112 protein-coding genes and 7 tRNA genes (2 of these 119 only partly in view) are annotated in these 114229 nt (G+C 54.9%); 55 read left to right on the top strand and 64 right to left on the bottom strand.

Annotated features, from left to right (window positions below):
• The 4 genes from TH25_RS13435 to TH25_RS13420 all read left to right on the top strand — a co-directional run.
• Positions 1-694, top strand: the 3' portion of a protein-coding gene (locus tag TH25_RS13435; protein WP_114088964.1) for an ABC transporter permease. 155 nt of this gene lie to the left of the window's left edge; 694 of the gene's 849 nt are visible here — the last part of the coding sequence; its start codon lies off the left edge, out of view; its stop codon occupies positions 692-694.
• Positions 695-788: 94 nt separating this feature from the next.
• Positions 789-1742, top strand: a complete 954-nt coding sequence (locus TH25_RS13430; RefSeq protein WP_114088963.1) for an ABC transporter substrate-binding protein — start codon at positions 789-791, stop codon at positions 1740-1742.
• 181 nt (positions 1743-1923) lie between these two features.
• Positions 1924-2943: an MBL fold metallo-hydrolase gene (locus TH25_RS13425; protein ID WP_114088925.1), complete on the top strand. Its 1020-nt coding sequence runs from the start codon at positions 1924-1926 to the stop codon at positions 2941-2943.
• Between the two features lie 69 nt (positions 2944-3012).
• The gene (locus TH25_RS13420; protein WP_181847607.1) at positions 3013-3861 is read left to right on the top strand and encodes an EamA family transporter; all 849 of its coding nucleotides are present in this window, start codon (positions 3013-3015) and stop codon (positions 3859-3861) included.
• Between the two features lie 19 nt (positions 3862-3880).
• On the opposite strand, the gene TH25_RS13415 is transcribed toward TH25_RS13420, so the two are convergent.
• Positions 3881-5185, bottom strand: coding sequence for an NAD(P)/FAD-dependent oxidoreductase (locus tag TH25_RS13415; protein ID WP_114088924.1), 1305 nt, complete (start codon positions 5183-5185; stop codon positions 3881-3883).
• A gap of 116 nt (positions 5186-5301) precedes the next feature.
• Between TH25_RS13415 and TH25_RS13410 the strand changes: the two genes are divergently transcribed.
• Entirely contained in the window at positions 5302-6456 is a 1155-nt protein-coding gene (locus TH25_RS13410; protein WP_114088923.1) for a trans-sulfuration enzyme family protein, read from the top strand.
• Positions 6457-6624: 168 nt separating this feature from the next.
• On the top strand, positions 6625-7851 hold the full coding sequence (locus TH25_RS13405) for a ChaN family lipoprotein (RefSeq protein ID WP_181847605.1): 1227 nt from the start codon (positions 6625-6627) through the stop codon (positions 7849-7851).
• 25 nt (positions 7852-7876) lie between these two features.
• Here the strand turns inward: TH25_RS13405 and TH25_RS13400 are convergent, their stop codons facing one another.
• From TH25_RS13400 to TH25_RS13380, 5 genes are all read right to left on the bottom strand, one after another.
• Entirely contained in the window at positions 7877-8419 is a 543-nt protein-coding gene (locus tag TH25_RS13400; RefSeq protein WP_114088921.1) for a Panacea domain-containing protein, read from the bottom strand.
• Between the two features lie 114 nt (positions 8420-8533).
• On the bottom strand, positions 8534-8995 hold the full coding sequence (locus TH25_RS13395) for a hypothetical protein (RefSeq protein WP_114088920.1): 462 nt from the start codon (positions 8993-8995) through the stop codon (positions 8534-8536).
• 132 nt (positions 8996-9127) lie between these two features.
• Positions 9128-9655, bottom strand: coding sequence for an adenine phosphoribosyltransferase (locus TH25_RS13390; RefSeq protein WP_114088919.1), 528 nt, complete (start codon positions 9653-9655; stop codon positions 9128-9130).
• Between the two features lie 129 nt (positions 9656-9784).
• Complete coding sequence (locus tag TH25_RS13385) at positions 9785-10033, bottom strand: hypothetical protein (protein WP_114088918.1); 249 nt, start codon at positions 10031-10033, stop codon at positions 9785-9787.
• Between the two features lie 374 nt (positions 10034-10407).
• Positions 10408-10677: a hypothetical protein gene (locus tag TH25_RS13380; protein ID WP_114088917.1), complete on the bottom strand. Its 270-nt coding sequence runs from the start codon at positions 10675-10677 to the stop codon at positions 10408-10410.
• Positions 10678-11065: 388 nt separating this feature from the next.
• Between TH25_RS13380 and TH25_RS13370 the strand changes: the two genes are divergently transcribed.
• The 3 genes from TH25_RS13370 to TH25_RS13360 all read left to right on the top strand — a co-directional run bounded on the left by TH25_RS13370 (position 11066) and on the right by TH25_RS13360 (position 14656).
• Positions 11066-12781, top strand: coding sequence for a methyl-accepting chemotaxis protein (locus TH25_RS13370; protein ID WP_258549150.1), 1716 nt, complete (start codon positions 11066-11068; stop codon positions 12779-12781).
• A 351-nt stretch (positions 12782-13132) separates the two neighbouring features.
• Positions 13133-13927, top strand: coding sequence for a motility protein A (locus TH25_RS13365; RefSeq protein ID WP_114088915.1), 795 nt, complete (start codon positions 13133-13135; stop codon positions 13925-13927).
• A 36-nt stretch (positions 13928-13963) separates the two neighbouring features.
• Entirely contained in the window at positions 13964-14656 is a 693-nt protein-coding gene (locus TH25_RS13360; RefSeq protein WP_114088914.1) for an OmpA/MotB family protein, read from the top strand.
• Between the two features lie 39 nt (positions 14657-14695).
• Here the strand turns inward: TH25_RS13360 and TH25_RS13355 are convergent, their stop codons facing one another.
• Positions 14696-15535, bottom strand: a complete 840-nt coding sequence (locus TH25_RS13355) for an MBL fold metallo-hydrolase (RefSeq protein WP_114088960.1) — start codon at positions 15533-15535, stop codon at positions 14696-14698.
• A 95-nt stretch (positions 15536-15630) separates the two neighbouring features.
• A complete protein-coding gene (locus tag TH25_RS13350) occupies positions 15631-16341 on the bottom strand; it encodes an SAM hydrolase/SAM-dependent halogenase family protein (protein WP_114088913.1) in 711 nt (236 codons plus the stop codon).
• On the opposite strand from TH25_RS13350, the gene TH25_RS25440 reads away from it, so the two are divergent.
• On the top strand, positions 16340-16471 hold the full coding sequence (locus TH25_RS25440; protein WP_258549149.1) for a hypothetical protein: 132 nt from the start codon (positions 16340-16342) through the stop codon (positions 16469-16471). The two genes, TH25_RS13350 and TH25_RS25440, sit on opposite strands and share 2 nt — an antisense overlap.
• Here the strand turns inward: TH25_RS25440 and TH25_RS13345 are convergent.
• Entirely contained in the window at positions 16464-17837 is a 1374-nt protein-coding gene (locus tag TH25_RS13345) for a tetratricopeptide repeat protein (RefSeq protein ID WP_114088959.1), read from the bottom strand. The two genes, TH25_RS25440 and TH25_RS13345, sit on opposite strands and share 8 nt — an antisense overlap.
• Positions 17838-18127: 290 nt before the next feature.
• Between TH25_RS13345 and TH25_RS13340 the strand changes: the two genes are divergently transcribed.
• Positions 18128-19414 (top strand): EAL domain-containing protein, encoded by a 1287-nt coding sequence (locus TH25_RS13340; RefSeq protein WP_114088912.1) that lies wholly within the window; start codon positions 18128-18130, stop codon positions 19412-19414.
• Positions 19415-19571: 157 nt separating this feature from the next.
• Positions 19572-21026, top strand: a complete 1455-nt coding sequence (locus tag TH25_RS13335) for a DNA polymerase IV (protein ID WP_114088911.1) — start codon at positions 19572-19574, stop codon at positions 21024-21026.
• Positions 21027-21186: 160 nt separating this feature from the next.
• On the opposite strand, the gene TH25_RS13330 is transcribed toward TH25_RS13335, so the two are convergent.
• From TH25_RS13330 to TH25_RS13295, 8 genes are all read right to left on the bottom strand, one after another.
• Positions 21187-21262: transfer RNA gene (locus tag TH25_RS13330), tRNA-Glu, on the bottom strand.
• Between the two features lie 36 nt (positions 21263-21298).
• Positions 21299-21374, bottom strand: a tRNA-Glu gene (locus TH25_RS13325).
• Positions 21375-21410: 36 nt separating this feature from the next.
• Positions 21411-21486 (bottom strand) — tRNA-Glu (locus TH25_RS13320).
• Between the two features lie 34 nt (positions 21487-21520).
• Positions 21521-21596 (bottom strand) — tRNA-Glu (locus TH25_RS13315).
• Between the two features lie 34 nt (positions 21597-21630).
• Positions 21631-21706 (bottom strand) — tRNA-Glu (locus TH25_RS13310).
• A gap of 96 nt (positions 21707-21802) precedes the next feature.
• Positions 21803-23089 carry an MFS transporter gene (locus tag TH25_RS13305; RefSeq protein WP_114088910.1) on the bottom strand — a complete coding sequence of 429 codons (1287 nt, stop codon included), beginning with the start codon at positions 23087-23089 and terminating at the stop codon, positions 21803-21805.
• A gap of 18 nt (positions 23090-23107) precedes the next feature.
• Complete coding sequence (locus tag TH25_RS13300; RefSeq protein ID WP_114088909.1) at positions 23108-23800, bottom strand: glutathione S-transferase family protein; 693 nt, start codon at positions 23798-23800, stop codon at positions 23108-23110.
• Between the two features lie 166 nt (positions 23801-23966).
• Positions 23967-24824 (bottom strand): substrate-binding periplasmic protein, encoded by an 858-nt coding sequence (locus TH25_RS13295; RefSeq protein ID WP_114088908.1) that lies wholly within the window; start codon positions 24822-24824, stop codon positions 23967-23969.
• A 545-nt stretch (positions 24825-25369) separates the two neighbouring features.
• Here TH25_RS13295 and TH25_RS13290 point away from each other — a divergent pair.
• Complete coding sequence (locus TH25_RS13290; protein WP_147253018.1) at positions 25370-26125, top strand: hypothetical protein; 756 nt, start codon at positions 25370-25372, stop codon at positions 26123-26125.
• 133 nt (positions 26126-26258) lie between these two features.
• Here the strand turns inward: TH25_RS13290 and recJ are convergent, their stop codons facing one another.
• Positions 26259-28064: a single-stranded-DNA-specific exonuclease RecJ gene (gene recJ / locus TH25_RS13285; protein WP_114088906.1), complete on the bottom strand. Its 1806-nt coding sequence runs from the start codon at positions 28062-28064 to the stop codon at positions 26259-26261.
• Between the two features lie 497 nt (positions 28065-28561).
• Between recJ and TH25_RS13280 the strand changes: the two genes are divergently transcribed.
• Positions 28562-28879 (top strand): hypothetical protein, encoded by a 318-nt coding sequence (locus tag TH25_RS13280; protein ID WP_258549148.1) that lies wholly within the window; start codon positions 28562-28564, stop codon positions 28877-28879.
• A 91-nt stretch (positions 28880-28970) separates the two neighbouring features.
• Here the strand turns inward: TH25_RS13280 and TH25_RS13275 are convergent, their stop codons facing one another.
• From TH25_RS13275 to TH25_RS13240, 8 genes are all read right to left on the bottom strand, one after another.
• Positions 28971-30026 carry an NAD(P)-dependent alcohol dehydrogenase gene (locus TH25_RS13275; RefSeq protein ID WP_114088904.1) on the bottom strand — a complete coding sequence of 352 codons (1056 nt, stop codon included), beginning with the start codon at positions 30024-30026 and terminating at the stop codon, positions 28971-28973.
• A 54-nt stretch (positions 30027-30080) separates the two neighbouring features.
• A complete protein-coding gene (locus TH25_RS13270; protein ID WP_114088903.1) occupies positions 30081-30644 on the bottom strand; it encodes a TetR/AcrR family transcriptional regulator in 564 nt (187 codons plus the stop codon).
• 131 nt (positions 30645-30775) lie between these two features.
• On the bottom strand, positions 30776-32068 hold the full coding sequence (locus TH25_RS13265; RefSeq protein WP_114088902.1) for an Hsp70 family protein: 1293 nt from the start codon (positions 32066-32068) through the stop codon (positions 30776-30778).
• 212 nt (positions 32069-32280) lie between these two features.
• On the bottom strand, positions 32281-32736 hold the full coding sequence (locus TH25_RS13260) for a glucose dehydrogenase (protein WP_147253017.1): 456 nt from the start codon (positions 32734-32736) through the stop codon (positions 32281-32283).
• A 210-nt stretch (positions 32737-32946) separates the two neighbouring features.
• Positions 32947-33906 carry a class II fructose-bisphosphatase gene (glpX, locus tag TH25_RS13255; protein WP_114088900.1) on the bottom strand — a complete coding sequence of 320 codons (960 nt, stop codon included), beginning with the start codon at positions 33904-33906 and terminating at the stop codon, positions 32947-32949.
• 141 nt (positions 33907-34047) lie between these two features.
• Entirely contained in the window at positions 34048-35352 is a 1305-nt protein-coding gene (locus tag TH25_RS13250; protein WP_114088899.1) for a homoserine dehydrogenase, read from the bottom strand.
• Positions 35353-35475: 123 nt separating this feature from the next.
• On the bottom strand, positions 35476-36717 hold the full coding sequence (locus tag TH25_RS13245; RefSeq protein WP_114088898.1) for an LL-diaminopimelate aminotransferase: 1242 nt from the start codon (positions 36715-36717) through the stop codon (positions 35476-35478).
• Positions 36718-36857: 140 nt separating this feature from the next.
• Positions 36858-38378: an OmpA family protein gene (locus TH25_RS13240; RefSeq protein ID WP_114088897.1), complete on the bottom strand. Its 1521-nt coding sequence runs from the start codon at positions 38376-38378 to the stop codon at positions 36858-36860.
• Positions 38379-38570: 192 nt separating this feature from the next.
• On the opposite strand from TH25_RS13240, the gene TH25_RS13235 reads away from it, so the two are divergent.
• A complete protein-coding gene (locus tag TH25_RS13235; protein WP_114088896.1) occupies positions 38571-40370 on the top strand; it encodes a PHA/PHB synthase family protein in 1800 nt (599 codons plus the stop codon).
• 121 nt (positions 40371-40491) lie between these two features.
• Complete coding sequence (locus tag TH25_RS13230; RefSeq protein ID WP_114088958.1) at positions 40492-41373, top strand: NAD(P)-dependent oxidoreductase; 882 nt, start codon at positions 40492-40494, stop codon at positions 41371-41373.
• 83 nt (positions 41374-41456) lie between these two features.
• Here the strand turns inward: TH25_RS13230 and TH25_RS13225 are convergent, their stop codons facing one another.
• From TH25_RS13225 to TH25_RS13210, 4 genes are all read right to left on the bottom strand, one after another.
• The gene (locus tag TH25_RS13225) at positions 41457-42758 is read right to left on the bottom strand and encodes a cytochrome-c peroxidase (protein ID WP_114088957.1); all 1302 of its coding nucleotides are present in this window, start codon (positions 42756-42758) and stop codon (positions 41457-41459) included.
• Positions 42759-42895: 137 nt separating this feature from the next.
• Positions 42896-43798 carry a DMT family transporter gene (locus TH25_RS13220; RefSeq protein WP_114088895.1) on the bottom strand — a complete coding sequence of 301 codons (903 nt, stop codon included), beginning with the start codon at positions 43796-43798 and terminating at the stop codon, positions 42896-42898.
• Between the two features lie 108 nt (positions 43799-43906).
• Positions 43907-44461 carry a gamma carbonic anhydrase family protein gene (locus TH25_RS13215; protein WP_114088894.1) on the bottom strand — a complete coding sequence of 185 codons (555 nt, stop codon included), beginning with the start codon at positions 44459-44461 and terminating at the stop codon, positions 43907-43909.
• Positions 44462-44570: 109 nt separating this feature from the next.
• A complete protein-coding gene (locus TH25_RS13210; RefSeq protein WP_114088893.1) occupies positions 44571-45452 on the bottom strand; it encodes a DMT family transporter in 882 nt (293 codons plus the stop codon).
• Positions 45453-45566: 114 nt separating this feature from the next.
• Here TH25_RS13210 and TH25_RS13205 point away from each other — a divergent pair, with 114 nt between their 5' ends.
• The gene (locus TH25_RS13205; RefSeq protein ID WP_114088892.1) at positions 45567-46976 is read left to right on the top strand and encodes an aminotransferase-like domain-containing protein; all 1410 of its coding nucleotides are present in this window, start codon (positions 45567-45569) and stop codon (positions 46974-46976) included.
• Between the two features lie 101 nt (positions 46977-47077).
• Here the strand turns inward: TH25_RS13205 and argC are convergent, their stop codons facing one another.
• From argC to TH25_RS13185, 4 genes are all read right to left on the bottom strand, one after another.
• A complete protein-coding gene (gene argC, locus TH25_RS13200) occupies positions 47078-48124 on the bottom strand; it encodes an N-acetyl-gamma-glutamyl-phosphate reductase (RefSeq protein ID WP_114088891.1) in 1047 nt (348 codons plus the stop codon).
• 167 nt (positions 48125-48291) lie between these two features.
• A complete protein-coding gene (locus TH25_RS13195; RefSeq protein ID WP_114088890.1) occupies positions 48292-49596 on the bottom strand; it encodes a hypothetical protein in 1305 nt (434 codons plus the stop codon).
• Positions 49597-49724: 128 nt separating this feature from the next.
• Positions 49725-51119, bottom strand: coding sequence for a sensor histidine kinase (locus TH25_RS13190; RefSeq protein WP_114088889.1), 1395 nt, complete (start codon positions 51117-51119; stop codon positions 49725-49727).
• A gap of 6 nt (positions 51120-51125) precedes the next feature.
• Positions 51126-51782 (bottom strand): response regulator, encoded by a 657-nt coding sequence (locus tag TH25_RS13185; protein WP_114088888.1) that lies wholly within the window; start codon positions 51780-51782, stop codon positions 51126-51128.
• A 148-nt stretch (positions 51783-51930) separates the two neighbouring features.
• On the opposite strand from TH25_RS13185, the gene TH25_RS13180 reads away from it, so the two are divergent.
• From TH25_RS13180 to TH25_RS13165, 4 genes are all read left to right on the top strand, one after another.
• Positions 51931-52209 (top strand): PepSY domain-containing protein, encoded by a 279-nt coding sequence (locus tag TH25_RS13180; protein WP_114088887.1) that lies wholly within the window; start codon positions 51931-51933, stop codon positions 52207-52209.
• A 1-nt stretch (position 52210) separates the two neighbouring features.
• Positions 52211-52750 (top strand): cytochrome b/b6 domain-containing protein, encoded by a 540-nt coding sequence (locus TH25_RS13175; protein ID WP_114088886.1) that lies wholly within the window; start codon positions 52211-52213, stop codon positions 52748-52750.
• A gap of 125 nt (positions 52751-52875) precedes the next feature.
• Positions 52876-54570: a phosphoethanolamine transferase gene (locus tag TH25_RS13170; RefSeq protein ID WP_114088885.1), complete on the top strand. Its 1695-nt coding sequence runs from the start codon at positions 52876-52878 to the stop codon at positions 54568-54570.
• A 151-nt stretch (positions 54571-54721) separates the two neighbouring features.
• On the top strand, positions 54722-54976 hold the full coding sequence (locus TH25_RS13165; RefSeq protein ID WP_114088884.1) for a hypothetical protein: 255 nt from the start codon (positions 54722-54724) through the stop codon (positions 54974-54976).
• A 79-nt stretch (positions 54977-55055) separates the two neighbouring features.
• Here the strand turns inward: TH25_RS13165 and TH25_RS13160 are convergent, their stop codons facing one another.
• From TH25_RS13160 to TH25_RS13140, 5 genes are all read right to left on the bottom strand, one after another.
• On the bottom strand, positions 55056-55964 hold the full coding sequence (locus TH25_RS13160; RefSeq protein WP_114088883.1) for a GNAT family N-acetyltransferase: 909 nt from the start codon (positions 55962-55964) through the stop codon (positions 55056-55058).
• A 103-nt stretch (positions 55965-56067) separates the two neighbouring features.
• Positions 56068-56556: a 30S ribosomal protein S9 gene (rpsI, locus tag TH25_RS13155; RefSeq protein WP_473243025.1), complete on the bottom strand. Its 489-nt coding sequence runs from the start codon at positions 56554-56556 to the stop codon at positions 56068-56070.
• Positions 56553-57020 (bottom strand): 50S ribosomal protein L13, encoded by a 468-nt coding sequence (gene rplM / locus TH25_RS13150; RefSeq protein WP_114088882.1) that lies wholly within the window; start codon positions 57018-57020, stop codon positions 56553-56555. The genes rpsI and rplM overlap by 4 nt, the downstream gene beginning before the upstream one ends.
• 160 nt (positions 57021-57180) lie before the next feature.
• Complete coding sequence (locus tag TH25_RS13145; RefSeq protein ID WP_114088881.1) at positions 57181-57624, bottom strand: PaaI family thioesterase; 444 nt, start codon at positions 57622-57624, stop codon at positions 57181-57183.
• A gap of 219 nt (positions 57625-57843) precedes the next feature.
• Complete coding sequence (locus TH25_RS13140) at positions 57844-58704, bottom strand: hypothetical protein (RefSeq protein WP_114088880.1); 861 nt, start codon at positions 58702-58704, stop codon at positions 57844-57846.
• 159 nt (positions 58705-58863) lie between these two features.
• Here TH25_RS13140 and TH25_RS13135 point away from each other — a divergent pair, with 159 nt between their 5' ends.
• Both TH25_RS13135 and TH25_RS13130 read left to right on the top strand, forming a co-directional pair.
• Positions 58864-59661, top strand: coding sequence for an enoyl-CoA hydratase (locus tag TH25_RS13135; protein ID WP_114088879.1), 798 nt, complete (start codon positions 58864-58866; stop codon positions 59659-59661).
• Positions 59662-59852: 191 nt separating this feature from the next.
• The gene (locus tag TH25_RS13130) at positions 59853-60488 is read left to right on the top strand and encodes a LysE family translocator (protein WP_114088878.1); all 636 of its coding nucleotides are present in this window, start codon (positions 59853-59855) and stop codon (positions 60486-60488) included.
• Positions 60489-60507: 19 nt separating this feature from the next.
• Here TH25_RS13130 and TH25_RS13125 read toward each other — a convergent pair whose 3' ends face one another.
• Positions 60508-61413, bottom strand: a complete 906-nt coding sequence (locus tag TH25_RS13125; protein ID WP_114088877.1) for a protein-methionine-sulfoxide reductase heme-binding subunit MsrQ — start codon at positions 61411-61413, stop codon at positions 60508-60510.
• A gap of 234 nt (positions 61414-61647) precedes the next feature.
• Here TH25_RS13125 and TH25_RS13120 point away from each other — a divergent pair, with 234 nt between their 5' ends.
• Positions 61648-62094, top strand: a complete 447-nt coding sequence (locus tag TH25_RS13120; protein ID WP_114088876.1) for a CoA-binding protein — start codon at positions 61648-61650, stop codon at positions 62092-62094.
• A 112-nt stretch (positions 62095-62206) separates the two neighbouring features.
• Here the strand turns inward: TH25_RS13120 and TH25_RS13115 are convergent, their stop codons facing one another.
• On the bottom strand, positions 62207-62887 hold the full coding sequence (locus TH25_RS13115; RefSeq protein ID WP_114088875.1) for a hypothetical protein: 681 nt from the start codon (positions 62885-62887) through the stop codon (positions 62207-62209).
• Between the two features lie 182 nt (positions 62888-63069).
• Positions 63070-63972, bottom strand: a complete 903-nt coding sequence (locus tag TH25_RS13110) for an OmpA family protein (RefSeq protein ID WP_114088874.1) — start codon at positions 63970-63972, stop codon at positions 63070-63072.
• 232 nt (positions 63973-64204) lie between these two features.
• On the opposite strand from TH25_RS13110, the gene TH25_RS13105 reads away from it, so the two are divergent.
• The 3 genes from TH25_RS13105 to TH25_RS13095 all read left to right on the top strand — a co-directional run bounded on the left by TH25_RS13105 (position 64205) and on the right by TH25_RS13095 (position 66499).
• A complete protein-coding gene (locus TH25_RS13105) occupies positions 64205-65221 on the top strand; it encodes a mechanosensitive ion channel family protein (protein WP_114088873.1) in 1017 nt (338 codons plus the stop codon).
• Between the two features lie 236 nt (positions 65222-65457).
• Positions 65458-66039: a DJ-1/PfpI family protein gene (locus TH25_RS13100; RefSeq protein ID WP_114088872.1), complete on the top strand. Its 582-nt coding sequence runs from the start codon at positions 65458-65460 to the stop codon at positions 66037-66039.
• A 130-nt stretch (positions 66040-66169) separates the two neighbouring features.
• Positions 66170-66499 carry a ribbon-helix-helix domain-containing protein gene (locus tag TH25_RS13095; RefSeq protein WP_114088871.1) on the top strand — a complete coding sequence of 110 codons (330 nt, stop codon included), beginning with the start codon at positions 66170-66172 and terminating at the stop codon, positions 66497-66499.
• A gap of 31 nt (positions 66500-66530) precedes the next feature.
• Here the strand turns inward: TH25_RS13095 and TH25_RS13090 are convergent, their stop codons facing one another.
• From TH25_RS13090 to pyk, 3 genes are all read right to left on the bottom strand, one after another.
• On the bottom strand, positions 66531-67460 hold the full coding sequence (locus TH25_RS13090) for a hypothetical protein (protein ID WP_114088870.1): 930 nt from the start codon (positions 67458-67460) through the stop codon (positions 66531-66533).
• 6 nt (positions 67461-67466) lie between these two features.
• On the bottom strand, positions 67467-68984 hold the full coding sequence (locus tag TH25_RS13085; RefSeq protein ID WP_114088869.1) for a DUF2336 domain-containing protein: 1518 nt from the start codon (positions 68982-68984) through the stop codon (positions 67467-67469).
• A gap of 403 nt (positions 68985-69387) precedes the next feature.
• On the bottom strand, positions 69388-70812 hold the full coding sequence (gene pyk / locus TH25_RS13080) for a pyruvate kinase (protein WP_114088868.1): 1425 nt from the start codon (positions 70810-70812) through the stop codon (positions 69388-69390).
• Between the two features lie 273 nt (positions 70813-71085).
• Between pyk and TH25_RS13075 the strand changes: the two genes are divergently transcribed.
• From TH25_RS13075 to TH25_RS13065, 3 genes are all read left to right on the top strand, one after another.
• Positions 71086-71643 carry a deoxycytidylate deaminase gene (locus TH25_RS13075; RefSeq protein WP_114088956.1) on the top strand — a complete coding sequence of 186 codons (558 nt, stop codon included), beginning with the start codon at positions 71086-71088 and terminating at the stop codon, positions 71641-71643.
• Positions 71644-71788: 145 nt separating this feature from the next.
• Positions 71789-72295 carry a response regulator gene (locus tag TH25_RS13070; protein WP_114088867.1) on the top strand — a complete coding sequence of 169 codons (507 nt, stop codon included), beginning with the start codon at positions 71789-71791 and terminating at the stop codon, positions 72293-72295.
• Between the two features lie 87 nt (positions 72296-72382).
• Positions 72383-72895, top strand: coding sequence for a transcriptional regulator (locus tag TH25_RS13065; RefSeq protein WP_114088866.1), 513 nt, complete (start codon positions 72383-72385; stop codon positions 72893-72895).
• A 154-nt stretch (positions 72896-73049) separates the two neighbouring features.
• On the opposite strand, the gene TH25_RS13060 is transcribed toward TH25_RS13065, so the two are convergent.
• Positions 73050-73466, bottom strand: coding sequence for a hypothetical protein (locus TH25_RS13060; protein ID WP_114088865.1), 417 nt, complete (start codon positions 73464-73466; stop codon positions 73050-73052).
• A 324-nt stretch (positions 73467-73790) separates the two neighbouring features.
• Here TH25_RS13060 and TH25_RS13050 point away from each other — a divergent pair.
• From TH25_RS13050 to TH25_RS13000, 9 genes are all read left to right on the top strand, one after another.
• Positions 73791-73867: transfer RNA gene (locus tag TH25_RS13050), tRNA-Asp, on the top strand.
• A 406-nt stretch (positions 73868-74273) separates the two neighbouring features.
• A tRNA-Asp gene (locus TH25_RS13040) sits at positions 74274-74350 on the top strand.
• A 472-nt stretch (positions 74351-74822) separates the two neighbouring features.
• Positions 74823-76412, top strand: a complete 1590-nt coding sequence (locus TH25_RS13030; protein ID WP_114088861.1) for an ABC transporter substrate-binding protein — start codon at positions 74823-74825, stop codon at positions 76410-76412.
• A gap of 11 nt (positions 76413-76423) precedes the next feature.
• Positions 76424-77491: an ABC transporter permease gene (locus tag TH25_RS13025; protein WP_114088860.1), complete on the top strand. Its 1068-nt coding sequence runs from the start codon at positions 76424-76426 to the stop codon at positions 77489-77491.
• 4 nt (positions 77492-77495) lie between these two features.
• A complete protein-coding gene (gene nikC, locus TH25_RS13020) occupies positions 77496-78419 on the top strand; it encodes a nickel transporter permease (RefSeq protein WP_114088859.1) in 924 nt (307 codons plus the stop codon).
• 2 nt (positions 78420-78421) lie between these two features.
• Entirely contained in the window at positions 78422-79264 is an 843-nt protein-coding gene (locus TH25_RS13015; RefSeq protein WP_114088858.1) for an ABC transporter ATP-binding protein, read from the top strand.
• A gap of 9 nt (positions 79265-79273) precedes the next feature.
• A complete protein-coding gene (locus TH25_RS13010) occupies positions 79274-80038 on the top strand; it encodes an ABC transporter ATP-binding protein (protein ID WP_114088857.1) in 765 nt (254 codons plus the stop codon).
• A gap of 11 nt (positions 80039-80049) precedes the next feature.
• The gene (locus TH25_RS13005; RefSeq protein WP_114088856.1) at positions 80050-81129 is read left to right on the top strand and encodes a dipeptidase; all 1080 of its coding nucleotides are present in this window, start codon (positions 80050-80052) and stop codon (positions 81127-81129) included.
• Complete coding sequence (locus tag TH25_RS13000; protein ID WP_147253016.1) at positions 81126-81683, top strand: hypothetical protein; 558 nt, start codon at positions 81126-81128, stop codon at positions 81681-81683. Before TH25_RS13005 ends, TH25_RS13000 begins: the two co-directional genes overlap by 4 nt.
• A gap of 185 nt (positions 81684-81868) precedes the next feature.
• On the opposite strand, the gene TH25_RS12995 is transcribed toward TH25_RS13000, so the two are convergent.
• The gene (locus TH25_RS12995) at positions 81869-82291 is read right to left on the bottom strand and encodes an acyl-CoA thioesterase (protein ID WP_114088854.1); all 423 of its coding nucleotides are present in this window, start codon (positions 82289-82291) and stop codon (positions 81869-81871) included.
• A gap of 242 nt (positions 82292-82533) precedes the next feature.
• Here TH25_RS12995 and parE point away from each other — a divergent pair, with 242 nt between their 5' ends.
• Positions 82534-84516 (top strand): DNA topoisomerase IV subunit B, encoded by a 1983-nt coding sequence (gene parE / locus TH25_RS12990; RefSeq protein ID WP_114088853.1) that lies wholly within the window; start codon positions 82534-82536, stop codon positions 84514-84516.
• A gap of 299 nt (positions 84517-84815) precedes the next feature.
• Entirely contained in the window at positions 84816-85430 is a 615-nt protein-coding gene (locus tag TH25_RS12985) for a hypothetical protein (protein ID WP_114088852.1), read from the top strand.
• 16 nt (positions 85431-85446) lie between these two features.
• Here TH25_RS12985 and TH25_RS12980 read toward each other — a convergent pair whose 3' ends face one another.
• Positions 85447-86004: a hydrolase gene (locus TH25_RS12980; protein ID WP_114088851.1), complete on the bottom strand. Its 558-nt coding sequence runs from the start codon at positions 86002-86004 to the stop codon at positions 85447-85449.
• Between the two features lie 221 nt (positions 86005-86225).
• On the opposite strand from TH25_RS12980, the gene TH25_RS12970 reads away from it, so the two are divergent.
• Positions 86226-88484 (top strand): DEAD/DEAH box helicase, encoded by a 2259-nt coding sequence (locus TH25_RS12970; RefSeq protein ID WP_114088849.1) that lies wholly within the window; start codon positions 86226-86228, stop codon positions 88482-88484.
• 83 nt (positions 88485-88567) lie between these two features.
• On the opposite strand, the gene TH25_RS12965 is transcribed toward TH25_RS12970, so the two are convergent.
• Complete coding sequence (locus TH25_RS12965) at positions 88568-89017, bottom strand: Rrf2 family transcriptional regulator (protein WP_114088848.1); 450 nt, start codon at positions 89015-89017, stop codon at positions 88568-88570.
• 3 nt (positions 89018-89020) lie between these two features.
• Positions 89021-89518 (bottom strand): GNAT family N-acetyltransferase, encoded by a 498-nt coding sequence (locus TH25_RS12960; RefSeq protein ID WP_258549147.1) that lies wholly within the window; start codon positions 89516-89518, stop codon positions 89021-89023.
• Between the two features lie 531 nt (positions 89519-90049).
• Between TH25_RS12960 and TH25_RS12955 the strand changes: the two genes are divergently transcribed.
• Positions 90050-90529 (top strand): Lrp/AsnC family transcriptional regulator, encoded by a 480-nt coding sequence (locus tag TH25_RS12955; RefSeq protein WP_114088846.1) that lies wholly within the window; start codon positions 90050-90052, stop codon positions 90527-90529.
• A gap of 31 nt (positions 90530-90560) precedes the next feature.
• On the opposite strand, the gene TH25_RS12950 is transcribed toward TH25_RS12955, so the two are convergent.
• Positions 90561-91904, bottom strand: coding sequence for an MATE family efflux transporter (locus TH25_RS12950; RefSeq protein ID WP_114088845.1), 1344 nt, complete (start codon positions 91902-91904; stop codon positions 90561-90563).
• Positions 91905-92398: 494 nt separating this feature from the next.
• On the opposite strand from TH25_RS12950, the gene TH25_RS12945 reads away from it, so the two are divergent.
• The gene (locus TH25_RS12945) at positions 92399-93094 is read left to right on the top strand and encodes an alpha/beta hydrolase (protein WP_114088844.1); all 696 of its coding nucleotides are present in this window, start codon (positions 92399-92401) and stop codon (positions 93092-93094) included.
• Positions 93095-93247: 153 nt separating this feature from the next.
• Here the strand turns inward: TH25_RS12945 and TH25_RS12940 are convergent, their stop codons facing one another.
• The 4 genes from TH25_RS12940 to TH25_RS12925 all read right to left on the bottom strand — a co-directional run bounded on the left by TH25_RS12940 (position 93248) and on the right by TH25_RS12925 (position 94995).
• On the bottom strand, positions 93248-93691 hold the full coding sequence (locus tag TH25_RS12940; protein ID WP_258549146.1) for a DUF2155 domain-containing protein: 444 nt from the start codon (positions 93689-93691) through the stop codon (positions 93248-93250).
• A gap of 5 nt (positions 93692-93696) precedes the next feature.
• Positions 93697-93933 (bottom strand): hypothetical protein, encoded by a 237-nt coding sequence (locus TH25_RS12935; protein WP_114088843.1) that lies wholly within the window; start codon positions 93931-93933, stop codon positions 93697-93699.
• 134 nt (positions 93934-94067) lie between these two features.
• On the bottom strand, positions 94068-94556 hold the full coding sequence (gene mlaD, locus TH25_RS12930) for an outer membrane lipid asymmetry maintenance protein MlaD (protein WP_114088842.1): 489 nt from the start codon (positions 94554-94556) through the stop codon (positions 94068-94070).
• Positions 94557-94632: 76 nt separating this feature from the next.
• On the bottom strand, positions 94633-94995 hold the full coding sequence (locus TH25_RS12925; protein ID WP_114088841.1) for an NADH:ubiquinone oxidoreductase subunit NDUFA12: 363 nt from the start codon (positions 94993-94995) through the stop codon (positions 94633-94635).
• An 872-nt stretch (positions 94996-95867) separates the two neighbouring features.
• Here TH25_RS12925 and TH25_RS12915 point away from each other — a divergent pair.
• The 6 genes from TH25_RS12915 (at position 95868) to TH25_RS12890 (ending at position 102388) form a co-directional block, all read left to right on the top strand.
• Positions 95868-99578 (top strand): vitamin B12-dependent ribonucleotide reductase, encoded by a 3711-nt coding sequence (locus TH25_RS12915; protein ID WP_114088839.1) that lies wholly within the window; start codon positions 95868-95870, stop codon positions 99576-99578.
• Positions 99579-99675: 97 nt separating this feature from the next.
• Complete coding sequence (locus TH25_RS12910) at positions 99676-100245, top strand: isochorismatase family protein (protein ID WP_114088838.1); 570 nt, start codon at positions 99676-99678, stop codon at positions 100243-100245.
• Positions 100246-100381: 136 nt separating this feature from the next.
• Positions 100382-100594, top strand: coding sequence for a DUF3185 family protein (locus TH25_RS12905; protein ID WP_114088837.1), 213 nt, complete (start codon positions 100382-100384; stop codon positions 100592-100594).
• Positions 100595-100740: 146 nt separating this feature from the next.
• Entirely contained in the window at positions 100741-100965 is a 225-nt protein-coding gene (locus TH25_RS12900) for a hypothetical protein (RefSeq protein WP_114088836.1), read from the top strand.
• A gap of 162 nt (positions 100966-101127) precedes the next feature.
• Positions 101128-101949: a DODA-type extradiol aromatic ring-opening family dioxygenase gene (locus TH25_RS12895; protein WP_114088835.1), complete on the top strand. Its 822-nt coding sequence runs from the start codon at positions 101128-101130 to the stop codon at positions 101947-101949.
• Positions 101950-101968: 19 nt separating this feature from the next.
• Positions 101969-102388, top strand: coding sequence for a secondary thiamine-phosphate synthase enzyme YjbQ (locus TH25_RS12890; protein ID WP_114088834.1), 420 nt, complete (start codon positions 101969-101971; stop codon positions 102386-102388).
• Between the two features lie 61 nt (positions 102389-102449).
• Here TH25_RS12890 and TH25_RS12885 read toward each other — a convergent pair whose 3' ends face one another.
• The 3 genes from TH25_RS12885 to TH25_RS12875 all read right to left on the bottom strand — a co-directional run bounded on the left by TH25_RS12885 (position 102450) and on the right by TH25_RS12875 (position 104624).
• Positions 102450-102905, bottom strand: coding sequence for a GNAT family N-acetyltransferase (locus TH25_RS12885; protein WP_258549145.1), 456 nt, complete (start codon positions 102903-102905; stop codon positions 102450-102452).
• Between the two features lie 150 nt (positions 102906-103055).
• Positions 103056-103682, bottom strand: coding sequence for a hypothetical protein (locus TH25_RS12880; RefSeq protein WP_114088833.1), 627 nt, complete (start codon positions 103680-103682; stop codon positions 103056-103058).
• Positions 103683-103718: 36 nt separating this feature from the next.
• Positions 103719-104624, bottom strand: a complete 906-nt coding sequence (locus TH25_RS12875; protein ID WP_114088832.1) for a DMT family transporter — start codon at positions 104622-104624, stop codon at positions 103719-103721.
• Between the two features lie 207 nt (positions 104625-104831).
• Between TH25_RS12875 and TH25_RS12870 the strand changes: the two genes are divergently transcribed.
• Complete coding sequence (locus TH25_RS12870; RefSeq protein WP_114088831.1) at positions 104832-105296, top strand: RidA family protein; 465 nt, start codon at positions 104832-104834, stop codon at positions 105294-105296.
• Positions 105297-105351: 55 nt separating this feature from the next.
• On the opposite strand, the gene TH25_RS12865 is transcribed toward TH25_RS12870, so the two are convergent.
• On the bottom strand, positions 105352-106242 hold the full coding sequence (locus TH25_RS12865) for a LysR family transcriptional regulator (RefSeq protein ID WP_220151408.1): 891 nt from the start codon (positions 106240-106242) through the stop codon (positions 105352-105354).
• A gap of 97 nt (positions 106243-106339) precedes the next feature.
• On the opposite strand from TH25_RS12865, the gene TH25_RS12860 reads away from it, so the two are divergent.
• Positions 106340-106939: a LysE family translocator gene (locus tag TH25_RS12860; protein WP_114088830.1), complete on the top strand. Its 600-nt coding sequence runs from the start codon at positions 106340-106342 to the stop codon at positions 106937-106939.
• A gap of 3 nt (positions 106940-106942) precedes the next feature.
• On the opposite strand, the gene TH25_RS12855 is transcribed toward TH25_RS12860, so the two are convergent.
• Together TH25_RS12855 and TH25_RS12850 are read right to left on the bottom strand one after the other, a co-directional pair.
• Positions 106943-107704 carry an alpha/beta hydrolase family protein gene (locus tag TH25_RS12855; RefSeq protein ID WP_114088829.1) on the bottom strand — a complete coding sequence of 254 codons (762 nt, stop codon included), beginning with the start codon at positions 107702-107704 and terminating at the stop codon, positions 106943-106945.
• A 51-nt stretch (positions 107705-107755) separates the two neighbouring features.
• Entirely contained in the window at positions 107756-108136 is a 381-nt protein-coding gene (locus TH25_RS12850; RefSeq protein ID WP_258549144.1) for a DMT family transporter, read from the bottom strand.
• A 129-nt stretch (positions 108137-108265) separates the two neighbouring features.
• On the opposite strand from TH25_RS12850, the gene TH25_RS12845 reads away from it, so the two are divergent.
• Both TH25_RS12845 and TH25_RS12840 read left to right on the top strand, forming a co-directional pair.
• Positions 108266-109525, top strand: a complete 1260-nt coding sequence (locus TH25_RS12845) for an FAD-dependent oxidoreductase (protein WP_114088828.1) — start codon at positions 108266-108268, stop codon at positions 109523-109525.
• A 145-nt stretch (positions 109526-109670) separates the two neighbouring features.
• Complete coding sequence (locus TH25_RS12840) at positions 109671-110138, top strand: hypothetical protein (RefSeq protein ID WP_114088827.1); 468 nt, start codon at positions 109671-109673, stop codon at positions 110136-110138.
• Between the two features lie 129 nt (positions 110139-110267).
• On the opposite strand, the gene TH25_RS12835 is transcribed toward TH25_RS12840, so the two are convergent.
• The 3 genes from TH25_RS12835 to TH25_RS12825 form a co-directional block, all read right to left on the bottom strand.
• On the bottom strand, positions 110268-110813 hold the full coding sequence (locus TH25_RS12835; RefSeq protein ID WP_258549143.1) for a sugar O-acetyltransferase: 546 nt from the start codon (positions 110811-110813) through the stop codon (positions 110268-110270).
• Positions 110814-110923: 110 nt separating this feature from the next.
• Entirely contained in the window at positions 110924-112039 is a 1116-nt protein-coding gene (locus TH25_RS12830; protein WP_114088825.1) for a patatin-like phospholipase family protein, read from the bottom strand.
• A gap of 155 nt (positions 112040-112194) precedes the next feature.
• Complete coding sequence (locus TH25_RS12825) at positions 112195-113211, bottom strand: LysR family transcriptional regulator (protein ID WP_114088824.1); 1017 nt, start codon at positions 113209-113211, stop codon at positions 112195-112197.
• 100 nt (positions 113212-113311) lie between these two features.
• On the opposite strand from TH25_RS12825, the gene TH25_RS12820 reads away from it, so the two are divergent.
• A protein-coding gene (locus TH25_RS12820; RefSeq protein WP_114088951.1) for an FAD-binding and (Fe-S)-binding domain-containing protein crosses the window boundary here: on the top strand, positions 113312-114229 show its 5' portion. It continues 2145 nt past the right edge of the window; only the first 918 of its 3063 coding nucleotides appear in the window; its start codon is at positions 113312-113314; the stop codon falls past the right edge of the window.

Raw genomic sequence — 114229 nt, 5'->3', positions numbered from 1 at the left:
CAGCGTCACGGGCGCACCCAAATATATGCTGCCCGCCCCCTATGATGTGTGGCTGGCACTGGTTCAACGCCATGCGGTGCTGCTGGATCACGCGGGCTATACCATTGCCGAAACCGTGATTGGCCTGTTTGCCGGGGCGGCCCTGGGGGCGCTGGCCGCCATGCCAATGGCATTGTTCAGCCCGATACGGTTTTGGCTGATGCCGATCCTGCTGGTATCACAGGCCATTCCGTTTTTTGCCATTGCCCCCTTGCTGGTGCTGTGGCTGGGTTTTGGCATGGCATCAAAAATTGCCATGGCCGCCCTGATCATTTTCTTCCCCGTCACGGTCGCCTTTTTTGACGGCCTGTCGCGCACCGAACCGGGCTGGCTGGATTTGGCCCGCACAATGGGCACCAACCGCTGGCGGATGCTCACCCATATTCGTTTGCCTGCCGCCCTGCCCGCTTTTGCATCGGGCTTTCGCGTGGCAACGGCCGTTTCGCCAATCGGGGCGATTATTGGCGAATGGGTCGGCTCCAGCAAGGGGCTGGGCTATTTGATGCTGCACGCCAATGCGCGGGTGCAAATCGATATGGTTTTTGCCTGCCTGCTGATCCTGTGTGCCTTTTCCATCACGCAATATTTCATTGTCGACCGGCTGTTACGCCAGCTTCTGCCCTGGCAGCCCGACAGCCTGGCAAAACACGACTGACCGCCAGCCAGCATCACCATCGCCGGGGACAGACCTGCATCGCCCCGGCGCACACGCTCTTCATCCTTCACGCCTGCAAATGGGAAATCTGCTCATGTCTCGCCTGAAAAACCTGTTCTCCGCTGCAACAATTGGCACGGCCCTTTGCCTTGCCAGCCTGCCTGCACATGCCAATGAAAAACTGAGCATCCTGCTTGACTGGTTTGTCAACCCGGACCATGCACCGCTGGTGGTGGCCAAGGAAAAAGGCTTTTTTGCCAAGCATGGTCTGGATGTGGAACTGGTTGAACCCGCCGACCCATCCGCCCCACCGCGCCTGGTTGCTGCCGGTCAGGGCGATGTTGCGGTGAATTATCAGCCCCAGCTTCATGTCCAGGTGGCACAGGGCCTGCCGCTCACGCGCATTGGCACATTGGTGGCAACCCCGCTTAATGCGCTGGTGGTGTTAAAGGACGGGCCGATCAAGGAAATTGCCGATCTCAAGGGCAAAAAAATCGGCTATTCGCTGGCCGGGTTTGAAGATGCGGTTTTGGGCACCATGCTCAAAAGTCACGGGGTGGATATAAAATCTGTCGAACTGGTCAATGTGAATTTCTCGCTCTCCCCCTCGCTTTATTCAGGGCAGGTGGATGCCGTTATTGGCGCCTATCGCAATTTCGAGCTCAACCAGATGGAAATCGAAGGCAAACCGGGCAAGGCATTTTATGTCGAGGAAGAAGGTGTGCCGCCCTATGACGAGCTGATCCTGACCGTGCGCAAGGACAAAGCCCATGATCCGCGCATGAAAAAGATGCTTGAGGCGCTTGAAGAAGCCACGCAATACCTCGTCAACCACCCCGATGAGAGCTGGAAAGCCTTTATTGCGGCCTACCCCAACCTGGATGACGAATTAAACAAACGCGCCTGGAACGATACACTGACCCGCTTTGCCTTGCGCCCGGCCGCCGTGGACAAGGCACGTTATACCCGTTTTGCCAAATATCTGCAGGATACCGGCATTATTGACCATGAACCCGATGTGGACAGCTATGTCGATGTGATTGAATAACTCCTGCGCTGACCAAAAGCGTCTTTTACAAAGACGGACAATTTACGGACGCGGCCTTCGGGTTGCGTCCGTTTTGTTTTCTATAATACCAGAAAAATGATTTACCCTGCCCAAATGGCAACTTGCGCGACTTTATATCTGCCACACATAGTAAAAGAACAAAAATCATAAGGTAAAATCTGTGAATTCCTCGTCACCTCCGCCCCATCACACCGATAACGGGTTTGAAAACCGTTATCCCCTGCCCGAAGGCAAAAAATCGTTTTTCCGGTTTTTACGTCGCCGTTTCTTTGGCAAGGAAAGCTGGCCCAAGGCGAAACACCAAACCGGCAAAACCCCAGTCACCCCTCCGGACCTTGATGCCATTCACAGCCCGAACCCGGAAATCGCCCAGATCACCTGGATCGGCCATGCCTCGACTCTCGTGCAGTATCAGGGCATCAATATTCTGACCGACCCGGTTTTTTCCGACCGGGCGTCGCCTTTTAAAAATTTCGGCCCCAAACGCTATTCCCCGCCCGGCCTTACAATTGATCAACTTCCAAAAATCGACATGGTCCTGCTATCGCATAACCATTATGATCATTGCGACCTTGAATCTTTACGCCAAATTGGCAACGAGCCGACCTATATCGTCCCGCTGAAAAACGCGAGCCTTTTAAAAGAAGCCGGAATTGAAAGCTGCCTGGAAATGGACTGGGACCAATATGCCGAAGTTAACGGTATTAAGATAATTCATACCCCGTCCCATCACTGGTCCAGCCGCAAGATGAGTGATCGCAAGGAAATGTTGTGGGGTGGCTATGCCCTGACCTTTGCCAATGGCTTCAAATTCTATTTTGTCGGTGATAGCGGCTGGCACGAAAGACTTTTTACCGAAATGGGGGCAAAATATGGCCCGTTTGACCTCGGACTAATCCCGATTGGGGCCTACGAACCCCGCGATTTTATGAAAGCCGCCCATGTAAACCCCGAAGAAGCCGTTTTGATCAAGCAGACCATGCAGGTCAAACAGGCCATCGCCATTCATTGGGGCACATTTGTACTGACATCCGAACCGGTCGATGAACCGCCGGTACGGCTGCATAGCGCAATGGTGCAGGCCGGTGAAAATCCGGCAGATTTTCTTGCTCTGCCTGTAGGCGGCACCCATCAGCATCATCATATTCCCGATCAAAAAACAGAAAGACAACCTGCATAATCATTTTCTTTCTGTGAAATTGTCGCAATTATTCAACAAACATTAAAAAAGAAACAAAGGATAAACAGCGTGAGCATCGTCATATTTTTGGCCGTCATTGGCGCCGCACTGATGCACGCGCTCTGGAATGCCCTGATCAAGGGCGGACAGGACAAAATGCTGAACATGACCGCCGTAATTTTTGGTCATGCCCCCCTGTTGCTGGTGTTGCTGCCCTTTACAAGCCTGCCCGCGCCTGAAAGCTGGCCTTATCTGATAGGGTCGGTCATGTTGCATCTGGGTTATCAGTGGTTTTTGATCGCGTCCTACCGGTTTGGCGACCTAAGCCAGGTTTACCCGATTGCGCGTGGTTCGGCCCCGCTGATTGTTGCCGCCATATCGGTGCTGTTTTTGGGGGTTGTGCTATCCCCCATTGAAAGCAGCGCCATTTTATTGATTGGGTGCGGCATTATCAGCCTGTGCCTGGTGCGCAAAGCCGACGGGTTACGCAATGCCCGCGCGGCACTTCTGGCCCTGATTACCGGCTGTTTTATCAGCGCCTATTCACTAACCGATGGCACCGGTGCGCGCCTGGCGGGCAATGTGCTGGATTATTATGCCTGGCATACCCTTGGCAATATTGTGGTGTTTGGCCTTTATGCCCATATGCGCCGCCCCGACATCCTGCGTGACATTGCACGCACCGGCAAACGGGCCTTTTTTATCGGCGGCAGTGCGTCCTTTATCGCCTATTCCACTGTCATGTGGGCCTTTACCCAGGCACCCATTGCACTTGTGGTTGCCCTGCGCGAAACCAGCATTGTTTTCGCGCTTTTAATAGGTGTTTTTTTCCTTGGCGAAAAACTTAATCTGATAAAGCTGGCATCAACAATGATGACCCTGTGTGGCGCGGTTTTATTGCGTTTTTCCCGCAATTAACGCCCAGGGAAGGCCAAACTTACAAAACGCTGTAGGGCAATCGCTTTTCCCCGGTTTCAAACCGGTTAAGGCGAAAATCATCCAGATTGATCGAGGGCGCGCCTTTTGTGATCCATTCCGACAGCACCTTGCCGACAATCGGCCCCATGGCAAAACCATGCCCCGAAAAACCGGTGGCGACAAAAAAACCCGCCGGATTTTCAAGCTGGTCAATCACCGGCACGGCATCGGGGGTAACATCAATATCCCCGGCCCATTGATCAACGATTTTGGGCGTTTCAACATCGGGAAACAGGCGTTTGAAGGCAGCAAGTGCATTGCGCACCCGTTTGGGGTTGGGCAAGGCCGTGCTTTGCCGACGCCCCATCAAGGGTTTATCGGCTGCGGGGGACCCTGGCAAATGATCGGCCAGATCATCGATAAACCGTATGCCAAAATGAAAATTGAAATTGCGCCAGTTATCCTTGTAAGCAGGCCAGAAATCGCCCGCATATTTGAACCGCGACAGGGTCAGGTCAATATCGCTATTCACATCATCGGCCAGATTAAGCGACCCGTCGGCACGCTGGCGAAACCCCACCCCCTCAATCAGGGCTGAAACAGCGGAAATAGGCGGAATGGGGCTGGTGCGAATAACCGTGCTGCGCGTTGTTTGCTGCGGCAAACGGCGACCGAATTTCGCAACAAATTTATGCGTCATCGCCCCGGCGGCACAAATGACGATGCGGGTTTTAATCAGCCCGCGCTCGCTCATCACACCGCTTACCTGCCCGGCCTCGGTTTCAATGCCAACAGCACCACATCCCTGCGCAATCACCGCGCCCAAGGCATGGGCCTTCAACGCAAAGGCCGGTGCGGCCTTTTTCGGTTCCGCCTGGCCATCATTGGCGGTAAACAGCCCGCCAACACCCGGGGCGGCCAACCCAGGCATCAATTTTTCCACTTCGGCCCGGCCCAATGTGCGTGACCCGATGTCATAAGGCTTCACATCGGCAAGCCAGCGTTCATAGGATGCCATTTCGCCATCCGTGTTGGCGACATACAAAACCCCGCCCTGCCGCCATTCAAGATCCGCGCCCAGTTCGCGTTCCAGCTCTGGCCATATCGAAATACAGGCCTTCATCAAGGGCAGTTCCACCGGGTCGCGGCCCTGCTGGCGCACAAAGCCCCAGGCCCGACCGGATTGATGCGAGGCAACAGTATCCTTTTCCAGCAACACAACCGACATGCCCGCCTTTTGCAGGTAATAGGCGCTGGCCGCGCCCTGAATCCCGCCGCCAATAATGACGACATCGGCCTGTTCTGGCATGTTTTGTGGCGACATTTGTAAAATTTCTCCGCGGGTCGGACAAAGGGGCGTTTTTTATGGTTCCCCAAAATGATAGGGCGCATTAGGGTAAGGCAATTAACCACGGCCACCATGCGCATGGAAATCAAAAAATGCCCCACAAACCCAATCGCCAGCATCCCGCAACTGTTGCGGCACAGGCGCTCGGCTGGGTGGACGACGCCACACGTTCCGTAACCCCGCCGCTTTACCCCTCGACAACGTTTGAACGCAATACCGACCTTAGCTATCACGCGGGCCGCTGTTACAGCCGGGCGGACAACCCCACCTATGACCAGGCCTGTGCGGTTTTAAACGCGCTTGAAGGCGGGGCGGACAGCCGCCTTTTTGCATCGGGCATGGCGGCCGCCGTTTGTGTATTGCAGGCATTGCAACCGGGCGACCATGTCGTGGCCCCCAGGGTGATGTATTGGGCCTTGCGCGCCTATATGCAGGATGTTGGCGTTCGGGCTGGCCTGACATTTGATTTCGTCGATAATGGCGATGCCGATGCCTGGCAGCGCCATATGCAGCCGGGCAAAACCAAACTGATCTGGCTGGAAACCCCCGCCAACCCCGACTGGCAAATTACCGACATCGCCGCCGTTGCCAGGGCCGCGCACGATATTGGCGCGGTTGTTGCCGTCGATAACACGGTGGCAACGCCGCTTTTGACCCGGCCCATCGATTTTGGGGCAGATATTGTCATGCACTCCGCCACCAAATATTTGAACGGCCATAGCGATGTTTTGGCAGGCACCCTGACTTGCGCCAAAAAAGATGCGTTTTGGGAACAGGTCTGCAAGCAGCACAAAAGTGGCGGGGCCGTATTGGGGGTGTTTGAAACCTGGCTTCTGCTGCGCGGAATGCGCACCCTGTCACTGCGGGTCGAGCGTGCATCAACCAATGCCATGACACTTGCCCGCCATTTTGAAAACCATCCCGAGATCGAACAGGTTCAATATCCCGGCCTTGAAAGCCATATCGGCCATGACATTGCCAAACGGCAAATGACCGGGGGTTTTGGTGGTATGCTGTCAATCCGGGTTAAGGGCGGGACGGAACGCGCGGTTGCCTTTCACAATGCCTGTCACCTGTTCAAACGGGCGACGTCGCTTGGCGGTGTTGAAAGCCTGATTGAACATCGCGCCTCGGTCGAGGGGCCAACAAGCCCGGTTCCGGGCGATTTGCTGCGCCTTTCAGTCGGCATTGAAAATATCGATGATTTGATTGCCGATATTGAAACCGCCCTGGCCGACACGAAATAGAAGCCTCGCAAACCTTTATCACCAACAACACCGAACAGAGACATGCCCGCAATTTGCAACAAACCACAGGCCGGAATAACCGGCTGGCCGTTTTTTGTTTGTCTGCTAAGTATGCTGTGCATCGGTGTTGTTGGGCGATCCTGGGCGGAAAGCTCCTATTTCGGGCCGATGTCACCAACCCCCGGCCTGATATTTGATGTCGCCAAAGATGAATATGTACGCCTCGAAACCCTGCAATCGGCAGCGGCGGGGGCAAAGTACATTCTGCTGGGCGAAAGTCACACCAACCTGGTCCATCATCAACGCCAGGCAGAGCTGGTGGATCTGCTATCCGGGGATGGTCTTAAACGGGCCGTTGTCTGGGAAATGATCAACCGTGACCGGCAGGACGACCTTGATGCCGCCTGGGACAACCCGGACCTTGAAATTGAAGATTTGGGGGCTGCTATCGGCTGGGAAGACAGTGGCTGGCCCTCCTGGCATGATTATTCGCCTATTGCCCAGGCCGCACGAAACCATCAATTACCCATGATTGCCGGTAACTTGCCCGATGCCCTGCTTGGCCCGATGATGAAAAAGGGCAATGCCGCCCTGCCAGCCCCCCTTGCGAAAAAACTGGCCCTGCCGCCCCTGCCCGACACGGTCAAAACCCTGTTTGACCAGGAAATTGTCGATACCCATTGCGGGATGCTAAAACCAAACCAGGCCCCGCCCTTTAGTACCATCCAGTTTGCCCGCGATGCGTCGCTGGCGCGCGCCATGTTTGATGCCACCCATATGAAAGGGATCAAAGGTGCCTTTCTGATTGCCGGGGCGATGCATGTGCGCGCCAATGTCGCGGTGCCGTGGCACTTAAAACGCTTTGATCCCAAAGGAACCAGCATCGTCATCGCCATGATCGAGGCCCCCGACCTTTCGGCCTCCAGCGCCAAACCCGGCGATTTCCTGAAAATGTTTGGCCCGGGACACAGTGTGGATTTCATCTGGTTTACATCCGGGCTGGAACAACCCGACCCGTGCGAGGGCATCAAGATGCCCCCTATGGCGCAACAGGATGACGGCGCAGATTCCGCCGCCGAAAATGCCGATACCACCCGTTCCGACGATGGCAGCGACAAACTGGCCCCCTTAACGCCCAAAAAGGCACCGCCGCAAAAGAACAACGCCCCGGCAGAGGAGGAAACGGATGCAAGCCCCCACAGCACCAAACCCGGTAACAATGCCGGTAATGAAGCTGGTGACACTGAACGGGCAGAGCCAAAAAACACACCGATAGAGAAGCCATCGCGACCGGAGTACAAGACAGAATCAAAAAACCCGGTGATAGACCCGGAACCGTCCGATAACCCGACCCGCCTGATCATCCCCATCCCGCCAGCCCAATCCAGGGATTAAAGACAACAGGCTTAAGCCGCGTTAGTTACTTAAGGCGACGTGGCCGCCAGTCGGTCGTGGCAACGGGTTTGCCCTTGTGCGAACGCATGACACGCGGGCGCACCACATCCTCGGCCTCGGGGGTTGTCGCCGATTTGCGCACGGCGGTGTAAAAACGGACCATTTCCTCAAACGAAATCAATGTTCCCGGCCCCGCCCGCCAGGCCTCCTGATAGGGGGCATGATTGCGGATCGAGGCATTGAGATGATCCACCGAATGGTGTCCGAATTGCCGCCAAACACTTTCGATAAAATGGCGGGTTTTGTCATTGATGGCCTTTAGCCGCACATCGGGGCGGGTTTCTTCCATCAGCACATAAAGGTTGGGTTCAATCGGCCCGGGTTCCTCTGCCACAAAAAGGGCGGGCATCAACATTGCCCCATGATAGGACGCACCAAAATAACCCTGCGCAAGATACAGCAACCGGTGAAGTTTTTGCGGCTGAAGATATTCGTTGTCATTAAGCGCATGGTCAATCAGGCGCAACGCTACATCATATACCGAATAAAGAACCGGTTTTTGTTTCATTCCTGTCCTGCAAACCCGCAAATATTGGTGCCGTCAGACCGGCCGCTATCATGCGCGCATGATAGCCAGCAGCCGGGCGGACAACAAGACCCATCGAAAAACCGACCGGTGACATCAGATCTGGAAATCAAGATACTGCCCGCGTTCGGGCATGCCGCCGTGGGTCACAACATTGACCATTGCATACATCGATTGCGGCGAGCGGCGCGCGCCCAAATCCAGCGGGCCTTCAAAATCGAGCAATTCATCAAAGCGCGGACCACTGACACCGGCAGGAACGCCACCCTCGCGCCTGAAATCCCCTGCCGTTTTCCGGGGACGGCCCTTATCGGCGTTTTCACCGGATTTTTCCTGATTCTGGCCGCCCCCGTGCGACGTACCGTGGCCGTTTTTTTCCTCGATAAAGGCATTAAACAGGGTGCCATCGGTATCGGGCTGATAGCCAAACCGTTCATTGGGCTGTTCAATGCCGTCACTGCGGGTGACAGAGGCAATACCGCGCGCACCCGCAGGCGCCAACCGCGTGGCATACATCGCGGCATTGGTGGCCTGTGCAGTTGGTACTTGCGGAATCATGACCCTCACCCTTGTGGAAATGGATGGATGATCATCTGATCATTTAAAATGATTATATCCTAATTTAACAGAAAAATCACCAAATTCCGCCGATTCCGCCCTGCCCCGCCTTTCAGGCACGCCAAAAGAAACTCAATCGCCTTCAAATTCGACAAGATTGAAAACCGGAATACCCGCCGCGCGGATGCGGTCTGCCCCGCCCAGATCAGGCAGATCAATGATAAAACCGCAACATACCGGAATACCGCCCGCCTTTTTTACCAGCTCAATTGCCGCGAGCGCCGTTCCGCCCGTTGCAATCAGATCATCCAGGATCAGAACGCGCTGGCCCGGTTTGATCGCATCAAGATGAATTTCAACAATGTCGGATCCATATTCAAGATCATATTCCACCGATATGGTTTTTGCCGGCAATTTGCCCTTTTTGCGTATCGGCACAAACCCGACACCCAGGGCCAGGGCCACTGCCGGACCAACAATGAAGCCCCGCGCCTCGATCCCGGCAATGACATCAATATTCTGATCCTGGAATTCACCGGCCAGGCTGTCAACAACCTCGCGCAGCCCTTCGGCATCGGCAAACAGGGTTGTGATATCACGAAACATGATCCCTTTTTTGGGATAATCGGGAATGGTGCGGATCAGCGATTTAATCGACATGAACGGTCTGGCCTCCGGCCGGAAAAGAAAACAACAAAGCCGCCCCCGATATGCTCGGATGGCGGCTTAAAATCGGGCAGCGGGGCAAAAATTGCAATGCTGCATTCGGCAAAGATGTACCCGATCCTATCAGGCGGCGTGATGGAAATCCATTTTGCGCCCGCCGACAATGGCCTGGCCGGTCACGCCGCCTTGCGCGGCAACAACAAAATCGTCGGCCAGTTTGCGGCTGATTTCGGCACGGGTGCCGCGCGGCATGCCAATATCGGCTGCGCGTCGGTTGCCCCACACCGCCCGGTACAAACGATAATCGTGGTCATTGATCTGGCCAAAAACCTTTTCGACTTCCATCAGGGTCTGAACATAGCTTTTGTTCATGGTCGCCATCCTGTAACTCGTTTTCCCGGATATGCCCGGCAAAGCGCCCGACATGGCGATGCGTTTGTTGTGTACTCGCTGGTACATCGCATCGACCCCCGCGATATAGGCCGGAAAATACGGTTTCTCAACTGCAGGACGGTGACATGTTGGCGAACATTTTGTGACGCAGGCTGCCACACCCCCGGATACATGCCAGCATATATCTGAAAATACGCCATAAATACCGGGCTTCAATACCGGCTTCCCGGGTGCAGACATATCCAAACTGCCCAACGATCCGAGATAAAAAACCACCGCCAGCTTTACAGGCGGCCTGTCAGACCGCACCCCATCCGACCGGAATGGCACAGGCCCCGGCGATGCTGTGGGTGTTAATGAATATTGTTGGAAGGATCGTCTGTTTCCGAAGCCTGGCGGTCCATCTGCTTTTGCAGGGCATCGGCATATTCGCCGTAAATGCGCCCCTCGAGCGAGAGTTCAAGAAAGCGGACATAGTCCTGCTGATTGTCAATTTTGCGACGGGCAACCGCGATAACATCAAACGGGGATTCCGCATCCAGCCCGTATTGACGGATCAGGACCAGCATCTCGGCAGTAATTTCTTCAAGTTTCTGCTGCGCCTGCGCAAAGCTAATATTCATACCAGTCCCCAACCATTCTCTGTTTGATATGTTACATCCGTCAGATGCGAAGACCCTGTATAGGGTTGCATGGTATGCCCGGCTTGCACACCAATTTCAACCGCCTCTCCGCGAATGCGGACAAATTTGCACCTGCCTTTGTCACGCACGATTCTGTCGCATAACGGCCCCGAAAGCATATAAAACATAAAAAGTGCCGCCAACCGGCGACATATTGCCGATGAAATTTGGAATATTTCTGAATATCGCTTTTGACTTGAGGCAAATCAATGTTTCCTTGGCCTAAAAGCGGGATTTTTCAGGTTGTTAATTCACATCTCGCACACCCGGATTTGTGGGAAATCCCGCTGTGCTTATTCCAGTCTTTTGACAGGCTTGAGGGAAATTTATGGCGCTTTTATCCAGTTGGAAACGGATGGGTATCCGAAAACGGTTCATGCTGGCATCTGCCGTCGGTGTCACCCTTGTCATGGTGATTGCCCTTGTCCTGATTGCCATGACCGAACGCCGTGCAATGGATGCAAAGCTGCGCCAGCTCAGTGATAACGAACTGACGTCGCTCCATGCCCTGATCGTCAATGTCATGGCGGCCAGAATTGAAGATGGCGACGATATTGGCATTCGTGTCTTCAATAACTGGTTTGACAGCCGCAACAAGGATTATCCGGGTGAATTGTGGTCGGTCTGGGCCCCGAAAACCCTGGCCTACATGAAGGAAAATGGCGACAAACCCCTGAAACTGCCGCGCGATGCCATCGACCAGGAAGCCATCGAAACGGGCAAACTTGTCGGTCGCTATACCGACGAAGGCACCTATCGCATGTCAATGCCCATCGTGCTGGGTGTGACCGAAGGTGCCAATCAGGAAGTCTGCTTTACCTGCCATAATGGCTTAATGAACGAAGAAAAAGGCGATGTTATTGCCGTTTTGTCCTCCAGCCTGTCGGTCGCACCCGAAGAACATAAAACCAACACCATTCTGGCCGGTATCGTTATTGGCGGCATTGCTGTTGCCATCCTGACCGTGTTTGGCATTCGCGCCCTGCTGTCAAACATCGTGATCACCCCGCTTTCGCAATTGGGGGGCGTGATGCGCGATCTGGCCAATGGCAGAACCGACCTGGATATTACCGGCACCCAGCGCAAGGATGAAATTGGCGCAATGGCCCGTTCGGTGGAGGTTTTCAAAACCAATGCCATCGCCAAGGAACGCATGGAAAAGGAACAACAGGCCGCCCGGGAACAGCGCGAACGCCGCATGATCCGCCTGGAATCCCTGATTGGCGATTTTGAAAAAATCATCGCAACCATCGTCGCATCGGTTTCGGAATCCGCCCATAAAATGCAAACAACCGCCCGTGAATTGGTGGGCGCTGCCGACCGTGCCAGCAAAAACGCCACCACGGTTGCCGCCGCCTCGGAAGAGGCCACAACCAATGTGCGCACGGTTTCCGGTGCGGCAGAGCATTTGACCGCATCGATCACGCAAATTGGCGAAAAAGCCCATCAATCGACCGAAATCACCGCCGAAGCCTCCCAGGAGGCGGATGTTTCCAGCCGCACCGTGGCGGGCCTGTCCGAAGCGGCAGGCAAAATCGGCGAGATTGTCAGCCTGATTAACGACATTGCCGGTCAGACCAACCTTCTGGCCCTGAATGCCACCATCGAGGCGGCCCGTGCGGGCGAAGCAGGCAAGGGTTTTGCCGTGGTCGCAGCCGAGGTCAAAAACCTGGCAAACCAGACCGCACGTGCCACCGAGGATATTTCCGAGCAGATCAACACCATTCAGAATGAAACCGGTAAAACCGTCAAATCGATCGAGGATATTTCCGACGTTATTTTGCGCATCACCGACATTACCAACACCATTTCCGAGGCCGTGCGCGAACAGGCCGATGCCACCGGCGAAATTGCCCGCAATGTGGAACAGGCCGCCATCGGCACCCAGGAAGTCACCCGCAATATTGAACGCGTCAGCCATACGGTTGCCGAAACCGACCAGTCGGCGCATTCGGTTTTGCAGGTCGCCGAAGAACTGGGCACGCTTTCGCAAAATCTGCGCGCCGAGGTAGACCGGTTCCTGGAAGGGATCCGCAAGGCCTGAATATTCCGGCCCGTACAACGGAACTGATCATTTGTGATCTTAAAAATCAGGCACTCTGTGTTCAAATTGGGACGCAGGGTGCTTTTTCCTGACTTCACAAAACGGTGCCAGGCCGCTATCAGCCTTGAACGAATGGTCTCCTCCAACCATATCAAATAGTTTCGGGGATGGTTGTTTTCCAAACAGTTCTGAACCCATCCCTTCTGGAAGCATTTTAAGCCTGGGGCTGCTCTTTGCTTAACAGTATGGCAAACGCAGTCTATGATGGATTTTTCGTGGGCGCTGCCAGTGGCAGATCCGCATTGGGGGCGGAAGTCAGGAAGATTTCTGTTTAAGGGAACGTGAAAAGCGATGTCGCTGACAACGATTTTGGGGATTCTGGCCGGTATCGGCCTGTTTGTTGCGTCGATTTATATTTCGACTGACAATTATGTCGTGTTTCTCAGCCTATCAAGCGTGTTGATGGTGCTGGGCGGAACATTCGCGGCAACCTTCATTGCCTATGAAACAAGGTATGTTTTTCAGGCGATCAAACTGATTTTTAAAATTTTTCGCGCCCCGCGCATGGGCCGCGGACAATTAACGAGCGAAGTGGGCCGTGTCGTCAAATGGGGCTATCTGATGCAGAAAAAGGGCATCAACGCCCTGGAACAGGAAATCAGCCGCCTTGACAAGGAAGAACCTTTTCTGGCCTGGGCAATGGAAATTGTCATTACCGGCTATAACGGTGATGACGTTTCGGACATGCTGTTTAATGCCATTGAAAGTTCGCATAACCGTGCCGTCATCCCGGTGGATATTTTGCGCAGCATGGCAGGGGCAGCCCCGGCCTTTGGTATGATCGGCACCCTGGTAGGGCTGGTCATCATGCTTGATAAAATGGGCGATGACCCCACCTCGCTAGGTGCCGGGCTTGCCATCGCCCTGATCACCACCCTGTATGGCATTGTTGCAGCACGGTTCTTTTTCATTCCCGCCGCCAGCAAGATCCAGCAGCGCGAAGAAATCATGAAATTTCGCAATTCTTTGATTGCCGAAGGGCTGATCATGCTGGCCGACCGCAAAGGCCCGCGCGCCATTCAGGACCGGATGAATTCGTTTCTGGACCCCGCCATCCATTTCAACATGGACAAGGCCCCTGAATAAGGCGGTTTGGTTCCTTCCGGCACACAGGAAATGCTCATGACACGGCGTCGCAGATCACCCCTCACGGAAACCAAGAAACCGGAAGAAATCAGTGAAGACTGGCTGGCCACCTATGCCGATGCCATTACACTGTTAATGGCGTTTTTCATTATGCTGGTCAGTTTTTCCAAAATCGAATTGCCGGTCTTTGAAAAAATCCAGGCCGGGATTGCGCAAAATCTTGGCAAACGCAGCGTGGTGCGCCCGACCGAAATTCTCGAAACCGACCTGAAAGACGTGGTTTTCAATCTGGCACTCGATAAATCCGTCCATGTCAGCACCGATGACGAAGGCATTTTGATGGAACTGGCGAATGGCTCGTTCTTTCAGCCCGGTTCAGCCGATTTGACCCGCGATGCGGTGCTGTTTTTAAAGGATGTTGGCGATCTGTTGAAACAGCCGCGCTATATGGGTTTCCAGATCGAGGTGAAAGGCCATACCGACGATACCCCGATCAACACCCCGCGCTTCCCATCCAACTGGGAACTGGCCGCCGGGCGCGCCATTGCCGTTGTGCGTTTCTTTGGTGCGCTGGGGGTTGACCCGCAATCGGACCGGATGCGCGCCATTTCCTATGGCGATACCATGCCCAAATTGCCCAACGAGGATGACGCGGGCAACCCTATCCCGGAAAACCAGGAAGCCAACCGGCGGGTGGAAATCCGCATATTCCCGAAATTTTCGCGCTAAACACCCCCCGCCAGGCATAACCTGCAGGGGGGTGCGCAATCAGGTCGTCCTGTTGCCGACAATTTCAACTGTCATCTCGTCGCGAGCAGCAAAAACCGATGACCATTGCGCACGCGCCTGCTGTTCAATCCCGGCCATGATTTTATCGTCATGGTCAGGGTCATGATGAAACAGCGCCAATTGGCCGACATGTGCCATCTGGCACAGGCGCACACCTTCCCGCCAGGTGGAATGCCCCCAGCCAATGCGTTTTTCAAATTCGGCATCGGTGTAGGTGGCATCATATATGACCAGATCCGCATCCGCGATCAGGTCTAAAATGGTTTGGTCGGTTTTGCCGGGTTGATGTTCGGTATCCGTCACATAACAGACCGACGCCCCCGCATACTCCACCCGATAGGCCACCGCCCCGTTGGGATGGCGCAAAGGTGCCGTGCGCACCGTTACCCCAGACACGGGATACAGAGTCGTACCGGTTTCAAAATCGCAAAAGGACAGGCGCGAGCGCATGGCCGAAAGCGGCACCGGAAAAGTCGGATTTGCCATTTGCGCGGAAAAGACCTTTTCCACCCCGCCCTGCCCGGTCAGATGCCCGGCAAAAATCTCAAAGCTGTTGCCCGGATCATAGGCCGGAACAAAAAACGGAAAGCCGTTAATATGGTCCCAATGGGTGTGGGTCAGAAAAATGGCGGCACTGGAAATACCCCGGCGCACCAGATCCCGCCCCAGATTGCGAATACCGGTACCGGCATCAAAAATCAGGACCCGGTCGCCAACCCGCATTTCAACACAACTGGTATTGCCACCATAAACAATATGGTCCGGTGACGGACAGGCAATGCTGCCCCGCACCCCCCAGAATTTGACCGTTATGGTCATCGCACGCGTTTCCCGTTCTTCTTGGCGACCCAAACCGTCGCGAGCAGCACATTCATCCTCATGCGGCATCTATCCAGCCCAAAGGACACCCCACGTCAAGCCCTGGCAACTGGTCGGCCCGCCCCCCCATTAACCGCAATTTCGACCAGACCAAACGAATTTTCATACCAAAAGACCTGCCCTGCAGGCACATCCGAAAAAGTACGCGCCCGGGTTATTTCCATATCGCCCAGGGTTAAGATCGATGCTGTTGCCCTGTCATGGCTGGCGCGCAAACCGGTCATGGCGTTGCCATATCCATCGATATAAATGACCTCGGCCAGGTCATCGGGCCAGTCCCGCGCATCGGCAAAACGGTCATCTGCGGCCAGTTCATGGCGGGCAAAACCGGTACCTGCCGCCAGCATCCCGGCCACCGGACCAAAAATATCGCGCCCGTGAAAACTGGCCGATGCGCCGTCCGGTTCCCAATCTATCTGCCACAGGCACACGTCATGGGCGCGGCGTATCAGCACTTCAAACAACCCGTTATCCGGACCGACAAAATAACTGTCATCACACCGGACAACAAGAGCGCGCCGGGCGCTGCCCACACCAGGATCAACAACACACAAACCAATATCACCGGCCCGAAATTCGCACCGCAAAGCTGCCAGTAAATAGGCCGATCGCATCGGGTCGCGGTCTGGGGCATCAAGCATCAAATTGACAACACCTTCCTTCGGCCCGGCATAGCGCATGACAGCCGCCTGCATTGCACCGCTATAGGGACCGGCAAAATGAAAATCACTAAAAATCAGAATCATGATCGTAACCTGTTTGCCTGCCAGTTTGATCCTGAATTTGGCACTGGCCTATGACAAACATCACAATGACGACGCGTCACGCGCGCGCCCCGCATCGCCCCTGGTTTGCCGTACCCGCAAGGTCATTTGACATCGCAATATTGTCCGCGACGTTTCAGATCCGCGCAAACTTTGTTGGCCTTTGCCGGGTCCAGCCCGTCAGCCAACAGACGATAAAAAGTACCTTTACCCGGCACCGAAACACGGCGAATTTCATGATCCAGCCCGGCAAGTTCATTGGCAAAACGACTGCCGAGAATAAGCCAGCCACGCTCTGCCTGGGTTTGATTGCGATAGGATGCCAAATGAATTTCGGCCCCGCCGGACTGTTTTGCCGGTTTGGCAGCGGGTGCCGATGCCACCTTTTTAACCGGGCGACTTTCCGCGTCCGTGGCCTGGGCAACCCGGCGCACCGGTTGTCCTTCCTGCGAAACCATGCTGGCATTGGCCGGTTCAATGATCGATGCCTCGATGGCATTGCGTTCTTTGGTAAATTCGCTTGGCGTGATCAGTTTTTCTTTTTGCAAATCCTCGATCCGGGCGATTTTGCGTGCCGCATCCATCAAGCCTTGCGGGGCCGGGGCGGGCGTTGCCCGTTCACGGGGTTCGGCCGGCAGCAAACCATCCAGAATTGCGGTGCGTTCATTCACATGATCCTGCACCGAAACCGCGCCCATTTGCAGCGATTTATTCAACTGTTCCAGCCGGTCCTGAATTTCACGCCCGTCTGGCGGCTCCCGGTCCAAATAGGCCGCCGGGGCCGGTGATGTCATGGGCAGCAGCGCGCCGATATTGGCCGCCCGCCGGGCAGAATATTCTTCAGGCGTAATCAGGCCCGCCTTTTGCAAATTGCGCAAAATCTCGAACCGCTTGGCAATATTGGCCTCTGCCGCCGATTTGGTTGCCGGGACGTCGGATGGCACATCCTGAACGTTATCAAACGGCGCGGACATCATTGAACCGGCATTGGCCGGTTGTGCCGCCACGCCGGTCGCCCCCGGGCCAAGCCCGACAACACCTGGAAGCCCCTGCTCCAGTCTTTCAAGGTTATATTGTGCCGCATCGTGCAAAGGGCGTAACTGGTTTGTCGTCGGCCCTGCCATCACAACCGTGCCAGGCGGGTTGGCCGCCATCACCGCACCATAATCCTGGCGGGCCTTATCGGGGCGGCCGGTATTCTGATACACAATACCGCGCCATAACAGGGCATAACCATTCAGGGGATTCCGCTGGATCGCGGCATCCAGATATTTTTCCGCAGCCGGATAATTGCCTGATACCACCTCGGACAGGCCAAGGGCGGTGTCATCCTTGCCGGCAAAGGATGTTGCCTGGTTCCAGAATTCCTGATCACCAATCGGGGCACAGGCCGCCGCAACCGAAACCAGCCCGGCGACCAGCAGCACACGCAGCCCACGACCTGCAGGAGTCACGGTTTTATTTAATACCGCGTTCATCGCACCATCCCCATTTATCGATTTGCAAAACAAGGGAGCACTTCCCCGTGTTCCTGTCAAGTTTGCGAGACCCCCGCCAGCGGCACACTCTGTCACAACAAACTGACCGATGACCCTGCAATAAATCGTTAAAATCGCTTTGTTAATCCGTTCACTATGCGGTATGGCTAATATCTGCAAAAAAACGAAATTGCACAAAAAATATCAGGTCCGGCTTCGTCGTTTAAGGAAAATGCCTTAAACTGGAAAACCGGGTCAAAGCCCAAAAGCAACGCGCTAGGGAGTTGTACTTGATCGAACCGCAACAATATGGACAACAGGCGCTGCAGGAACACCTGCTGCTTGATTACGTGCAACGCCTCGAAACCCGGAAATTCGGGCATCGCGCGGTGCATATCCATTTGTCGCGTCTCAAACCCTTTCACCGGCGCGATTATCATATCCGTGTTGCGACCAATACCTTTGAAAGCTACGTCAAACTGTTTGTTGGGCGCATTTTCGTGCTCAGCAATAATGACCTGCTATTCATCTGGAAAGACAAATCCATTGCCGATGTCGAACCGGGTGTTGAAACTTTGCGCTATCTGTTTCGCGATGATCCGGTTGCACAGGATGAAAGCGAAGAAACCGGTTTTTGCACCTGGTACAACCTGAATACCGAATTTCAGGAATTTGTGCTGTTATGCCGCTATATGAGCGAAAACGCGCAAAAGCAGCAACGGCGCGATATGGCTGCCGACCCAAAGGTCCAGTTGCAGCCGATCAATGCCGACAACCTTGCACAGCTTGAAGAAACAATTCACAGCGCCGATCTTTCCGCCCATATCCGTCAGCAACCGGTTTGTGTGCTGTCTAAAACCAATGGGGGCGAACTTCACCCGGTTTTTGACGAATTTTTCGTCTCCATCGCCGAATTGCGCGATGCCATCATGCCCAATATCGACCTGGCATCAAATAAATGGCTGTTTCAGCACATGACCGAAGTGCTCGACAAACGCATGTTGAACTATCTGTGCAAACGCACCTTTAAAACACATGCGGCATCCTTTTCGATCAATCTCAACCTGGCGACCCTGACCACCCGGGAATTTGAACGGTTTGACGAAATCGTGCGCCGCAACTGGCCGGGCAATGTCATTCTTGAATTTAACCAGGTGGATCTGTTTTCAAATCTGGAAACCTATTTGCGCCTGCGCGACGAATTTCATGAACGCGGCTATCGCGTTCTGATCGACAATCTGACAGTGGAATCGCTGTCATTTGTTGATCGCAACAGCCTGAAGGCGGATTTCATCAAGGTCGCCTGGCGTGAAGAAATGACCGATAACGTCATTCGCAAAAAATACAGCGAAATGGATACGCTGGTTCAGCAATCCGGCCGCGAACGGGTTATTTTATGCCGCTGTGATACGCCAACGGCCATTCGTTTCGGACAATCGCTCGGCATTACCCTGTTTCAGGGGCGCTATGTTGACAATATGGTTGCCCGCAGCCGCCGCACCAAAAACGCCAGCAAACAATCTGCAAAACCGGCCAGACCGATAAAAGCCCCCCCGCCGCGCAAACCGCAGGTGTAAAACCGCACCCTTCTTTCCTGCATTCTTCTTTCCCTCGCCCGATATTTCACCCACCATCCGGGTTAACGCTTCTGGCGCGCCCAGGTCCTGTCAGTTCCTGGCAGGAAAGCGGTAAATCTTCTTTGCAGGAAACGAACAAAAGCAGTACAAAAACGGGATGACTTACGCGATTTGTCCCCAGTGCTTGCATAAATGGCGCCCGCAGGTTTTACCGGCGCGCGACATGCCCTGCCCGCAATGCAGACAAAAACGCGTCATCCACCATGCCGAACTCCCGGACCTGCATATTGGTCATCTCGATTGCGATGCCTTTTATGCCTCGATCGAAAAACGCGACCGCCCGGAACTGGCAAAACAGCCGGTTATCATCGGGGGCGGCAAACGCGGGGTGGTTTCGACCTGTTGTTATATTGCCCGCAAATTTGGCGTTCGTTCCGCCATGCCGGCCTTCAAGGCCCGCGAACTGTGCCCCGATGGCATTTTCCTGCCCCCCGATATGGCAAAATACCAGCGCGAAGGCATGCGCATTCGCGACATGATGCGCGCCGTAACACCAATTATCGAGCCGCTTTCCATCGACGAAGCCTTTATGGATTTAACCGATGCCTATGCGCGCACGGGCAAAAGCCCGGCGGAAAATCTTGTCGCCCTGCAACAGCAGATTTTCCGGGAGGTTGGCATAACGGTGTCGATTGGCCTGTCCTATAACAAGTTTCTGGCAAAAATTGCCTCGGATCTGAAAAAGCCGTTTGGCTTTTCCCTGATCGGTCAGGCAGAGGCGGTTGAATTCCTGGCGGACAAGCCGGTGCGCATGATGTGGGGGGTAGGCCCCGCGATGGAACGCAAACTGCACCAGGATGGCATTACAACCATCGGGCAACTGCAAAGGCTCGACATCCATCAATTGCAGGGGCGTTATGGCAGCATTGGCAAGCGGTTTTTCCATTTTTCCCGCGGGCAGGATAATCGCCAGGTTGAAACATCGTCCGAACGCAAAAGCCTGTCGTCAGAAACAACCTTTAGCGACGATCTCGCCGATCTGGCATCGCTTGCGGATATTTTAACGCGCCTTGCCGAACGGGTCGCCCGCGACCTGGAGCGCAAACGCCTTTCGGGCCACACGGTGGTGCTGAAATTAAAAACAGCCGATTTCAAAACCCGCACCCGCAATATGCGCCTGACCTACCCGACCCTGAAACAGGACGTGATTTTGCAAACTGCCATGACCCTGTTACAGCGAGAAATTGACGGCACCAAATTCCGCCTGCTGGGCGTTGGTGTCTCCGACCTGTTTGACGCCGATGCCGCCGACCCGGATGACCTGTTTGCCCCCTCATGCCAACATGAGGCAATAAGCAATGGTGACGAAAACACGATCGCCCCAGAGAGCAGCCAGGATCGTATGCCATCACCAATACCGGCACAGGACCTGTCAAAGGCCGCCAGCACCCCCGCAGCCTCCCTTGCGCGTGCCCACATGAAGCCCGCTGCACAAGCCGATCTCCGCAACGATTTTTTACCGCGCCCCAGCCTCGAAGAAATTCGCGAAAGTTTAACCCGCCCCTATCGCAAACAGGGCAAACCACCACGCCAGCATAAATTTCCGTTCTGAGCAAAAAAGGCGAACGCACAGCCGCAAACGAATCACATGCCACTGTCAGAGTCGCGAATCCGGATAAAGAATTTTATCCAACCCATTGAAAATGGGCCAAAAACAAAAAATCACCCAACCCGTCCGGGAAAGGTGATTGGTACATTTCCGATCAAGGAAATGGCGTCCCCTAGGGGATTCGAACCCCTGTTGCCGCCGTGAAAGGGCAGTGTCCTAGGCCTCTAGACGAAGGGGACGCAGATCGCAAAGCGATTTTATGTGATGCTTACTGGTGGCGTCCCCTAGGGGATTCGAACCCCTGTTGCCGCCGTGAAAGGGCAGTGTCCTAGGCCTCTAGACGAAGGGGACGCAGATCGCAAAGCGATTTTATGTGATGCTTACTGGTGGCGTCCCCTAGGGGATTCGAACCCCTGTTGCCGCCGTGAAAGGGCAGTGTCCTAGGCCTCTAGACGAAGGGGACACAGTCACCAATAAAGCATTTTACCGTTAACGGGTGGCGTCCCCTAGGGGATTCGAACCCCTGTTGCCGCCGTGAAAGGGCAGTGTCCTAGGCCTCTAGACGAAGGGGACACAGTCACCAATAAAGCATTTTACCGTTAACGGGTGGCGTCCCCTAGGGGATTCGAACCCCTGTTGCCGCCGTGAAAGGGCAGTGTCCTAGGCCTCTAGACGAAGGGGACGCAGCGCGTTAACGAGGCCGGTTTTTAGCGATTGGACAGGGTAAGGTCAAGCGGGTTTTTTGTCCTTGTGACGTTTTTTTTAATCCTTTGGCATTTTTAGCCGTTTTTCGGTGCCTTGCGCCCCCTGCCCCCGACCATAAATGCCAGCCCGGCAACACCAAGACCGATACCAAGAAAGGCAAACATCCATTGATAACCCAATGTTGCCGCATCAGCCGGATAATGACCGATGATCATACCGGCCAGGCCCTGCAATACGAAAAGCCCGCCAAAGGTGGCCAGATTGACCGTTGTCAGCGCGCGCCCCACCAGATGCGGCGGCACCGCAGCGCGGCTTGCAGCATAGTTAAGCGTGGCACAACTGCCCAGAAAACCGTGAGCCATCATTAAAACCGCCGCCAGCCAGACATGACCGGCCCCAAACAGCGCCTGACAGATCAAAAGGGCGGTGGACACAAAAACCGAAAACAGAATAAGCGGTCGCGCCCGCCCGCCCATAACCCGCGAGACATGCCCGTAACAGGGTGGCCCGAAAATCATGCCAATCGTCATGCCCAGCAAAATATTGCCAACTTCAACCGGGGAAAGATGGAAAACATCCTGCAAATACGGCCCACCCCACAGGCCCCGTACCGTCAGGATCGTCGGATAGGCAAAAAAGCCCACCGCCACCAGCAGCCACATCTGCCGGTTTCGCCAAACCTCCATGATGCCCTGCAAAACTTCGCGCATGCTTTCGCCCCGACGCGCTTGCTTGCGACGCATATGGGGCGGGTCATCACGCACCATGACAAAGGTCAGCACCACGGAAAGCAGGCTAAGACCCGCCAGCCAGAAATACACCCCGCGCCAGCCCTGATATTCGATCAGGGCGGCCAGCGGTGTTGCCGATGCCAGAACGCCCAGCAAACTCAACGCGACAATAATACCCGATGTTGCGGCAAATTTTTCGGGCGCAACCCAGCGCGACGCACAGACCAGTGTTGCCATAAAGGCCGCCGCACAGCCCATACCAATAATCCCCTGCCCGATCATCAGCCCGGTCACACTATGCGCGCTGGCAAAGACGACAACCCCAAGCACGGTCATGATCATCATGATGCCATTGGTTTTACGCGGGCCGTAACGGTCCAGCATCACACCAACGGGAATCTGCATCAGGGCAAAGGCAAAATGAAAACTGCCTGAAATAAAGCCGAGTTCCTCGGGTGTGACCCCCAGCTCGATCCGCAGCGAATCAGCCAGAAGCGCCTGTGCTGAGCGATAAAACTGGCTAAGGGAAAAAGACATCAAAAGCGGCACCAGAACCAGAACAAACGCAAGTTTGCCCTGGCCCCATCCCTCGCCCGATGATGTCACATCTGTCTGATTTTTTTCTGTCATCCTATCGGAATAGGATGATCAGGCCTGCTCTGCAAGCCTGCCTGCCAGATAAGCAGGTGTATCACCGTTATACGTTTTCTTTTGCAGGTAAGTCAGGAACTTGTCACGGAAGCCGTCAATGACGGAATGGATCACACTATCGCGCGCCACAAGGGCTTCGGCCCAGGCCCGGATCTTCGGATAGCCGGAAAGATAATCTTCGCCCAGCGCCTGCTCGACAATCAGAAGGCGGGTAAAAACCGGGGCCCAGGCGGCATCAATCAGGCAAAAGCTGTCCCCGTTAAAAAATGTACCCTCAATCTGGCCTTCCACCGGTTTGAACCCTGCCATCAGGGCCTCGCGATGGGTTGCGTAGTCTTGCGCCGTTTCCGCCATCATCATATGAAAAGAATTCATCAACTGGTTGCCGCCAACCTCGATCCAGGCACGATTCTTTGCCTTTTCAAGCGGATCAACAGGATGAAGCGACGGCGGGTTGGTTTCATCAAGATATTCGTTGATCACGGCACTTTCAAAAAGGACTTCGCCCTTTTCACGCAGCACCGGCACCTTGCCCAGTGGCGAAATTTCCAAAAACCAGTCCGGTTTGTTGGCCAGATCAATATAGGTCAGATCAAATTCTACATTCTTTTCCAAAAGCGTGATCACGGAACGCTGTACAAAGGGGCATAAATCGAAACTGATCAGTTCGGGTTTGCCGGTGGCATTCATTGCGATTTCCTGTTTGCTGCCTGAATCACTACAAATGATAATGCCCGTAAAATAGGAAAAAATCGCCGTTTCGCCACCCGCACCGCCAGAACGAACCCCGACAGGCCCCGCAAAAGGTAATATTTATGGCGTTAACATTTACGCCCCCAACGGGGGCTGGCATTGTTTAGTTCAACAGGGAAAAGCTGGTTTTTCGCGGACCGGGAAGTATTTGCGACTTGACCCCGTAGCGCCGCTGGATTTCATCAAAAACGCCATTGCGATGCAGTTCGTTCAGGGCCTGCCGCCAGGGCAATATCACCGTTTCCGGCGTGCTCGGCGAAAACGCCAGGTAAAAGTCGTATTTACCCAGCGGAACGACCGGAACAACCCTGGACGGTGCAATGCCCAGCTGGCGACTTTGACTTGTGACCACCAAATCAACCGTTTCCCACAATGCAATACGGCCGCTCAGCAGCATCTTCAGCCCCGTATTTGGCGCATAAAGCGGCATCACATTGTTAAAACCAAGGGCACGCAAGGCCCGCTCGGACGCACTACCAGCATTCACCCCGATTGCCGAAACGTTGCGGGCGTCCTCTATCGACCGGATTTTGACCGGACTGTCTGCTAATTGATAAAGAGCCGTTTCGCTATGCGTAATCGGCCCAACCCACTTAAATTCGTGTTCGCGTTCCGGTATGCGCACCATCGAAAAAGCGGCGGTATAGGGCTCGCGATTCAGTATCGAGAGCACGCGCTTCCAGGGCATCATCTCGAATTTGCCGCTATGCCCGACCAGGCGCGCCATTGCCGAAACGACTTCGGCACCGATGCCACTTAATCCATCATCGGTCAGATAATTAAAGGGAGGCAGATTTTCGGTATAAATACGAACCGATCTTGCCGCGCCAATATAGCCATCATCATGGCCTGCCCCGACCACCTGCTGGGCGGCGGCGGCAACCGGCGCATATAACAAAAAGGCAACCGCGATGACCACATGGACAACACGCATAGCGAGAGCCAAGCCACTGTAAGACATCAATTAATTACCATGTCTTATATGTTCGGCCGGTCGGAAAAGGAAATTTGTCTGGCGCATATCGAGCGTACTCCCAAATATGTGCTTTCAGGAAATTCAACCCGAAAAACACTATTCGCTACAAAAATACCTCGTACTCCCAAGGACTTGTTGATTGCCAGCGACGCCAAACATCATCTACTCTGGTTAACTTGCAATACTGAAAACACAAGGATCAATTTTACTGAATAAAATCGCCCCACAATTGTTCTCGCTTCAAAACATCACAAGCAGATAAATATCTGGAAGCGTCTTTCTTTTTTTTATCAACAGTGAACTGCGGACTTAACTCTGTCCGTCGTAACTATACTATCGTTTTATTGCCACTATCGCAGACTATACCGGCCTTAACTCGAAAAAAAGTCAACAATAGTTGAGCATGGAAAAGACTTATAACGAAAAAATTCGACATTCAACCAAAAAATTTCGCGGTGCGTCTATTTCGCGCCAAACGAGAACTTTAGCCAAATCACCCCTTCCCCCATTCACTATCCAGGACGATGGAAATGGCAAAAGATAGCCGTGCCACGACGTTACCCGTCCTGAGCCCCGATCTTGGCGAACGCATCCGGCACGTTGTCGATATGTTTGACCGAAAAAAAGATGCCGCCGCAGTGGCGGGCGTCATTCCCGAACAGCTCAATCGCTGGTGCCAGGCAAAATCCGAACCCCGTTTTGTTGGCATTGCGCGCCTTGCCAGGGCCAAATCTGTCCGTCTTGAATGGATCGTTACAGGAGAAGGTCCGGTTCATCATCATGCCGAGGCCTATCCCGGCCCCGCATCCGAAATGCCGCACAGCAAAACAGAAAATATCCTCCAGGCACTGCATCCGGATGCAGATGATGCCCCCGACAGCCTGTTTCAGCCCCCGCAAAACCTTGAAAAAGACGGGGATGGCATACGCCAGATGATTTCTGGGGATGGTTCGGGTCCGGCGTCGGAATCCGCGCAAAAAAAAAGCGCACACCAGACACAAAAAACGCACAATTCGCGCGTTTCAACACGTACTGGTGACAACACCATACAATTTAGCAATGACAGTTTGCTGTCGGCCATTATTACCGGCTTTCTGACCACAGAAGGCATTGATAACGCGCCGATAATCACCCGAAATATTCTCGCCACCTATCGCGAGATCATCCATCTGCTCGGCAACGAGCCCGACCAGGCGGAAACAGGCACCCTGATCGCCCAAATCGTATCGGCAATCATTCGCCATCATACTGTGATGCCTCATCGCGAGACCACGGAAACAAAATAACCCCCAAAAGGCATCGCACCCTGTTCCCCGCCGTCAAGCAGTGCGGGAACAGGGCCGGATACAGCCAGGGCCCTCACGACCTTCCTCCGAATGAAGTTTTACGCCGTCGCGTTTCTGCAGGTACCCGGCATTATCAGGTAAAAAGCGCCACCGGCGCGGCAATGTCGTCGATCATAAGCTGCACGCCTTCGCGGCCCTGCCAGGTATCCCGGCGCAAATGCCCCAACACATGAAGCGGGCGCCCGCCATGACGCAACAATGTCTGGCCCATGTCATTATCCAGGCAGCGAAAGGCAATCGCCTTCAAACGGCCCTTGCCATTGCTGCCCGACAAAATACACCTGACGTGATCAGCCCCCACCACATCGGCCTTCACGACCTTGCAATCGGTGAAAACAAAGCGGGGTTCGGCATTGCCGGCACCAAACGGCCCCATGCGCTCCAGCGCGTCAATCAGCTCGACGGTTGCGCCCATCGCGTGAAGGGAGCCATCCACCGTCATGGTCGGGCGGATATTGTTTTCGGCAATCAGGCGGGCAAAGCGGCTTTCAAGGAAATCTTCAAATTCGGCATGTTTTTCGGGGTCAAGCGTAAAACCGGCGGCCATGCCATGCCCGCCGCCATTGACCAGCAAACCGGCCTGGCGGGCGGCAATAATGGCCGCCCCCAGATCAATCCCGCGAACAGAGCGGGCCGAGCCTTTGTAAACCCCATCTACCCGTCCCATCACCAGGGCGGGAACATGGTAGCGGTCCTTGAGACGACTGGCGACAATGCCGATAACACCGGGATGCCAGTCCTCGCCGCCTACCAGCACCATTGCGCCGATGCGGTCCTTTTCCTCAACCATGCGGATCGCCTGGTCCAGGACGTAATCCTCGATCGTTTTGCGCTCGCGGTTAAATTCATCAAGCCGCACCGCAATGGTCCGCGCCCTGGCCGGGTCATCGCCCGATAACAGCGCGGTGCCAAGCCCGGCTTCGCCCACGCGCCCGCCAGCATTCACCCGTGGTCCCAGCACAAACCCAAGGTGATAGGCGCTGGGGGTTTCATTAACCCCGCCCACATCGGACAACGCGGAAATACCGCAATTGCCGCGATGGCGCATAATCTTGAGCCCCTGGGTCACAAAGGCCCGGTTCAGCCCGCGAAGCGGCACGACATCGCACACTGTACCCAGGGCAACCAGATCCAGCCAGTTACGCAAATCAGGCGCTTGAAGGCCCCTTTTCTGAAAATAGCCACTTTCACGCAAGGCGCGGCACACGGCAACCGACAGCAAAAAGGCAACTCCGGCGGCACATAAATCGCCCATCCCGCTATCATCATCCAGCCGGTTGGGGTTCACCACCGCCACGGCTTGGGGCAATTCAGGCTCGGCGGCATGATGGTCCACCACAATCACATCAAGCCCGGCATCGGCGGCTTCTGCCAGCGGGGTATAGGCCGTCACACCGCAATCCACCGTTAAAACAAGGCTGGCCCCCTTGCGTTTCAAATCCAGCAATGCCGGGGCATTCGGGCCATAGCCCTCGGTCAGGCGGTCGGGAATATGAACCGCGATATTATGGCCAAGGGCGCGAAACACCCGCACCAAAAGCGCCGTACTGGTGGCACCATCCACGTCATAATCGCCAAACAGGGCAATTTTTTCGTTGTTTTCCAGCGCGGTTACAATGCGGGCCACCGCCTTGTCCATATCGCGCAAAGACGACGGGTCGGGCATCAGATCGCGCAGGGTGGGCGTTAAAAAGGCTTCGGCATCGTCAAGACCAATGCCGCGTGCGGCCATGACGCGCCCCACAATATCGGGCACGCCAAACCGTTGTGACAGGGTCACGGCCAAACGGTCATCCACATCGCGCTGACGCCACCATTTACCGGTAACGGAACGCTCGATCCCCAAAAAGGTGCTTTCACTGGAGTGTTGTGCTGTCATGACGCCATTGGATAGCGCAAAGAGACGCTTCCTCAAACCCCGAAATGCTGCTCTGTCACGCAAATTCTGCTTGTGCCCGGGGCAACACGACCCCAACGTGTATAACCCGTTTAAAAAGACACCTGGCGGCAGAAATGCCGACAAAGCCATAAAAACATTTATTGCGCCCATAAAATTTGGCAGCAGCAAAATTAACGATAATATTTAATACAAAAATCGGGACTCTGTTTTTGAAACTTGCGGCCTGAAAACAGTCTTCATCCTCGCTGATGAAGGTACCTGCTTTCCGGTATAGTATTGGTCATACTTTCAGAAAGAAAAATTTCAACATCTGTTATTTCCCAACAAAAAAACGCCATATTCACGATTGCGACTCACAGATGTTGCTTGTGATAAAGACCCCTGTGTGAGAAATTCCAACCAATATCAAAAATTGGCGAACCGCCAAAGACGGTAAAAAACCGTCACATTTCACACGGGATCACGAGGCCTGTAAAATGAAGAAGTCCGCACGTCGCGGTCTTACCGCAATCTGTATGCTGGGAGGCATCATCTCCCTGCCCTTTGTCATGTTTTCACCGATGATGTTTGACTCACCGGGTTCGGAAAACAATATCTATCTGCATCTGCTGTTTGGCAGCGTTTTATTATTCCCGGTCATGTCGTTTAGCGGGGCCTTTTTCCCCTGGCTGTTACGCCGCTGGGCATGGTCGGCATGGTTTTTCCTGTTCCCGTTTTTCGGCACCGGCTTTGTGATTTTTTCGGCAACACTTTTGCAAGTCAGATGTGGCGGCAATTTTGCCTGCGTAAGCTGATTTGACCGATATATCACTATCAGAATCACCAAAGGCCCGCCGGGGTTTGACGGGCCTTTGGCTTTTAAATGTCCGAGCAGCAAGGCGTTGATCAGGCAACAGCCGCCTGAAGCGACTTCATATCAATCACAAACCGGTATTTGACATCGGATTTCTGCATCCGCTCATAAGCGGTGTTAATCGACGCCATATCGATCATTTCAACATCGGAGGTGATGTTGTGTTCGGCACAGAAATCAAGCATTTCCTGCGTTTCCTTGATACCGCCAATCAATGAACCGGCAATACGTTTACGGCCCAAAATCAGCCCGGCACCGTGGAAACCTTCCAGCGGTTCGACCGCACCGACAATCACCATCGTGGCATCACGTTTCAAAAGACCGATATACGGGTTCAGGTCATGTTTGACAGGGATGGTATTGAGCAAAAAGTCAAAGCTGCCTGCATGGGCGGCCATCGCATCCCCGTCCTTTGAAACAAGAACTTCATGCGCGCCAAGACGCTTGGCATCTTCGCCCTTTTTGGCAGATGTCGTGATCATCACAACATGTGCACCCAGCGCAGCGGCGAATTTAACACCCATATGGCCCAGCCCCCCCAGGCCGACCACGCCCACCTTGTCGCCTTTTTTCACATTCCACTGGCGGAGCGGCGACCAGGTTGTGATACCGGCACATAAAAGCGGTGCAACCGCCTTGGTATCCAGATTGTCAGAAACGCGCAGAACGAACTTTTCGTTCACAACCACCTTGCCGGAATATCCCCCAAAGGTCTGACCACCCAGCACTTTATCTTCGCCATTATAGGTGCCGGTCATACCGTTTTCACAATATTGCTCCAGCCCTTCCTCGCAGGACGGGCAGGACTGGCAGCTGTCAACCATACAGCCCACACCCACCAGATCACCGGGCTTGAAGCCTTTGACATGGGCCCCGACATCGGTCACGCGGCCAATAATTTCATGGCCCGGCACCACCGGATACATGGCAATACCCCAGTCATTGCGCGCCATGTGCAAATCGGAATGGCAAACACCACAATAATCAATTTCAATGGCAACATCATGCGCACCGGTCTGACGGCGTTCAATCGTCAGCGGGCCCAGATCGGACGTTGCGGATTTGGCACCAAAAGCTGCAACCTGCATTTTTTCTCTCCGTGAATAGAGTGATTAGTCAGTCAATCTTGCCATAAAAAATAATCACGCCGTAATCCCCGCCCAAAAGACATCAAAGCTGCGATGAATATGTTTGCCTGTTTCAACCGCATCCAGATTTTGGCGTCGCAGAAAATCGACAGCAACGCCAAGCTGCACGGTGGACAGTTCGCTAATATATTCAACAGGCAAATCAACCAGTTCTCGCTGATCAACGCCCTCTTGCAGTTTTTGCACCTTCAATTCAAAAATTGCATCTGCCCGCGCAAGTGCGGCAGGACTTAACGCCAGCGCAGCCCTAAGAAGATTGCAAACCTCATGACGGAGCGGATGAGTCAGGGCCCATTTGATATAGCCCTGCCAAATGCCGAACATGACTTCCTTTACCGACATTTCCCGACCAAGACTGGCAAGCACATGTGCGGCAATATCTTCCTTGATTACCAGATAAACACTGTCAATCAATTGCTGTTTGGTGGGAAAATAATTAAACAGCGTCCCGTTGGAAACGCCGGCTTCCGCCGCTATTTTAGCTGTGGAAACCGACACGCCGTCGCGGGCAAAAAGGCGGATTGCCGTGTCAATCAGATGTGCCTGTTTGTCTTTCATGCCGCGACCCTACCAAAAATTGACTGATCAGTCAATCATCTGCGGACAGGGATGACAGGGAGAACAGGGCAAACTAGCAAACCACCACGCCTGCCCCGCCGGGCAAAATATCTGCTGACCAGAATGCCCCGTCAGACGATATTTTCATCTGCGGCAATCATCGCCAGGCCATGTGCGACCGACAGGAAAGGCTGGCCAATTTCAACCCGTTCCTTGCCAAAACCGTCTTCAAACAGGTGGCGCACAGCCGGGACATAGGATGTGCCGCCGGTCATAAAGACCTTGGAAATATCCGAAGCCTGCAAACCGGCCTGATCAAGGCAGTCTTTGGCGGCCTTCTCGATCTCGGCGATATCGGGGCTGATCCAGCTTTCAAAATCGGCACGGGTCAGTTTTTCGTCAATTTCAACGCCACCATGCTTGAATTGCAGCCGCGTTTCCCCCTGGGATGACAATTCCGCCTTGGCTCTGGACACCGATTGATACAGGAAAAAGCCCAGTTCATCCTCGATAATGGTCACAAGGTCGGCAATGTCATCGGCACTTTCGGCGGTGCGAATAATCGCCTGCAAATCGGTCATGGTGCGCTGGTTGTGCATCATCGACAGATAATGCCAGCGGGCAAATGCGGTGTAATATTGCCGTGGCACCGGCAGGGTGCCGCCCATTGCCCGGTAATTGGTGCCAAAACCCAAACGCGGCCAAATGGCATTCTGGATGATGCGATAGTCAAAACTGTCGCCAGCAATGCCAAGACCCGTATGGGCCAACGCCTGCACCCCGGCAATGCCTTTGCCCGGTTGAAACCGGATCACCGAAAAGTCGCTCGTCCCGCCGCCAAAGTCGGCGACCAAAACGGTTTCCGGCTGTTCGAGCGTCCGCCCGTAATAATAGGATGCTGCCAAAGGCTCGTACACCACGGCCTCGACGTCGAAACCCGCCTGTTCATAGGCGGCCCGCAAGCGGGCCTCGGCAAAGGCATTGTCCGGACGGGGCCCCGCAAATGTCACAGGACGCCCGGCAATGACCCGCCGCCCCAAATGGCCCAAATCATTTTCGGCGTGATGATGAAGCTGGTTTAAAAACAGCGCGATCAGGTCTTCAAGCGTGAAAAGATTGCCAAAAATCTCGGTGCCTTCAAAATCCTTGGCCGCCAGATAGGACTTGATCGACTGGATCAGGCGACAATCCTGGCTTTCGCGCTGATACTCCTCGATCGCAAAAGGACCGGAACAGCTGCGCAGTTGCGGCATTGAACCCGCAACCCGAATATCCTGTTCCTGCCAAAGGTACAAAATGGTGCGATAGGTATCAAAGTGGGAATTGCCAAGGTCAAAGCTGGCGGATTGCACATTTCCTGCTTTGTCCGCCACGGCAAGAACAGAATTGGTGGTGCCAAAATCCAGCGCGATTATTTCGGACATGCGTGCAACCTTTCCAAACTGTTAAAATAGCAATCCCCGCGAAAGGGGGCGAAGGATTTAACCCAGCTTGATAGGCACTGCAACAAAAATCCGCAGTCCCGGAATAACCCGGCCCTGCGGATATGATGGCGCATTTCAAAAAAGCAGCACACGCGCCATTGCGGCAAACGGCTTTCTAACGGTTTTCTAGGGCCCGTTACCTTTAATCCCCGTCAGACATTTTTATCGGGCGAAGAAAAAGCCATCGACGGCACCGCCCCCTTGCTGGCCGGTTGACGGGCAGGATTATGTCGCGCCGCACGACCGCCCCGCCACAAGCGGGGGGATGCCAGAAACACCAGTAACAGGGCGATAAAGGGGACAGCCAGGCGCTGGAAAAGGGCATCCATATCCATTCCCACATCACTGACAGTCCAGGCTGCCGTGCCCATAAAGGTCAGCAGATAAAACCAAAACCCCAGCATCGACATGCGCATCATGAAAAAGCCGGTCAGGAAAAGCCCGGCCCCGGCCAGGGCATAAAAGCTCGATGCGCCCAGCATGATCAGCCAGACCCCACCGGCAAAAATCGGCATGCCAATACACAAAATCACAATTGCCAGAGCGATAACCGCCCAATAACCAATCCCCCGGCCGGGGGCGGCCTGATCCTCGTTGCTCGTGTCCATAACCTTTTTTCCCATTTACGGGTTTGTTTAAAAGATTTTGAAACAAAACGCCGATAAAACGAGAAAGGTTCCGCATATTGTTGCGGCAACGCATATTTTTGCCGCACAATTCAAATAAATGGCGGATTTCTGCCATAAAAAAATGGGGTGCCGCAGCACCCCATGAATGTTCAGTCCGTCCGCCGGACTAAAACCGCCAAACGAAGCGGGTTATTTATACCAAACCTTGCGGCTGAAATCGTGAACGGCGCGAATATACCGCACGGTACCACTCTGGCTGCGCATCACGATTGATTCGGTTTCAGCCCCCTGGGCAAAACGGCGCACACCGCGCAACATCGCCCCGTCGGTCACACCGGTGGCGGCAAACATGACATTGCCCCTGGCCAGTTCGGTCAGGGTGTATTTGCGGTGCAGATCCTCGATACCCCATTTATGGGCACGGGCAATTTCATCATCATTGCGAAACAGCAAACGGCCCTGAAACTGCCCGCCAATGCAACGCAGTGCGGCAGCGGCCAGCACCCCTTCCGGGGCTCCGCCCGTGCCCATGTAAATATCGATGCCCGATGTTTTTTGCGAGGTCGCAATCACACCAGCCACGTCGCCATCATCAATCAGCATGATGCGCGCGCCCGCTTCGCGGGTCTTGGCAATCAGTTCCTCGTGGCGCGGACGGTTCAGGATACAAGCAACCAGGTCAGAAACATCGCAGCCTTTGGCCTGGGCCAAGCTTTTCAGGTTTTCACCCGCCGTTGCATCAAGGTCAATCACGTCATCGGGCAAACCACCGCCAACGGCGATTTTCTGCATATAGGTATCGGGCGCGTTCAAAAAGCCGCCTTTTTCCGCCATTGCCACCACAGCCAGCGAGTTGGGGCCGCCGGTTGCGCAAATGGTCGTCCCTTCCAGCGGGTCCAGCGCAATATCGATTTCCGGGCCTTCGCCGCTGCCAACTTCTTCGCCGATATAAAGCATCGGGGCTTCGTCGCGCTCGCCCTCGCCAATCACGACAGTGCCGCGAATATCCAGGCTGTTCAGCGCGTTGCGCATGGCATCAACCGCGGCCTGGTCGGCTGCCTTTTCATCGCCGCGTCCCATCAACCCCGAGCAGGCCAGTGCGGCTGCTTCGGTCACGCGTACTGTTTCAAGCGCAAGATTTCGATCCATATCTTCCGTCCTTGTCTGTTGGTGCGGGGTCTGGGGGCCCCGTCTCATTCTTCCCGGTAGGCGAATTGCTTTGGTTGACCCAAAGTTATAACGCCCCGCTGGTGTAAACCTGCGGGGCGCATATGTCTTTTTTTTGTTTTGTTACGACGCGAAATTTTCAATGCGCATCAAAACCGGCGGCTGTGAATTGCTTTCAAACGCCGAAATCGTCGCCAGGGCCTCCAGCATCGATCCTTCATTGGTTTCATGGGTAATGAAAACCACCGGCACAACGCCGCCCTCGGTTTCCGCCCGCCCCTGCTGGATCATGGAGGCCATCGAAACACCATTACGCGCCAATGCTGCGGTGACTTCGGCCATCACACCCGGCCGGTCCCAAACCATCAGGCGCAAATAATAGGCCCCGATATGCTTTTCGATTGGCGCGCGCACATTCTTTTTAAGGCGTTCCGCCGCAACACCAAAAACCGGCGTTTTACGACCGGCTGCAATGTCCACCAGGTCAGCAACAACGGCAGATGCCGTCGGGCGTTCCCCTGCGCCGCGCCCCTGCAAAATCACCGGGCCAACATAATCGCCCTCCAGGGCAACGGCGTTAAACACCCCTTCGACCTTGGAAATCTGGGTATTGCGATCCACCAAAACCGGCGACACACGCTGTTCAATGCCCTCGGGTGTTTGTTTGGCAATACCCAAAAGCTTGATGCGATACCCAAGTTCCTCGGCCATCTGGATGTCCAGGGCCGAAACAGAGCGAATGCCCTCAACGGCAATGGCATCAAAATCCACTTCAACGCCAAAGGCCAGGCTGGTCAGAATCGCAAGTTTATGTGCCGCATCAATGCCATCCACATCAAAGCTGGGATCGGCCTCGGCATAGCCCAGCTTTTGCGCTTCGGCCAGAACATCGGCAAAATCACGCCCCTGTTCGCGCATGGTGGTCAGGATATAATTGCACGTCCCATTCAAAATGCCGGTCACACGCGACACCACATTGCCCGACAATCCCTCGCGCAATGCCTTGATCACCGGGACCCCCCCGGCAACGGCAGCCTCATAGGCGATGGTCACATTGTTGGCATCTGCAATGCGGGCCAGTTCCACACCATGCAGGGCAATCAGGGCCTTGTTGGCGGTCACGACATGCTTGCCCGCCTCAAGCGCGGTTTTGCAAAGCTCATAGGCAATACCATCGGACCCGCCAATGGTTTCGACAATCACATCGACATTGGCATCCTGGGCCATGTCGCGGGCATCTTCATACCAGGTCAGTCCATCGGTTGAAAAACCACGGTCCCGAGTTCGATCGCGCGCCGATACTGCTGTAACAATCATCGGCGACCCGGAACGGTCCGTCAGATTGTCCCTGTGTTCACTCAGCAGTTTAACGGTTCCGGCACCGACCGTACCCAGGCCTGCCACACCGATTTTAACGACGTTTTGCACGATAACTCCTCATGCGGTAGTTGGTTTTCCGACAGATGACAAAGACCACAAAACAGGCCTTTGCGCACATAAAATTTCGCCCGGGACATGTCCCAGGCGAAACACAAATTGCTTTATCGGCTATCAACGGGTTTTCTTCAACAGTTCCCGTGCAGATTCTGCATCGGGACATTTCTGGAAGAACTGTTTGATATTGCGATTGGCCTGGCGAATGCGATGCTTGTTTTCCACCAGGGCAATGCGCACATGGCGGTCCCCATATTCGCCAAAGCCAAGGCCCGGCGCCACCGCCACCCCGGCTTCCTGCAATAACAGCTTGGAAAAATCAAGCGAGCCCAGTTCGGCAAACGGCTCGGGGATCGGTGCCCAGGCAAACATGGTCGCCTGGGGCGACGGTACATTCCACCCGGCTGATTGCATACCCTCGATGAAAATATCGCGCCGTTCGCGATACAGATTGCGAAATTCCTCCACGCAATCCTGCGGGCCGTTCAGCGCCGCCGTTGCCGCCACCTGCACCGGGGTAAAGGCCCCATAATCCAGATAGGATTTAATCCGCGTCAGCGCATTGATCAGCTTTTTATTGCCCGTGGCAAAACCGATACGCCACCCCGCCATCGAATAGGTTTTTGACAGCGAATAAAACTCGACGGCAATTTCCTTGGCGCGCGGAACCTGCAAAATCGAGGGCGGCGGATTGCCATCGAAATAGATTTCCGAATAGGCAATATCCGACAGGATATAAATTTCATGCTCGCAGCAGAAATCGACCACTTCCTGATAGAAATTCAGATCCACCGTCAGCGCCGTCGGATTGGCCGGGAAGTTCAGCACCACCGCACTGGGCTTGGGTACGGAATGTTTCACCGCCCGGTGCAACTGCTCCATAAAGCTTTCGGCATTAAAGGTGCCCTGGTCATCATGCCCGATGGGGATATGCCGCAATGCCGCCCCGGCAATGATGAAGCCAAAGGCATGAATCGGATAGCTGGGATTGGGCACCAAAATAATGTCACCGGGGCTGGTAATGGCCGCCGCCAGGTTGGCAAGCCCTTCCTTGGAGCCGATGGTGACAACGGTTTCGGTTTCCGGGTCCACATCCACGCCGAAACGACGGCCATAATAGGCCGCCAGCGCCTTGCGCAAACCGGGAATACCACGCGACATGGAATAGCCATGCGTGCGCGGGTTTTGCACCGTTTCGACCAGTTTATCGACAATGTGCTGCGGTGTGGCCGGGTCCGGGTTGCCCATGCCAAAATCGATAATATCCTCGCCCGCTCGCCGCGCCGCCGCCTTCATCGCATTGACTTCAGCGAAGACATACGGGGGCAAACGTTTTACGCGGTGAAATTCAGAGGACATTATCCTGTATCCTTGTCAAATTCGTCTTTGCACAATTTTATGCGAAAAAGACGACCTCATGGTGAAAAAAATTGCGCGCCACCCGGCTAAATCCAGGTGGCGCGCCGTACAATTCGAAGGATGTACCTTTTTTACGCTGATTAATCCATAAAGATTTCAACACGGCGGTTTCCGGCCTCACCGGCGGGAACCCCTTCAAAATAGCGGGGATCAGACGCGCCTTCGGCCGAAACATAGATCGCGTCAGGGTTAACACCGAGTGCCAGCAACTGGTTGATCACGGCAGATGCCCGACGTTCGGAAATCATGCGGTTGGCTTTTTCATGTTCGGCCAGGGACATGTTCTCGGTTTTGGAGGACGCATGACCAATCACCATCACATGGGCCTTGCGATGTTTTTTCCAGGCAAGCGACACCTTGCGCAACACGCCCACATCCACCGATGACAGTTTCGCCGACCCGTAAGCAAACTGGATTTGCGCCACCTGTGACTTGGCGGTTGCATCGGAAAGCTGGTCAACAGCCTTGACTCCGAGACGCGATGCCAGCAATTCATCGGGCGTTTCGCCAAGCTGTTCAACCGCCGGGCCATTTCCCTCAAGTGCGGGTGCCGGGGGTACGCCATCCTGAAGCTGGCTTTCATCCACCTTGACCGACCCATTGTCGTTATACATCGAATAGTCAAAATCACCCGATGCCTTGTTTCCGGTATTTGAGGGCATGGGTGCCGGGTCAAACTGCCCCTCGCCTTCGGCAAGGCGTTTTTTATACTGGCTCATGACCGGGTCTTCGGCCGCAGCCGCAGATGCAGCCGGATCCGCCTTTGCCGAAGATTGCGTTGATGAAACCTTGCCCGGAACAGGCGGTTCAGCCTGCAATTTTTTCGGTGCCAGATTGGGCGCCGCCGGAACGGGCGGTGCATCGCGCAATGTCGCGTCACTCTCGGCCCGTGCCGCCTGTTCTGCGCGGGTTTCGCCAGCAGCAGGCGCAACATCCTTTGCCGTCAAATTCGGCTCGGCAGGAACATCCACCGGTTTGGGAACGGGCGCTGGCTGCTGAGCGGCTTTGGCATTCCATTGATCAACAATGCGCGACCCGCTTGACGATGCGTCTTCCTTGGAAAGCGGCGTGACCTTCAAATCTGCCGGTTTGGGTTCGGGCATGGATTTGGCCGGTTCAGGCAGTGTTTCAGGCGTTTTTGAGGCGGATTGCGTCGCCGCCGAAGATACAGAATTGGCCCCGCTCTCCGGTTGGCTGCCGGTTGAGGCAGACGGCATTACGGGTTGGGAATTATCCTTGGCTGCCTGCCCGGTCTGCGCCGGTGCCGCCGTATAGCGGGCATTTGCACGGTCTGCGGCCAGGCCCGCCAAAAGCGTTTGACGTTCGCCCTCATTCGCCACCACCGGGCGATCCGGGGTATCGGCAAGGCGCGGATAATCCTGGTCCTGGCCGGGAATCGGCTCCTGCGATTTTTGCGGCCCCTCCTGCCCGGAAAAGGCATCGCCAATATTTCTGCCCCATTCCGCGGGATTGATGGCATCAGGCACCGACGAACAGGCCCCCAGCATCAAGATCACAGCCAATGCTGACCCTGCTTTAAGAAGGCCGCGCAAGCCCGGCTGTTTATGCCCGGCGCGCAAAGTCCGTTTCGAGACACCCATTGATATTCTTCGCTCCAATAATAAAAAACCGCGTGCAAATGATCTGCGACAAACACGTCATGTTATATTTCTTGTATCATCCCCTCGTGGCACGTTAGGCTGCGAAAGTCTAAGGATATGATATGCTTGGGATCAAGCAGTGTTTCAACCTACGTGCCAATTATGACGGGCGATATCATAAAGGAAGGCGCCATGACCGATCAACAGGCCAGCGAAACCGGAAATCAACATCCCGACCCCGAAGAGCTCTCGGCCACGATGGCCGAAATTGCCGAAAGGAGCCAGCGTCTTGTCGCGGATTTTCTGGCACGCCAGGCCGAAGACCCCGAAATCGCCGATCCCGACCCGTTAAATATCGGTTCCGCCTTCATGGAACTGTGCACGCATATGATGCAAAATCCGACCAAACTGGTCGAGGCACAGATGCAGCTTTGGCAGAATTACATGCAATTGTGGCAAAACACCACCCTGCGCATGCTCGGCCAGGATGCCGACCCGATTGTCACACCGCCCAAGGGCGACCGGCGTTTCCGCGACGAAGCCTGGCAGGACAACGAGGTTTTTGACTACATCAAACAGTCCTATCTGCTGTCCTCGCAATGGATTCAGGGGCTGGTACATGATGTGGACGGCCTGGATGAAAAAACCGCCCAGAAGGTCGATTTTTATACCCGTCAGTTCGTCGATGCCATTTCGCCGACCAATTTTTTGATGACCAACCCCGAAGTTTTGCGCGCCACCGTCGAATCGGGCGGGGAAAATCTGGTCAAGGGTTTGCAAAACCTGCTTGATGATCTGGAACGCGGCAAAGGCAAGCTGCAAATCAAAATGACCGACCTTAATGCCTTCAAGGTTGGGGAAAATGTCGCCACCACGCCGGGTGCCGTTATTGGCAAAACCGATTTGATGGAACTGCTGCAATACACGCCATCAACCGACAAGGTCGCCAAACGCCCGCTGATGATTGTACCGCCCTGGATCAACAAATATTACATTCTCGATCTACGGCCGGAAAATTCCTTTATCAAATGGGCAGTGGACCAGGGCCATACAGTATTTGTGCTGTCCTGGGTGAACCCCGATAGCGAGCTTGCGGAAAAATCATTCTCCGATTACGCCCAGGAAGGTGTTCTTGCCGCCCTTGACATGATCAAGGAAGCCACCGGCGAGGATGACGTCAATGCCATTGGCTATTGTCTGGGCGGTACCCTTCTGGCATCGGTTCTGGCCTATATGGCAAAAAAGAAGGATGAACGCATTAAATCGGCGACCTTCTTCACCACCCTGACCGATTTTGAAAAGCCCGGCGAACTTTCTGTTTTTGTTGATGAAGAACAGATCGAAAGCCTGGAACACCGCATGGAAAAGGAAGGCTATCTTGATGGTCGCGATATGGCGACATCCTTTAACATGCTGCGGGCCAATGATTTGATCTGGTCTTTTGTCGTCAACAATTACATGCTGGGCAAAGACCCCTTCCCGTTTGACCTGCTCTATTGGAATTCCGATTCCACCCGGATGCCCAAGGCCATGCACAGCTTTTATCTGCGCAACATGTATCAGAAAAACCTGCTGCGTGAACCGGGCGGCATCAGCATTCTCGGCGAACGCATTGACCTGCGTGACGTCAAAATTCCGGCCTATTTCCTCTCGACGCGCGAGGACCATATCGCGCCCTGGAAGGCCACTTATGCCGGGACACAGTTGCTCTCGGGTCAGGTCAAGTTCGTTCTGTCTGCATCAGGCCATATTGCAGGCGTGGTTAACCCGCCAGCGGCCAACAAATATTGCCACTGGACCTATAACCGCAACCCGGCCGACCCGGACCAGTGGCTGGAAAAAGCCACCCAGCATGACGGATCATGGTGGACGGACTGGCAAAACTGGATCAGCCGGCGCAGCGGCGGCCAGGTCGATGCCCGCAAACCCGGCGATGGTGACCGCAAGGTCATCGGCCCGGCACCGGGCGAGTATGTGAAGGTTCGCCTGTAACCGGTATCGCCAGTAATTTCGACTGGGCCATAAACAAAGCGGCAGGGTTTCATAATCCTGTCGTTTTTTTTGGCATAAATGCAGACAGTGACAGCGGCAAAACATGGAAACGGACGATAACATGAAATCAACCATCGGCTTTCTGGGTGCCGGGCGCATGGCAAGCGCCATGATCGGCTGTCTGATCAACAGGGGTTTTGACATCCGTGTCTGGAACCGCAGCCAGGAAAAACTCGCCCCCCTGGTCGCATTGGGAGCCACCGCATGTTCCAGCCCCGCTGAAACGGTGGAAGGCTGCGGTTTTGTTATTTCATTTATGGCCGATGACGGGGCGTCGCGTGCGGTTTGGCTGGGCGATGACGGGGCGCTTGACGGGATAGAACCCGGCACAATTGCAATCGAATGCTCCACCCTGTCGCACGCCTATGTGCGGGAACTGGCCGACATTATGGAGGCCCAGAACATCCCCTATATTGACGCGCCCGTCACAGCCGTGCCCGAACAGGTGGCACGGGGTGAAACCGTGTTTCTGATTGGCGCGGAACTGCCGGTTCTCGACCGTGCCCGCCCGGTATTGGAGGCCGTTGCCAGCAAAATCATCCATTTTGGCCCGACGGGCAGCGGCACGGTTTACAAACTGATGAACAACCTGTTGGGGGCGGTGCATATCGCTGCCGCCGCCGAACTGGTGGCAATTGCCAAAAAGGCAGGGCTTGACGGTGAACAGGTGGCCCGGACATTTCTGGAAGGCCCGCTTGCCAGTGGTCCGGCAAAGCTGACATTGCCGGGCATGATCAGCGGCAACCACCATGAGGGCATTCATTTTACCACCGCCCTTCGCGCCAAGGATGCCGGTTATGCCATGCAACTGGCCCAGGAAATGCAACAGGCGGTGCCGGTGGGGAATGCCGCCTGCTCGGTTTTTGAACACGCCACCGATGCCGGATTGGGCGATTTGGCGCAAAGTGCCATCATTGACATCCTGATGCCGCCCAAAGCCTGACGGCATCATATAAAACACCCGCCTGCCCCTCACAGGCCAGGCGGGTGTCAAAATGCCACCTCGCTAAAACCCGGTCATGAAACTCAGTTCTGCGCGGTTTCCTGATGTTGCTTTTCGGCCTTTTCCGCCTTTGCGGCCTCTTCCTGTGCCTGTAACAACGGTTCATAGCGTTTGTCGGTCAGGGTTTTCAGAAAGGCGACCAGTGCATTGATGCGGCGGGTATCGAGCGCATCGCCCTTTTCAAGCTCGGTCATCGAAATGGTTTCGGGTACTTCCGGGGCTGCCCAGGGTTTATCGGTTTCATTGTTGATCTTTGCCGCATCCGACCGGCTGTTATATTTGTTATAAAACCGGATCACGGTTTTAAGGTCTTGAAACACGCCATTGTGCATATAGGGGGCTGTCACCGCGACATTGCGCAGCGACGGTACCTTGTATTTGCCCCTGAATGACGGGTCATTAATGGCGGGGTTATCCAGCAGGCCATTATCGACAAAATCCGGGTCACTGCCATCGGCTTCGCGCTGGGCACGGTTCTGCGGCACACCGATATTGTGATACTGGTAATTGGTGAAGGTTTCGCCCTCGGCCCCCGATGCCTTTAACTGGTGGCACTGGTTGCAATTGGTAAATTGCTCGGAAAAGAACAGCACCCGGCCCAGTTCCTCGGCCGGGGTCATTTTATAGTCCCCGCGCAGCCAGCGGTCATATTTGGAATCAAAGGGCGTAAACTGGTCGGTCTGCTCAAAGGCGGCAATGGCCTGGGTCATCGCCTGAAAGGCCGCGTCGTCGTCATCCCAGATGTTTTCGTCAAACAAAACCTTGAAGGCTTTGACGTAATCGGGGTCTTCCTTCAGCCTTTCCACAACATCATGGGCACTTGCCATGCCCAATTCAGCCGGGTTCAACGGCGGGCCACCGGCCTGCGCCGCAAGGTCCTTTGCCCGTCCATCCCAAAACTGGCCGCCCACGGGCACACCATCCCTGGTGATATGAAATTCGGGCGACAGGCGGGCATAGGCCGCCATCGGCGCATTGCGATCGCCAAAAGACGCCCCGTCATCCCCCAGCGAAAACGCCCCGTTGGCATTGGTGACACGCGGATCACGAAAGGCCGTTGCCGGGTCATGGCAGGTGGCACAGGCCTGGGTTCGGTTTTTTGAAATATTGGTATCAAAAAACAGCGATTCCCCCAGCTCAGCCCGGGTTTTGAATGGTGTTGCACCCTTCACATCATTCGCGGCTTTATCAGCAGCCTGGTCCGCGAATGCAGTGCCTGCCAGCGCAAAAACAAACAGGCCGCAGCCCAAAGCCGTTGCCGTCAGCCAGGAAAACCGCGCGGCAGCCGGGCGAGACGACCGGGATGAAAGGACTTTAAAATACATGATGGGACTTTCAGACACTGTACGACCGCAAATCATTCTGAATTGCTTTCTACAGTTCCTGTCTGTGCGATTCCTTGATAAAGGTCAAGCCCGGTCATCGTAAAAAACAACAGGTTGCTAGTGCCAGTCCCCCGGCGTCATACTGTTACGGACCGTCGGCGACGGCGCAGCAGCGGCAACAATTGCACCCCGATAATTGCCACCAAAATCAGGCCACAGCCGGCATATTCCACCGGTTTCAGGCGTTCGCCCAAAAAGATCGCCCCGGCAATGGCGGCAAAAACGGCTTCGGCACTCATGATAATCGCGGCATCGGCGGCTTCGGTGTAATTCTGTGCCACACATTGCAGGGTAAAGGCCACCCCGGCGGACATGATACCGGCATATAAAATTTCAAACCCGGCCCCATAAACCGATTGCAGGCTGAAATCCTCTGTCATCGCCCCGATGACAACGCCAAGCACACCGGTAACAAAAAACTGCACCATTGCAACCGTTAACGGCGCGCGGGTCCGTTGCGCCATAATCCCCACCAGCACCACCTGTGCCGCCCAGAAAAGCGCGCTGCTCATGACCCAAAAGTCACCTGCACCCAGGGCGGAAAGGTTGCCACCACTCAGCAAATAGGTGCCCGCAACACATAATACCCCGCCCGGCCATACCGCCCAATGCGGCACAATGCGAAACACCAGCAAGGCCAAAATCGGCACGGTTGGCACATAAAACGCCGTCAGGAAGGCGGCATTGGTGACGGTTGTGTCAATGATGCCAATTTGTTGCAGGATAGAGGCCAGAAACATTGCCAGCCCCGTTGCCAGCAGGCCGATTTTATCGCGGCGGGAAAACCTGTAACCGGCCACATAAAGGCGCGATATTTCGCGCAGGGCAAAGGGCAGCACGGCAATGGTACCAAGCAAAAACCGGATACCGGTAAAATAGAACGGCCCGATACTGTCCATACTGGTCTGTTGCACAACGAACGTCGTGCCCCAGATCAGGGCGACAAAAACGATAATGCCATTGGCCTGCCAGCGCGTCATAAAAGGTTCCGATACCCACGATCATATCAATAAAAACGCACATAAACAAAGCGATACATTTCCATGCCGGAAACATATCGCTTTGATAAAGGGGGTTATGCCCCAGCCCTACTCATCCGGCAAGGATACAATCGCCTGGCCCGAGGCAATATCGGTGCGATATACATTCGCAAGCGCGGCATAACGGTCCGCCGAGATTTTGAAAAATTCGATTTCTTCCTGGGTCAGGTCACGTACCTTGCGCGCTGGCACACCAGCCCATAATTGCCCCGCCGGTATGCGCTTGCCCGGTGCCAAAAGCGCCCCCGCCCCCAGCATCGCCCCCTGTTCGATCACACAACCATCCATCACGGTTGCCGACATGCCAACAAAGGCGCGATCTTCCAGCGTGCAGGCATGAATAACGGCGGAATGACCAATGGTGACATCATCGCCAATATAGGTGCCAAACTTGTCCTTGGCGACATGCACCATCGTCAAATCCTGAATATTGGTGCGCGCGCCAATGCGAATTTCATTCACATCACCGCGAATAACACAGCCAAACCAGATGCCGGTTTCCGGGCCAATTTCCACATCACCAATAACGGTGGCATTGGGCGCAATAAAGGCGGTTTCATCAATCACGGGCACGGCATCGCGATATTTCAGGATCGTTGGCATAATCTGTCTGGTCCCTGTTGGTTGGGAAAGGAATGACAGGAAGCTTAACGGCTTCGCAAGCCCAAGGGAACAGTCTGCATTCCCAACCCTACCAGCAAATCCGGAATAACTAGCCCTGACGCGCAACCGGGCGGGCAAACCGCTTGGCCCCGAACACACAGGCAATTACCGCCATTGTAACCAACACCATTGCCTGATCGACATTTTCCGACAAAATGACCGCCGCCAGCATCATGCCGAAAAACGGTTGCAGCAATTGCAATTGCCCCACCGCCCCGATACCGCCCAAGGCCAGGCCGCGATACCATAGTAAAAAGCCAACAATGCTGCTGAAAATCGCAACATATGCCAGCGACCACCACGAGGCAGCATCGATTGATGCAAAACTGGCTGGCATGGTGAGAAACAGCAACACCAGCATCACCGGTAATGCGGCCACCAGGGCCCAGCAAATGACCTGCCAGCCGCCCATCTTGCGCGAAAGCGTCGCCCCCTCGGCATAGCCAAGACCACAGACGACGATGGCACATAACATCAGCAAATCACCCGCCAGCGCACCATTCACGCCATTGCGCAGGGCATAACCACAAATCAGCGCACTGCCCAACCCGCTAAACAGCCAAAAAACCGGGCGCAACCGTTCGCCGCCGCGCAACACGCCAAATATGGCGGTAGAAAGCGGTAGCAGACCAATAAAAATCACCGAATGCGCGGCAGTGATATATTGCAGCGCCAGCGCGGTTAGCAGCGGAAACCCCACTACAGTGCCCAACGAAACAATCAGCAGCGACGATATCTCGCGCCGCCCCGGCCAGGCCTGACGGGTCAGCAGCAAAATTGCAGCCGCCATTGCCCCGGCCAAAACCGCACGCGCCACGGTTAAAAATATCGGGTCAAACCCCGCCATTGCCAAACGGGTGGCTGGCAGCGACCCGCTAAAAACCAGCATCCCCAAAAACCCGAAAATCCAGCCCTGTGTTGTGCGGTTCATCATAACCTCCTTCTGCATAAGCACAGAAGCAGCATTCGCTTGCCGGGCAGCAATGCGCCAGACATAATACCAATACAATTTTGGTAAACTGTATTGGTATTATCGGAAGTACAGATGACGCAAAACGCTGCCTCGTCCGCCACTGGCACCCCCGTCGACACCCTTGTAAATCAGGTGATGGACCATATTCGCCAGCGCATCGCCAATCGCAGCCTGGTGGCCGGGGCGCGTATTCCCTCCATTCGGCAAAGTGCGGAAACAATGGGGGTGTCAAAGTCCACCGTGGTGGATGCCTATGACCGGCTGGTGGCGGAAGGCACCCTTGTCTCGCGCCGGGGGTCAGGCTTTTTTGTTGCCGGTCAAACGTCCCCCTTATCAATTGCGCAACTGGCCCCGAAGCTCGACCGGGCGATTGACCCGTTCTGGGTGTCGCGACAATCGCTTAACAGTGATGATACCGTATTAAAACCCGGTTGCGGCTGGCTGCCGCCCGACTGGATGCCAAATGATGCCATCCGCCGTGCCCTGCGTCATGTGGCACGCGGGCCGGACGCCGCCCTTACCGATTATGCCGCGCCGCTGGGGTCGCTTCCGTTGCGGGACCATCTGGCACGGCGCATGGCCGAACACGGCATTACCCCGGCCCTGGACCAGATCATGTTAACGGAATCGGGTACCCAGGCGATTGACCTTTTATGCCGTTTGCTGATTGAACCGGGCGATACGGTTTTTGTCGATGACCCGTGTTATTTCAATTTCCATGCCCTGTTTCATGCCCATCGTGCCCATATTGTCGCCATTCCGTTTTTGGCTGACGGGCCGGATATGGACGCCTTTGAGGACGCGGCAGAACAGCATCGCCCGCGCCTTTATGTCACCAATTCCGGCCTGCATAACCCGACAGGGGCCAGCCTGTCGCCGGTCAAGGCACATCGGGTACTTAAGGCATGTGAAAAACACAAAATCAGGATTATCGAGGATGACATTTTCGCCGATTTTGAAACCAGTCCCGCCCCGCGCCTGGCGGCCTTTGACGGGCTGGACACGGTTGTCCATATCGGCAGTTTTTCCAAAACCCTGTCGGCCTCCATCCGCTGCGGCTATATCGCCACCAGACCGGACTGGATCGACAAATTGCTGGATCTGAAAATCGCCACCAGTTTTGGCGGCGGCAATTTATCCTCGGCACTGGTATTGTCGGTTTTGCGCGACGGGTCCTATCGCAAACATATGGAACATGTCCGCCAGCGTCTGGCCCGCACCATGACGGATTGCGCCAGCAAATTGGCGGAACTTGGCATTACGCCGGTTACACCACCCGGTGCAGGCATGTTTTTATGGGCCCGCCTGCCCCATAATATCGATGCTGCCAATCTCGCCCATGCGGCCCTGAAACAGAATATCATTCTCGCCCCGGGCAATGTTTTCAGCCTGACAAAATCGGCAGGCAGCCTGATGCGGTTTAACGTCACCCAGTCGCTTCACCCGCGTATTCTGGCCTTTTTAAACCACGAAATCACATGAAATCACCCGGGCGACAGGGTGCTGAACGGGCGCAAAAAGACAAAAAACGCGCCGAATCCAACAATCCGGCGCGTTTATCATATAATCATATTTAAGCCCGATTACGGGAAAAGCGGTTCCAGCTCAAGGCCCATCGTTTCGGGCAGGCCCATCATCACATTCATGTTCTGAACCGCCTGGCCCGACGCCCCCTTCATCAGGTTGTCTTCGACCCCGACGATAATGGCCCGGCCGGGCACCCGGTCCTTGACCACGCCAAACATCACAAAGTTTGATCCACGAACATGGCGGGTTTGCGGGGTGGTGCCAAAGGGCAGCACACGCACAAATGGCTCCCCTTCATAACGTTTGACCAGGGCTTCATGGATCTGTTCGGGCGTTACGCCATCGGCCAGCTTGACATAGATGCTTTCCAGGATACCGCGGCTCATGGGCATCAGATGCGGCGAAAAATTGACGATCACGTCATCCCCGGCCGCCCAGGACAGCCCCTGTTCGATTTCCGGGGCATGGCGATGCCCGCCGGTAGCATAGGCATGAATGCCTTCGGTAATTTCGGCAAACAAAATGCCTTCCTTGGGCGAACGACCCGCGCCGGTCACGCCGGATTTCGCATCAATGATGATGTCTTGCGACAGGATCAGTTTCTGTTCCAAAAGCGGTGTCAGGCTTAACTGTGCCGGGGTCGGATAACAGCCGGGATTGGCGACAACCCGTGCCTTGGCAACCTTTTCGCGGTGCAGTTCGGTCAGGCCATAAACCACTTCTTTTTGCAAATCCTGGGCGGCGTGTTCGGCCCCGTACCATTCCTTGTAGGTCGCCGGGTCAAACAGCCGGAAATCCGCCGACAGATCCACCACTTTGACATGCTGGGGCAAACCGGCAATGACTTCCTGTGTCGTGCCATGCGGCAGGGCACAGAAAATAACGTCAACATTGCTCCAGTCGGCTTCGTCAATCCGGATCATGGTGGGCAAGTTCAAATGGGCCAGGTGGGGAAACACCTCGCCAAAGGGACGCCCGGCGCGTCGGTCTGCGGTCAACAGGACGATTTCGGCAGCGGCATGGTGCGCAAGAATGCGAACCAGTTCCGCCCCGGTATATCCGCTGGCACCGAGAATTCCGACTTTAACCTTGACGTCGCTCATTTCAAATCTTGCTCCTTAAATGGCAAAGTGACGTGTAAATACAGGCGGATGTTGGCAAACATGCCCGGTTGATGCAAGACATTCCGGCCCTAAAAAACCGTTATCCCCATGCAATTTACGCATATGCGTAGTTTTACCGACGGGTTCGCGCCATTTTGGCAAATATTTCAGGGGGTACGCGGGCGCAACGCCACCGCCGGGCAGGCCCGTTTTTCCGCCGGGCGCACGGTGGGAAATTTCCTGATCGCCTCATACCCCGTTACCGGCATCACCGGATAGGCACGCACATAACGTTTATCAGACAAACCAAACGAACTGGCCCGCAGACCGGAACGTTTTTGCCAGATCCGCCGATGGGCATCGGACAAATTCACTTCGGGATCATCAATCAGGAAAATGGCATCGCGGGCCAGGCGGTCATTATATTTATGGGCAGAGGGCAACCAGGCGGCCAGTTGTTTGCGCATTTCCCCTGGCGAGGGCACCGTTTTTGTCCGCGTCACGAAATAGTTCATTTTTTCAATCAACGGCGTTAAATCCCCCGGCGGGGCCCCGCCATGCGTGGCACGATCAATAAAAAAGGCCACGTCAATTTCCGTCGGATCACGTTGAATAACCGGCTTTAACGCCTTGTATATCCTGAAAAACCGCTGCACCTTGCCACCATCGGCATTGGCGGCCTCATAGACCATGCGATAGGCTTCCTGCACCTCATGCAAGGCACCATAACGGGCGAAGCGCGCACGCAAATCCTCTCGCCTTGCCGGGTTGGCCCAGGCGGCACATAAAATGGTTTCCACACTGGCTTCATCACCCAAAACCAGACGGCGCAGGGTATCGGCCTCCGGCCCGAAAACTGTTTGCAACAGGCCGGGATGGGCCTTTTCCGCCAGCACGATAACCTGTTGCACCTCGGCCCCGTGGCCCGCCGTCGCGCCGCGCGGCCCCCATGTCAGATAGGATGCCTTGTCGTTGGAATAACAATAAGGGTCGCCTTCGATATATCTTTTGCCGGTCGATGGATTGCGCGACTGGCAAAAGTTAAACTGCACCCGGTCATAATCCGTGCCTTCCAGGGCAAAGGTCAGCTGATTGGCCCGTTCAATGGCATCGGGAAACGGCATGATATCCGGCATCAGGGACCGCCACAGGCCAATGGTAATTGCGCCCTCGCGTTCGGGCGACATGCCCCCTGCCCCGGTGGTTAAATCCGGGCGGCAGGCAATATAATCCTTGATGGCCTGCACGGTATTGGCGCCAATCGCCCCGTCGGGCGTACCATAACTTGCCGGGGTCTTTTTGCGGCACTGGGCGGCAGCCTGAAACAGGCGTTGCTGAAAGGCCGATACAATGCTGAACTTGCCCACCGCCAGCGGGCGTCCTTCATATTCATACAATATTTGATGCGGGTCTGCCGCCGCGTACGCCCGCGATGCTGCCCCCAAAAAGAACGGCAGAACCAGGCCCATCATGACAAATATGCGCGCAACCTTAATTGTCGGCCTCCTGAAAGGATAACAGGGATCATTCCGATCAGGATCAATCCTGTCATAGAGATAGCAGGCCTGCAATTTTCAGCAATGCCCAACAGGATGTATCGTCAGTCATTTGCCCCGGTCGGAGCCTGTGGCAGGGTCAACACGGCCTGAAAACCGGTATCCTGACCGGGAATGGGCGAGACATAGGAAAATGTGCCCCCCGCCTGTTCGATCAGGACAACAACAATCGATAATCCCAGGCCGGAACTTTCCGGGCTGTTGCCATGACGGGCGAAACGGCGCGTCAATTTCGACAGGATATGGGCTGGCAGCTTTTCGCAGGCATTTTCAACAATAAGGCGATCGGGCCCCTCCACCCTTACCTGTACCGGCACGCGACGATCCCCGTGAACCAGGGCATTTTCCAACAGATTGCCCACACAAATGCCAAAGGCATCCGGGTCCATTGGCGCACGCAAAGGCAACCCGTGCCGATGCAGCAAAATTGTATTGTCAAAGCGCCCGCTGCGATGAATATCCTCGATCAGCATATCAATGATCGGGTCAAGCTCCTGAACCTCGTGGGTTTTGCCAAGGCCGGATTCCGCGCGTGACCATTGCAGCAGTTTTTCCGAAAGCCGACGCAACCGGCCCAGCGATTTTTCAATCAGCATGGCACGGTCACGATGCGGGCTTTGTGACGGAAGCTCGGTCAATAACTGCTGGGTTTGGGCCAGCATACTGGCGATGGGGGTGCGCAATTCGTGCGCACTGTTCGAGGCAAAGGCCCGTTCGGCATTCATCGCGGCCCGCAACCGGTCCAGCAGCAAATTCACATCCTGGCCCATTGCGGCGAGTTCGCCGGGCAAATCATCGATGGCGATGGCTTCCATATTGCCCGCCCCGCGCCGGTCCAAATCCTGGCGAAAACGGTAAACCGGGCGCATGCCCCCACGCACACTAAACCAGATCGCTACCAGCAAAACCGGCACCAGCACAAACAATGGCAGCAAAATTGCCATCGCACTTTCAAAGGTCGCCTCGCGCCGATGCGCCAACGGTTCGGCCACCTGCATGTATAAACTGCCACCCACGGTGGGTTCGGAATAATAGCGGAAGGTATCATCCTGCCAGAAACCGGCAATCAGCGGGGCGGCAAAGGGCGTTTCCAGTGCGTTGTCCGACCGCAGCAATACCCGGCCTGACGCATCGCGGATTTGATAGATGATATATTCTTCCGGGTCTGCATCGCCATTGTCATCGGGGCTGGCGGGGCGTGCGGTGCGGGCCGGAATATGGGTGACTTTGGAATTTGCCGGCCGGTCCATCAAAAATTCAACCGCCAGCGGCAGATTGCCCTGCACGGTTTCACGCAGGCCACTGTCAAAGGATTCGGTTAATTCATCATGGATCACATAGGCCGCCAGTGCCGCCGCAATGGCCCAGCACAGGCAAACCCACACCACAACCCGGATCATGATACCGGCTGTCAGGCTTTTGAAAAAACCGCCAAACATGTGTGACTATCCCTCCAGCCGATAACCGACACCGCGCAGAGTGCGGATCAGATCGCTGCCGATTTTCTTGCGCAGACGGCTGACATAAACTTCCACCGTATTGCTTTCGATCTCGGCACCGAATTCATAAAGGGAATCTTCAAGCTGGCGCTTGGACAGGGTGGCACCCGGTTTGTGGGCGAACTGGTCCAGAAGTGCCCATTCCCGCCCGGTCAGTTCCACCGGCCTCCCGGCAACAAAAACCAGTTTGCGCGCCAGATCAATTTCCACATCGCCAATTTGCAATAACGGGTTGGGATTGCCGGTATAACGCCGGGCAACGGCTGCCAGCCGGGCAATCATTTCGCCCAGATCAAACGGTTTGACCAGATAATCATCCGCCCCGGCATTCAACCCGGCAATACGGTCCGATATTTTGTCCTGTGCCGTCAGAATAATGCAGGGTGTTGCATCGCCCCGCTGGCGCAGCGCGCGCAACATGGCAACGCCATTGCCGTCCGGCAGGTTAATATCAAGCAAAATCACATCATAACGGGTTGATTTCATCGCTAGTTCGCCATCGGCCAGGTTTTCAACCCAGTCTGCGGCATAACCTTCGGATACCAGATGATCGCGCAGGGCACTGCCCAGTGTTTGCTCGTCTTCGATTAGCAGCAGTCGCATTCCCCACCTCGATCCTTGGTACCCGCTGTCTCTAACCTTTGAAGCTGACAATTTACTGAACGATTGCCTGGCACATTCAGCTTGCTGTCAGCAAAGACGGGCACCTTCCCTGCCAGAGAGTTTTTCACATTCCGAATAAGGATACACGATGAAAAACAGGATTTTGGCCGCAGCGATACCGTTTGTGACCGGCATTGTTCTGACAGCTTCGGCGCAAGCGGATGACAATATCTGCAAGGCGCCGATGGACCAGTGGCAACCGCGCGAAACCCTGCAACACAAGCTTGAGAACCAGGGATGGCAGATCGTGCGCATCAAAACCGACGAGGGTTGCTACGAGGTTTATGCCACCGATGCACATGGCAAAAGGATCGAGGCCTATTTCGACCCGCATAGTCTTGAACCTGTCAAAGTGCAGGAGGGATAAGATGAGCGAAACAATCCGGGTTTGGGACCCGTTAGTCCGTATTTTCCACTGGAGCCTTGCGACCTGCTTTGCCGTTGCCTGGATCTCGGCCGAAAACTGGGATTCCCTGCATGAAAAAACCGGCTATGTCGCGCTTGCCCTGGTGGTTTTTCGCCTGCTTTGGGGGTTAATTGGCCCGCGCTATGCCCGGTTTACACAATTTGTGCGCCCGCCCCGCGATGTGCTGGCCTATTTGCGTGCCATCTTATCTGGCCGCGAAAAACGCTATGTCGGCCATAACCCGGCTGGCGGGGCGATGATTTTGCTGTTGCTGGGTCTGATGGCGGCAACCGGGGCCACCGGCTGGCTTTATAGCACGCCGTCCTATCATGACTGGCACTGGATCAAGGAAGTGCATGAATTTCTGGCAAACGGCCTGATGGCCTGCGTTGTCCTGCATGTGGGCGGTGTGGTGCTGGCAAGTTTACGCCATCACGAAAACCTGGCCCGGTCCATGATCAATGGACGCAAACGCCCGCCAGAACCCGGCGATATTGGCTGAAACCTGGCGGCACCACAGGCATATCAGGCACATCGGGCCTGCCGCCGCCAGTCCTGCCAGGCACATACCAACATCACCACATATTTCCCTGCCCGCTTAGGGGCGATTGCCCACGGATTACACCCATGACTTTTTCAAACTGGCGCAAAAATTTACGCCTTCCCGCCCTTGATTACCGCTTGGCACTTGTCGCGGTCGTGCTGTATTTCACGCTTGCGTTTAACTGGGTTTTGCTGCGCCATTTCTATGCCATCCTGACAAAAATGCAGGATTATGATCCACTTTTCGCCGCCACCGCCCCGCTGGTGGTGATATTTGCACTCACCCTGGTTTTTGTGCCGTTCAGCTTCAGATATATTTTCAAACCGGCGATGGTTTTCTTTATCGTCACCGCCGCTATTGTCAATTATGCCATGCAGCATTACGGCATTGTCTTTGACAAGGCGATGTTTACCAATTTCGCCGATACCTACCCGGCCGAGGCCCTTTCCTATGTCAGTGGCAATTCGGTTTTCTGGGTGGTGGCAACCGGCATTTTACCTGCCGCCATCCTGATTGCGATGCCAATCAAATACCCGAGATCCGTTTTTGTCGGGCTGGGGCAGCGTTTGGTTATCCTGACCCTGGTCCTTGCCTGTACCGGGCTTTTGGGCGCGGGATATTATAAAAACTACGCCTCCATTGGCCGCAACAACAAGATTTTGGGCAAGGAAGCCATGCCGTTCAACTATGTTGTCGCGGGCATCCAGTATGGCAAAATGCAATACAGGGCCCATTTCATTCCGTTCCAGACCATTGGCGAGGATGCGAAACATCACCCCGCCGCCGGGAAACCAAACCTGGTGTTTCTGGTGATTGGCGAAACCGCACGCGCGGAAAATGTCGAACTTGATGGTTACAAACGCGATACGTCGCCCTTTACCCGCACCATTCCCGGCCTGGTCAGTTTTGAGCATGTCAGTTCGTGCGGGACGGCAACCGCTATATCCGTACCTTGCATGTTTTCTGACATGACCCGGGCCAATTTTGACGGCACCTATGCGTCCAAACGCGAAAACCTGCTCGATGTCGTGGCAAAAACCGGCGTTTCGGTTTTCTGGAAGGAAAATGACGGCGGATGCAAAGGGGTATGTGACCGTATCCCCAATATCGAACTGTCATCAGACATGTATCCAGACCTGTGCAATGGGCACACCTGCCTGGATGCCGCCATGTTGCAGGATATTGACCCGGAAATGGCAAAAATGAAACCGGGCGACAAGCTGATGGTTTTTCACATTATCGGCAGCCACGGTCCAACCTATTACCAGCGTTACCCGGAAAATTTCCGCACCTTCACCCCGGACTGCCCGCGCAGTGACATTGAAAATTGCAGTCATCAGGAACTGGTCAACAGTTACGACAACTCGCTGCGATATACGGATTATGTCATCTCGCAACTGATCGCCAAACTGCAAAGCCTGTCAAACAACTATAACCCGTCGCTGTTATATGTGTCCGATCATGGGGAATCCCTGGGGGAAAACGGGCTTTATCTGCATGGTGCCCCTTATATGCTGGCCCCCTCGCAGCAAACCCATGTGCCGATGTTCATGTGGATGGCCAAACAGACCGAGCAAAGCAAAAATATTGATCCGGCCTGTGTTGGCAAAACCGCCAAAGACGATACCTATTCCCAGGATAATCTGTTTTCCACCGTGCTGGGATTGCTCGATATTTCAACCAGCCTGTATCAAACCAACCAGGACATCCTGGCAAAATGTGAAAAACCGGGCACCCGAACCGCCGCCAATAGTTCCACCCTGCCGGTTATGCAGTAAACTCCCCCATAACCAGGCAAAAGCAGGGCCGGTTCACCACACGATGGCGGTGAACCGGCCCTGTGCGTTCAGGAACTTCTTAAAGCTGCCAGATTTTACCCGTAATACTGAAAACAGTTTTCAAAAGGCGAGATAAAAACGGGACACATCCATGAGCAAAAAGCCGGTTCGCCCCAAATTTGGCGACATGAGTACGGACGCCCAAAAACAATATGTCAGTGACATGAGCATGATTGTCTTGGGCATATCGGCATTTTTGCTGTTTGGGGTCCTGATCGCCTATGCCGCCCTGCATGTGATCTCGCAGGGTTTTATGGTTTACTGTTTCATCTTTGTCATCGGGGCCAATATTATCCTGAAATGCCTGCAACCGCTTATTTTAAAGCTGATGCAAAACAGCACCTGACCGGGAAAGTGGGTGGATATTGCGCCCGGTAAAAGGCATGATATCCCCAACCTCCCCGATCATAACGGATCAAACGCCATCAAACACCGGCGCACTGATCGCCGATGGAAACAGGCTGGCGCAATTGCGACAGACAATATGTGCCAATGGCAACAAAACCCAATGCCTCGTACGCACGGCGTGCCGCCGGGTTATTGGTAAACAGGACGGCCCGTTTGACACCCCGCGCCCGGGCAGCCAGCAGGCAGCGCCCGACCAAAAACCGGGCATAGCCCATATTGCGGTGTGAAGGGGGCGTCCAGACCGGGCCAAGCTGTACGGCATCGGGCAAACGGGCATTAAACCCGGCCAGCGCCACCGGTTGCCCATCGGCAAACAAAACCCACCAGCAACGATCCTCCAGCGCATTGACCACACGCGACGCCACACGACCGTCCAATGCCAGGTTTTCCTCGGCATTCAAGGCCTCGATCTCGTATTGCCGCATCCAGCGCAGCAAGGTCGCCCGGTCCATACGGGCGGCATCCTCGACCTGATAACTGTCCCCCAGCGGATGGACGACTGGTTTTACGGCATCCAGTGCGAGTGTATAGAGGGTTTCATCATGATTAACGGCAAAGGCATCCGATGGCAGGTCAAAGGCGTTATGGAGCATTTTGGCCGCCTGTGACGGCCCCAAAACCCCGGCAATCCGCCCGGTCAGCCGGTTACGGCAATAGGCAGCAAGCGCACTCAGGGTGTGATTGCCATCCTCATGCCCTCCCCCCTGAACCAGAATATTACCGGCCTGCATGTGGGCGATGACGGCATGAATATCGCCAGTTTCTGAAACGGCACCATAATAATCGGCGGACAAACGATGATTGTTGCGTCGGCCCATACCAGCAGCACGCAAATTACTGCGCAAAAACATTGTGCTGCTGGTATGGGCCGACAAAAAACCCTCAAGTGCTGGCAGGTCCTGTTGTTGTAATAGTCTGTATTGCATTGTGATCTCCTGATAGGGGCGTAAATGGTGGGGTCAAAACAAAAAAGAACCCGCTGGCGTAACCAGCGGGCCCTTTGAAATCGCGATTGCGTATAGCTGCCGGTTAGCGCTTCGAGAACTGGAAGCTGCGGCGGGCTTTGGCTTTACCGTATTTCTTACGTTCAACTGCACGCGAGTCACGGGTAAGGAAACCACCCGCTTTAAGGACTTTGCGCAGTTCCGGCTCGAAATTGATCAGGGCGCGGGAAATGCCGTGACGAACAGCACCGGCCTGACCGGAAAGACCACCACCAACAACGGTGCAGAACACGTCGTACTGGTCGTTACGGGCCGCAGCACCGAACGGCTGGTTGATCAGCATGCGCAGAACCGGACGGCCGAAATAGTTTTCAAATTCGCGACCGTTAACGGTGATCTTGCCCGAACCGCGTTTGATCCAGACACGGGCAATGGCGTTTTTACGACGACCGGTTGCATAGGCACGGCCCAGTTCGTCGATCTTCGGTTCCGGCAGGGTGCTTTCAGAAGCAGCGGCCTGACCAGCCGGCGCCAGATCCTTGAGATCTTCAAGAGTTTTGGTGTCGGCCATTATTTCGCGCTCCGCTTATTCTTTTCGTTCAGTGCCGTTACATCCAGCACTTCCGGCTGCTGCGCTTCATGCGGATGGTCGGTACCGGCATAAACGTGCAGCTTGGTCATAACCTGGCTGCGCAGCGGGCCACGGCTCATCATGCGTTCAACAGCTTTGATGATCACGCGTTCCGGATGTTCGCCGCCCAGCAGCTTGTCCATCGTGCGTTCTTTGATGCCGCCCGGATAACCGGTGTGCCAGTAAAACTTCTTGTCGGTCAGTTTACGACCGGTCAGTTTTACTTTTTCGGCATTGACGATAACAATGTGATCGCCACAATCCATGTGCGGGGTAAACATGGCTTTGTGCTTGCCCCGAAGACGATTGGCAACGATTGTAGCCAAACGACCGAGAACGACGTCTTCAGCGTCGATCACGAACCATTTGCGCTCAATGTCGCTCGGTGTCGCAGTGAAGGTTTTCATAAATTCTTATACCTGAAACTGGTTTTCACGGAGGGAATCGCCCCTCGCTGAAAGTGGGCGCAGTATGCCAATTTTTACCGGGAAAGCAACAGGAATAATTCGTTATAAAACAATAACTTATATCTTTTGGTATTATTTTACCACACTGACGGTCCCTTTTTTAACCCGCTTTGTCTGCCGGAGGCATGGCATAGGTCCCGATCACGTGGGCACAAAGGGCATCATCAACGGCAGATCGAATGTCGCACTGGGCAATCAACAGCCGCTTTCCCGCCTTTAAAATGCGGGCTTCGGCAATCAAATCACCCGGCTTTGCCCCAGACAAAAAATGAACTGTCGCCTCGGTTGTTACCGCATAGTCGGCCACAGGGGCCACCATCCAGGCAACGGCATAAAGCGCAATATCGGCCAGGGCAAAAATCGCCGGACCGCAAACCACGTTTCCCGGGCGGATAAACCGCTGGTCAAATGGCAGCCGCAACCGTGCAACGCCCGCATCAAGGCTTTCGGTAATAACTCCCATATCCCCGACAAAGGGCACTTTTTCCGCCATGATGCGATCAAAATCGCGGGGGCTGATGCCCGCTTGTTTGCCAATAGCCATGATCCCGGTATCCCCTGTAAACGCCCTGCCACATCATTTGATTATTAACGTTTACGTTAACGTAAGAGAAAGGCGACGTCATGCAGGAATTGCAGAACGCCCAGGACATGGGGCACAGGGCACGAAACACGGCGTCCGGAATCAAAAACGGCGATACCCGATCAAAGTACCGCCATCCAAAATAAAACAGCCTGCCTGCCCCCAAAGGGGAAGTAGCGATTAAAACAGGGAATAAAGCTCGATCGCGGTCAGCACCACAACATAACCAACGGCAACAGCGGCAATCATATAGGCCCCAATACGGGGAGCCCAAAACTCCACCCCTTTGCGCTGGGGCGGTTCGGGCTTTTTCGGTGCCCGGGCGGCAAGGCTTTCAAGGGCGGCATAGCTTTCCGGCGTGGCCCGCCGACGACCACCCTGCATCTGGTCAACGGGCTCGCTTGGTTCTCTTTTCGGGGGACGCGGCGTACCCGGTTGTCTGTCGGGTAAACGTAGTCCATGCTGTTCAATTGCCATGCTTGTCAAATCCGGGTTAGCATCGAATGCGGACACGGGAAATTTTGGTTCCTGGGTAAATCGCGACAATAAATCATCGGTTCTCACATGCTCCGTCTGCATCTGTGTCGCCATATCGGGGCTTTCACCGGCCCCTTCAAGACCGTCATTCCCCGGAACGGTATTTGTCGGTATGTCCTCTGCCGGGCGCTGAGCAGGCGCGCCATCCACTTTCCATTCAAAGGCGCCGTTTGCCAGCTCCGACCCGGCCGTCTGGTCAAGCTCGGGATCAGATCGGGGGGCACTGGTTTCCCAGACATACTGGTTCGGGTTCGGTTCGGCCCGGGTTGCGGGTTCCGGTCCGATGCGGGTAACAGTAATCCCCTTGGCCGCCAGACGCTCGATCGCGGCAGCCTTTTTGGTCTCAAGCTCCTGTTCAATCACTTCGGGGCGGTCATAGCGGTTCATGGAAGACCGTCTGGCAGGGGAAACTACCCGACGCGCTTCCTGTATCCGGCGGTTGGAAACATATGCCGACGGTGCCACATCCTGCGGCCCCCGTTCGGGTTGATCGCGCTGTTCCATGTCTTACACCTGATGCCAGCAGCGGTTAGCATATTCAGGCACACCACCGGACATCTCGTGTCACGTCAGCCTGACCTGAAGTTGTAACAGCAACCATGATTTACATGTTATGACATTCGTATAAGAACTTGCAGTAAAATTTGCACTCGGGAGGAAAAAATGATCCAAAAAGACGAAAATACCGAAAAATACATCGTCCGTGAGGATAGTGGTGCAGTATCCATACTCACTCTGAATCAATCACGACAAAGAAATGCCCTATCCTCAAAGATGATGTCGGCCCTGATTTTTGAATTAAACGACATTTCGGAGTCGCCGAATATTCGCACCGTGATCCTGGCTGCCAATGGACCAGTCTTTTGTGCCGGTCATGACTTGAAAGAATTAAAAAGTATTTCAAGTTGCGAGGCCCATGCTGCCCTGTTTGCCCAGTGCAGCGAGTTAATGATGCGAATAGTTACCCTGCCCCAGCCCGTTATTGCCCGTATACATGGCATGGCAACGGCCGCCGGATGCCAGTTGGTGGCAAGCTGCGACCTGGCCGTTGCCAGTGAAACGGCAAAATTTGCCACACCGGGGGTGAATATCGGCCTGTTTTGCTCGACCCCGATGGTGGCCCTATCGCGCAATATCGCCCGCAAGCACGCCATGCGCATGCTCTTAACCGGGGACCCCATTTCCGCCGAGCAAGCCTGGCAGATGGGCCTGGTATCCGATGTGGTTGCGGAAGATGACCTTGAAAGTGCCACACATGCGCTGGCCTTGCGCATTGCCGAAAAATCCGGTTCGACGGTTAAAATCGGCAAGGAAGCCTTTTATCGCCAGATCGAAATGCCGCTGGCCGATGCCTATGATTATGCCGCATCCGTCATGACCACCAATATGCAAACCCGCGATGCCGACGAGGGCATTGGCGCCTTTATTGAAAAACGTCACCCGACCTGGCGGCATGAATAACAGAGAATATTCCCGGTTGCACGGCCCACAGGCAGCCGGGATGCCTGTTTTGTCATGTCCGGGCAATACAAGCCCGGGCAGGATGGGATTGCGCCATGTTTCGCAGTCAAACACCGCATTTATAACGCGCAAAAAGCCGCCACATACCGTACCATGACGGATCGGCGAGACAGGATAACGGGAGACGGACTGTGACACTTGAATTATGGGTTACATATGCACTGGCCTGCAGCATTGTGCTGGCCATTCCCGGCCCGACCATCATGCTGGTGGTCAGCTATGCCCTGGGCAAGGGGCGGCAAACGGCCTGGGCCACGGTGCCCGGCGTCGCATTGGGCGATTTTACCGCCATGACGGTGTCCCTGCTCGGGGCCGGGGCTGTCTTGTCCGCCTCGGCAACGGCGTTTGGCATCCTCAAACTTGCCGGGGCCGGGTATCTGATCTATCTGGGCATCAAAATGTGGCGGGAAAAACCCCATAACCTTGAAGAGTCCAAAGAAACCCGGCGCAACCGCCCGTCCCGCATGTTTTTACATGCCTATATTGTCACGGCACTCAACCCCAAGGGCATTGTGTTCTTTATTGCCTTTGTCCCGCAATTCGTAATCGCGCATCAGCCCGTCACCCCGCAATTCACCGTTTTGATCGCAACCTTTGTCGGCCTGGCGATGATCAATGCGCTGCTATGGGCGCTGGCGGCCGGCACCATGCGGGAAAAATTCCGCAGCCCGCGCGCCCTGCAAATCATGGGACGGGCCGGTGGTTCGGTTTTGATTGCCGCCGGGGTGATGACGGCCCTTGTGCGCCGGGTAAATGCCGCAACCTGAAAACAATATCGGCGATTTTCTAGCGACCTGTGGCCCGGACACGGGCCCCTGCCCGATTGCGCCGCCGCGCCGATGAACCCGCCAGATCGGGATCATCCGTATTGCCGCGTTTTTCCCAAAACTGTTTGATGACGGGATACAGAGCAATCAGCACACCAGCAATCAGGACAATCCAGGCCGGGCGGGGCGGATACATCCAGTAAAAATTGGCCTGCAAAACCCGCAAGGGCGGAACGCCGGTTGCCAGGGCAAACCAGGCATATTCAATCGCCGCCGTGCCGATGGCCGCCGCAATCGCCAGCCCCAGCAGGGTAACGGGCGACTTCATTTTCCAGTTCATCTTGCTGGCAAACCGTGAGAGCATCAGCCACAGATAAAAACCGGCCATCAGGGTTGCCTCGGTAACATCGGCCTTGGACTGCATGAAAAAATGCAAAATACCCAATGCCGCAATACCGTAACTTGCCTTGTGCAAGCGGCCCCAGTTTCGCCCCAACCGCCGCATCATGCCATTGGTCGAGGTTATGCCCAGCACGACCAGCCCCATCACCGCGACAAAACCGATGGTCAGATAAATCCGCACGACAATTTCGGTCGCAATGCGCGATATGTCAAAGGACTGATCAATACAATAAAGCAGCAGATGACAAAGCGCATAGCCCAGTGCCGCCAACCCGACCATCCGCCGCACCAAAACGATTTTGGTAAATTTCGTTACCCGGCGAAAAGGCGTGATCGCCAGGGAAATCAGCAACATGCGAATGGCCCAGTCGCCGGAGCCATGAATGGCATCCTTGATCGGCAAAGATACCCCGTCATGAAACAGAACCGGCCACAGCACGACACATCCCGGCACCAGGATGGCAATAAAAACCATCAACTTGAAACTGGAAAAACGACCGGCATGATCAAGCCACGGAAACATGGGCTTTCCTTCTGTGATGATATAGCAGCAAGAATATCTGCACAGGCCAGCGGCATGTTGCAAATCTATCTGCCTATAGAACGCAACACAGGGGCAAAGATCACTTAAACTCATGATCAACTCTGCGCGAGGCAGGCATCACAAAGCGTCACAACCCGGATGCCATTATCCCGACGCAATGCGAGCCTAGACTCTTAACCAAATGCGCGAACTCCGCTGATGGAAAGAAAAAACATGAGCACTTTCACCAATCCCGACACAAACAGCCTGCGCGAATTGTTTAACACCACCAAAACCATTGCCCTTGTCGGCGCAAGCCCGAAGCCCGAACGACCGTCAAATCGGGTTATGGCATTTCTGCTCGGGCGTGGTTTTCACGTCATCCCCGTCAATCCGGGACAGGCGGGTGATAAAATTCATCGTCAAAAGGTTTATGCCCGGCTGGCTGACATCCCCGAGCCGGTCGATATGGTGGATATTTTTCGTAATTCGGAGGATGCAGGCGGCGTTGTCGACGAAGCGATCGCCATCAAGGCCAAGGCCGTGTGGATGCAGCTAAATGTCATCAACGAAGAAGCCGCCCGCCGCGCCCAGGCTGCCGGATTAACCGTTGTCATGGACCGCTGCCCGGCGATTGAAATTCCGCAAATTTTCGTTGCGGACTGGCGCAAAACGAACTGAAAACACGACATCCCCAAAACGGCAAAGGTTTTGGGGATGTTTTCACACGAAGAAGACACGCAATTGAACCGCAAACGGTCCTGATCCTGTTGTGATCGCGGCCGGAGAATGATTATTTCTGTGCGGTCAGGGTTCCGGCAATTTTGCCCGTACCGGTCTGGCAAAGGCGGATCAGGTCGGGAACCAGCCCTTTGTTGCCAATAAAAACCGGCTGTACTGCACTGGTAACGTCATATGTCGTGGTATGTTCATCCATCACGGCATCATAAAGACCCGGTGTTTCGGTAATAAGCGACATCACCCCGCCACGGTTGATGCGCATGGATGCAAAGCCGCTGCCATAGGCAACACGGGCACATTCACGGCCCAAAACATTGTCAAATTCCTTGACCAGCTTGTAACGCGGATTTTTTACCAGATTATCCCGCGAGAGAACCTGAAAAGGTTTTAACCCCGGCGACGGGATATATTTTGGCAATTGTGCACGGGACTGAACAATATACCCGTCGGGAAAATAAACAGCGACATCCTCGGACAGCAAAACACGGTCGCCTAAAATCGGGCCGGAGCGCAAAAGTTCCTTAATGCGTTTATTGGGAATTTCCCCGGAAAAACCATTGAACCGCAGAACTTTTGAATCCCCGCGTTCCTTGGCAAACAGTTTTTCAAACGGAACAACCGGAGTCGGCTCTGCCGCCTGTGCCGCAACATGCGAATAAGTGAGAAGACCAAGCCCGAATACTGCCGAAACAGCACACAAAACACTCTTTTGCCAAAACGACGTCGTGTTCATTTTCCCCCCGGAATATCGGTTCGCTCAATCATCAGACCAAACGACTGTATGGGTTTAGCTGATCATTTCAAGCATAGTTTCCCTGCCTGAATCCCCGTGTCTTTTGACAATTCAAAAAAAACAACGGGATGGCATGATGCCATCCCGTTGCCAAAGATTTGGTAAATGACCGACGGTTTATATTAGTTGTCGATCGAAATGGTAACACGACGGTTACGCGGCTCGCGAACCCCATCCGGAGTCGGGATCAGGAGATCGCTTTCACCAACGGCTTTTTCTTCAATGCCGCCAGCCTTGATGCCGCGGGCTTCGAGAGCCGAAGCAGCGGTATCCGCACGACGCTGGGAGAGCTTCTGGTTGTAGGAAGCCGGACCAGCGGCGTCGGTGTGACCAACGACAGTTACCATACCCGGGTTTGCAGCCCACTGCTCGGCAGCCGCATCGAGAACGCGTTTGGCAACCGGGGTGATTTCGGATTTGTCAAAATCAAAGAAAATGGTGAAAAGACGCGGTGCAGCAGCCACCGGCTGTGTTTCGGTCGCAGCAACCTTCGGTGCCTTCAGCTTGGCGATTGCGTCTTCGTATTCTTTCCAGCATTTGGTGATCAGGTCGGTCTGCCAACCTTCTTCACTTTCTTCAATCCAGCAATCGTAACGGGCCTGTGCCGTTGCAGCAACGTCAGGCATTGCTTCACGGGCACCGCCGTCCAGAAGACCGATCAGTTCATCACGAACAGCGCGCTTCTGGGCGATTTCCTGGTCGTCAAAACGCCAGTTTGCCGGGTCTTCCGGAAGAATTGTTTCATTTTGTGCAACTTTTGCTGCCTTGCGGGCAAAAAAGTCGGCATCAAAGAAGTCGTACCATTCATCGGCTTCGCGCTCTGCGTAAGCGATGTATTCCGCCTTGAGGTCTTTGCCAAAAGCGGTGGTCGGCTCGGCACCATGAAGAGCCGAATCAAGCGAGCTGTCATAGGTGAGCGGATTGCCACCGTAGGCAACAGCGGTGCCTGAATTGTCAATGCTGCTACATGCGGCCAGCATACTGACGCTGCCAATTGCGACGATTAAAGACGAACGAAACTGCATGTTCTTTGCCCCAGTAGTTCAGGTTGTTATCAAACTCTAACAATAGTACCAAACGTGGTATTATTATGACCGGAAACGTGCAAAAAAGCGAAAGGTTCCAAGATATTATTTTTTATCGTGGCACCGAGCAACCTTTTCATACCGCTCAAACCATGTAATCCTAGGTTCATCCTACGCCGTAAGAGAAAAACAAGATCACTTTATTTTTAGTGGCCAAGTATACGAGGTTTGCATGAACGGCACAGACACGAATTCGATTGTGGAAATGATTCGCGCTTTTGCCCTGGGCATGGGCATTCAGATTGTCAGCGCAATCATCATTCTTATTGTCGGCTGGTGGGCCGCAGGCAAAGCCGCCGCCCTGGTTCGGCGCGCATTAAAAAATACCAGACTTGTTGACAATACCCTCAAGCCGCTCGCGGCAAGCGTCGTACAATATACTATTCTTATATTCGTCATTGTCGCCGTTCTTTCGAAATTCGGCGTCGAAACCACCAGCATCATTGCCGTGCTTGGTGCGGCGGGCCTGGCAATTGGCCTGGCACTCCAGGGAACGCTGTCAAATATCGCCTCTGGTGTGATGATTCTGGTTTTGCGGCCACTGCGGGTGGACGAATTTGTCACCGCCGGTTCGGTGTCGGGCACGGTGGTAGAAATTACCCTGTTCACGACTCTGATGAAAACGGCAGACGGCGTCTATATCTCGGTGCCGAATTCGCAAATCTGGAACAGTGCCATTACCAACTATTCGCGCAATCCGACTCGCCGCCTTGATATCAAAGTCGGCATTTCCTACGAGGATGACGTCGATGCCGCGCTGGAATTCATGAAAAATCTGGTTGCCAGCGACAGCCGCGTTCTGACCGAGCCGGAGCCAATGGCCTTTGTTGCCAATCTGGGGGAAAGTTCGGTTGATATTACCGCCCGCGGCTGGGCCAATACGCCGGATTTCTGGGCAACCTTCTGGGATCTGAGCCGCCGGTCGAAAACCGAACTTGAAGCAGCCGGTTTTTCCATTCCGTTCCCGCAGCGCGATTTGCACCTGAAAGCCGATAGCGCCGAAGCCCTTTCGGCGGCCATGCAGGCCAAGGCCGATGCAAAACCGGCCTCACGCAGCCGCGCAACGGCGGCAAAACCCAAAGCCAGCAAAACAGCGGCCAAACCGGCAGCCAAGAAAACCTCTTCTGCTGCGGCCAGTGTTGATGCGGATCCAACGCCAGATAAAACCTCTGGCGAGACAAAGGCCTGAACCAGTGGGTGCGATAAATCTCGTACCGGAATAATCTGGTTGCCGGGTGATATATTTCAAGCAAAACGGACGTCCCTTTGGATGTCCGTTTTTGTTTGACAGATTTGTTTGGTCGACTGGCAAACCAGAGAGGAAACACTATCTTTTGCGGGGCGTAGTAGCCTGCTGTTACCCGCACACCCTGCAAATATTCTATGCTTCGCCCGCACATCACAATCATCACGGGAGAAACGATTATGCCTGCCAAAAAAATTCTGATGCTGGTCGGTGATTATGCCGAAGACTATGAAACGATGGTCCCTTTTCAGACACTGCTTGCGGTTGGTCACAGCGTTGATGCCGTGTGCCCGGAGAAAAAGGCGGGCGACTCTGTCCGCACTGCCATCCACGATTTTGAAGGCGACCAGACCTACAGCGAAAAACGCGGCCATAACTTTGCATTAAATGCAAATTTTGACGATGTGAAAGCCGCCGATTATGACGCCCTGGTCATCCCCGGGGGCCGCGCACCGGAATATCTGCGCCTGAACAAAAAAATTATTGAACTGGTCAAGGAATTCCATGCCGCGAACAAACCCATCGCAGCGGTTTGCCACGGCGCGCAAATTCTTGCCGCAGCCGACATCATTCGTGACCGCAAGGTTTCGGCCTATCCGGCCTGTGCACCCGAGGTGGAACTTGCCGGCGGCACCTATATGGAAATCGAGATTGATGCCGCCTATACCGATGGCAACCTGGTCACGGCCCCGGCCTGGCCTGCCCATCCACAATGGATGGCCCAATTCCTGAAGGCCCTGGGCACAACCATCAGCCTGTAACTGGCCGCACGACCTGGCGAGCCAAGACAGAACAGGCCAAACAGGCTATAATGTTACATATGTTAACACTGTAGCCTGTTGGCCGATTTGTCTCACAAGACAGGGACACCACCGCCGGGAAACCAAAATCATGTGCAATATCTATTCGGAAACCGACCCCGCCCTGTATGAAACCGTCACCCGGTCCGTCCGGATCAACGGGGTTGTCACCAGCCTGCGGCTTGAACAGCGATTTTGGCAGATTCTTGATGAAATTGCCCTGAAGGAAAAATGCACCACCCCGCAGTTTCTGGGGATGCTGCATAACGAGGTTCTGGCCCAGCGCGGCACCATACCCAATTTTGCCTCGCTGCTGCGGGTGGTTTGCACCATATATTTACAACAGCCCGACACATCCCCCCTGCCCGTCACCACCGGCACAAACATTGCCAACAGCGCGCACCGGGCCATCGCCGGATAAACCCGCCGCTTATACTAATCAGGCTTCAGGGTCAGCTTAACCAGGAGGCAATTTCGCGGCTGTTAAAGCCGGGCATCGCCGAGCGGGTGCCGCGATACGGGTCTGCGGCGCAGTTTGCCTCGGCATTGCGTTTATTTTGCATCCCAACGGCGGTTGCAAAATCCATCCGCGATGGCGACAACCAGGATTTTGCCGATTTCTCGGCATTGTCCCGTTTGGTTTCGCGGGTTTTGGCCTCGTAAATCCAGCGCAATTCCTGCTTGAGGGTTTGATATTCCGCCGTATCGGGGGCGGCATTGACCTCGGACACAATCTGGATTTTGACCATTTGCGGAAAACAGTCCAGCCGTTCAAGCAGCATGAATTTTACACTGGGCCGCACAGCGTCCGAGCGCATCAGCTTGATCACCAGGCGTTTGTAAATTTCGATGCGCAAATTGCCACTGGTCGCAAGTTCGATAAATTCATCGACAAAATCCCGCGCTTCGCGCTTGCCATCCAGCAAGGCACGCAAATTTTCCGTCATCGCCCGGCGGTAAAATTCGCGAATTTCCACAACATGGTTGGAGGCACGGTTGCGCACCACGTGCATGGATTCGGGGCTGAAGGCATTTTTGGTCAAAAGCTTGATGCAGTCATGCACCAATTCATGCTTGGTGGCATCGCCCACCACTTCAAAAATACCGGTAATCAGTTCCTTGCATTTGGCATGTGGCCCCATGCGGGTGGCAGCGGCCAGCGCCATCGGGCTTTCCGGGTCTTTGGTCGCAATCACGGCCAGCGCCAGCGGGTCATCATATTGCAGCAGGGCCAGATCATTACTAAGCAGATGTTCCGGCATCAAAAGACGTTTGCGGTCCCCCGCGCCTGTCACCGTCAAGGGTTCACGCGTGCGATAACTGTCCTTGATGGAAAGCGCATATTTCAGACCGTCATAAGAAATCCCAAGGTCAAGCGACATTGGCGATTAGTCTCCCTTACGACCGAATCGACGCCGCAGGGAGGACGACTTTGAAGATTTGCCGTCCTTTTCGCGTGCAGCGGCATCATCCACCACTTGTTGCGCGGTCTTTTCGGCTTTGGCCTTGTCATCCGCAGCCGGAACGGGAACAGGATCGGTGAAAAAATCGATATACCAATCCATATCGGCACGCGGCATACCATACCGCCCCCCCGTCGCCGGCGTTTCAAGGTCCCCTTCGTCAATACCGGAGCTGATTTGCAAGACAACAGCCGACTGGGCCGACATGCCCGCCCGCCAGGCCATTGCCGTAATGGCGCGGGCACTTCCGGAATCGAGGATTTTTGCCACAACGGATGGCGGCAACTGCCCGTAACGGGCCAGTTCGCGCACCACCGCGTCGTCATCATTCCGTGCCAGGGCATCAAGCACATATTGCTCGACACTGGGACCACGCCGCGCGGACGGATCGGCAAAGGTATTGCCCTCGGCCGACAGGTCGGCATTGGCAATGTCTTCGCCAATCGGCGGGCGGGTATCGCGGGCAACCCGGCTGTCAAAACGGACTTTCTCGATCCGTTGCCGCACCGCCTGGCGCAGGGCACGGGCCACTTCGGCGCGCAGGCGACCTTCTTCAACCAGCGTATCAAACAGCGACGCAGCAATAAAATGCGCCATCCGGCGCTGTGCCGTCCGCGATAAACGATCCCGGCCCGTTACCATGCGCTGCTCGGGCGTTTCATGCCTGCGCGATGCCGGGCGGTCAAAATGCGGGGCGATCTCGACCACATTTTCGGTCGGTTCGTCCCCCTGGCGCAATCGCGAAAACAGGCCACCCTTGGCCTGTTCGGCACTATCCTGGGCCCGGCGGGCAAGCGCACGCTGGGCACGCATGCGTTCGCGGCTCCAGGCCGTGGTGGTGAATTCACCGCGCCCGCGCACCAAATCAACAAAATCGGATTCGTTAAGCAGCTCGACATATTCGATGATATGCACCTGGCCGATATTGGCCAGATCAAGACGCAGCCGGTTCGCCGCCTGACGGGTCAGATAAGGCGTATGACCAAATTCCTGCTCGATCAGGGCGATCACCTGGGGGCGGTAACAATCGGCCAGACGCACAATGGCATCCATAAATTCGTCGACCATCTCCATGCGCTGGGCAGAAGAAAGGTCGGGCAAAAGACGACGCAAACGACGTGACACATCCATACGCGTTTCGCCATCATCCTCGCCGTGGCGGGTGGGCATGTAAAACGCGTCTTCGTCATCGTCAAAATCGTCTTCGTCCGCACCAATGCGCGCGGCAAAACTCAGAAATGATTCGTCCGGCGGTGAGGAAAGATCACCCGCAGGGCGCGGCGCTGCAACAGAGTCGGAACCGGCATTGCCGGTTTGATTCAGAGAGAATTCGTCGGGGGCAACGGTGCGAACAATGTCGGCCAGTTCGCGCAATTTATCGCCAGCACGGTCTTTGCTGTCCGTGTCTTTCGATTTTTGCCGATTGAACATCCAGGCCAGCATGTTCTTTTATTTCCCCACTTTTTTAACGGGTTAGGGCACCAAATTGCCGTTTCCCGGGATCAATCGCCGCATTGACCGCCCCCTTGTAGCAAGGTGCCCTGGCCAGAACAACAAATTAGCCCCAAATTTTCTTTTTAAAACAAAGCCCTGTCAGTACACGTCCCCATGACAGACTGATTTCCATGATTTTTACTATCGGCAGAAATGTTCAAAAAAACCTTAACGCTGCCGCGGCAAAACCCAAACATGCCATATATTTAGCCGTTTTAGACCAAATCATCATCCCGGTCCGTCGGGCAAAACAGGACCCGCCAGCGCCAAACACAAAGGGCCGCCCGACGGCAGCCCCTTGCACAAAACGGTAAACGATGTTGCAGGATCAGGCTTTGATGCCAACCGGCAATCAGTTACGTCCAGACAGCCACGCAATGCGCAGAATATTGGTCGCCCCCGGCGTGCCAAACGGGACACCGGCGGTAATCACCAGCGAATCCCCGCTTCCGGCGAATTCTTCGCGCTTGGCAACATCACAGGCGATTCCCACCATTTCACCAAAATTGGTGGCATCGCGGGTAAAGACCGGATGAACCCCCCAGCACAATGCCAGGCGACGTGCGGTCTGGATTTTCGGTGTAAGGCCCAGAATCGGCACTTCCGGGCGTTCGCGTGCGGCACGATAGGCCGTTGACCCAGATGTTGTATAGGTCACAACCGCCTTTGCACCGATTGTCCCGGCCACCTGGCGGGCCGCCGCACTGATGGCATCCGGGGCATTATGCTCGGGATCCGGGCGCGACGCTTCGCGCAGACGGAAATAAAGCTCGTCGCGTTCAACCCGCACCATGATGCGGTTCATGATGCTGACGGTTTCAATCGGATATTTGCCAACCGCACTTTCGGCCGAGAGCATCACCGCATCCGCCCCGTCATAAATGGCGGTGGCAACGTCGGAGGCCTCGGCACGGGTCGGTGCCGGGTTTGACACCATCGAGTCGAGCATCTGGGTGGCCACAATCACCGGCTTGCCCGCTTCGCGGCAGGCCTTGATGATGCGCTTTTGCAAGATGGGCACGTCTTCGGGCGGGCATTCCACCCCAAGATCGCCACGGGCCACCATGATGATGTCCGACAGGGCGACGATCTCGTCGAGATGCTCAATCGCCTGCGGCTTTTCCAGCTTGGACACGATTGCGGCGCGACCATTGATCAGCTTGCGGGCTTCGGCCACGTCTTCGGGACGCTGCACAAAGGACAGGGCGACAAAATCGACACCCATTTCCAGACCATAGACCAGATCAACCCTGTCTTTTTCGGTCAGCGGTGACATGGGCAGCATGACGTCGGGCAGGTTCACACCCTTGCGATTCGACAGCGGCCCGCCAATTTCGACCGTGCAGTCGGCCGATTTGTCGTCGCACTTGTCTACCCGCATCCGCAGCTTGCCATCGTCCAGCAAAAGGCTGGCCCCCGGTTTCAGGGCGGCAAAAACTTCGGGATGGGGCAGTGAAACACGGTTTTGATCGCCCGGTTTCTTGTCCAGATCGAACCGGAATTTGGCCCCGGGTTCCAGAGTGATTTTTTCGTCGGCAAAGGTGCCCACGCGAATTTTCGGCCCCTGCAGATCCATCAGAACGCCAATCGGGCGGCCAAGTTTCGCCTCGACCTCCCGGATCGTTTCAAACCGTTCCTGATGCTCGGCGTGCTCGCCATGAGAAAAATTCAAACGAAAGACATCGACGCCTGCCTGGACGATTTTTTCCAAAACGTCCGGGCTGGAACTTGCCGGCCCCAGGGTTGCGATGATTTTCGCCTTGCGTTGACGGCGCATCCGCTCTTACCTCGTTGTTTTTCGGTTTACATTTAATTCCGGCGCGACAACCAGAATGACACAGGGCGCGCCAAAATATCCTGATTTCTCGTATCTGGGGGTTCCCCCTTAATAGTGAATCACACCCGCTTTGAACAGTTACTTTTCAACGAAGCCCGGGTCCAATAACAATTTTTTCGCTGGACACCCCCCTGCCCCGCCCTCTTTAAAAGGCACATCAGACATCCATATGCCGGGGCGATGCACCGGCTTTTTACGCGGGAAAATAAAAACATGAGCAAATGGGACCACCGTTTTCTGGCTTTGGCTGCCCACATCGCCGAATGGTCCAAAGATCGCAGCACCCAGGTTGGTGCTGTTGTGATTGGCCCCAAAAAAGAGATTCGCGCCGTTGGCTATAACGGATTTCCGCGCGGTGTGAATGACGAGGTCGAGGCACGCCATCAGCGCCCGACCAAATATGCCTATACCGAACATGCCGAGCGTAATGCGATTTACAATGCCAGCTATACCGGCACCTCGCTGGATGGCTGTGCACTTTATGTCACGCATTTCCCGTGCAGCGATTGCGCGCGAGCCATCATTCAGGCCGGCATTGCCGAGGTATATGTAGACCGGCAAAAACTCTCGGCCGATTTTCTGGAACGGTGGGAACACGATATGAATATTTCCACCGAGATGTTTGGCGAATCCGGTGTGCGGGTAAAGCTGATTGACGCCGAAGGCACGGCTGTTGTGCTGGAAGCGGAAGGGAATACCACACCGGAGGATGAAAAATCGCTAAGTCCCGAGGATCTGAAACAACAGACCAAACACGCACCGACAAGCTAGATCGGACTTGCCGGGCAGGCAACAAACCGGTAATCAGTTACAACTAATCCATGCAATGAATGCCGTTAACATCGCGGTCTGTCGCGTGTTGCGATATCAGGTTTGGCAATGATTGCCACACAATCCAGGACGGATACAAAACCCGATGAGTGCAAAAATTGATTTCAGCAAAATCAGCTTTCTTGTTGTTGATGGCGACAAGATTTCCGCACAGGTCGTATTCGATACCCTGTCTTATTTGGGGGCGATCAGCGTCAAGCGCGTTGGCAAACCGGAAGATGCCTTTCGCATTTTGCGCGCCGAACAAATCGACATCATCATAACGGAATGGCGCCTGCGCGGGATGGACGGGCTGGAATTTCTCGATTCCCTGCGCAATTCCGCCTCGTCGCCCAACCGTTTTGTACCGGTCATCATGTTAACCGCGCATTCCGAACAGCATTATGTCACCACCGCGCGCGATCTCGGCATTACCGAATTTCTGGCAAAACCGTTTAACGCCAAGGCCCTGTATAGCCGCCTTGTTTCCGTCATCACCCGCCCGCGCCACTTTATCAATACCGACACCTATTTCGGCCCGGATCGCCGCCGACGCCAGGTCCCGTTTGACGGCCCCGACCGCCGCGAAACCCAAAACCGGTCACGAAACTAGGAAACAACTGTCGCATCGCCGGGGGAGATCGGTTTTAATACGGCGCACGCATCTTTCCTTTTAACCTGTCGGGACTGATCACCCTCGATGACTGGACAAAAACGGCCAAAAGTTCAAATCATCCCGCCCCGTACCGAACTCCGGCAGCGCGCCGTCAACTTTACCAAAGGTTTTGATATTGACCTGGCACCAGAACAGCTCGAAGAGCTGGAAAAGGTGGTGCAGCGCAGCAGCGATTCTTTTATCCGCAGCATCGGCCATGACCTGACAGAAAGCCGCCAGCTTATTCTCCAGGCCATTGAAGATGCCGATTTGCGCCGTGCCGCCGTCGAGAAATGTTCCGACCTTGCCTATGCCACCAAGGCCCTGGGCGGCACGTTTGACTATCCATTGATGACCCAAATCGCCAAATCGCTGGAAATTTTTCTGGCAAAGCGCAGCACCGCAACCCGGCGGCAATTAATGGTCGCCCAGCTTCATATCGATGCGATTTACGTGATTCTTGCCAGCCGTGTAACGGGGTTTGGCTCATCTGTCGAACAGGCCACAACCATAGCACTCGCCAAACTGGCCGAGCGCTATGCCGAACCCCGGGAATAGCGGAAATAGCGGAAATAGCGCGCCAGCTTTAACCCCCTCCGGGCACCAAACCCGGAGGGGGACACACAACCTTCCGGTCATGCGGGCCCAGGCACATTGCTGTTACACAACAGACCGGTGCCGTTATGCGCCCCTGTCGCCATGCCCGCTATCGTCATGCCCCCTGTCGTCCCTTGAGATGATTTAGGTGATTGGCAAAATCAATCAGCTCGAAAGGCTCTGACGCGTCTTCGGCGGTGCCAGCTTCGCCGTTGCGGCCGGAAGGGTCGTCTTCGCCTCCGGACTTTCCAACCAGATCATCAAGGCGGAGTTCAAGGCTTTCAAGCTCTTGGGAAATGATTGCAAGGCGTTCCTGCATCCAGGCCCGCGACAGCGGCGCATCGCCGCACAACATCGCATTTTGGGCCCCCCATAATTTTACGACACTGCGCAACAGGGCAAGTATGTTCGCCACATCCAGGTCATGACCTGCCGGGCCGGAATTTTCGGCAGAATCCCCCACCGGGTGAAGGTGGGTCAACGCATCATTAATCTGACGCAAAAGCGGGGGGATTGGTCCATCGTCTGTCATGGCAGGGTCCATTCCTGCTGGTCCGGCATTTTTTACCACAGCGGCAAAAATCACGGTAGCTATTTGAAAACGTTATGATTTCACTTATAGAATTTTGCCAATATTTTTGCGTTGATCCGCATCAACATTATTTTCAACCTGGCAAAGAAACATTTTCACACCAATTTCAAAGGCCCCGAACGGTTCGGACAACACAGGCCCGGCCGGCACATTTCCGGCGTTTAAACCAGCCCCCAAACGGGCCTGGCAAAAAAAACGACATTTCATCGAAAAAAGGACTTGTCAGACAGGACCACCCTTTATATAAACCGCGCCACACACCGAGCGGGTGTAGCTCAGTTGGTTAGAGCGCCGGCCTGTCACGCCGGAGGCCGCGGGTTCAAGTCCCGTCACTCGCGCCATTTTCCTTCGGGAAAAACAAAAGAAACGCCGCGATTTATTCGCTGGCGTTTTTTTGTTTTTGGGCGCCGCACAACACCCCCTCCTCATAGCCGCACAATCCTGATCTGGCACAGTGCCAATCACGCGGCTTGCGCAATGTCGCCTTCCCGTTTTTCTTAATCTGATTAATGGAAAATCCGGCATCTGATTGCGCAATATTTATTCATTTCTGTGCCACCGATTTACCACCCGGTTTGCGACGGGCATTTATTTTGCCCGCGACCGGACGTCAAAGCCACCCTACACCCCGTTGACCTGGCACCGATTTTTCGCAGAAAACCGGGCCTGCCAAGTCATTGTTATTTTTTTGCAAAAAAACGCTTGCCAGACCCGGCCACCCTTTATATAAACCGCGCCACACACCAAGCGGGTGTAGCTCAGTTGGTTAGAGCGCCGGCCTGTCACGCCGGAGGCCGCGGGTTCAAGTCCCGTCACTCGCGCCACTCTTTTTAGAGTACAAACAGGTCGCTGATCTTCGGATCATGCGGCTTTTTTTGTCTTTCCCTTCCAAATGCCGCGCCACTATTTCAATATTTAAAATATTCGGCCCCGCATATCAGTCCCGGGATCCTATGATCCCGGAAAACACAGCGTGCACACTTTCGGATTCTGCTGTCGTTCCAACCACTTCCCGGCAGCCCCCTGCCATTTGTCTGGTGCGGTCAAATCAAATATATCAGCATTTTCAATGAACAAGATCACACCATTGCAATCTATAGTCGTTTTTATTTTTACCTGATTCCCGAATACGGGATTTTCGGTTTTTTTACATGCACTTTGTTCGATTTGTTGCGCCGCAGCATTGATTACCCTCCCCAAGTGTGCTGTCATCTTGTAGTTACAAAACGGGGGCGAAAAACGGTATAACCGTTCCAACATTCGCACTTCGGACACCACCAAGCAGGGAGGCGCAACATGCGCAAGCTTATCGCGGGGCTGATTCTCGGCACGTCACTGGCGGCAGCCCCAATGGCCGCCAAGGCCGAGACACCCAAAAACACGCTGGTGATGGCGTTTTCGATTGACGACATCATCACGCTGGACCCGGCGGAAATTTTCGAGTTTTCCGGCGCGGAATATTCGGGCAACACCTATGACCGTCTGATTGGCTATGACAATAAAGACGTTTCAAAAATTTACGGCGTTGTTGCCGAAAGCTGGGACGTTTCCGAAGACGGCAAAACCTATACCTTTAAAATTCGCGACGGCATCAAGTTTGCTTCCGGCAATCCACTGACCGCCGAAGATGCCGCCTTTTCGCTGCGCCGTGTGATCAAACTGGATCTCTCGCCTGCCTTTATTCTGGGTCAGTTCGGTTTGACCAAGGAGAATGTCGATACCCAAATTACCGCACCGGATGACCACACCCTGGTGATGAAAGTCGACAAACCCTATGCCCCGACCTTCGTGCTGTATTGCCTGACCGCCGGTATCGGTTCGATCATCGATAAAAAAGAAGTCATGGCGCATGAAAAAGACGGCGATATGGGCCATGAATGGCTGAAAACCGCCTATGCCGGTTCCGGTCCGTTCGAGCTGAACAAATGGACCCCGAATGAAAGCCTGTCGCTGGTTGCCAATGACGATTACTGGGACGGTGCCCCGGAAATGAAGCGCGTGATCATTCGCAGCATTTCCGAGGCCGCATCCCAGCAGTTGCTGCTGCAAAAAGGCGATATTGATATTGCCCGCAACCTTGAAGCCGATCAGGTCAATGCCCTGAAAGACGACAAGGACATCAAATTCGACAAACGTGCCAAAGGCACGCTGTGGTATCTGGGCCTGTCGCAGAAGAACAAATATCTGTCGAACCCCAAAGTCCGCGAAGCTCTGAAATATCTTATTGATTACAAGGGCATTGCCGATACCATCCTGGCGGGTCGTGCGACCATCCACCAGGCCTTCCTGCCCGACGGGTTCCTGGGCGCATCGGATACCAACCCCTATAAACTTGACGTGGCAAAGGCCAAGGAACTGCTTAAAGAGGCCGGTTATCCGGACGGTTTCACCGTAACGATGGATACCCGTAACACCACCGCCATTACCGCAATGGCGCAGTCGATCCAGGCAACCTGGGCGCAGGCTGGCATTAATCTGGAAATCATTCCGGGCGATGGTGCGCAAACCCTGACCAAATATCGTGCACGTAAACATGATATTTATATTGGCCGTTGGGGCGCTGACTATCAGGACCCGAACACCAATGCCGCCACCTTTGCCTGGAACCCGGATAATTCGGATGATGCCGCGGCAAAACCGCTGGCATGGCGTAATAGCTGGGATCCGAAAGAAATGACGGCCGAAACCGAAGCCGCCGTTCTGGAACGCGACACCCAGAAACGTATCGCCATGTATCAGGACCTTCAGAAGAAGGTCATGGAAAGCGGGCCTTATGTGATCATGTTCCAGGAAACCGAAATCGCCGGTATCCGCAGCAATGTTCATAACTTCAAACTTGGCCCGTCATTCGATACCAACTTCTATCGTTTTGTGACCAAGGATTAAGGAACGGGTAGATGTCTACCGTGACTTCAACCAGACAGGGCGGGCGCAAACGCGCCCGTCTTCTTTCGGGGCCGGTCGGCAGCATTTTTCGCGTCGCCTTCTCCGTTATCATTACATTTTTCGGGCTGTTGCTTGTGACCTTTTTAATCGGTCGCATCCTGCCCATCGACCCTGTCCTGGCCGCCGTGGGCGACCATGCCTCCGAGGCGGTGTATAACCGCGTGCGCGAGGAAATGGGCCTGAACCTGCCGCTGTGGAAGCAGTTCTACATTTATGTCAGCAATGTCCTGCACGGGGATTTCGGCAAATCCGTCCTGACATCGCAACCCGTTCTCAGCGACATTGCCCGCGTCTTCCCCGCCACCCTGGAACTGGCAACCATCGGTACCATTATCGGTGTCATCTTTGGCGTGCCGCTGGGCGTGTTTGCCGCAGTTCACAAGGGTAAATGGCCGGACCATCTGGTGCGCGTCTTTGGCCTGGTGGGCTATTCGATGCCCATTTTCTGGCTGGGGCTGATGGGGCTTCTGGTTTTTTACATGAAACTGGACTGGGTTGCCGGCCCCGGACGTATTGATTCGTTTTATGCCGACTTTATTGAGCAAAGAACCGGGCTGATGCTGGTTGATACCCTGCTTGATGGCGATACCGACCTGTTCTGGAATGCCGTCAGCCATATCATTCTGCCTGCATCGATCCTGGCCTATTTTTCGCTGGCCTATATTGCGCGCATGACACGTTCTTTCATGCTCGAGCAACTGAGCCAGGAATATATTCTGGCCGCGCGCGTAAAGGGGATTTCCGAATTTCGCATCATCTGGCGTCATGCGCTGGGCAATGTGATGGTGCCACTTGTGACCGTGATTGCGCTTTCCTATGCCAACCTTCTTGAAGGATCGGTGCTGACGGAAACCATCTTTGCCTGGCCCGGCCTTGGTCTTTACATCACCAATTCGCTTTTGAATGCCGACATGAATGCCGTGCTGGGCGGTACCATTGTGGTGGGGGCCGTGTTTATTGGCGTCAATATGCTGTCCGATCTTTTGTATCGACTGCTTGATCCGCGCGCCCGAAGGTAAAAAAATGCAAACAGTGACCAAACAAAATTCTGGCGGTTTGCGGCAGTGGCTGACATCAAACACGCCGCAATCGCGGTTTCAGGCCCGCTGTGGCCGTGCCTGGCTGGCCTGGACCAAACTGACGGAAAACCATCTTGCCATGATCGGGCTGGGTATTGTCCTGGTTCTGATCATTCTGACCATCTTTGCTCCGGTTATCGCGCCTTATAATCCGGTTGCCGCCGACCTTGGCAATCGCATTCAGCCGCCCAGTGCCGCGCACTGGTTTGGCACCGACCAGTTGGGGCGCGATATTCTCTCCCGGCTGATTTACGGCGCACAATATACCCTGATGATCGTGGCCCTTGTCACCATCACCGCTGCCCCTGTTGGCCTGTTGATTGGCACGGTGGCGGGCTATTTTGGCGGCTGGGTTGATTCGGTTTTGATGCGCATTACCGATATTTTCCTGGCCTTCCCGAAACTGATTTTGGCGCTGGCCTTTGTTTCGGCCCTGGGGCCGGGGCTTGAAAATGCCGTGCTTGCCATCGCCTTAACCGCATGGCCGCCCTATGCCCGTATTGCGCGTGCCGAAACCATCACGGTGCGCAAATCGGACTATATTGATGCCGCCCGCCTGCAGGGTGTTTCCAGCAGCGGGCTTATTTTGGGCCACATCATGCCGATGTGCATCAGCTCGGTCGTGGTGCGCGTGACGCTGGATATGGCCGGCATGATTTTGATTGCAGCGGGCCTTGGCTTTTTGGGTCTGGGGGCACAACCGCCGACGCCAGAATGGGGGGCAATGGTGTCCGAAGGTCGCCAGTTCCTGCTGGAACAATGGTGGGTTTCGACCGTGCCGGGCCTGGCGATTTTTGTTGTCAGTTTGGGCTTTAACCTGCTGGGTGATGGCCTGCGCGATGTTCTTGACCCGCGCGGAGGAGACTGACCATGCGCCAGGACAAACTGTTATCGGTCAAAAATCTGACCGTCACCTTTTCCACCTCCAAGGGGCCGGTTAACGCGGTGCGCGGTGTGTCGTTTGATCTGGGCCGGGAAAGGCTGGGTATTGTGGGCGAATCCGGTTCGGGCAAATCGCAAACCGGACGGGCCATTTTGGGGCTGACGGCGGCCAATGGCAGCATTGCCGCCGATGAAATGCAGTTCCACGATGTGGATTTGCGCAACCTGAGCCCGCGCCAATGGCGCAAGGTGCGCGGTGCACGCATTTCCATGATCATGCAGGACCCGAAATATTCGCTTAACCCTGTCATGACGATTGGCGATCAGATCATCGAGGCCTACCGCGAACATCACAAGGTCGGCACCAAAGAAGCCACCCATCGCGCCATCGAAATGCTCGAAGCGGTAAAAATCCGTGATCCGCAGCGCGTTTTCAAATCCTACCCGCACGAGGTTTCGGGTGGGATGGGCCAGCGCGTGATGATTGCCATGATGCTGATCCCCGATCCGGAATTGCTGATTGCCGACGAACCGACATCTGCCCTGGATGTGACGGTGCAGCTTCAAGTGATGGCGATTTTGGATGATCTGGTGCGCGAACGCGGCATGGCGCTGATTTTCATCAGCCATGATCTGCATCTGGTCTCGAGTTTCTGTGACCGGGTGCTGGTGATGTATCAGGGCCGCGTGGTCGAGGAAATCCGCGCAAGCGAGCTGGACCAGGCCAAACACCCCTATACCCAGGGCCTTCTCAACTGCCTGCCGAAAATGGATGGCAACCATAACGACCTGCCCGTTTTGCAACGCCAGGCAAGCTGGGCGGAAGGATAAGATAAGCCAATGATTGAAATTGAAAATCTCAATGCCTGGTTTGGCGAAAACCACGTCCTGAAGGATGTCTCGCTCAAGGTGGCGAAAAACGGTTCCTTTGGTTTGGTCGGCGAATCCGGTTCGGGCAAATCGACCGTTTTGCGCACCATGACCGGCCTGGTCGATGACTGGGAAGGCAATATTGTCGTGCATGGTCATGAACTTGGGCCCAAACGCGACAAAACCTTTTATCGCCAGGTGCAAATGGTGTTTCAGGATCCGTTTGGATCACTTCATCCGCGTCATACCATCGACCGGATCTTAAGCGAGCCGGTTTCGGTCCATAAACTGGGCGATTCGGACCGTCGCGTTGTGAAGGTACTCGAACAGGTCGGGCTGAATAATTCCTTCCGGTTTCGCTATCCGCACCAGCTTTCGGGCGGGCAGCGCCAGCGTGTTGCCATTGCCCGCGCGCTGATTCTGGAACCCAGTGTCTTGCTGCTTGATGAACCGACATCAGCACTGGATGTTTCGATCCAGGCAGAAGTGCTTAATCTGCTGGCGGCCTTGCGCCGGGATCTGGGGCTGACCTATATCATGGTCAGCCACGATCTGGCGGTTGTGGCGCATGTATGCGACGATATCGCGATCATGAATCACGGTCGTATTGTTGAACGTGCCACCGCCAGCCAGCTTGCCCAGGGTTCACTTGAACATCCCTATTCGCAACAGCTTTACAAGGCGGCAGGCGGCTATGACCGCGCCGTGATTGACAGCTTTGTCGATTGGGACTGACCGGAGACACCATGACAATCGCCACCAACACCGAATTTGCCACCCCTTTCGCCCCGGCCGACAGCGCCTTGCGCGACTACAAACGCCAGCACATCCCGTCCTTTACATGGGATGCCCATGCCTGCCTGCCGCTGGACCCGATTGTGCCGATTGACCTGCTTGATACCTATCGCGCCGGTCATATTGATTATGTCTGCATCAATGTTGGCATGGATATGAATTCGGTTGCGCATATCCTGCGCGTGATTGCCGATTTCCGCGCCAAAATTGCCGCCCATCCCGACAAATACATGCAGATCGAAACATTTGACGATCTGGCAAAGGCCAAAAAGGCCGGTTTGCTCGGCGTTGGTTTTGATCTTGAAGGGTCGATGATGTTGCAGGACATGCCCGAAATGGTGCCGGTCTTTGCCAAGCTGGGTGTAAAGCAAATCCATTTTGCCTATAACCGCAACAATTCGGTCGCGGGGGGGTGCCACGATACCGATGTGCCCCTCACCGCGCTGGGCCATGAAATGGTTAAGGCGGTGAATGCGGCCGGCATGATCATGGATTGTTCGCATACCGGGCGGCAAAGCAGCCTCGACATCATGCGGGTCTCCAACAAGCCCGTGGTCTTTAGCCATGCCAACCCCAAGGCCCTGGGCGGGCATGAACGCTGCATTGATGATGAACAAATCAAGGCCTGCGCCGATACCAATGGCGTGATCGGCGTTTGCGGCTTCCAGCGTTTCATCAAGTCGGCCAATGCGCCCGAGGTCGAGGATATGCTGCGCCACATCAATTATCTGGTCGAGCTTGTCGGTGTAAACCATGTCGGCATTGGTCTGGATACCATGCCATCGGTCAAAGGGGCCAATGACTTCCCCGAAGGGGTTGACCGCGCCTATTACTGGCCCGCAGAACGCGGCTATGGCCCCAATGCGGGCGGGGCTGCCGTATTTGACCCGCGCAAACTGCCGATGCTGGCCGATGCCCTGATCAACGAAGGCTACCTGCCCGATGATGTTGATAAAATCATGGGCGAAAACTTTATTCGGGTGGCGAAAGAAAGCTGGTTGTCCTGTGATACTGGACAAAATCAGGAATGATGCAACAATGGAACCTTCCCGAGATTGTAACACACAACTATGATCCGCGAAGAGGGCGTTTTCAGAATCTTTGTGATTTGCCCGCATCGGATGCAGAAAACATTCTTCAAGACATTCGCCAATCAGGACTCACCAAAATCAAGCGCAACTATCTAGATCGCAGATTGCGGACAGAAACGTGGTTACGAGAAAAGCGCCAGAACCTGATTGGCATCACCCCCAGAAACACACCGATTTACTTCTTTCTGGGTGATTTTTCTGACGGAAAGGATATTTCCCGCCCCAAGTCAGTACATATACAATTATCCGACTTCAACGAAGACATGATCACATTCACCTATTCCGATAGCATGAATTGCTTCGAGGAAACTGATGATACACGGATCAATATTCCCCCTTTCAATGGACAATTATTTACCCTCAGACAACTCAAAACCGTTGTTTCCAATTGGGGGCTCCCTGCTTGCTACACTTCCAAAAACGCGACCAAAACAACATTTATTGAGATGCAGCTGTGGGATAACGACCCAATTTGCAAAATATCCTTTGATTAACCATGTGATTAACCAATAGAAACCATCTTGATTGCTTGATTCACAGGTGCAATGCCTTTCCACATCGACGAAGATATGGTCAATCAAAGCTATGCGCTGGAATAAGGCACAAAGGCGGCACTCTCAAATGCTGCCTTTGACATATCTTATAACATGACCAGAAAATCATCTGCAAAGTCAGAAGATCAGGCCATTGCCTCATCCTTGCGCACCGGGCGCGGGCGGCCGTTGGCGTCGATGGCGACAAAGGTAAAGGTGGCTTCGGTCACTTTAATGCGTGGCGGCTGGTTGCGGCGCAGGACCCAGGCTTCGAGATGCAGCACCATTGATGTATTGCCAATACGGTCAATATCGCCATAAACGCACACCACATCACCCACATAAACCGGGCGATGGAAGGTCATGCCATCCACGGCAACGGTGGCAACGCGGCCTTCGGCAATCTGACTTGCCAGCACGCCACCGGCAATATCCATTTGCGACATCAGCCAGCCGCCGAAAATATCGCCGCTGGGGTTGGTATCGCCGGGCATTGCCAGGGTCCGCGTACACATGTCGCCACGCGGCATCGCACCTTCATCATGGGATTTTTCGTGTTTATCGACCATCGCACTCACTCCTGGTTGCCGGATACCCGGCCTGATCCGCTATTTTTTTCCGTGAACCCGGTTGCATTGCAAAAGGAAAAACATTTTTATGAGCCGGGATTTAAATCTTATGGTACTCGTTTATCGGCAGGCGATGCCAGCACGGTATTGGACAGGGTGTTATGCACCATGTGCAACAATCGTCCCGACCCACCTGCCACCCAAATTATACCCTTAAAACAACCAGTTGCGTTCCGGGGAACATGACCGACCTTTTTGAAGATTCAAACCAGAGCACCGCAAACGCCTATTCCGCCAAGGATATCGAGGTTCTTGAAGGCCTTGAACCCGTCCGTCGGCGTCCGGGCATGTATATTGGCGGCACCGATGATACCGCCCTGCACCATCTGGTGGCCGAGATCCTCGATAACTCGATGGACGAAGCGGTGGCAGGCCATGCCGACTGGATCGAACTGGAACTGCAAACCGACAATACCGTTCTGATTCGCGATAACGGCCGTGGTATCCCGACCGACCCGCACCCGAAATTCCCCGACAAATCGGCGCTGGAAGTCATTTTGACCACCCTGCATTCAGGCGGCAAATTTTCCGGCAAGGCCTATGAAACATCAGGCGGTTTGCACGGTGTTGGCATGTCGGTGGTGAACGCGCTGACCGACAAATTCCGGGTCGAAGTCGCGCGCGACCGCAAACTGGTATTTCAGGAATATTCCAAGGGCACGCCGCTTGGCCCGCTTCAGGATGGCGGCACGGTTAACAACCGGCGCGGCACCACGGTTATTTTCCGTCCCGACCCCGAAATTTTCGGCGCGCGGGCCAAGCTGAAGCCCGGCACCATTTTCCGCATGGCGCGCTCAAAGGCCTATCTTTACAAGGGTGTGGAAATTCGCTGGTCGTGCGATCCGTCGCTTCTGACCAGTGATGACCCAACCCCGCAAAAAGAAGTCCTGAAATTCCCCAACGGTATTCTGGATTATCTCGAAATGACCCTGAAGGGTCGCGAGATGGTGACGGAACGCCCCTTTGCCGGGGAAACCAAATTTGCCGACAGCCCCGGACGGGTGGAATGGGCCGTGGGCTGGCCGGAAGGCGGCGAAGGCTATTTTCATTCCTATTGTAATACCGTTCCCACCCCGCTGGGTGGCACGCACGAGGCCGGTTTTCGCTATGCCCTGACCAAGGCGATCAAGGCCTATGGTGATATGGTGGGGCTGAAAAAGGCATCAACCATCACCGCCGAAGACATTTTTGGCGGCGGCTGTGTCATGCTGTCCGTCTTTATCCCGGACCCGCAATTTCAGGGCCAGACCAAGGAAAAGCTGGGCACACAAAACGCCACCAAACTGGTTGAAACCGCCGTTCGCGACCATTTTGACCACTGGCTGACCGGGGATACCGAAAATGCCAAGCGGCTGTTGGAACGCATTATTTTGCGCGCCGAAGAACGCCTGCGCCGCAAGGAAAAGAAAGAAACCAAACGCCAGTCCGCCACACGGCGCCTGCGCCTGCCCGGCAAATTAACGGATTGTTCCCGTTCGATTGCGGCGGGTACCGAAATTTTCCTGGTCGAAGGGGATTCGGCAGGCGGGTCGGCCAAACAGGCCCGTGACCGCGAAACCCAGGCCGTTTTGCCGCTGCGCGGTAAAATCCTGAACGTGGCATCGGCCACCCGTGACAAGATGATGGCGAACCAGGAAATCAAGGACATGATCGAGGCCTTTGGCTGCGGTACCGGTTCTGATTTCAGCCTGAAGGATTTACGTTACGAACGCATCATCATCATGACCGATGCTGACGTGGACGGCGCGCATATCGCATCGTTGCTGATGACATTTTTCTATCAGGAAATGCCGGGTCTTATCGAAAATGGCAGCCTGTTCCTTGCCATGCCGCCGCTTTATCGCCTGACACAGGGTGGCAAAAGCATCTATGCGATGGATGATGCCGAAAAGGAACATCTGCTCAATACCGAGTTTAAAAACCCCAACAAGGTCGAAATCTCGCGCTTTAAAGGTTTGGGGGAAATGCCCTCGCAGCAGTTGCGTGACACCACCATGTCACGCGAAAACCGCACCCTTTTGCGCGTCACCCTGCCCGATGCCGCCGAACCGGACGGACAGGAACAGACCAAGGATCTGGTCGGCCGCCTGATGGGGAAAAAACCGGAATTGCGCTTCCAGTTCATTCAGGAACATGCCCGTTTTGTCGAGGATATTGACGTTTAAGGCACCTCAAACGTCATCACCGTCATCATTAAACCCGGCATGTGCGGTGCCGGGTTTTTTGGTGCCCGCTGATGATCGGGGGCAAGGTCAAAGACAATCGCCGTCTCCGGCATCATCAGGAAAACCCACGAAACTTTGCCTTGGCACTGACATTTTGCGATTCCATGACCTATGTTTCCGGTATCACACCTTTAATCGTATTGTATCCCGGTTTTGCCTCCTCCGCCCCCGGCAAGCTGTCACCCGGTATCATATGATCATTATGCTTGATTGAAAGATCGCTCAGGAGTCCGCCTTCCATGTCCGTCAAAACCCGCAAATATGCTGTGCTTGCTGCCCTGATGGGGTTTGCCGCCCCGCTGCTTGGCGCCTGCAGTGGCAATATAATCGAGGCCCCCTATTACGAAACCACCAATGTGGCAGGCTTCAGAAGCTATGCCGCACCATCGAATATCATGGTGATGGAAGTACATGACGGACAAACCGGCATTGATAATGCCCGCTGGGCCAGCCTGCTTTCCAATCACGGGTTTGCCCCGCAATTGCAGTTTGTGACCCCGGAAAAGGCAAAAGCCGAGATGGCTGGCGCACACACCGATACCCGCAAAGATCACCCCACACTCCGCCCGGATCAGCGACTGGTGGTTGTGGTCAACCCAACACAGGATACCTGGCGCAATGAAATGTGCCAGAACCCGCAAAACACCCCCTTAACGCCCGGCGAAAAAACAATTCCGGTGCGTTTTGCCTTTTGTTCCGGCGACAGCGTGGTATCGGAAATTCGGGCAAACATGACAAACCCGATCAATCCGCAACAGGTTGATGACATGGCGTCCACGATCATTCATTACCTGTTCCCGATCAACCAGCCTGACCGCAATGAAAACCGTTGCAACCGGTTTGCGCCCTGCTAAGGCATAGTGGGCACGCTTAACGAATCAGCGCACTCAGTTCCTTGAATTCCGGCGTGCCCGCCACACGCAACCATTCAAACATCACACTTTCGCGGGTCACAATTTTGGCCCCGGCATCGCGCATGCGCTCCAGCCCAAAAATCCGGTCATGCGGCTTGCGCGAGGATACCGCATCGGCCACAACAAAAACCTCGCGCCCCCGCTCGATCAAATCAAGCACAGTTTGCAACACACAAACATGGGTTTCCATGCCCGCCACCACAACCTGGTCACGCCCGTGATTCTCTTCAAGTTTTGCCAGAAATCCCTCAGCCCCCAGACAGGAAAAGCTGATTTTATCCACCACATTGCTGCCATCGCTTTCTTGTTCAAGCAGATCAAGAATGGATTTGGCCGTATGCCCCAGGCCCTTGGGATATTGCTCTGTCACAATCGCGGGAACCGACAGGCGGTTGGCGCATTTTAACAAAAAGCAACACGCATCAATCATGTCAACCGGATCAAGGCAGGCCGGATACAGCTTTTCCTGAACATCTACAATCACCAGTGTGGAGCGGGCAGCATCCATCAACATCACAAGCCTCCTTCGCAAATAGCGCCAGTCAGAACACGCCTTGCCGCCACGATATGTCCGAACCAGCTCGCAAACAAGCATCCAGAGGACGAAAAATGCAGGTAAACCACCTTTTTAAAGGCGTTTTTCTTGACTTGGGCCGGGCTTGGCTTTACCACCCAAGCAGATTTGTCTCTAAGTAAATCAATCTTTAACGCATTTTTTGCGGGAACCCGAAACATATGACTTTCGCCGATCTCGGTCTGAGCGAAGATATCCTCAAAGCCGTTGCAGACGCCGGTTATGACACACCGACCCCCATTCAGCGCCAGGCCATTCCATCCGTGATGATGGCCCGTGACATCCTTGGCTGCGCCCAAACCGGGACGGGGAAAACGGCCAGCTTTGTGCTGCCGATGCTCGATATTCTTCATCATGGCCGTGCGCGCATGCGCATGCCGCGCTCCATTATCCTGGAGCCAACCCGCGAGTTAGCGACCCAGGTGGCCCACAATTTTGACACCTATGGCAAATATGTGCCGCTTTCAAAGGCGCTGGTCATTGGCGGAGAATCGTTTGTTGAACAGCAAAAGATTCTGGAAAAGGGTGCCGATGTTATCATCGCAACCCCGGGCCGCCTGATTGACACCTTCGAGCGCGGCAAACTTCTGCTGTCGGACTGCAAATTGCTGGTCATCGACGAAGCCGACCGTATGCTGGATATGGGGTTCATCCCCGATATTGAAAAAATCGTCAATATGCTGCCCAAACAGCGCCAGACGCTGTTTTTCTCGGCCACCATGCCCAAGGAAATCCGTCGCCTTGCCGATAAATTCCTGAGCAATCCGAAAGAAATTACCGTCTCTGCCCCCTCGAGCATGGCAACGACGCTTGAGCATAAATTGCTGGTCATTGACGAAATGGACAAGCGCGAAACCCTTCGCCGCCTGATCCGCAACGAAAATATCAAAAACGCCTTTGTATTTTGCAACCGCAAAAAAGACGTCGATATTCTCTATAAGTCACTGACCAAACATGGCTTTAATGCCGGTCGCATGCACGGCGACCTGGTGCAGAGCGAACGCACCGAGACACTTGATAAATTCAAAAGCGGCGAAATCACCGTTCTGATCTGCTCGGACGTTGCCGCACGCGGCATTGACGTTGCCGAGGTTTCGCACGTTTTCAATTTTGACGTGCCCTTCAATGCCGAGGATTACGTTCACCGCACCGGTCGTACCGGCCGTGCCGGGCGCGAAGGCAAGGCCTTTACCCTGGCCACGCCAGAAGATGGCAAACTGGTCGAAGCGATCAATAAAACCATCAATATGTCGATTCCCCTGACCTCGGTTGAGGGAATCGAAACCCTGGAGCTGGACTTTAGCGGCAAAAAACGCCGTAACAAGCGCAACAGCCGCAAGGGCAATGACCGTAGCGACCGCAATACCCGCAACGCATCACGGCGCGACACTGCCCCGAACCAGGACAAACCGGCCAGCCAGGCCGAAGCAAATGCTGCCAAACCGGCAGAACAGGGTGCTCAGCCAGGCAAACGGGACAACACCCTGTCCAATAGCGGCAATAATGCGGGCCAGAACAATAACAGCCCGCGCCACGCCCGTGACCAGCGCGAAGACCGCCAGCATAACCGCCCGCAGCGCGACCGGAAAAACAACAACCGCCGCGACCGGGATGATCATGACGACAAACCGGTTATCGGCATGGGCGACCACGTCCCGGCCTTTTTGCTAACCCCTGTGCCGCAATCGTCGCTGCGGAAACCGGCAGCCCCGGAAAAAGACGAAAGCGACAGCAAAACAGCCAAAAAAACAGGCCGTAAAACCACCGGCCGCAAGGCAGCCAGCCCGCGCAAAAGCCGTAAATCCGCGCCAGCGGCTGATAAAAGCGACGACGCGGCAAAATCCGCAACCGGGGTAACAGAACCGGCTTCGACCCCGGCCCCAAAACCGGTTGAAACGGCGGAAAAAGAGGCACCTGTTGCCACAACGGGTACCCCGGTTGTGGAAAATGCAGCAGCGGGTGACAATGGCAAAGCCGTTGATGCAGCGGCGAGCGAAACCAAACCCGAGGCCAACAAACCCGCAGAAGCTGAAACCGAAACCGGCCCACAGGCGGAAACCCCGGTCGAGGCAAAACCGGCCAAGGCAAAAACGCCCCGTGCCCCGCGTAAACCGCGCGCCAAGGCGGCAGCAAAACCGAAAACAGCCCGTAAAACCGCGAAAGCACAGGATGACGGTAACGGTGAAGATGTAAAAGCCGATGCCAATGCCGATGCTGGTGCTAGTGCTGCGGGCGCAGACAAGGCAGAGGGCGAAACCGCCAAACCGAAAAAGGCGGCGGCCAAAAAACCTGCCAAGCCCCGCGCCCCGCGCAAACCCCGCAAAAAGGCCGAAACCGCGCCAAAGGATACCGATAGCAGCACGGGCGAAGCCCCGGCAGCGCCCGGCGCGGAACCTGGCCCCTCAGACCAGACCCGTTAACGCACGATAAAACTGCCGTTACGCAAAACAAAGGCCGCCGAAACATCCATTCGGCGGCCTTTCGTATGATCGATACAAAACAGTTACACAGCGCGGAACAGACCGGTGGATATTTTGCGTTCCATTGGCTTGCGACGGCGCATCAGTTTCAGCATTGTTTCAATCGAAATCGATTGCAGCGTGGCATAGGTAATCGCCTCGATTTCATCCATAACAAGCGACAGGGCCACCCCCGCATTGGTTTCCTGGACAATGCCGTTGGACGGCCCGGCGCCCACTTCCTCGAACAGTTCCACCACATCAAGCAGGGTTGTCCGTTTGGCATTGCCACAAAAACGATACCCGCCCCCGGCACCGCGCACCGATTCCACAAGCCCGGCCCGGCCCAGATCGCGCAAAACCTTGGCAAGGTGATTGGTGGAAATATTGTAACGTTCGGCAATCTCGGAGGCCGAAAGCTGACGTTCGCTATCTTCTGCCAGTTCCAGCACCGCATACAGGGCAAACAATGTTGCCTTTTGCAAAGACATCATGGCTTAGCCCTCCTCTTCCATATCGGTTTCAAGCTGGATGAAAGGCCCGGCCATCATGCCCTGGGCGCGGAAAAACGACATCAGGTCGGTGGCATCACGCGGGATCATGGTCCGCACCTTCTGCACCCCGGCATGGCGGAAACAGCGGCAGATTTCATCATAAAGAATGGTACCAATACCGCCCATCCGCAAATCGGGTTCAACACTGACCGTGCCAACCCAGCCACACGGGACGGAATTAAACTCCCACGAACGAACTTCGCCAAAGATACAGCCCAAAAGCGTCTCGCCCTCTTCCGCGACCAGAAAAAAGCGGCTGTCCTTGCGGTTGCCATAACGCACAAAAAGATCATCCCAGTATTCGGGCTTGCGCAGGCCGGTCGTGCGCTCGTCAAGGTCCACCACATCGGGCAGGTCTGCCTTGACGGCAGGCCGGATACTGATTTCATGATCATCGATATAAACCCGGTTATATCCCGGTTTGTTATGTGCTGCGTCCACCAAAATAGCCTTTCCTGTACCGCAGACAACCCGCAGGCACCCGCGTCCTCGCCAGGAGATGTCGCCCATCCCAAATACGTAATTCAGTACGATTATACTACACTGTCCGGATGGCAGGCAGCAATGATAAGTTCCGCACGCCATGCCCTTTGCCACGCCGGTATGCGGGCCGAAACAAAAGCACGGTTTGCCAGCCGGCGCGAGGGGGCGGGCTGGCCCGAACTGCCTGGTTTTCAGTGTGCCTGCCCTGCAATACCGTTCCCCGGGTTGTACCGCAACACTTAATCCCGCTTGACCGGCGCAAAACACCCAAACGGAAAGCTGGGCACAACCGGCTTCAACCAGCGCGCTGCACACCGCAAACATCGCCAATTATCGGCGCAATATCTCACGCAATGATTGACAGAACGCCCAAGTCGTGGCTTATCGCGGCCAGGAGATTGCTGCGCAAAACCGCCCTTCAGGACAAAATATTTGCGCAGCCCGCATTCGCCATCTATCTGCATTTTCGTCAAAGGGAGTAGGCACGCTATGGCGCGCAACGGTTTTGATGCAATTGACCGCAATATTCTTCGGGAAATTCAGGAAGATGGCCGCATCTCGATGGTGGAACTGGCTGACAAGGTGGGGCTGTCGGTATCCCCCTGTTTGCGCCGCCTGCGCAAACTTAAAGAGAGTGGCGTCATTCGCAAATATGTCGCCCTGCTGGACCCGGCACACCTGCATCTGGGCGTAAATGTTTTTGTCACCGTTTCCCTGACCCAGCATGATGAACCCTCGCTGCGCCGTTTTGAAACCGCCGTGCAACAGCACCCGGAAATTGTCGATTGTTATGCGATGGTGGGCAATCAGGATTATATGATGCGGATCGTGGTTCAGGACCCGGCTGCCTATCAGAAATTCCTGTCCGACGTGATGATGAAACTGCCCGGTGTCGCCAATATCAAATCCAGCTTTACCCTGCACGAAGTCAAAAACAGCACCCGCCTGCCCGTTCCCGAGACCGACTGAACCTGTGCCAGACCTGTTCCCCCCCCACAGCCTAGCTTTTGGCAAAACCGGTCGCATCACGCGGGATAATACTGGGAAACAGCAGGACCAATGTCAGACCACGGGCCAGAAAAAACACGTTAAACGCCGCCCACAGGGCGTGATTGCTTTGCAGGGCCACAGCCCCCCAGGCCAGAACGGCAAATACCGCAACCGAACATATCATCATGTTGCGCCAGTGGCGCGTTTGCGTCGCCCCTAAAAATACCCCGTCAAACTGAAACCCCAGCACCCCTGTTATTGGCAACACAACAGCCCAGGGCAAAAATGAATAGGCCGCGTCGCGAACATCGGCAATGCTGGTCAATCCGTTAATAATCGGTATGCCACACAGGGCGAAAACCAGCGTCATCACAAAGGCCGAAATAGCGGCCCACACGGTGGTTTTGCGCACCGCCCACAAAAACTGTTTGCGCCGTTCCGCCCCGTAAGCCTGGCCCACCAGGGTTTCGGCAGCATGGGCAAAACCATCCAGCGCAAAGGAGGCAAACATCAAAAAATTTTGCAACACCGCGTTGGCCGCCAGGGTGACTTCGCCAAACCGGGCACTGAATGTTGTAAACAGCGCAAAGGCCGATGTCAGCGCCAGGGTGCGAATAAAAATGTCGCCATTTATCTGCATCAGTCGCAACAAACGGGCCCGGTCAAACAGCACCACATCCCGCCAGCGCCCGCCCAGCCGTTTCAAATGCGGCTGCATTAAAAACCAGCCCAACAGAATACCGGAATAATCGGCAATCACGGTTGCCCCGGCAACCCCGCGCACATCCCAGCCAAACCCCTGCACAAACAGAATATCCAGCACGATATTAAGCGCATTCAAAACAACCTGGAAAACAAACACCGCCCGGCTATCGCGCATCGCCAGCAACCAGCCCAACATGCAATATTGCATCAGAGTCGCGGGCGAGGCCCAAATGCGCACATGGAAATAGTCACGCGCGGCGGCCTCAACATCGGGAGTCGGCGCAATCAGACGCATGGCAAGTTCGACAATCGGCCATTGCAGCAGCATCACCAGTGCCCCGCCCACAACCGCAATCATCGCGCCACGGGCAAAAACCGCCCGCACCTCCTGCGCGTCGCGACGGCCCGCTGCCTGGGCGGCAAGCCCGGTGGTCGCCATGCGCAAAAAGCCGAAGCTCCAGAAAACATAACTGAAAATCAGCGCGCCAACAGCAACCGCACCGATATAGTGCGGGCTGTCAAGATGCCCCACCACAGCCGTGTCAACAGCGCCCAATAGCGGCACAGTGGCATTGGACAAAATGATGGGAACCGTAAGGGCGAGAACACGCCTGTCCCCCTTGCCCAACCAGCGGCGAGAAATTGCCATTATCCCCTCGCGAAAACGGACAAACCTGTCGGAATGAATGAAAACAATCGGATAACCGGCATTTTCAAGACATTTCCAATGTCATATCGCGCAATAGGCCGGATGGCGAGATTTGTTTGCCAAAACCACCGGACATGCCGGAAAATCGGCATCATTTTGCGCCGCTCCCCCATAAACTGTTATTTGTATCCAATATACCAAAAGGAATTTGCTGGATCGCCCCGGGTATGGAAAGGCAATTTACTCACAAATCACATAACGCGCCGTCATCTTTCTACCCACGGGTGTGTAGATAAAAAAAACCATCATTTAAACGGGATTTACCCGTGACAATTGTGAAAGCATTCCATTGCACGGGTCAGAGGCGGCAAATTTTATCCACAGCTTTATCCACGTCACGCCATAATTGAAGGCAACCGGGTACAAACCCTTGCCCTGAACAGGGGTTTCCGGCAGGGTGCGGGTTTACGTGATCATATTTCGGGAAGACACACATGTCGCAAACAGCCCTTGAAGGGCCGGAATTTCCGGCCGCATCGGGAACAGCCAAAAGCATCGTTATTTTTTTGCACGGTTATGGTGCCGATGGCGCCGATCTGATTGGGCTGGCCCCGGAATTGGCAAAGGTCCTGCCAGATACCGCTTTTTACGCCCCCAATGCCCCCCACCCTTGCGAAATGTCGCCGTTCGGACGGCAATGGTTCAGCCTGGCATCCTATGATCCCGAATTTTTACGTCGCAATGCCGAAACCATGCCAAGTGCGCTCAAGGCACTGACACAGGGTGCGCGCGAAAACACCGCATCAATTGCCGCCTTTATCGGCGAATTGCTGTCGCGTCACAACCTGACGGCTGACAAACTCGCCCTGGTCGGCTTTTCCCAGGGCACCATGATGGCCCTGCAACTGGCCCCGCGGTTCGACCAGAAAATTGCCGGAGTTGTCGGTTTTTCCGGGGCGTTGCTGGGTACCGATACCCTTGCCACCGAAATCAAATCGCGCCCGCCCGTTACCCTGATTCACGGCAGCGATGACCCGGTTGTACCGGTCCAGGCATCGCAACTGGCGCAGGCAGCACTGGCCGAAAACGGCTTTGACGTCAGCTATCATGAACGCCCCGGCCTACCGCATGGCATTGACGGCGAAGGACTGACAATCGCAGCCCATTTCCTGCGCGAGAAACTGGCCTGATATTAAATTCAGTGCTTAGGTGGCATTTTGCCACCTGCCTTGCGATCAACACAAAACCCGCCATTCATCAAATGGCGGGTTTTGTGTGTTTTGGCGTGCGGAGGAACATAGGGAAAAGTTGGCGACTGTTTTCCAAATCGGCTTTATGCCGGGTCAGCCATTATTTTCCGGCGGCATGGCATCGTTACCGGACGGGGCCTCGTCACTGGCATCCAGGCATTCCTTGACCCAGACGTCATAAACCGGATGTTCCAGGGCCGACAGACCCGGAGTGGAGGCAAACATCCAGCCGTCAAAAACCTCGACATCGGTTTTATCTTCGGAACGATGGTCGGTAATCTCGAGAAAACCGGCACTTTCAGGCCGTTCTTCGGGCGGTGTACGATAGCAGGCATCCACCTTGATGGTGAGCGAGCCGAAAGTAATGCTCTGGCCCACCGGCACGTCAAAGGTGGAAATACGGGCAGTAATTTTATCAAGCCCCTGAAGCTGCGCGACATCAGCCTTGCGATAATCCAGCGCGGATGCATCAGGAACAAAACCGGCCATCAGGCTGGCGGTCAAAACGCCTGTGGCAAACAGGGATTTTACAGTCATGGGAATTATTTCTCCGGCGTCCCGTAGGGATTTTCAAGTTCCGCAACAACTTCGTGCATCACGGCACGAAACTGTTCTTCGTCACATCCCATCAACAGGGCGTCTTCCAGCGCATCCTGCATCATTTCACGCAATTCGACGAAATTTTCGTTCAGAACCCTGATTTTTTCGACACAGGATAACGGCGCACCGTCGGGCTGGTGCCAGACCGGCATATCTTTGGTTATGTCCGACTTGCTCATGATCTGCTTTGCTCCGTCTCCGGGACCAGATGTTCCATCAACATCCGGCCTTGCTGCGCCACAAGATGCAAACCAAAACGGGCGAAATCATGACAAATCGCTGATTTGCATAATGCTTCGCCCGTTAAGCACATTTATTTTCCCGCCGGTGCCGAATCCTTGCTCCCACCATCACCCTGCGACTTATTGGAATAAATCACCTGGCCGATCAATTCCTCAAGGTTCACCGACCCCTGGGTATATTGAATGGTGCCGCCCGGCTTGATCATATCAATATCGCCGCCCGGCTCAAGCGAGACAAACTTGCCCCCCAAAAGGCCGTCCGAGGCGATTTTTGCGGCACTGTCGGTCGGCAGTTCCACATTGGGCTGAATCTTCATATGGACAACCGCCATATAGGTTTTCGGGTCCAGGTTCTGCGAGACGACAGAACCAACCTTTACCCCGGAAATCCGGACATCGTTGCCGGTCGCCAAACCGTCAATCCGGTTAAAGCTCGCCGACAGCTCATAGCCGCCCTCGACCGAACTTAACCCCGCCCGCGAATAGGAAAAAAAGGCGAAAGCGACCGCAACGCAAATAACCGCGCCACCTGCCAGTGTTTCGACCAGCCTGTTGCCCATACCTCAATCCCATCCTTGCAATGTTATATATAAATCCGGCTGCGCCATTATTCGGCCCCTATCCGGTCAATCACAATCAGCCTTCCGGCGACCATGACTGGTAGTCACCTGTCGCCTTGGCGCGCTGACCACCCTGATAATCATGCCCCTTCGGACGATAGGCATATTTGGTGCCTGTCAGATTTGGCTGATGGTCTTTCTGCCAGTCATAACGGTCTTCCGGCTTTTCAGACAGCGGCGCATCCAGTGTATAATGCAGCCAGGCATGCCATTCCGCCGGCACCTTGGAGCCTTCATCGATGCCTTTATAAATCACCCAGCGTTTGGCTTTGCGGCCCTGCGCAGGTTTCTTTTCAGTATAATAGACATTACCATAACGGTCTTCGCCCACGCGTTTGCCAAACAGCGAAGTATAGATACGGGTCCCGACGGTGGCCATATTTGTCGTCTCTCTCCAAATTGTGTTGCCCTGCCAGACAGGACGATGGTTGCGCGAACGCGCACCAAGGACAATTACGCACCTTATATGTCCCGATGTTCGAGCAAAGTCAATGTTTCAAGCCAGCCGCCTGCACCGCATCCATCAGAATGGCCCCGATCATTCCGGGCCTTCATCGGGCCACACGATTTCCCCACAAGGACATGGGAAATCACGACTCTTTGGAAAGATGCGGTTTGCGCCCTTTGTCCCCCGGGTTATCCACAGCCCCACCCTTGGGCAAAGCGATTGAAAACCAAAGGAAACTGTCGTTTGAGCAATGTAAAAAAGCAGCGTTTTTCACATAAATTACATGAACTTAGACGTCAGATTGTGTCAGATTTGGTCAGAATTGAAAAGGATGTTAACGCTCAATGCTGGATTCAAATCGCAAAGGACGTTAGGTTGGGCGTCAAAGATTTTGTCTTCATTTTTGACATACTATATATAGCGTATCGGGTACGAGTCCCCGATGACTCGCACGACAGGGCCGACAAAAAATCCCGACGGGGCAAAGCCTTATCCGGGATTCAGTGATTGTTAACCAGACCGGCCAAAAATTCATTTCAGCCAACAAAGACCAGAACCGCTACATATAGTGGTTAATTTCATGTCAACCGCAAAGTTTGGTGGACGAGGCGTTTTTCATCGCCTTATAATGCGCTCCCGACGGGGCACCATCCCAGGGGAACCCACCAAACAAACCGGCCAGACCAAATCGACCCTTCAAAGAGAGGTCGGACGGAGTGGCTTGACCTTTTGAGCAAACAATATCTGGTTACGAGGCCAACCGCGCACAGCGCCTTTCTCAAAACCGGAATACGGAGCAAACCATGCGGATCACAAGGCAGTTCACACAGGAAGATGTCAGCCCGTATGCTGATATCGAATTTCGCAAGTCATCCTGCAAAATCAAAAACCCGGACGGATCGACGGTTTTTGAAATGAACGACATTGACGTGCCGTCAGGTTGGTCACAGGTGGCAAGTGACGTTCTTGCCCAGAAATATTTCCGCAAGGCCGGTGTTCCGGTTGCCTTGAAGCCGGTGAAGGAAAAAGACGTTCCCGAATGGCTGTGGCGCCACGAGGCCGACAAGCCCGCCCTGGAGAAAATGCCCGCTGAAGAACGCTATACCAGCGAACTGAGCGCAACCCAGGTATTTGACCGTCTGGCTGGCACATGGACCTATTGGGGCTGGAAGGGCGGCTATTTTGATGCCGAATCCGATGCCCGCGCCTTCTTTGATGAAATGCGCTACCAGCTTGCCCACCAGATGGGCGCGCCGAACTCGCCACAATGGTTCAATACCGGTTTGCACTGGGCCTATGGCATTGATGGTCCGGCACAGGGCCATTCCTATGTCGATTACAAAACCGGCAAACTGACCAAATCCACCGGTGCCTATGAACATCCGCAGCCCCATGCCTGCTTCATCCAGTCCGTTTCGGATGATCTGGTCAATGAAGGCGGCATCATGGACCTTTGGACCCGCGAAGCCCGCCTGTTCAAATATGGCTCCGGTACCGGGTCGAACTTCTCGAATGTGCGTGGCGAAGGCGAAGCCCTTTCGGGTGGTGGCCGGTCATCGGGCCTGATGAGCTTCCTTAAGATTGGCGACCGCGCTGCAGGGGCGATCAAATCGGGTGGCACCACCCGCCGGGCGGCGAAAATGGTGGTTGTCGATATCGACCATCCCGATATTGAAAAATATATCGACTGGAAAGTTGTTGAAGAACAGAAGGTTGCCGCCCTTGTCGCCGGTTCCAAACTGGCCGAGAAGCATCTGAGCGCAGTTCTGGCCGCGTGCAACAACTGGGACGGTGCCGCCGATTCCGAAGACCGCCTGAACCCGCGCAGCAACCCGCAGCTTCGCGAAGCGATTTTGTCGGCGCGTGCGGTGATGATCCCCGATTCTTATATCAACAAGATCATCCAGTTTGCCCGCGAAGGCTTCACCGAAATCAGCTTCAAAACCTATGATACCGACTGGGATTCGGAAGCCTATCTGACCGTTTCGGGCCAGAACTCCAATAACTCTGTCCGGGTCTCGAACGACTTTTTACAGGCGGTGCTGGATGACGGCAACTGGAACCTGATTCGCCGTACCGATGGCAAGGTTGCACAAACCATCCGTGCCCGCGACCTGTGGGAAAAAGTTGGCGAAGCCGCATGGGCCTGTGCCGACCCCGGCATCCAGTATGACACCACCATCAATGAATGGCATACCTGCCCGAATTCCGGCCGCATCAATGCGTCCAACCCCTGTTCGGAATATATGTTCCTGGATGATACCGCCTGTAACCTGGCCTCCATGAACCTGATGAATTTCCGGTCCGATGATGGCGGCATTGATATTGCAGCCTATGAACATGCCGTGCGTTTGTGGACGATTGTGCTGGAAGTTTCGGTGCTGATGGCGCAGTTCCCGTCGGACCGCATTGCCGAACTGTCCTATCGTTACCGTACCCTGGGCCTGGGCTATGCCAATATTGGCGGCCTGCTCATGAGCATGGGCATTTCCTATGACAGCGATGAAGGCCGTGCAATTTGCGCATCCCTTACCGCGATCATGTGTGGTGTTTCCTATGCCACATCCGCCGAAATGGCGGGTGAACTGGGTGCATTCCCCGGTTATGCCGACAATGCCCAGGAAATGCTGCGCGTGATGCGTAACCATCGCCGTGCTGCACATGGCGAACAGGAAGGTTATGAAGGTCTTTCGATCAATCCGGTGCCGCTGCTGGCCGCTGACAGCCCCTATGCCGAGCTTCCGGTTGCGGCCCGTGCTGCCTGGGACAAGGCACTGGAACTGGGCGAAAAGCATGGTTATCGCAATGCACAGACCACGGTTATCGCCCCGACGGGCACGATTGGCCTGGTCATGGATTGCGACACCACCGGCATTGAGCCTGATTTCGCCCTGGTGAAATTCAAAAAACTGGCCGGTGGCGGTTACTTCAAGATCATCAACCGCACGGTGCCGGTTGCCCTGGCAACGCTGGGCTATACCGAACGCCAGATTCGCGACATTGAAAAATACGCGGTCGGCCACGGCACGCTTGAAGGTTCACCCTCCATCACCCACGATGCGCTGCGCGCCAAGGGGTTTGATGATGATGCGATTGCCAAAATCGAAGGTGCGCTTGAAAACGCTTTCGACATCAAATTCGTGTTTAACAAATACACCTTTGGTGAAGAATTCTGCGTCAAGCAGCTTGGTCTTGATGCCAAGGCAATCAACGATATCAGCTTTGACATGCTGGCCGCCCTTGGCTTTGGCAAAAAGGAAATCGAGGCAGCAAACACCTATGTTTGTGGCGCGATGACCCTTGAAGGTGCGCCGCATCTGCGCGACGAAGACCTGCCGGTCTTTGATTGCGCCAACCCGTGTGGCCGCATTGGCAAACGTTACCTGTCGGCGGACAGCCACATTCGCATGATGGCCGCGGCCCAGCCGTTTATTTCAGGGGCGATTTCCAAAACCATCAACATGCCCAACAATGCCTCGATCCAGGATTGCAAGGATGCCTATATCCATTCCTGGAAACTGGGCCTGAAGGCAAATGCGCTGTATCGTGATGGCTCGAAACTTAGCCAGCCGCTGAACGCGGCCCTGGTGGAAGAAGACGATTACGCCGATCAGCCAACGGCGGCCAAGGCCACCGAAGCCTCGGAAAAGATCGTTGAAAAAATCATCGAGCGCGTTATTCGCGGCGACCGCCGTTCCCTGCCGTCACGCCGTAAGGGTTACACCCAGAAGGCCACCGTGGGCGGGCATAAGGTTTACCTGCGCACTGGCGAATATGAAGACGGCAAGCTGGGTGAAATCTTCATCGACATGCACAAGGAAGGTGCGGCTTTCCGCTCGTTGATGAACAATTTTGCCATCGCCGTTTCCATTGGCCTGCAATATGGCGTGCCGCTGGAAGAATATGTCGAAGCCTTCACCTTCACCCGGTTTGAACCCTCGGGCATGGTGTCGGGCAACGATGCCATCAAGATGGCAACCTCCATCCTCGATTACATGTTCCGCGAACTCGCCATTTCCTACCTTGGCCGGAACGACCTTGCCCATGTTCAACCGTCGGACGTTCTGCCCGATGCGGTTGGCAAGGGTGTGGCCGAAGGCGACCTGGGCGAAGAAGCCAAGGCCGAAGACCGCGCGATTGAAACCATCCGCAAGGTAGCCTCCAGCGGCTTTGTCCGTCGCAACCTGTATGTTGTCGATGGCGGCGCACCGGTTGAGGAACGTGTGGTAATGAAGGCCACCGGCACCGATCATGGTCACGCCCATGATCACGGTCACAAGGCCGAAACCGCCAGCATCGCCACCACCACGGCACCCAGTGGCGGCGACACCGCGATCCTCAATGCCAGTGAAGAGGTGATGTCGGCAACCGATGCCAAGCTGGATCGCATCCGCGAAGCCCGCATGAAAGGCTATGAAGGGGATGGTTGTCCGGAATGCGGCAATTTCACCCTGGTGCGGAATGGTACCTGCCTGAAATGCGATTCCTGCGGCAGCACCACAGGTTGCTCCTAAGGCCTCCGGCCTTACAGACCTTCAGCTTTAATCAGCAAACCGGCCGGGATCACCTCCCGGCCGGTTTATTTTTGGGCCGCAAACAAGAGACTTTAAAATGACACTCGCGAAATTTGGCAAGGAAACCGCCCTGATCGTCCTGGATGTGCAAAAGGCGATTGATGACCCCAAATGGGCGTCAAAAAACAATCCCGGTTATGTTGAAAAGATCGTGGATCTGCTAACCGCGTTTCGCGCGGCAAAGCTGCCGGTCATCCATATCCGCCATGACGAACCCAACCCGGCCTCGACCTATCATAAAGATGGCCCGGGCAATGCCCTTAAACCCGAAGTCGCCCCCTTGCCGGGTGAACCCGTCATTGCCAAAAACGTCAATTGCGCCTTTATCGGTACCGATCTTGAAAAACACCTGTGTGATCAAGGCATTACCCGCCTGGTCTTTACCGGCGTTGTTATTCACAACTCGATGGATGCGTCGATCCGCGTCGCCCATTGCCTGGGGTTTGACGTGATATTGCCGGTTGATACCACCACCGCAATTGACGTTTTGGATGCCAAAGGGGTTCGCCATGAAGCACAAACCGTGTTTGACCTGTTTGCCGCCGTTCTGGCGTCGGAATATTGCGTGCTTTCCAGCAGCAAGGATGTGATCAGCGCCCTGGCCTGACCCACCCCAATCACAAACCGTAAAATCGTACTGGAACAAGCGGTTCTATCCGGCGTTATGATTTGGTTCACACGCCACCGTCACATGTGGCGCGTTGATTTAAATAATAACACGGGCCTTATGACAGGAGTTTTCGATGGCAATGAGCCGCGTTCTTGGTGCAGCATTGTTGGTGATTGGCATTTTGCTGTTGGTATTTGGCATGAATGCCACCGACAAGCCGGTTGAAGAATTGTCCAACACGTTCCTTGGTCATTATACCGATGAAACCATGTGGTACCTCATCGGCGGCGGGGCGGCGGCAGTTGCCGGTTTCCTGCTGGTGATTTTCGGAGGACGCCGCCGCTAATCGGGTCAAAAAGCAATAAAATAACGGTTTCTTCCGATGAAATTGCATTCATCGGTTCCCATATGATGTGACGCGTTATAGTCTCTGTTCTCAGCGCAGGTTATAATGTTGTTATCTTGGGTGTTTTCGCATCGGGAGAAACCTACATGTCCCATACTGGACAGCGACTGTCGGACAAAATCATTATTGCCCATCGTCAGGCTGTTGAAGAAGGCAAGGCTGAAGTTGCCGAAATGCTGATTCAGGCCCTCGAGATCGACGCGTCCTATGTCGGGGGGCCGACGCCGGAAAAACGCGAAAACCTCGACGATGTCGAGGCTGCCTTTATGCTACAGGCCGAATTTCGCGCCAAACATAATCGCGGCGCGTAATCTCTCTCATTAACCAAATGACGCCGGATTATTTCCCGAACGGTCGAAAAATCGCTGGTATAGCCTGTTTGCGAACAGATTGTTGCCAAACAGGGGCTGGTTTGCGCGCCGTTCCCGCGCAATGATGACGCTAACAAATGTCATTTTGCGCGAGAAAATTTCATGACCCGATCGGCAAATACCCAAACCCCGTCGCTGGCCCCTATTTTCATTTCGCATGGTTCGCCCATGCTGGTGGCCCGGCAAAGCACCCCGGCCTTTGATTTCCTGCACCAGCAGCTTGGCCCCCATCTTGAAGGGGCCGCGGCAATCATGGTTATCTCCGCGCACTGGCAGGCTGCAACGCCCACCATCTCGACAGCGCCGCTTCAGCACACAATCCATGATTTTTACGGTTTCCCTGATGCGCTTTATCAACTGCACTATGACGTGGCCGGTGCGCCGGATCTGGCCCGCGAAATTGCCAATCGCCTGGATTTTGCCACCGATGACGTCCGCGGGCTGGATCACGGCGCATGGATGCCCATGATCCTCGCGCGGCCCGAGGCGGATATTCCAGTCTTTCAACTGTCGATGCTGGAACGCGGCAGCCCATTGGATCATTATGCGCTGGGCAAAAAGCTGCGCGCCTTACGCGACCTAGACGTGCTGGTGATTGGCAGTGGTGCGCTTACCCATAATCTGCGCAGTCTGGACCCCAATGACGGCCCGCAGATTGACGCCTGGGCCGAAGAATTTTGCGACTGGATGGTCACACATGCGAATGCGCACGACATCGACAGCCTGCTGGCCTATCGCACCAAGGCCCCCCATGCCCGCATGGCCCACCCCCATGACGACCATTTAATGCCGTTTTACGTGGCGCTGGGGGCGGCAGACGAAAACTATGTCAGTAAAACCCTGCATCACAGCATCGAATTTGCCAACCTTGCCATGACGGCGCTGCGCTTTTACGATCAGGAAGAAGCCGACAAAGCAGCGTAAAACAACGGGAAGGTTATTTTTGCAACAGTTTCAAACCCGACTGAATATTCGCACCCACGGACAGGGCCTGATTGAATTTACCGACGATGTGGAACGCTTTGTTGCGGACTGCGCCATTGAAAACGGCCTGCTGACGGTCTATTGCGCCCATACATCGGCCAGCCTGACCATTCAGGAAAATGCCGACCCCGATGTGCAATATGACCTGCAGGTCTTTTTCAAACGCCTGGTCAGGGAAGACCCGTCGCTTTATCGCCATACATGCGAAGGCCCGGACGATATGCCGGCCCATATCCGTGCCGCACTGACCAATGTGTCCCTATCCATTCCCGTTACCAACAGACGGGCGGTACTGGGCACATGGCAGGGTATTTACCTGTTTGAACATCGCGCCGCCCCGCATCATCGGCAGGTACATCTTCACCTGATCGGCCTGTAAACAAACTGACCTGTGCTCTGCGCCCTGAAAACCGGATCGTTTTTAATTGGAGTTTTCCGCGCTAGTGCTCTGGGTCCCAAACATAAAGCACATCTGGCTCGCGTTCTTCATTGTCCATACCGTCCGTTCGTTTTGTAGCGATGAAACCACGCTTTTTATAAAAGAAATTAGCCGTGGAATTTCGTTGGAATGTCCATAAAGACAGGTGTTCAGACTTCGCCTTCGCAATGTCGAGCAAAGCTGTCCCGATGCCTTTACCTTGAGCCGCAGGGAGAACATACAGCTGATCAATCCACCCGTTTTGAAACGCTATAAACCCGACAAGAGCTCCATTTTCAGAGGCGCCCCAAACAAAGCAGTTGGGAAAAACCCTCTCACGATAGAACCATTGATCTTCTTGCGGCGTATGTAAACCAGCCAACCACGGCATCTGCCTGTCAAACGCTACTCGATGGATATTTGCTGCGCTGTCCATATCTTCCAAGCCGAGTTGACGCAGTTCAATAGAGTTGGTCACGGCTAATCCATACCTTACAAAAGACCACCATCATCTCCGAAATGATTTTCCCACCTGACCGTCCAAGTCAATATCCAAGCTGTGACCTGCCCCCACGTTCCTCCGGCCATAAGCAGAGACGTTGGGGGTGCAGGCCAAAACCGCCTTTCATTATACCTGTGCGGTTTGCGGGGTTATGACGATTTCCAGATTGGGGATCATATCCAGCACAACCGCCTCAAACCCGGCCTTTGCGGTGAAGTTCAGGCGGTTTTTCGTCGATGGCGTTATGCCAAACCCTTGCAGAAAATTCCTTTCGGCCGGCTGACTGATTTCCAGCCCGGCAAAGTCGCTAATGCCAAAGGCCCCGCCCCCGGCCTGTTCAAACTCGGCCTTTAACCGGTTTTTCCAGCCCGTCGTATCGAATTTATACTTCACCAAAAACAGCGTTGGAAAAATGTTCTCTTCATCGACAACAACGGTCGTATGGGCCTTTGCATCCTCGCCAATTCTGGTCTTAACACCCTGATCCGCCAGATGGGACCGACAGTGATCAAGTGTCTCCGTGGTCTCAAACGCGATGCCACTAAAGCCGTGATAATTTGTATCACGCAGGCCAAACCGCTTGGTAAATTTGATAAATTCAATGTTCAGGCTGCCAAAGTTTACCCCCGCACTGGCATAATCCGGACCTTCCATCAGGTCCCAGGCATGGGGCAAAGCAAGTTTTGTCGCCACATCACCAGCCACTTTTCCTGGTTCATCCACTTCAACCATCACATGGTCCAACTTGAACATCTCAGTCCTCGCTTAACATCAACAGACACTGGCCGATCAAACAGCCTTGCTGGCAGAATGCCGCTGTTTGCGGCCATAAAGTGCCAGGGCGCTATGCGCGGCGAGTGTTGTGATCACAACAGCACCGGCAATCAGGGTGGTGCGCGAGGGCACCTCGCCCATGAACAGCCACACCAGACCGGAACCCAAAATGGCCTCGGTTAACATGATCAGCCCGACCTCGGCGGCGGGAATGCGTTTGGCCCCCATCGAAATAAACGTAAAAGACAGCGGCAAAACCACACAGCCCAGCAAAACAAGCCATAATGGATCCCACGGATAAAGGGCGGCTGGCGTTGCTGCCGGTGCGACAAAAACAGCCACCAGCAAGGCCCCGACCATCATGGCGCGCACGGTATCAACCTTGATGCACACCCCCAGCACATTGAAATAGCACGCCATACAAATGGCCGTACCCAATGCCAGCAAATCGCCCAGCATGTTGGCCCCGCCCAGGCCACTGCCGACAATGGTCGCAAGGGCGACAAACACCACAATCGAGGCAATCCAGGTACGCAAAGCCTGACGACGGCGAAACAGAAACGCGCCAATCAAACCGCTTAACAGCGGTGTTGCGGCAATAATCACCAATGTGTTGGCCGCGTCGGTATTTTTGATCGACAAAATGAAACAGGCACTGGTACCGCCATAAAACAGCCCGGCGAGGGTTTCCTGGCGCGTCGGGCACACGGCCTGCCACAGGGTCTGGCGGGCCCGCATACCGCGCCACATCGCCGCCACCATCAGGGTAAGCCCCAAAATCAGCAAGCGCCAAAAGGCCGTTGTCATGTCATCGGCCTTGATCAGGCGGATCAACAGGGCATCGGGGCTCAGGATCGTGATACCCAGCAAGGCCAGCCAGCCGCCATGCACCTGATCAAGCCACTTTGTCCTTCCTGGCATCCTTTCCCCCCTTTTGGTTTTATGTTTCAAATCACTGCCCTGCTTTTGCCTGTTAAAACCGCAAATGACAAATGAGCAATTTGGAACAGTCGCAAAACACCCCGTCGAAGTTGGCCTGTTTCACCCAAAGAAACGGTTTTTTTTATCTGCCAAGACCGATAGATTACGCCTCACGCATAAAAACAGGCCCCAACAAAGGAAGCATTCATGTCTGGTAAAATTGAAACCCGCCTTTCCGACCTTGGCATTACCCTGCCCACCGCAACCGCCCCGGTTGCCAACTATGTGCCTTATGTCAAATCGGGCAATCTGGTTCATGTCTCGGGCCAGATCACAATGGAAAATGGCGAGCTGAAGTTTGTCGGCAAACTTGGCAAGGATTATGGCGTGGAAGAAGGCCAGAAGGCCGCCCGCCTGTGCGCACTAAACCTGATTGCGCAACTGCGTGCCGCGATTGGCGACCTCGATAACGTTACCCGCGTTGTCAAGCTTAATGCCTTTGTCAATTCCGCCCCCGACTTTACCGACCAGCCCAAGGTCGTTAACGGGGCATCGGACACAATGGTCGAAATTTTTGGCGATGTTGGCAAACATGCCCGTTCGGCTGTGGGCGTGGCCTCGCTGCCGCTGGGCGTTGCTGTTGAAATTGACGGCATTTTTGAAGTCGCCTGAGACGGTTGATAAAACCGATCGCCAAAGGCAGGTGCGGGTTTCCCACCTGCCTTTTTTATTTCAGGGATGCCCCTTCACAATCATCGCCAAAAAGATGTTTGCGCACATGTTCTGCCAGGGCGGAAAGGGCCGGTTTTGCAGCATTTTCCGCCCCATACATGTTAATCGCAAAGGCGGGCAAAGCTGGCAGGTCCGGGTCGTTGGCAATGATTTCAAGGTCATCGGGCACGGTGACGGCCAGCCAGGTTGTAATTGCCATATCGGCCCGCACGGTGACGGCCGTGGCCTCGATATTGCCGCTTTCAAACACCGTGCGCCACGGCACATCATAACGCCCCAGCGCGTCAAACACGGCAGAACGAAACGCACATCTTTGCGACACCATTGAAACCGGCAAAGGCCGTTTGCGTCGCGCCATTCCGCCTTTTGCCCCCACCCAAACCAGCCGTTCAATCCGCAAACATTCCCCTGCCCCTTCATTGACCGGCTCCTCGATCAAGGCCAGATCAATCTCGCCCGCGTCAAGGGCGGCTTTTAAATCCGGTGATGCCGCACAAATCAATGAAAGCTCCACCTGCGGGAAGGCGGCATTATAGTTTTTCAAAACCGGCGAAATCGCCCGGCCAACCAGGTCAAACGGCACGCCAAGGCGCACCTGGCCGCTCTGGGCTTCCCCCTTCATTTCCGCCCATATTTCATCATTCAGGGCCAAAAGCTGCCGTGCGCGGGCAAACAGGCGCTCGCCCGACGCCGTTAAACTCAACCCGCGACGATCCCGTTCAAACAGGGTAACATCCAATATATCCTCAAGACGGCGCACCTGCTGGCTGACCGCCCCCTGTGTCAGATGCAGGCAAGTGGCTGCCGCGGTCATGCTGGCCTTCTCGGCAACCGTTACAAAGGTGCGCAAAAGGGATGTATCAAGGTTTCCAATCATAACCGGCATTATGTTTTCTAATATCGAACATTACAAACATTGCCTTTTCTAATTCGCCTGTCCGGTATTTGATGGCTTTCAATCGTATTCAGCCCGGGGCGCCCCAATGACCTTAAACATCTTGGCACCGATATTTTTATTCACCCTGACAGCGGCCATCACACCGGGCGGGGCGACCACCCTTGCCACCGCCTCGGGCCTGCAATATGGCCTGGGACGATCCATCCCGCTGATTGCCGGCATTGCCTTTGGCATGGTCAGTCTGTCGGTTGCCGCCTCGGTCGGGCTTGCCAGTTTGATGCTGACCAGCCCCAAACTGCATCTTTTGCTGAAACTGGCGGGCACGGTCTATCTGTTGTGGCTGGCATTGATGATTGCACGCAGCAACCGGCCCAAAACCCGTGATGACCTTGCCAAACCGATCAGTTTCTTTGGCAGCCTTGGCTTGTTATGGCTAAACCCCAAGGCCTGGGCAATGACGATGGGGGCTGCGGCATCGTTTTCCGCCCTGATCACCGATCCCCTGCACCTTGCCTTCTGGCTGGGGCTGGCCTTTGGCATATCGGCGATTTTTTCCATGTCACTGTGGTGCAGCACCGGCTCGTTACTGGCCCGCCTGCTTAAAACAGACCGGCAATGGAAAATCGTCAATGTCATTCTTGGCCTGCTGCTGGCCGCCTCCATCATGCCGATCTGGCTGTTTTAGACGTTATGGCAGATGCCGCTGAAAAAAGCCGATAAGCTGATCGAAAAAGACATTTTCGCCCTCGGAATCCGGTACATGGTCCTGGTCTTCATACAGGTGCAATTCCGGTTCACGCCCCTGGCTGCGCAAACGGGCGGCCAGTCTTTCCGTCATTTTCCACGACCATAACGTATCTTTCTTGCCGTGGCTTAAAAACACCGGTCCGGCATACTTTTCCACCGGGATCGGCGTTGTTGGCAGCAGATCATCGGACTTGCCCTGCCAGGTCCATGCCCGGCGGGCGGTATCCCACGCGGTCCAACCGGGATCGCCGACATCGCGATAGGCGCGTGCGTCAAAGCCCCCGCAAATCACATCGGACGTGGCATGAACCGCCAGCGCATCGGGCAGTGTCCCGACACCGTCGCGCTGCATCAGACAGGTTACTAACAGGGCATGTTCCGCCCCGCGTGATACACCAAACAGCCCGACACTATCATTTTTGACCGGGGCAAAGGCCCGCAAGGCGTCCAGGGCCTCGGCGGTGCGATCGAGCGGCACATCACTGATATTGCCCGCATTCCACACATTGCCGGACCGCGAATATGTGAACGGAAACGCCAGAAACCCATGTGCGGCCAACATCACCGCGTTTCGATGGCTCCAGCCGGACCAGCCCCCTTCGGACCCGTGCAACACCATGACTGCAGGAAACGGGCCGTCGCCAGCGGGACCATATGTTGTTCCCCAATCAGGCAAAAGTCGCCGGACAATTTTAAGCGTCATAACAGCCCCTTTCCTGTGTGGTCACACGATATATGCGCATAATCCGCGCCCTTAATGTTTGCCCAGCGCATTCAAGCCGACAACACCGGAAATGATCATCAGCAGAAAAACAACCTTCAGCAGCGTCACCGGTTCCCTGAAAAACAATATCCCGATAATCGCGATGGCCGCCGTGCCAAGGCCCGCCCAGACCGCATAGGCGGTACTGACCGGCAATTGCCGCAACGTGATCGACAATACCCAAAAACTGATCGCGTAAAGACCCAGCGACAGGCTGGTAAACCGCCAGTCGCGAAAGCCATCGGAAAATTTCAGGCTGACCGTACCGGCAACCTCCAGACTGATTGCGCAAAACAGATACAGCCACGCCACCATTGATCGGTTCCATTTGAATATTTCCAACAATTGCAAAAGCATGACCAAAACCGCCATTCAAGACAACCCATTGCCCTGCATGGCTGCTTTTCGGGCCTTGGCAAACAATCGGGAACTTTGCCCCGGGGCCAAAGCGTTCTATATATCACGCATGGAACAAACACGGTCACAACAGGTGGACAGAAAATGCAAGAAACGGAAATCCTGATCGCAGGTGGCGGCATTGCCGGGTTAAGTGCCGCAGTACGGCTTGCAGCCGATGGCCATCAGATTGTTGTTGTTGACCCCGCCCCGGCCCCGGCCGCGTCCGACGAGACCGCACAGGACTCAGCAGACGATATAGAAGTTAAAAACGGCACCACCCCGCCGCAGGATTTGCGCACCACTGCCTTTTTAAAACCCGGTATTGATACCCTGACCTATGCCGGTGTGTGGGATGACATGCAGGCCAGCGGCGCGCAATTGCGCGTCATGCGCATTATTGATGCAGGCGGCACCGAACGCACCCCGCGTGAAACCGCCGATTTTGACGGGGCGGAAACCAAAGACGGCTATTTTGGCTGGAACATTACCAACATTGCCGCCAAGGCCGCCCTGTTGCGCAAAATTGCCACGCTGGACAATGTCCGGCTGATCAATGCGTGCAAAGTCACCTGCTTTGCCCCGCCCACGGCAGCAGGCCCCGGCCCGGCGATTGTCACATTGTCCGACGGGCAAAAATTTGCCGCTTCCCTTGTTCTGGCAGCGGATGGGCGCAATTCCACCCTGCGTGATCTGGCGGGCATTCGCTTTAACCGCTGGTCTTATGACCAGGATGCGCTGGTTTTTGCCGTCAGTCACGAAACACCGCACGACAATATTTCGACCGAAATACACCGTTCCGGCGGGCCGCTCACCCTGGTGCCGATGCCCGACCATGACGGCAAACCCTGCTCGTCGGTGGTGTGGATGGTGCCCCATGACCGGGCACAGCAGCTTGCCGCCCTTGATGATGCGGCCCTTGCCCGCGCGCTTCAGCGCGACACCATGAATTTGTTTGGCACGTTAAACATCGTTACCCCGCGTGCCGTATGGCCGATGGTGGCCCAGGTCGCCCATCGCCTGACGGCACCGCGCCTGGCCCTGATTGCCGAAACCGCCCATGTTGTCCCGCCGATTGGCGCGCAGGGCCTGAATATGAGCCTGCATGATATTGAAACCCTGGCGAAGCAAATTGACGTTGCCAAACTGGAAGGCAAAGACATTGGCAGTGACGCATTGCTGAAGGGTTGGGAGAGGCGACAATTGCCCAAAACAATTGGCCGGGTCGGCGGCATAGACCTGTTAAACCGCGCGGCAATGGCAGAACCCAAATTTCTGCGGGATCTGCGTTATACCGGGCTTTGCGCGATTAACCATATTGGCCCGTTGCGTCGCCTCGCCATCAAGGCGGGTATTGGCAAGTAATCCGCCCTCTCATCACGTGTCATCGCCTGTTATCCCGACCCGATATGAACGTGGTCTGCCCACATTCTCGTCAAATTATGGTTGTAATTCCAAATCATAAGACAGTTTGAAAAAAGACATCACGCGCACGACAGGAGAAACAAATATGTTCAAAGCCCCCGGGAAAATCGGCATCATCGCGCTGGCCATGACATTGTTTGTCGGCGTCGCCACCAGTTTTCCTGCGGCCGCCGCAGACAGCCAGAGCACCCTGCGCGCCGATATCACCAAAGTTACAGCAGGTCACAAGTTAACTGCGGACGAACTGGACCGCATGACCAATGTTGTCACCACCATCAAAAGCGATCCGGAAGCCTATAATTTGCGCGCCAAGAAACCGGAATCCTTTGACGAAATGGTCGAAAACCTCAATAATTCGCCAAATATCAAGGAATTGCTTGATAAAAACGGATTTACCGCCCGCGAATATCTGATTACCAGCATGACCCTGGCCCGCAGCGCCGTTGCCTCACGCGTTGGCCCCGACAACATGCCCGATGTGAACCCCGATAATGTCGAATTCGTCCGTCAGCATCAGGATAAGGTGGACGCCCTGATGAAAACGCGGCGCTAGATTGCGCATCACCCGCAACAATTTCGCCGTTTAAAAACCAGCAAACAATGTCAGCCGGGCATCCTGTCAGGGGCGCCCGGCTTTATCTTATCATCATACAATAAAGGGCAATCAAACAGCCACGCCCTGTTAGGCGCCAGGCATGTCGCGATGGATCGGCCGCGCCGGATTGCCCACCACCGTGGCATTGGCCGGTACGTCGCGTGTTACCACCGCCCCGGCACCAATAATGGCATGATCGCCAACCGTGACCCCGCCCAGTATGATGGCACCGCCCCCAACCCAGACATTTTCACCAATATGGACCGGACGGGCAATTTCCAGCCCGGCCTTGCGCAATGCAGGGTCCGTATGATGTTGCGGGCAATAAATTTGCACATGCGGCCCCAACATGGTGCCCGCGCCGATGCGGATTTCGGCGCTATCGAGCAATACGCACCCCGCATTCAAAAACACCGCCGCACCCAAATGAATATGACAGCCATAGGCACAGTGAAACGGCACTTCGATGCGGGCATCGGGGGCGACAGACCCCATCAGCGCCCGCAAAGCGGGTGATATGTTCTCGCGCTGGTCTGGTGGTGTTGAATTGTGGGTGAACACCGCACGGCTTGCCGCCATGCGCATATTGGCAAGTTCATCGTCCTGGCAGCGGTACCATTCGCCCGCGGCCATTTTTTCCCGTTCGCTTGATGGCAAAGCACACCCCCGTTTATGTATATTTTGCCCTGACTTTGCCGCAAGCGAGACGGAGGTGCAACAATTTGGATATTATCAAATCATGATCAGACCTCGGGTAACATCGCATCAATATCCAGGCTTGGCCTTACACCAAGGTCGGCCTTGTGCTTTTGCAAAAAAGCCTCGCAGGATTTGCGCCCTTCATCGCGCAGCATTTCCAGAAAAACCCATTCGGCATTCATCTTGGATGAAGAATCCAGTTCCAGCATCACATCGCCGGTAATCCGGTGCATGCGCATATTGGCCCAGCGCGCACCTTCTTCATCTTCGACGCTGACCACCTGGCGCAAAAAAGCAATCATGCGCAATTCCTTAAGCAGCACCGAATTAAACGAAACCTCATTGAGCCGATTGGCAATCTCGCGGGCCGATTTCGGCGTCCCGTCACGTTCAACCGGGTTGATCTGCACCAGGATGGTATCCTTTGCCGCGCATTCGCGCACCAGCGGCGCAATGGCCGGGTTGCCGGAATAACCGCCATCCCAATAGGGTTCGCCGTCAATTTCAACTGCATGATACAGCATCGGCAAACAGGCCGATGCCAGCAAAACATCCTCGTTAATATCGGCATTGCGAAAAATGCGCCCACAGCCGGTTTGCACATTGGTGGCCGTCACGAACAGTTTGATGTCACCATGCGTGAGACGGTCAAAATCAATCATTTCTTCCAGAATATCCGACAGGGGATTCCCGCCCATCGGGTTAAGCTGATAGGGGGAAAAAACCCGTGCCGTCATATCCATCATTTGAAAAAACGGCGAATTTTCCAGCGACCAGCTACCTAACAAAATATCAAGCGGGCCACGCTGCAACGGACTGAAGCGGGCGGCGTTGGATATTTTGCGCCAGAATTCCTCAAGGGCGGCACGCCCACCTTCGGGGCCGCCTTGGGCAACCCCGTGCGCCATGACGGCCGCATTCATCGCCCCCGCCGACGTGCCCGATATCGCCTCGATCTCGATCCAGTCTTCCTCCAGCAGGCGGTCAAGCACCCCCCAGGTAAAAGCCCCATGCGCCCCGCCGCCCTGCAATGCCAAATCAACCGACAGGCGGTTGGACCGGCTAAAGGGGGGATGACAGTCTTTTTTCGGGGGCCGCGCAAAACGCGATTTGGGAGCAGACGCCTTTTGGGCGGCGGATTTTGAGGAAGCTGACACCATTTTGGTCTCCAATCAGGAAAGTACCGAGGTTATCATGCACTGCCACTTGCCTTGGGTCAGCAATGCTGCAACTGCGAAAAACATCTTTGCACTTTAATTGTAGCTGTTCAAAAAAATCCGCAAGAGGCGCGATAATAAAGGTTTCGTGAAGGGCCTTAGCCGGGGATGTGCCACCGCAACCGTGCCGCGAGCGGAATGGAAGGCGCATATTCAAGCACCAGATCACGAAAAATCGCGGCAATGGGCGAAAGACTCCGGCTTTTACGGCTGATCATCCCGATATGGCGTTCGCGCACCGGGTCCTTTAACGGCACAAAAGCCAGATCGCGGCTGGCTTCCACCCGTGCGGCAAGCTCTGGCAGGATGGTGATGCCAATACCGGCCGCCACCATCGCACACAGGGTTACGGTATTTGATGTTTCAACCACCGGGCGCATAACCCGGATGGAACGGGGTTTAAGCGCCTCATCTGCCCTGGCGATTTCGGGATCAGTGTGGTTTGCCGATGAAAGCCTATTGATGCGCTCTCCCTGCCCGACCAGTTGCGCCAAAATCGCACCGGTCCCCGATTCCGGCCCCAGGCCAACAAAGGGATGGTCGGCCAATTCATGCCATGAAACCTGGTCCCGCGCAGCTAACGGATGATCATGACGGCACACAACGCCCATTGTGTCGCTAAACAGGGGCTGAAAATGAATATCAGGCAGCGCGCGCCAGTCCCCGGCAATGCCAAAATCCACCTCGCCCTTGGCAACCGCATCATGCACCTCGCCCGCATTCATTTCATCAAGCCGCAGGCTGGCATCGGGATGGGCGGCATGAAAGGCCACAATGATTTGCGGCAAAATGCGGGTAAGAACCGATGGGGCCGCCGCCACCACCACCTTGCCCCCCAGGCCTTTTGACTGGGCATCAAGATCCTCGAGCGCCATGTCAAAATCGGCGATCAGGCGGCGGGCCACCGGTAAAAACCGTGCGCCACCGGCGCTAAGGGCAACCTGCCGGGTTGTGCGGTCAAATAGCGGCATGCCAACGATGTCTTCAAACTGGCGGATGGTGGCCGTCAAGGTGGGCGGCGTCAAACCCAGCATATTGGCCGCCCGCGTAAAGGACCCGCATTCCGCCACCGCAATAAAGGCCCGCAAGTGACGCAAACTGACCGATGACAGCATCTTGAAATCCAGCCTTATTATTTTAAACTGTCGAATAATAATTAATAATTTTCGATTTGTGCAATCAATCATAATCCGGTTGAATGGCGGCAATGAAAAAATGACCGGCAACCGCCCGCTGGCAGTGCCCTGCTCCCGTACAGAGACCGACATGATCCCGAAACTGACCCCTGATCGCAGCCTGGATGACCTGACCCTGGGCTTTTTGAAAACGCTGGAGCGCGAAGGCAAATATCGCGGCGAAATCCATGCCGATTTCCCCACCCGCCTGATCCACGCAACCGATAACAGTGTTTATCAGGTGATGCCGCACGCGGTATTACAGCCCCGCGAACGCGATGACATCAATGTCATTATGGAGCTTGCCGGGCGGGTGGAATTTCGCAAGGTCAAAATCACCCCGCGCGGCGGCGGCACTGGCACCAACGGCCAGTCGCTTAACAATACCGTGATTGTCGATACATCCAAATATCTGAACAATATTCTGGAATTTGATGCGGAAAAGGGCCTGGTGCGGGTGGAGCCCGGTGTGGTGTTAGAACAGCTTAACCGCTGGCTTAAACCGCATGGCTATTTCTTTCCGCCCAATGTTTCGACCGCCAACCGCGCCACCGTTGGTGGCATGATCGGGTCGGACAGTTCGGGCAAAGGGTCGCGCATTTATGGCAAAACCAGCCATTACATCGAAAAAATGACGACGGTTCTGGTTGATGGCAGTGATTTTGTCACATCCGCCCTGGATGCCGAACAAACCGCCATCGAGGCCGCACAAAAAACCCGCATCGGCAGCGTTTATCGCAAAATCATCGAGGAAATTTTACCCCGCCGTGATCAGATCAAATCCACCTTCCCGGAAATGAACCGCGGCCTGACCGGTTATAACCTGAAAGAAGCCGTGGCAGATGATGGCGCCAGCAACCTGAGCTTCCTGATTGCCGGTGCCGAAGGCAGCCTGGGCCTGACCAAGGAAATTACCTTTCGCGTCATCCCCCTTCCGAAATACAAGGCCCTAACCGTC

Source organism: Thalassospira profundimaris (genome assembly GCF_003326755.1).
GTDB lineage: Bacteria > Pseudomonadota > Alphaproteobacteria > Rhodospirillales > Thalassospiraceae > Thalassospira > Thalassospira profundimaris_B.
This window is presented reverse-complemented; position numbering and strand designations above follow the sequence as displayed.

Coding starts and splice junctions, on each gene's coding strand:
- TH25_RS13430 (WP_114088963.1), top strand. CDS start 789: ATGTCTCGCCTGAAAAACCTGTTCTCCGCTGCAACAATTGGCACGGCC.
- TH25_RS13415 (WP_114088924.1), bottom strand. CDS start 5,185: ATGTCGCCACAAAACATGCCAGAACAGGCCGATGTCGTCATTATTGGC.
- TH25_RS13410 (WP_114088923.1), top strand. CDS start 5,302: ATGCCCCACAAACCCAATCGCCAGCATCCCGCAACTGTTGCGGCACAG.
- TH25_RS13405 (WP_181847605.1), top strand. CDS start 6,625: ATGTCACCAACCCCCGGCCTGATATTTGATGTCGCCAAAGATGAATAT.
- TH25_RS13400 (WP_114088921.1), bottom strand. CDS start 8,419: ATGAAACAAAAACCGGTTCTTTATTCGGTATATGATGTAGCGTTGCGC.
- TH25_RS13395 (WP_114088920.1), bottom strand. CDS start 8,995: ATGATTCCGCAAGTACCAACTGCACAGGCCACCAATGCCGCGATGTAT.
- TH25_RS13390 (WP_114088919.1), bottom strand. CDS start 9,655: ATGTCGATTAAATCGCTGATCCGCACCATTCCCGATTATCCCAAAAAA.
- TH25_RS13385 (WP_114088918.1), bottom strand. CDS start 10,033: ATGAACAAAAGCTATGTTCAGACCCTGATGGAAGTCGAAAAGGTTTTT.
- TH25_RS13380 (WP_114088917.1), bottom strand. CDS start 10,677: ATGAATATTAGCTTTGCGCAGGCGCAGCAGAAACTTGAAGAAATTACT.
- TH25_RS13370 (WP_258549150.1), top strand. CDS start 11,066: ATGGCGCTTTTATCCAGTTGGAAACGGATGGGTATCCGAAAACGGTTC.
- TH25_RS13365 (WP_114088915.1), top strand. CDS start 13,133: ATGTCGCTGACAACGATTTTGGGGATTCTGGCCGGTATCGGCCTGTTT.
- TH25_RS13360 (WP_114088914.1), top strand. CDS start 13,964: ATGACACGGCGTCGCAGATCACCCCTCACGGAAACCAAGAAACCGGAA.
- TH25_RS13355 (WP_114088960.1), bottom strand. CDS start 15,535: ATGACCATAACGGTCAAATTCTGGGGGGTGCGGGGCAGCATTGCCTGT.
- TH25_RS25440 (WP_258549149.1), top strand. CDS start 16,340: ATGATCGTAACCTGTTTGCCTGCCAGTTTGATCCTGAATTTGGCACTG.
- TH25_RS13350 (WP_114088913.1), bottom strand. CDS start 16,341: ATGATTCTGATTTTTAGTGATTTTCATTTTGCCGGTCCCTATAGCGGT.
- TH25_RS13345 (WP_114088959.1), bottom strand. CDS start 17,837: ATGAACGCGGTATTAAATAAAACCGTGACTCCTGCAGGTCGTGGGCTG.
- TH25_RS13335 (WP_114088911.1), top strand. CDS start 19,572: ATGACTTACGCGATTTGTCCCCAGTGCTTGCATAAATGGCGCCCGCAG.
- TH25_RS13305 (WP_114088910.1), bottom strand. CDS start 23,089: ATGACAGAAAAAAATCAGACAGATGTGACATCATCGGGCGAGGGATGG.
- TH25_RS13300 (WP_114088909.1), bottom strand. CDS start 23,800: ATGAATGCCACCGGCAAACCCGAACTGATCAGTTTCGATTTATGCCCC.
- TH25_RS13295 (WP_114088908.1), bottom strand. CDS start 24,824: ATGTCTTACAGTGGCTTGGCTCTCGCTATGCGTGTTGTCCATGTGGTC.
- TH25_RS13290 (WP_147253018.1), top strand. CDS start 25,370: ATGGCAAAAGATAGCCGTGCCACGACGTTACCCGTCCTGAGCCCCGAT.
- recJ (WP_114088906.1), bottom strand. CDS start 28,064: ATGACAGCACAACACTCCAGTGAAAGCACCTTTTTGGGGATCGAGCGT.
- TH25_RS13280 (WP_258549148.1), top strand. CDS start 28,562: ATGAAGAAGTCCGCACGTCGCGGTCTTACCGCAATCTGTATGCTGGGA.
- TH25_RS13275 (WP_114088904.1), bottom strand. CDS start 30,026: ATGCAGGTTGCAGCTTTTGGTGCCAAATCCGCAACGTCCGATCTGGGC.
- TH25_RS13270 (WP_114088903.1), bottom strand. CDS start 30,644: ATGAAAGACAAACAGGCACATCTGATTGACACGGCAATCCGCCTTTTT.
- TH25_RS13265 (WP_114088902.1), bottom strand. CDS start 32,068: ATGTCCGAAATAATCGCGCTGGATTTTGGCACCACCAATTCTGTTCTT.
- TH25_RS13260 (WP_147253017.1), bottom strand. CDS start 32,736: ATGGACACGAGCAACGAGGATCAGGCCGCCCCCGGCCGGGGGATTGGT.
- glpX (WP_114088900.1), bottom strand. CDS start 33,906: ATGGATCGAAATCTTGCGCTTGAAACAGTACGCGTGACCGAAGCAGCC.
- TH25_RS13245 (WP_114088898.1), bottom strand. CDS start 36,717: ATGTCCTCTGAATTTCACCGCGTAAAACGTTTGCCCCCGTATGTCTTC.
- TH25_RS13240 (WP_114088897.1), bottom strand. CDS start 38,378: ATGGGTGTCTCGAAACGGACTTTGCGCGCCGGGCATAAACAGCCGGGC.
- TH25_RS13235 (WP_114088896.1), top strand. CDS start 38,571: ATGACCGATCAACAGGCCAGCGAAACCGGAAATCAACATCCCGACCCC.
- TH25_RS13230 (WP_114088958.1), top strand. CDS start 40,492: ATGAAATCAACCATCGGCTTTCTGGGTGCCGGGCGCATGGCAAGCGCC.
- TH25_RS13225 (WP_114088957.1), bottom strand. CDS start 42,758: ATGTATTTTAAAGTCCTTTCATCCCGGTCGTCTCGCCCGGCTGCCGCG.
- TH25_RS13220 (WP_114088895.1), bottom strand. CDS start 43,798: ATGACGCGCTGGCAGGCCAATGGCATTATCGTTTTTGTCGCCCTGATC.
- TH25_RS13215 (WP_114088894.1), bottom strand. CDS start 44,461: ATGCCAACGATCCTGAAATATCGCGATGCCGTGCCCGTGATTGATGAA.
- TH25_RS13210 (WP_114088893.1), bottom strand. CDS start 45,452: ATGAACCGCACAACACAGGGCTGGATTTTCGGGTTTTTGGGGATGCTG.
- TH25_RS13205 (WP_114088892.1), top strand. CDS start 45,567: ATGACGCAAAACGCTGCCTCGTCCGCCACTGGCACCCCCGTCGACACC.
- argC (WP_114088891.1), bottom strand. CDS start 48,124: ATGAGCGACGTCAAGGTTAAAGTCGGAATTCTCGGTGCCAGCGGATAT.
- TH25_RS13195 (WP_114088890.1), bottom strand. CDS start 49,596: ATGATGGGCCTGGTTCTGCCGTTCTTTTTGGGGGCAGCATCGCGGGCG.
- TH25_RS13190 (WP_114088889.1), bottom strand. CDS start 51,119: ATGTTTGGCGGTTTTTTCAAAAGCCTGACAGCCGGTATCATGATCCGG.
- TH25_RS13185 (WP_114088888.1), bottom strand. CDS start 51,782: ATGCGACTGCTGCTAATCGAAGACGAGCAAACACTGGGCAGTGCCCTG.
- TH25_RS13180 (WP_114088887.1), top strand. CDS start 51,931: ATGAAAAACAGGATTTTGGCCGCAGCGATACCGTTTGTGACCGGCATT.
- TH25_RS13175 (WP_114088886.1), top strand. CDS start 52,211: ATGAGCGAAACAATCCGGGTTTGGGACCCGTTAGTCCGTATTTTCCAC.
- TH25_RS13170 (WP_114088885.1), top strand. CDS start 52,876: ATGACTTTTTCAAACTGGCGCAAAAATTTACGCCTTCCCGCCCTTGAT.
- TH25_RS13165 (WP_114088884.1), top strand. CDS start 54,722: ATGAGCAAAAAGCCGGTTCGCCCCAAATTTGGCGACATGAGTACGGAC.
- TH25_RS13160 (WP_114088883.1), bottom strand. CDS start 55,964: ATGCAATACAGACTATTACAACAACAGGACCTGCCAGCACTTGAGGGT.
- rplM (WP_114088882.1), bottom strand. CDS start 57,020: ATGAAAACCTTCACTGCGACACCGAGCGACATTGAGCGCAAATGGTTC.
- TH25_RS13145 (WP_114088881.1), bottom strand. CDS start 57,624: ATGGCTATTGGCAAACAAGCGGGCATCAGCCCCCGCGATTTTGATCGC.
- TH25_RS13140 (WP_114088880.1), bottom strand. CDS start 58,704: ATGGAACAGCGCGATCAACCCGAACGGGGGCCGCAGGATGTGGCACCG.
- TH25_RS13135 (WP_114088879.1), top strand. CDS start 58,864: ATGATCCAAAAAGACGAAAATACCGAAAAATACATCGTCCGTGAGGAT.
- TH25_RS13125 (WP_114088877.1), bottom strand. CDS start 61,413: ATGTTTCCGTGGCTTGATCATGCCGGTCGTTTTTCCAGTTTCAAGTTG.
- TH25_RS13120 (WP_114088876.1), top strand. CDS start 61,648: ATGAGCACTTTCACCAATCCCGACACAAACAGCCTGCGCGAATTGTTT.
- TH25_RS13115 (WP_114088875.1), bottom strand. CDS start 62,887: ATGAACACGACGTCGTTTTGGCAAAAGAGTGTTTTGTGTGCTGTTTCG.
- TH25_RS13110 (WP_114088874.1), bottom strand. CDS start 63,972: ATGCAGTTTCGTTCGTCTTTAATCGTCGCAATTGGCAGCGTCAGTATG.
- TH25_RS13105 (WP_114088873.1), top strand. CDS start 64,205: ATGAACGGCACAGACACGAATTCGATTGTGGAAATGATTCGCGCTTTT.
- TH25_RS13100 (WP_114088872.1), top strand. CDS start 65,458: ATGCCTGCCAAAAAAATTCTGATGCTGGTCGGTGATTATGCCGAAGAC.
- TH25_RS13095 (WP_114088871.1), top strand. CDS start 66,170: ATGTGCAATATCTATTCGGAAACCGACCCCGCCCTGTATGAAACCGTC.
- TH25_RS13090 (WP_114088870.1), bottom strand. CDS start 67,460: ATGTCGCTTGACCTTGGGATTTCTTATGACGGTCTGAAATATGCGCTT.
- TH25_RS13085 (WP_114088869.1), bottom strand. CDS start 68,984: ATGCTGGCCTGGATGTTCAATCGGCAAAAATCGAAAGACACGGACAGC.
- pyk (WP_114088868.1), bottom strand. CDS start 70,812: ATGCGCCGTCAACGCAAGGCGAAAATCATCGCAACCCTGGGGCCGGCA.
- TH25_RS13075 (WP_114088956.1), top strand. CDS start 71,086: ATGAGCAAATGGGACCACCGTTTTCTGGCTTTGGCTGCCCACATCGCC.
- TH25_RS13070 (WP_114088867.1), top strand. CDS start 71,789: ATGAGTGCAAAAATTGATTTCAGCAAAATCAGCTTTCTTGTTGTTGAT.
- TH25_RS13065 (WP_114088866.1), top strand. CDS start 72,383: ATGACTGGACAAAAACGGCCAAAAGTTCAAATCATCCCGCCCCGTACC.
- TH25_RS13060 (WP_114088865.1), bottom strand. CDS start 73,466: ATGACAGACGATGGACCAATCCCCCCGCTTTTGCGTCAGATTAATGAT.
- TH25_RS13030 (WP_114088861.1), top strand. CDS start 74,823: ATGCGCAAGCTTATCGCGGGGCTGATTCTCGGCACGTCACTGGCGGCA.
- TH25_RS13025 (WP_114088860.1), top strand. CDS start 76,424: ATGTCTACCGTGACTTCAACCAGACAGGGCGGGCGCAAACGCGCCCGT.
- nikC (WP_114088859.1), top strand. CDS start 77,496: ATGCAAACAGTGACCAAACAAAATTCTGGCGGTTTGCGGCAGTGGCTG.
- TH25_RS13015 (WP_114088858.1), top strand. CDS start 78,422: ATGCGCCAGGACAAACTGTTATCGGTCAAAAATCTGACCGTCACCTTT.
- TH25_RS13010 (WP_114088857.1), top strand. CDS start 79,274: ATGATTGAAATTGAAAATCTCAATGCCTGGTTTGGCGAAAACCACGTC.
- TH25_RS13005 (WP_114088856.1), top strand. CDS start 80,050: ATGACAATCGCCACCAACACCGAATTTGCCACCCCTTTCGCCCCGGCC.
- TH25_RS13000 (WP_147253016.1), top strand. CDS start 81,126: ATGATGCAACAATGGAACCTTCCCGAGATTGTAACACACAACTATGAT.
- TH25_RS12995 (WP_114088854.1), bottom strand. CDS start 82,291: ATGGTCGATAAACACGAAAAATCCCATGATGAAGGTGCGATGCCGCGT.
- parE (WP_114088853.1), top strand. CDS start 82,534: ATGACCGACCTTTTTGAAGATTCAAACCAGAGCACCGCAAACGCCTAT.
- TH25_RS12985 (WP_114088852.1), top strand. CDS start 84,816: ATGTCCGTCAAAACCCGCAAATATGCTGTGCTTGCTGCCCTGATGGGG.
- TH25_RS12980 (WP_114088851.1), bottom strand. CDS start 86,004: ATGTTGATGGATGCTGCCCGCTCCACACTGGTGATTGTAGATGTTCAG.
- TH25_RS12970 (WP_114088849.1), top strand. CDS start 86,226: ATGACTTTCGCCGATCTCGGTCTGAGCGAAGATATCCTCAAAGCCGTT.
- TH25_RS12965 (WP_114088848.1), bottom strand. CDS start 89,017: ATGATGTCTTTGCAAAAGGCAACATTGTTTGCCCTGTATGCGGTGCTG.
- TH25_RS12955 (WP_114088846.1), top strand. CDS start 90,050: ATGGCGCGCAACGGTTTTGATGCAATTGACCGCAATATTCTTCGGGAA.
- TH25_RS12950 (WP_114088845.1), bottom strand. CDS start 91,904: ATGGCAATTTCTCGCCGCTGGTTGGGCAAGGGGGACAGGCGTGTTCTC.
- TH25_RS12945 (WP_114088844.1), top strand. CDS start 92,399: ATGTCGCAAACAGCCCTTGAAGGGCCGGAATTTCCGGCCGCATCGGGA.
- TH25_RS12940 (WP_258549146.1), bottom strand. CDS start 93,691: ATGACTGTAAAATCCCTGTTTGCCACAGGCGTTTTGACCGCCAGCCTG.
- TH25_RS12935 (WP_114088843.1), bottom strand. CDS start 93,933: ATGAGCAAGTCGGACATAACCAAAGATATGCCGGTCTGGCACCAGCCC.
- mlaD (WP_114088842.1), bottom strand. CDS start 94,556: ATGGGCAACAGGCTGGTCGAAACACTGGCAGGTGGCGCGGTTATTTGC.
- TH25_RS12925 (WP_114088841.1), bottom strand. CDS start 94,995: ATGGCCACCGTCGGGACCCGTATCTATACTTCGCTGTTTGGCAAACGC.
- TH25_RS12915 (WP_114088839.1), top strand. CDS start 95,868: ATGCGGATCACAAGGCAGTTCACACAGGAAGATGTCAGCCCGTATGCT.
- TH25_RS12910 (WP_114088838.1), top strand. CDS start 99,676: ATGACACTCGCGAAATTTGGCAAGGAAACCGCCCTGATCGTCCTGGAT.
- TH25_RS12905 (WP_114088837.1), top strand. CDS start 100,382: ATGGCAATGAGCCGCGTTCTTGGTGCAGCATTGTTGGTGATTGGCATT.
- TH25_RS12900 (WP_114088836.1), top strand. CDS start 100,741: ATGTCCCATACTGGACAGCGACTGTCGGACAAAATCATTATTGCCCAT.
- TH25_RS12895 (WP_114088835.1), top strand. CDS start 101,128: ATGACCCGATCGGCAAATACCCAAACCCCGTCGCTGGCCCCTATTTTC.
- TH25_RS12880 (WP_114088833.1), bottom strand. CDS start 103,682: ATGTTCAAGTTGGACCATGTGATGGTTGAAGTGGATGAACCAGGAAAA.
- TH25_RS12875 (WP_114088832.1), bottom strand. CDS start 104,624: ATGCCAGGAAGGACAAAGTGGCTTGATCAGGTGCATGGCGGCTGGCTG.
- TH25_RS12870 (WP_114088831.1), top strand. CDS start 104,832: ATGTCTGGTAAAATTGAAACCCGCCTTTCCGACCTTGGCATTACCCTG.
- TH25_RS12865 (WP_220151408.1), bottom strand. CDS start 106,242: ATGCCGGTTATGATTGGAAACCTTGATACATCCCTTTTGCGCACCTTT.
- TH25_RS12860 (WP_114088830.1), top strand. CDS start 106,340: ATGACCTTAAACATCTTGGCACCGATATTTTTATTCACCCTGACAGCG.
- TH25_RS12855 (WP_114088829.1), bottom strand. CDS start 107,704: ATGACGCTTAAAATTGTCCGGCGACTTTTGCCTGATTGGGGAACAACA.
- TH25_RS12850 (WP_258549144.1), bottom strand. CDS start 108,136: ATGGCGGTTTTGGTCATGCTTTTGCAATTGTTGGAAATATTCAAATGG.
- TH25_RS12845 (WP_114088828.1), top strand. CDS start 108,266: ATGCAAGAAACGGAAATCCTGATCGCAGGTGGCGGCATTGCCGGGTTA.
- TH25_RS12840 (WP_114088827.1), top strand. CDS start 109,671: ATGTTCAAAGCCCCCGGGAAAATCGGCATCATCGCGCTGGCCATGACA.
- TH25_RS12835 (WP_258549143.1), bottom strand. CDS start 110,813: ATGGCCGCGGGCGAATGGTACCGCTGCCAGGACGATGAACTTGCCAAT.
- TH25_RS12830 (WP_114088825.1), bottom strand. CDS start 112,039: ATGGTGTCAGCTTCCTCAAAATCCGCCGCCCAAAAGGCGTCTGCTCCC.
- TH25_RS12825 (WP_114088824.1), bottom strand. CDS start 113,211: ATGCTGTCATCGGTCAGTTTGCGTCACTTGCGGGCCTTTATTGCGGTG.